Origin of the sequence: Streptosporangium sp. NBC_01755 (assembly GCF_035917995.1) — a bacterium.
In the GTDB taxonomy this organism is placed as follows: domain Bacteria; phylum Actinomycetota; class Actinomycetes; order Streptosporangiales; family Streptosporangiaceae; genus Streptosporangium.
This window is the reverse complement of the sequence record NZ_CP109131.1, coordinates 3,312,538-3,419,829: the sequence shown is the minus strand read 5'-3', so window position 1 is coordinate 3,419,829 and position 107,292 is coordinate 3,312,538. Positions and strand designations below refer to the sequence as shown.

The 107,292-nt window shown below is 69.2% G+C and carries 144 protein-coding genes and 2 tRNA genes (2 of these 146 cut by a window edge); 95 read left to right on the top strand and 51 right to left on the bottom strand.

What is annotated here, in order from left to right:
• The 5 genes from OG884_RS15915 to OG884_RS15895 form a co-directional block, all read right to left on the bottom strand.
• On the bottom strand, positions 1-1,031 hold the 5' portion of the coding sequence (locus tag OG884_RS15915) for a hypothetical protein (protein WP_326646133.1). Its footprint begins 931 nt before the window's first position; the window shows 1,031 of its 1,962 coding nt (coding positions 1-1,031); it begins with the start codon at positions 1,029-1,031; the stop codon falls past the left edge of the window.
• Entirely contained in the window at positions 1,028-2,914 is a 1,887-nt protein-coding gene (locus tag OG884_RS15910) for a hypothetical protein (RefSeq protein ID WP_326646132.1), read from the bottom strand. Before OG884_RS15910 ends, OG884_RS15915 begins: the two co-directional genes overlap by 4 nt.
• Positions 2,915-2,977: 63 nt before the next feature.
• Entirely contained in the window at positions 2,978-4,306 is a 1,329-nt protein-coding gene (locus OG884_RS15905; protein ID WP_326646131.1) for a hypothetical protein, read from the bottom strand.
• A gap of 686 nt (positions 4,307-4,992) precedes the next feature.
• Entirely contained in the window at positions 4,993-5,223 is a 231-nt protein-coding gene (locus tag OG884_RS15900; RefSeq protein ID WP_326646130.1) for a hypothetical protein, read from the bottom strand.
• The gene (locus OG884_RS15895; protein WP_326646129.1) at positions 5,213-5,458 is read right to left on the bottom strand and encodes a DUF6400 family protein; all 246 of its coding nucleotides are present in this window, start codon (positions 5,456-5,458) and stop codon (positions 5,213-5,215) included. The genes OG884_RS15900 and OG884_RS15895 overlap by 11 nt, the downstream gene beginning before the upstream one ends.
• A gap of 392 nt (positions 5,459-5,850) precedes the next feature.
• On the opposite strand from OG884_RS15895, the gene OG884_RS15890 reads away from it, so the two are divergent.
• Positions 5,851-6,120, top strand: a complete 270-nt coding sequence (locus OG884_RS15890) for a hypothetical protein (RefSeq protein WP_326646128.1) — start codon at positions 5,851-5,853, stop codon at positions 6,118-6,120.
• 32 nt (positions 6,121-6,152) lie between these two features.
• On the top strand, positions 6,153-6,362 hold the full coding sequence (locus OG884_RS15885; RefSeq protein ID WP_326646127.1) for a hypothetical protein: 210 nt from the start codon (positions 6,153-6,155) through the stop codon (positions 6,360-6,362).
• On the opposite strand, the gene OG884_RS15880 is transcribed toward OG884_RS15885, so the two are convergent.
• On the bottom strand, positions 6,349-7,299 hold the full coding sequence (locus tag OG884_RS15880) for an NBR1-Ig-like domain-containing protein (RefSeq protein ID WP_326646126.1): 951 nt from the start codon (positions 7,297-7,299) through the stop codon (positions 6,349-6,351). The genes OG884_RS15885 and OG884_RS15880 overlap by 14 nt on opposite strands.
• Before the next feature lie 499 nt (positions 7,300-7,798).
• On the opposite strand from OG884_RS15880, the gene OG884_RS15875 reads away from it, so the two are divergent.
• Both OG884_RS15875 and OG884_RS15870 read left to right on the top strand, forming a co-directional pair.
• Positions 7,799-8,200, top strand: a complete 402-nt coding sequence (locus OG884_RS15875) for a hypothetical protein (RefSeq protein ID WP_326646125.1) — start codon at positions 7,799-7,801, stop codon at positions 8,198-8,200.
• 160 nt (positions 8,201-8,360) lie between these two features.
• Complete coding sequence (locus tag OG884_RS15870) at positions 8,361-10,649, top strand: polysaccharide lyase 8 family protein (RefSeq protein WP_326646124.1); 2,289 nt, start codon at positions 8,361-8,363, stop codon at positions 10,647-10,649.
• On the opposite strand, the gene OG884_RS15865 is transcribed toward OG884_RS15870, so the two are convergent.
• Both OG884_RS15865 and OG884_RS37510 read right to left on the bottom strand, forming a co-directional pair.
• Positions 10,638-11,267, bottom strand: coding sequence for a hypothetical protein (locus OG884_RS15865; RefSeq protein ID WP_326646123.1), 630 nt, complete (start codon positions 11,265-11,267; stop codon positions 10,638-10,640). The genes OG884_RS15870 and OG884_RS15865 overlap by 12 nt on opposite strands.
• Entirely contained in the window at positions 11,264-11,488 is a 225-nt protein-coding gene (locus tag OG884_RS37510) for a hypothetical protein (protein WP_442811690.1), read from the bottom strand. The genes OG884_RS15865 and OG884_RS37510 overlap by 4 nt, the downstream gene beginning before the upstream one ends.
• Between OG884_RS37510 and OG884_RS15860 the strand changes: the two genes are divergently transcribed.
• Complete coding sequence (locus OG884_RS15860) at positions 11,406-11,597, top strand: cellulose binding domain-containing protein (protein WP_326646122.1); 192 nt, start codon at positions 11,406-11,408, stop codon at positions 11,595-11,597. The two genes, OG884_RS37510 and OG884_RS15860, sit on opposite strands and share 83 nt — an antisense overlap.
• 276 nt (positions 11,598-11,873) lie before the next feature.
• Here OG884_RS15860 and OG884_RS15855 read toward each other — a convergent pair.
• Positions 11,874-11,959, bottom strand: a tRNA-Leu gene (locus tag OG884_RS15855).
• A gap of 164 nt (positions 11,960-12,123) precedes the next feature.
• Between OG884_RS15855 and OG884_RS15850 the strand changes: the two genes are divergently transcribed.
• From OG884_RS15850 to OG884_RS15840, 3 genes are all read left to right on the top strand, one after another.
• Positions 12,124-13,431: a M20/M25/M40 family metallo-hydrolase gene (locus OG884_RS15850; protein ID WP_326646121.1), complete on the top strand. Its 1,308-nt coding sequence runs from the start codon at positions 12,124-12,126 to the stop codon at positions 13,429-13,431.
• A 169-nt stretch (positions 13,432-13,600) separates the two neighbouring features.
• Positions 13,601-14,161 (top strand): hypothetical protein, encoded by a 561-nt coding sequence (locus tag OG884_RS15845; protein WP_326646120.1) that lies wholly within the window; start codon positions 13,601-13,603, stop codon positions 14,159-14,161.
• A gap of 245 nt (positions 14,162-14,406) precedes the next feature.
• On the top strand, positions 14,407-16,656 hold the full coding sequence (locus tag OG884_RS15840; RefSeq protein WP_326646119.1) for a chaplin family protein: 2,250 nt from the start codon (positions 14,407-14,409) through the stop codon (positions 16,654-16,656).
• Positions 16,657-16,849: 193 nt separating this feature from the next.
• On the opposite strand, the gene OG884_RS37505 is transcribed toward OG884_RS15840, so the two are convergent.
• On the bottom strand, positions 16,850-17,266 hold the full coding sequence (locus tag OG884_RS37505) for a DUF5703 family protein (RefSeq protein ID WP_425427982.1): 417 nt from the start codon (positions 17,264-17,266) through the stop codon (positions 16,850-16,852).
• On the opposite strand from OG884_RS37505, the gene topA reads away from it, so the two are divergent.
• The 9 genes from topA (at position 17,193) to OG884_RS15790 (ending at position 30,480) form a co-directional block, all read left to right on the top strand.
• On the top strand, positions 17,193-19,844 hold the full coding sequence (gene topA / locus OG884_RS15830) for a type I DNA topoisomerase (RefSeq protein ID WP_326646118.1): 2,652 nt from the start codon (positions 17,193-17,195) through the stop codon (positions 19,842-19,844). The genes OG884_RS37505 and topA overlap by 74 nt on opposite strands.
• Positions 19,845-19,975: 131 nt before the next feature.
• Positions 19,976-21,364: a metallophosphoesterase gene (locus OG884_RS15825; protein WP_326646117.1), complete on the top strand. Its 1,389-nt coding sequence runs from the start codon at positions 19,976-19,978 to the stop codon at positions 21,362-21,364.
• 426 nt (positions 21,365-21,790) lie between these two features.
• Entirely contained in the window at positions 21,791-23,854 is a 2,064-nt protein-coding gene (tmk, locus tag OG884_RS15820; RefSeq protein ID WP_326646116.1) for a dTMP kinase, read from the top strand.
• Positions 23,855-24,073: 219 nt separating this feature from the next.
• Complete coding sequence (locus tag OG884_RS15815) at positions 24,074-25,255, top strand: DNA polymerase III subunit delta' (protein WP_326646115.1); 1,182 nt, start codon at positions 24,074-24,076, stop codon at positions 25,253-25,255.
• A 439-nt stretch (positions 25,256-25,694) separates the two neighbouring features.
• A complete protein-coding gene (locus OG884_RS15810) occupies positions 25,695-26,483 on the top strand; it encodes a hypothetical protein (protein ID WP_326646114.1) in 789 nt (262 codons plus the stop codon).
• Complete coding sequence (locus tag OG884_RS15805) at positions 26,480-27,634, top strand: glycosyltransferase family 4 protein (RefSeq protein WP_326646113.1); 1,155 nt, start codon at positions 26,480-26,482, stop codon at positions 27,632-27,634. The genes OG884_RS15810 and OG884_RS15805 overlap by 4 nt, the downstream gene beginning before the upstream one ends.
• Positions 27,635-27,841: 207 nt before the next feature.
• The gene (locus OG884_RS15800) at positions 27,842-28,699 is read left to right on the top strand and encodes a PSP1 domain-containing protein (protein ID WP_442811689.1); all 858 of its coding nucleotides are present in this window, start codon (positions 27,842-27,844) and stop codon (positions 28,697-28,699) included.
• Positions 28,700-28,845: 146 nt separating this feature from the next.
• Positions 28,846-30,342: an alpha/beta hydrolase gene (locus OG884_RS15795; protein WP_326646112.1), complete on the top strand. Its 1,497-nt coding sequence runs from the start codon at positions 28,846-28,848 to the stop codon at positions 30,340-30,342.
• A 64-nt stretch (positions 30,343-30,406) separates the two neighbouring features.
• Positions 30,407-30,480 (top strand) — tRNA-Thr (locus tag OG884_RS15790).
• A 23-nt stretch (positions 30,481-30,503) separates the two neighbouring features.
• Here OG884_RS15790 and OG884_RS15785 read toward each other — a convergent pair.
• From OG884_RS15785 to OG884_RS15775, 3 genes are all read right to left on the bottom strand, one after another.
• On the bottom strand, positions 30,504-32,111 hold the full coding sequence (locus OG884_RS15785) for a hypothetical protein (protein WP_326646111.1): 1,608 nt from the start codon (positions 32,109-32,111) through the stop codon (positions 30,504-30,506).
• Between the two features lie 9 nt (positions 32,112-32,120).
• A complete protein-coding gene (locus OG884_RS15780; RefSeq protein WP_326646110.1) occupies positions 32,121-32,501 on the bottom strand; it encodes a hypothetical protein in 381 nt (126 codons plus the stop codon).
• A 155-nt stretch (positions 32,502-32,656) separates the two neighbouring features.
• Positions 32,657-33,091 carry a hypothetical protein gene (locus OG884_RS15775; protein ID WP_326646109.1) on the bottom strand — a complete coding sequence of 145 codons (435 nt, stop codon included), beginning with the start codon at positions 33,089-33,091 and terminating at the stop codon, positions 32,657-32,659.
• A 224-nt stretch (positions 33,092-33,315) separates the two neighbouring features.
• On the opposite strand from OG884_RS15775, the gene OG884_RS15770 reads away from it, so the two are divergent.
• Genes OG884_RS15770 through OG884_RS15665 form a run of 22 tightly spaced genes read left to right on the top strand, consistent with a single transcriptional unit; the run spans position 33,316 to position 42,014 of the window.
• Positions 33,316-33,561 (top strand): helix-turn-helix domain-containing protein, encoded by a 246-nt coding sequence (locus tag OG884_RS15770; RefSeq protein ID WP_326646108.1) that lies wholly within the window; start codon positions 33,316-33,318, stop codon positions 33,559-33,561.
• Complete coding sequence (locus tag OG884_RS15765; RefSeq protein ID WP_326646107.1) at positions 33,558-33,884, top strand: hypothetical protein; 327 nt, start codon at positions 33,558-33,560, stop codon at positions 33,882-33,884. Before OG884_RS15770 ends, OG884_RS15765 begins: the two co-directional genes overlap by 4 nt.
• 20 nt (positions 33,885-33,904) lie before the next feature.
• Positions 33,905-34,327, top strand: a complete 423-nt coding sequence (locus OG884_RS15760; protein WP_326646106.1) for a hypothetical protein — start codon at positions 33,905-33,907, stop codon at positions 34,325-34,327.
• Complete coding sequence (locus OG884_RS15755; RefSeq protein WP_326646105.1) at positions 34,324-34,668, top strand: hypothetical protein; 345 nt, start codon at positions 34,324-34,326, stop codon at positions 34,666-34,668. The genes OG884_RS15760 and OG884_RS15755 overlap by 4 nt, the downstream gene beginning before the upstream one ends.
• Entirely contained in the window at positions 34,665-35,267 is a 603-nt protein-coding gene (locus tag OG884_RS15750; RefSeq protein ID WP_326646104.1) for a hypothetical protein, read from the top strand. The genes OG884_RS15755 and OG884_RS15750 overlap by 4 nt, the downstream gene beginning before the upstream one ends.
• Complete coding sequence (locus tag OG884_RS15745; RefSeq protein ID WP_326646103.1) at positions 35,260-35,595, top strand: hypothetical protein; 336 nt, start codon at positions 35,260-35,262, stop codon at positions 35,593-35,595. Before OG884_RS15750 ends, OG884_RS15745 begins: the two co-directional genes overlap by 8 nt.
• Entirely contained in the window at positions 35,592-36,056 is a 465-nt protein-coding gene (locus OG884_RS15740) for a hypothetical protein (protein WP_326646102.1), read from the top strand. Before OG884_RS15745 ends, OG884_RS15740 begins: the two co-directional genes overlap by 4 nt.
• Positions 36,053-37,069: a YqaJ viral recombinase family nuclease gene (locus OG884_RS15735; RefSeq protein ID WP_326646101.1), complete on the top strand. Its 1,017-nt coding sequence runs from the start codon at positions 36,053-36,055 to the stop codon at positions 37,067-37,069. The genes OG884_RS15740 and OG884_RS15735 overlap by 4 nt, the downstream gene beginning before the upstream one ends.
• Positions 37,069-37,980 (top strand): recombination protein RecT, encoded by a 912-nt coding sequence (gene recT / locus OG884_RS15730; protein ID WP_326646100.1) that lies wholly within the window; start codon positions 37,069-37,071, stop codon positions 37,978-37,980. Before OG884_RS15735 ends, recT begins: the two co-directional genes overlap by 1 nt.
• Positions 37,980-38,219 (top strand): hypothetical protein, encoded by a 240-nt coding sequence (locus tag OG884_RS15725; protein ID WP_326646099.1) that lies wholly within the window; start codon positions 37,980-37,982, stop codon positions 38,217-38,219. The genes recT and OG884_RS15725 overlap by 1 nt, the downstream gene beginning before the upstream one ends.
• A complete protein-coding gene (locus OG884_RS15720; protein ID WP_326646098.1) occupies positions 38,209-38,514 on the top strand; it encodes a hypothetical protein in 306 nt (101 codons plus the stop codon). Before OG884_RS15725 ends, OG884_RS15720 begins: the two co-directional genes overlap by 11 nt.
• Positions 38,514-38,927 (top strand): hypothetical protein, encoded by a 414-nt coding sequence (locus OG884_RS15715; RefSeq protein ID WP_326646097.1) that lies wholly within the window; start codon positions 38,514-38,516, stop codon positions 38,925-38,927. The genes OG884_RS15720 and OG884_RS15715 overlap by 1 nt, the downstream gene beginning before the upstream one ends.
• Complete coding sequence (locus OG884_RS15710; protein ID WP_326646096.1) at positions 38,927-39,049, top strand: hypothetical protein; 123 nt, start codon at positions 38,927-38,929, stop codon at positions 39,047-39,049. The genes OG884_RS15715 and OG884_RS15710 overlap by 1 nt, the downstream gene beginning before the upstream one ends.
• Positions 39,050-39,098: 49 nt before the next feature.
• On the top strand, positions 39,099-39,368 hold the full coding sequence (locus tag OG884_RS15705; protein WP_326646095.1) for a hypothetical protein: 270 nt from the start codon (positions 39,099-39,101) through the stop codon (positions 39,366-39,368).
• Positions 39,369-39,418: 50 nt separating this feature from the next.
• The gene (locus OG884_RS15700; protein ID WP_326646094.1) at positions 39,419-39,766 is read left to right on the top strand and encodes a VVA0879 family protein; all 348 of its coding nucleotides are present in this window, start codon (positions 39,419-39,421) and stop codon (positions 39,764-39,766) included.
• Positions 39,766-40,041: a hypothetical protein gene (locus tag OG884_RS15695; RefSeq protein WP_326646093.1), complete on the top strand. Its 276-nt coding sequence runs from the start codon at positions 39,766-39,768 to the stop codon at positions 40,039-40,041. Before OG884_RS15700 ends, OG884_RS15695 begins: the two co-directional genes overlap by 1 nt.
• Positions 40,038-40,508, top strand: a complete 471-nt coding sequence (locus OG884_RS15690) for a hypothetical protein (RefSeq protein WP_326646092.1) — start codon at positions 40,038-40,040, stop codon at positions 40,506-40,508. The genes OG884_RS15695 and OG884_RS15690 overlap by 4 nt, the downstream gene beginning before the upstream one ends.
• Entirely contained in the window at positions 40,501-40,875 is a 375-nt protein-coding gene (locus tag OG884_RS15685) for a VVA0879 family protein (RefSeq protein ID WP_326646091.1), read from the top strand. Before OG884_RS15690 ends, OG884_RS15685 begins: the two co-directional genes overlap by 8 nt.
• Positions 40,863-41,030, top strand: coding sequence for a hypothetical protein (locus tag OG884_RS15680; protein WP_326646090.1), 168 nt, complete (start codon positions 40,863-40,865; stop codon positions 41,028-41,030). The genes OG884_RS15685 and OG884_RS15680 overlap by 13 nt, the downstream gene beginning before the upstream one ends.
• Positions 41,027-41,386, top strand: coding sequence for a hypothetical protein (locus OG884_RS15675; RefSeq protein ID WP_326646089.1), 360 nt, complete (start codon positions 41,027-41,029; stop codon positions 41,384-41,386). Before OG884_RS15680 ends, OG884_RS15675 begins: the two co-directional genes overlap by 4 nt.
• Positions 41,383-41,703 carry a hypothetical protein gene (locus OG884_RS15670; protein ID WP_326646088.1) on the top strand — a complete coding sequence of 107 codons (321 nt, stop codon included), beginning with the start codon at positions 41,383-41,385 and terminating at the stop codon, positions 41,701-41,703. Before OG884_RS15675 ends, OG884_RS15670 begins: the two co-directional genes overlap by 4 nt.
• A complete protein-coding gene (locus OG884_RS15665) occupies positions 41,700-42,014 on the top strand; it encodes a hypothetical protein (protein ID WP_326646087.1) in 315 nt (104 codons plus the stop codon). The genes OG884_RS15670 and OG884_RS15665 overlap by 4 nt, the downstream gene beginning before the upstream one ends.
• A 10-nt stretch (positions 42,015-42,024) precedes the next feature.
• Here OG884_RS15665 and OG884_RS15660 read toward each other — a convergent pair whose 3' ends face one another.
• A complete protein-coding gene (locus tag OG884_RS15660; protein ID WP_326646086.1) occupies positions 42,025-42,342 on the bottom strand; it encodes a hypothetical protein in 318 nt (105 codons plus the stop codon).
• A 130-nt stretch (positions 42,343-42,472) separates the two neighbouring features.
• On the opposite strand from OG884_RS15660, the gene OG884_RS15655 reads away from it, so the two are divergent.
• From OG884_RS15655 to OG884_RS15495, 33 genes are all read left to right on the top strand, one after another.
• The gene (locus tag OG884_RS15655; RefSeq protein WP_326646085.1) at positions 42,473-43,417 is read left to right on the top strand and encodes a hypothetical protein; all 945 of its coding nucleotides are present in this window, start codon (positions 42,473-42,475) and stop codon (positions 43,415-43,417) included.
• Entirely contained in the window at positions 43,414-44,016 is a 603-nt protein-coding gene (locus OG884_RS15650) for a zinc finger domain-containing protein (RefSeq protein ID WP_326646084.1), read from the top strand. The genes OG884_RS15655 and OG884_RS15650 overlap by 4 nt, the downstream gene beginning before the upstream one ends.
• Positions 44,013-44,243: a hypothetical protein gene (locus OG884_RS15645; RefSeq protein ID WP_326646083.1), complete on the top strand. Its 231-nt coding sequence runs from the start codon at positions 44,013-44,015 to the stop codon at positions 44,241-44,243. Before OG884_RS15650 ends, OG884_RS15645 begins: the two co-directional genes overlap by 4 nt.
• Complete coding sequence (locus tag OG884_RS15640; protein WP_326646082.1) at positions 44,243-45,157, top strand: DNA cytosine methyltransferase; 915 nt, start codon at positions 44,243-44,245, stop codon at positions 45,155-45,157. The genes OG884_RS15645 and OG884_RS15640 overlap by 1 nt, the downstream gene beginning before the upstream one ends.
• A complete protein-coding gene (locus tag OG884_RS15635; protein ID WP_326646081.1) occupies positions 45,154-45,378 on the top strand; it encodes a hypothetical protein in 225 nt (74 codons plus the stop codon). Before OG884_RS15640 ends, OG884_RS15635 begins: the two co-directional genes overlap by 4 nt.
• Positions 45,379-45,380: 2 nt before the next feature.
• Positions 45,381-46,022: a hypothetical protein gene (locus OG884_RS15630; RefSeq protein WP_326646080.1), complete on the top strand. Its 642-nt coding sequence runs from the start codon at positions 45,381-45,383 to the stop codon at positions 46,020-46,022.
• Between the two features lie 133 nt (positions 46,023-46,155).
• A complete protein-coding gene (locus OG884_RS15625; RefSeq protein ID WP_326646079.1) occupies positions 46,156-46,653 on the top strand; it encodes a J domain-containing protein in 498 nt (165 codons plus the stop codon).
• 13 nt (positions 46,654-46,666) lie between these two features.
• The gene (locus OG884_RS15620) at positions 46,667-47,035 is read left to right on the top strand and encodes a hypothetical protein (RefSeq protein WP_326646078.1); all 369 of its coding nucleotides are present in this window, start codon (positions 46,667-46,669) and stop codon (positions 47,033-47,035) included.
• Complete coding sequence (locus OG884_RS15615; protein ID WP_326646077.1) at positions 47,028-47,192, top strand: hypothetical protein; 165 nt, start codon at positions 47,028-47,030, stop codon at positions 47,190-47,192. Before OG884_RS15620 ends, OG884_RS15615 begins: the two co-directional genes overlap by 8 nt.
• Positions 47,193-47,297: 105 nt before the next feature.
• Positions 47,298-47,486, top strand: a complete 189-nt coding sequence (locus OG884_RS15610; RefSeq protein WP_326646076.1) for a hypothetical protein — start codon at positions 47,298-47,300, stop codon at positions 47,484-47,486.
• 126 nt (positions 47,487-47,612) lie between these two features.
• Positions 47,613-47,822, top strand: a complete 210-nt coding sequence (locus OG884_RS15605; RefSeq protein ID WP_326646075.1) for a hypothetical protein — start codon at positions 47,613-47,615, stop codon at positions 47,820-47,822.
• Positions 47,819-48,232, top strand: coding sequence for a hypothetical protein (locus tag OG884_RS15600; RefSeq protein ID WP_326646074.1), 414 nt, complete (start codon positions 47,819-47,821; stop codon positions 48,230-48,232). The genes OG884_RS15605 and OG884_RS15600 overlap by 4 nt, the downstream gene beginning before the upstream one ends.
• On the top strand, positions 48,229-48,672 hold the full coding sequence (locus OG884_RS15595; RefSeq protein ID WP_326646073.1) for a DUF6248 family natural product biosynthesis protein: 444 nt from the start codon (positions 48,229-48,231) through the stop codon (positions 48,670-48,672). The genes OG884_RS15600 and OG884_RS15595 overlap by 4 nt, the downstream gene beginning before the upstream one ends.
• A 35-nt stretch (positions 48,673-48,707) precedes the next feature.
• Positions 48,708-49,334, top strand: coding sequence for a hypothetical protein (locus tag OG884_RS15590; protein ID WP_326646072.1), 627 nt, complete (start codon positions 48,708-48,710; stop codon positions 49,332-49,334).
• A 131-nt stretch (positions 49,335-49,465) separates the two neighbouring features.
• Complete coding sequence (locus tag OG884_RS15585) at positions 49,466-49,996, top strand: hypothetical protein (RefSeq protein WP_326646071.1); 531 nt, start codon at positions 49,466-49,468, stop codon at positions 49,994-49,996.
• A complete protein-coding gene (locus tag OG884_RS15580; RefSeq protein ID WP_326646070.1) occupies positions 49,993-50,331 on the top strand; it encodes a hypothetical protein in 339 nt (112 codons plus the stop codon). Before OG884_RS15585 ends, OG884_RS15580 begins: the two co-directional genes overlap by 4 nt.
• Complete coding sequence (locus OG884_RS15575; RefSeq protein ID WP_326646069.1) at positions 50,304-51,650, top strand: phage terminase large subunit; 1,347 nt, start codon at positions 50,304-50,306, stop codon at positions 51,648-51,650. The genes OG884_RS15580 and OG884_RS15575 overlap by 28 nt, the downstream gene beginning before the upstream one ends.
• Before the next feature lie 89 nt (positions 51,651-51,739).
• On the top strand, positions 51,740-51,913 hold the full coding sequence (locus OG884_RS15570) for a hypothetical protein (RefSeq protein WP_326646068.1): 174 nt from the start codon (positions 51,740-51,742) through the stop codon (positions 51,911-51,913).
• Positions 51,910-53,898, top strand: coding sequence for a phage portal protein (locus OG884_RS15565; RefSeq protein WP_326646067.1), 1,989 nt, complete (start codon positions 51,910-51,912; stop codon positions 53,896-53,898). Before OG884_RS15570 ends, OG884_RS15565 begins: the two co-directional genes overlap by 4 nt.
• Positions 53,895-54,797, top strand: a complete 903-nt coding sequence (locus OG884_RS15560) for a head maturation protease, ClpP-related (RefSeq protein WP_326646066.1) — start codon at positions 53,895-53,897, stop codon at positions 54,795-54,797. Before OG884_RS15565 ends, OG884_RS15560 begins: the two co-directional genes overlap by 4 nt.
• Positions 54,794-56,173 carry a phage major capsid protein gene (locus OG884_RS15555; RefSeq protein WP_326646065.1) on the top strand — a complete coding sequence of 460 codons (1,380 nt, stop codon included), beginning with the start codon at positions 54,794-54,796 and terminating at the stop codon, positions 56,171-56,173. Before OG884_RS15560 ends, OG884_RS15555 begins: the two co-directional genes overlap by 4 nt.
• Before the next feature lie 21 nt (positions 56,174-56,194).
• The gene (locus OG884_RS15550; protein WP_326646064.1) at positions 56,195-56,620 is read left to right on the top strand and encodes a hypothetical protein; all 426 of its coding nucleotides are present in this window, start codon (positions 56,195-56,197) and stop codon (positions 56,618-56,620) included.
• A gap of 13 nt (positions 56,621-56,633) precedes the next feature.
• The gene (locus OG884_RS15545; protein WP_326646063.1) at positions 56,634-57,089 is read left to right on the top strand and encodes a hypothetical protein; all 456 of its coding nucleotides are present in this window, start codon (positions 56,634-56,636) and stop codon (positions 57,087-57,089) included.
• On the top strand, positions 57,061-57,606 hold the full coding sequence (locus tag OG884_RS15540; RefSeq protein WP_326646062.1) for a hypothetical protein: 546 nt from the start codon (positions 57,061-57,063) through the stop codon (positions 57,604-57,606). The genes OG884_RS15545 and OG884_RS15540 overlap by 29 nt, the downstream gene beginning before the upstream one ends.
• Positions 57,603-57,983 (top strand): phage tail fiber protein, encoded by a 381-nt coding sequence (locus tag OG884_RS15535; RefSeq protein ID WP_326646061.1) that lies wholly within the window; start codon positions 57,603-57,605, stop codon positions 57,981-57,983. The genes OG884_RS15540 and OG884_RS15535 overlap by 4 nt, the downstream gene beginning before the upstream one ends.
• Before the next feature lie 31 nt (positions 57,984-58,014).
• Positions 58,015-58,920: a hypothetical protein gene (locus tag OG884_RS15530; RefSeq protein WP_326646060.1), complete on the top strand. Its 906-nt coding sequence runs from the start codon at positions 58,015-58,017 to the stop codon at positions 58,918-58,920.
• A 1-nt stretch (position 58,921) separates the two neighbouring features.
• Positions 58,922-59,962, top strand: a complete 1,041-nt coding sequence (locus OG884_RS15525) for a hypothetical protein (protein WP_326646059.1) — start codon at positions 58,922-58,924, stop codon at positions 59,960-59,962.
• A 1-nt stretch (position 59,963) separates the two neighbouring features.
• Entirely contained in the window at positions 59,964-60,353 is a 390-nt protein-coding gene (locus OG884_RS15520) for a hypothetical protein (protein WP_326646058.1), read from the top strand.
• Positions 60,354-60,372: 19 nt separating this feature from the next.
• Complete coding sequence (locus OG884_RS15515; RefSeq protein ID WP_326646057.1) at positions 60,373-60,663, top strand: hypothetical protein; 291 nt, start codon at positions 60,373-60,375, stop codon at positions 60,661-60,663.
• A gap of 2 nt (positions 60,664-60,665) precedes the next feature.
• Positions 60,666-61,124, top strand: coding sequence for a hypothetical protein (locus tag OG884_RS15510; RefSeq protein ID WP_326646056.1), 459 nt, complete (start codon positions 60,666-60,668; stop codon positions 61,122-61,124).
• Positions 61,121-61,864: a hypothetical protein gene (locus tag OG884_RS15505; protein WP_326646055.1), complete on the top strand. Its 744-nt coding sequence runs from the start codon at positions 61,121-61,123 to the stop codon at positions 61,862-61,864. The genes OG884_RS15510 and OG884_RS15505 overlap by 4 nt, the downstream gene beginning before the upstream one ends.
• Positions 61,864-62,145, top strand: coding sequence for a hypothetical protein (locus OG884_RS15500; RefSeq protein WP_326646054.1), 282 nt, complete (start codon positions 61,864-61,866; stop codon positions 62,143-62,145). The genes OG884_RS15505 and OG884_RS15500 overlap by 1 nt, the downstream gene beginning before the upstream one ends.
• Entirely contained in the window at positions 62,142-62,573 is a 432-nt protein-coding gene (locus OG884_RS15495; RefSeq protein ID WP_326646053.1) for a hypothetical protein, read from the top strand. The genes OG884_RS15500 and OG884_RS15495 overlap by 4 nt, the downstream gene beginning before the upstream one ends.
• Positions 62,574-62,582: 9 nt before the next feature.
• Here OG884_RS15495 and OG884_RS15490 read toward each other — a convergent pair whose 3' ends face one another.
• The gene (locus OG884_RS15490) at positions 62,583-62,972 is read right to left on the bottom strand and encodes a hypothetical protein (RefSeq protein ID WP_326646052.1); all 390 of its coding nucleotides are present in this window, start codon (positions 62,970-62,972) and stop codon (positions 62,583-62,585) included.
• Between the two features lie 214 nt (positions 62,973-63,186).
• On the opposite strand from OG884_RS15490, the gene OG884_RS15485 reads away from it, so the two are divergent.
• From OG884_RS15485 to OG884_RS15440, 10 genes are all read left to right on the top strand, one after another.
• The gene (locus tag OG884_RS15485; RefSeq protein WP_326646051.1) at positions 63,187-63,576 is read left to right on the top strand and encodes a hypothetical protein; all 390 of its coding nucleotides are present in this window, start codon (positions 63,187-63,189) and stop codon (positions 63,574-63,576) included.
• 4 nt (positions 63,577-63,580) lie between these two features.
• Positions 63,581-64,000, top strand: coding sequence for a hypothetical protein (locus OG884_RS15480; protein ID WP_326646050.1), 420 nt, complete (start codon positions 63,581-63,583; stop codon positions 63,998-64,000).
• A gap of 143 nt (positions 64,001-64,143) precedes the next feature.
• Positions 64,144-66,642, top strand: a complete 2,499-nt coding sequence (locus tag OG884_RS15475) for a hypothetical protein (RefSeq protein ID WP_326646049.1) — start codon at positions 64,144-64,146, stop codon at positions 66,640-66,642.
• 3 nt (positions 66,643-66,645) lie between these two features.
• On the top strand, positions 66,646-69,378 hold the full coding sequence (locus OG884_RS15470; protein WP_326646048.1) for a hypothetical protein: 2,733 nt from the start codon (positions 66,646-66,648) through the stop codon (positions 69,376-69,378).
• 13 nt (positions 69,379-69,391) lie between these two features.
• Positions 69,392-70,312 (top strand): hypothetical protein, encoded by a 921-nt coding sequence (locus tag OG884_RS15465; RefSeq protein ID WP_326646047.1) that lies wholly within the window; start codon positions 69,392-69,394, stop codon positions 70,310-70,312.
• Entirely contained in the window at positions 70,309-70,767 is a 459-nt protein-coding gene (locus tag OG884_RS15460) for a hypothetical protein (RefSeq protein ID WP_326646046.1), read from the top strand. Before OG884_RS15465 ends, OG884_RS15460 begins: the two co-directional genes overlap by 4 nt.
• A complete protein-coding gene (locus tag OG884_RS15455; RefSeq protein ID WP_326646045.1) occupies positions 70,764-71,069 on the top strand; it encodes a hypothetical protein in 306 nt (101 codons plus the stop codon). The genes OG884_RS15460 and OG884_RS15455 overlap by 4 nt, the downstream gene beginning before the upstream one ends.
• Positions 71,069-71,887, top strand: a complete 819-nt coding sequence (locus OG884_RS15450; protein ID WP_326646044.1) for a peptidoglycan recognition protein family protein — start codon at positions 71,069-71,071, stop codon at positions 71,885-71,887. Before OG884_RS15455 ends, OG884_RS15450 begins: the two co-directional genes overlap by 1 nt.
• Before the next feature lie 98 nt (positions 71,888-71,985).
• Complete coding sequence (locus OG884_RS15445) at positions 71,986-72,183, top strand: hypothetical protein (protein WP_326646043.1); 198 nt, start codon at positions 71,986-71,988, stop codon at positions 72,181-72,183.
• Between the two features lie 131 nt (positions 72,184-72,314).
• Entirely contained in the window at positions 72,315-72,587 is a 273-nt protein-coding gene (locus OG884_RS15440) for a hypothetical protein (protein WP_326646042.1), read from the top strand.
• A gap of 96 nt (positions 72,588-72,683) precedes the next feature.
• Here OG884_RS15440 and OG884_RS15435 read toward each other — a convergent pair whose 3' ends face one another.
• The gene (locus OG884_RS15435; protein ID WP_326646041.1) at positions 72,684-73,289 is read right to left on the bottom strand and encodes a hypothetical protein; all 606 of its coding nucleotides are present in this window, start codon (positions 73,287-73,289) and stop codon (positions 72,684-72,686) included.
• A gap of 343 nt (positions 73,290-73,632) precedes the next feature.
• Between OG884_RS15435 and OG884_RS15430 the strand changes: the two genes are divergently transcribed.
• Positions 73,633-73,812 carry a hypothetical protein gene (locus tag OG884_RS15430; protein ID WP_326646040.1) on the top strand — a complete coding sequence of 60 codons (180 nt, stop codon included), beginning with the start codon at positions 73,633-73,635 and terminating at the stop codon, positions 73,810-73,812.
• A gap of 211 nt (positions 73,813-74,023) precedes the next feature.
• Here the strand turns inward: OG884_RS15430 and OG884_RS15425 are convergent, their stop codons facing one another.
• The 19 genes from OG884_RS15425 to OG884_RS15335 all read right to left on the bottom strand — a co-directional run bounded on the left by OG884_RS15425 (position 74,024) and on the right by OG884_RS15335 (position 83,564).
• On the bottom strand, positions 74,024-74,668 hold the full coding sequence (locus OG884_RS15425; protein ID WP_326646039.1) for a recombinase family protein: 645 nt from the start codon (positions 74,666-74,668) through the stop codon (positions 74,024-74,026).
• 199 nt (positions 74,669-74,867) lie between these two features.
• Positions 74,868-75,044 (bottom strand): hypothetical protein, encoded by a 177-nt coding sequence (locus OG884_RS15420; protein ID WP_326646038.1) that lies wholly within the window; start codon positions 75,042-75,044, stop codon positions 74,868-74,870.
• A 67-nt stretch (positions 75,045-75,111) separates the two neighbouring features.
• Positions 75,112-75,255: a hypothetical protein gene (locus OG884_RS15415; protein ID WP_326646037.1), complete on the bottom strand. Its 144-nt coding sequence runs from the start codon at positions 75,253-75,255 to the stop codon at positions 75,112-75,114.
• A gap of 50 nt (positions 75,256-75,305) precedes the next feature.
• Positions 75,306-75,962 (bottom strand): NUDIX domain-containing protein, encoded by a 657-nt coding sequence (locus OG884_RS15410; protein ID WP_326646036.1) that lies wholly within the window; start codon positions 75,960-75,962, stop codon positions 75,306-75,308.
• Positions 75,962-76,219: a hypothetical protein gene (locus OG884_RS15405; protein WP_326646035.1), complete on the bottom strand. Its 258-nt coding sequence runs from the start codon at positions 76,217-76,219 to the stop codon at positions 75,962-75,964. Before OG884_RS15405 ends, OG884_RS15410 begins: the two co-directional genes overlap by 1 nt.
• A gap of 79 nt (positions 76,220-76,298) precedes the next feature.
• On the bottom strand, positions 76,299-76,538 hold the full coding sequence (locus OG884_RS15400; RefSeq protein ID WP_326646034.1) for a hypothetical protein: 240 nt from the start codon (positions 76,536-76,538) through the stop codon (positions 76,299-76,301).
• A 263-nt stretch (positions 76,539-76,801) separates the two neighbouring features.
• A complete protein-coding gene (locus tag OG884_RS15395; protein WP_326646033.1) occupies positions 76,802-78,958 on the bottom strand; it encodes an FtsK/SpoIIIE domain-containing protein in 2,157 nt (718 codons plus the stop codon).
• Positions 78,955-79,257, bottom strand: a complete 303-nt coding sequence (locus OG884_RS15390; RefSeq protein WP_326646032.1) for a hypothetical protein — start codon at positions 79,255-79,257, stop codon at positions 78,955-78,957. Before OG884_RS15390 ends, OG884_RS15395 begins: the two co-directional genes overlap by 4 nt.
• The gene (locus OG884_RS15385) at positions 79,257-79,406 is read right to left on the bottom strand and encodes a hypothetical protein (RefSeq protein WP_326646031.1); all 150 of its coding nucleotides are present in this window, start codon (positions 79,404-79,406) and stop codon (positions 79,257-79,259) included. The genes OG884_RS15390 and OG884_RS15385 overlap by 1 nt, the downstream gene beginning before the upstream one ends.
• Entirely contained in the window at positions 79,403-80,818 is a 1,416-nt protein-coding gene (locus OG884_RS15380) for a hypothetical protein (RefSeq protein ID WP_326646030.1), read from the bottom strand. The genes OG884_RS15385 and OG884_RS15380 overlap by 4 nt, the downstream gene beginning before the upstream one ends.
• Positions 80,819-80,899: 81 nt before the next feature.
• Positions 80,900-81,205: an HU family DNA-binding protein gene (locus OG884_RS15375; protein ID WP_326646029.1), complete on the bottom strand. Its 306-nt coding sequence runs from the start codon at positions 81,203-81,205 to the stop codon at positions 80,900-80,902.
• Positions 81,206-81,315: 110 nt separating this feature from the next.
• On the bottom strand, positions 81,316-81,471 hold the full coding sequence (locus tag OG884_RS15370; protein ID WP_326646028.1) for a hypothetical protein: 156 nt from the start codon (positions 81,469-81,471) through the stop codon (positions 81,316-81,318).
• 73 nt (positions 81,472-81,544) lie between these two features.
• Positions 81,545-81,700, bottom strand: a complete 156-nt coding sequence (locus OG884_RS15365) for a hypothetical protein (protein ID WP_326646027.1) — start codon at positions 81,698-81,700, stop codon at positions 81,545-81,547.
• Between the two features lie 9 nt (positions 81,701-81,709).
• Positions 81,710-82,039: a hypothetical protein gene (locus tag OG884_RS15360; RefSeq protein WP_326646026.1), complete on the bottom strand. Its 330-nt coding sequence runs from the start codon at positions 82,037-82,039 to the stop codon at positions 81,710-81,712.
• Complete coding sequence (locus OG884_RS15355; RefSeq protein ID WP_326646025.1) at positions 82,036-82,167, bottom strand: hypothetical protein; 132 nt, start codon at positions 82,165-82,167, stop codon at positions 82,036-82,038. Before OG884_RS15355 ends, OG884_RS15360 begins: the two co-directional genes overlap by 4 nt.
• Positions 82,164-82,373: a hypothetical protein gene (locus tag OG884_RS15350; protein WP_326646024.1), complete on the bottom strand. Its 210-nt coding sequence runs from the start codon at positions 82,371-82,373 to the stop codon at positions 82,164-82,166. Before OG884_RS15350 ends, OG884_RS15355 begins: the two co-directional genes overlap by 4 nt.
• Before the next feature lie 112 nt (positions 82,374-82,485).
• Positions 82,486-82,617: a hypothetical protein gene (locus OG884_RS15345; RefSeq protein WP_326646023.1), complete on the bottom strand. Its 132-nt coding sequence runs from the start codon at positions 82,615-82,617 to the stop codon at positions 82,486-82,488.
• Positions 82,614-82,877: a hypothetical protein gene (locus OG884_RS15340; protein WP_326646022.1), complete on the bottom strand. Its 264-nt coding sequence runs from the start codon at positions 82,875-82,877 to the stop codon at positions 82,614-82,616. The genes OG884_RS15345 and OG884_RS15340 overlap by 4 nt, the downstream gene beginning before the upstream one ends.
• Before the next feature lie 75 nt (positions 82,878-82,952).
• Positions 82,953-83,564, bottom strand: a complete 612-nt coding sequence (locus OG884_RS15335; RefSeq protein ID WP_326646021.1) for a hypothetical protein — start codon at positions 83,562-83,564, stop codon at positions 82,953-82,955.
• A 207-nt stretch (positions 83,565-83,771) separates the two neighbouring features.
• On the opposite strand from OG884_RS15335, the gene OG884_RS15330 reads away from it, so the two are divergent.
• From OG884_RS15330 to OG884_RS15315, 4 genes are all read left to right on the top strand, one after another.
• Positions 83,772-84,059 carry a hypothetical protein gene (locus OG884_RS15330; protein ID WP_326646020.1) on the top strand — a complete coding sequence of 96 codons (288 nt, stop codon included), beginning with the start codon at positions 83,772-83,774 and terminating at the stop codon, positions 84,057-84,059.
• Positions 84,060-84,218: 159 nt separating this feature from the next.
• A complete protein-coding gene (locus OG884_RS15325) occupies positions 84,219-85,511 on the top strand; it encodes a helix-turn-helix domain-containing protein (RefSeq protein WP_326646019.1) in 1,293 nt (430 codons plus the stop codon).
• Positions 85,512-85,521: 10 nt separating this feature from the next.
• Positions 85,522-85,899 carry a hypothetical protein gene (locus OG884_RS15320; RefSeq protein WP_326646018.1) on the top strand — a complete coding sequence of 126 codons (378 nt, stop codon included), beginning with the start codon at positions 85,522-85,524 and terminating at the stop codon, positions 85,897-85,899.
• Positions 85,900-85,949: 50 nt separating this feature from the next.
• The gene (locus OG884_RS15315; RefSeq protein ID WP_326646017.1) at positions 85,950-87,044 is read left to right on the top strand and encodes a hypothetical protein; all 1,095 of its coding nucleotides are present in this window, start codon (positions 85,950-85,952) and stop codon (positions 87,042-87,044) included.
• Positions 87,045-87,084: 40 nt separating this feature from the next.
• On the opposite strand, the gene OG884_RS15310 is transcribed toward OG884_RS15315, so the two are convergent.
• Positions 87,085-87,351, bottom strand: a complete 267-nt coding sequence (locus OG884_RS15310; RefSeq protein WP_326646016.1) for a hypothetical protein — start codon at positions 87,349-87,351, stop codon at positions 87,085-87,087.
• 231 nt (positions 87,352-87,582) lie between these two features.
• On the opposite strand from OG884_RS15310, the gene OG884_RS15305 reads away from it, so the two are divergent.
• On the top strand, positions 87,583-87,786 hold the full coding sequence (locus OG884_RS15305) for a hypothetical protein (RefSeq protein WP_326646015.1): 204 nt from the start codon (positions 87,583-87,585) through the stop codon (positions 87,784-87,786).
• A 62-nt stretch (positions 87,787-87,848) separates the two neighbouring features.
• Here OG884_RS15305 and OG884_RS15300 read toward each other — a convergent pair whose 3' ends face one another.
• Together OG884_RS15300 and OG884_RS15295 are read right to left on the bottom strand one after the other, a co-directional pair.
• Entirely contained in the window at positions 87,849-88,025 is a 177-nt protein-coding gene (locus OG884_RS15300) for a hypothetical protein (RefSeq protein ID WP_326646014.1), read from the bottom strand.
• A complete protein-coding gene (locus OG884_RS15295) occupies positions 88,022-88,237 on the bottom strand; it encodes a hypothetical protein (RefSeq protein WP_326646013.1) in 216 nt (71 codons plus the stop codon). Before OG884_RS15295 ends, OG884_RS15300 begins: the two co-directional genes overlap by 4 nt.
• A 131-nt stretch (positions 88,238-88,368) precedes the next feature.
• Between OG884_RS15295 and OG884_RS15290 the strand changes: the two genes are divergently transcribed.
• Entirely contained in the window at positions 88,369-88,764 is a 396-nt protein-coding gene (locus OG884_RS15290; protein WP_326646012.1) for a GntR family transcriptional regulator, read from the top strand.
• 58 nt (positions 88,765-88,822) lie between these two features.
• Here OG884_RS15290 and OG884_RS15285 read toward each other — a convergent pair whose 3' ends face one another.
• Positions 88,823-89,434 carry an excalibur calcium-binding domain-containing protein gene (locus tag OG884_RS15285; protein WP_326646011.1) on the bottom strand — a complete coding sequence of 204 codons (612 nt, stop codon included), beginning with the start codon at positions 89,432-89,434 and terminating at the stop codon, positions 88,823-88,825.
• Positions 89,435-89,648: 214 nt separating this feature from the next.
• Here OG884_RS15285 and OG884_RS15280 point away from each other — a divergent pair, with 214 nt between their 5' ends.
• Positions 89,649-90,074: a GntR family transcriptional regulator gene (locus OG884_RS15280; protein WP_326646010.1), complete on the top strand. Its 426-nt coding sequence runs from the start codon at positions 89,649-89,651 to the stop codon at positions 90,072-90,074.
• Positions 90,075-90,342: 268 nt separating this feature from the next.
• Here OG884_RS15280 and OG884_RS15275 read toward each other — a convergent pair whose 3' ends face one another.
• The 4 genes from OG884_RS15275 to OG884_RS15260 form a co-directional block, all read right to left on the bottom strand.
• Complete coding sequence (locus OG884_RS15275) at positions 90,343-90,750, bottom strand: tyrosine-type recombinase/integrase (RefSeq protein WP_326646932.1); 408 nt, start codon at positions 90,748-90,750, stop codon at positions 90,343-90,345.
• 22 nt (positions 90,751-90,772) lie between these two features.
• Positions 90,773-91,756, bottom strand: a complete 984-nt coding sequence (gene hemC, locus OG884_RS15270) for a hydroxymethylbilane synthase (protein ID WP_326646009.1) — start codon at positions 91,754-91,756, stop codon at positions 90,773-90,775.
• Positions 91,757-92,020: 264 nt separating this feature from the next.
• Complete coding sequence (locus OG884_RS15265) at positions 92,021-92,350, bottom strand: hypothetical protein (RefSeq protein ID WP_326646008.1); 330 nt, start codon at positions 92,348-92,350, stop codon at positions 92,021-92,023.
• Positions 92,347-92,679, bottom strand: a complete 333-nt coding sequence (locus OG884_RS15260) for a hypothetical protein (RefSeq protein ID WP_326646007.1) — start codon at positions 92,677-92,679, stop codon at positions 92,347-92,349. Before OG884_RS15260 ends, OG884_RS15265 begins: the two co-directional genes overlap by 4 nt.
• A 1,310-nt stretch (positions 92,680-93,989) precedes the next feature.
• On the opposite strand from OG884_RS15260, the gene OG884_RS15255 reads away from it, so the two are divergent.
• The gene (locus OG884_RS15255) at positions 93,990-95,261 is read left to right on the top strand and encodes a transcriptional regulator (protein WP_326646006.1); all 1,272 of its coding nucleotides are present in this window, start codon (positions 93,990-93,992) and stop codon (positions 95,259-95,261) included.
• On the opposite strand, the gene OG884_RS15250 is transcribed toward OG884_RS15255, so the two are convergent.
• Entirely contained in the window at positions 95,242-95,904 is a 663-nt protein-coding gene (locus tag OG884_RS15250; RefSeq protein ID WP_326646005.1) for an HAD family hydrolase, read from the bottom strand. The two genes, OG884_RS15255 and OG884_RS15250, sit on opposite strands and share 20 nt — an antisense overlap.
• Positions 95,905-96,083: 179 nt before the next feature.
• On the opposite strand from OG884_RS15250, the gene OG884_RS15245 reads away from it, so the two are divergent.
• Positions 96,084-96,338 carry a GntR family transcriptional regulator gene (locus OG884_RS15245; RefSeq protein WP_326646004.1) on the top strand — a complete coding sequence of 85 codons (255 nt, stop codon included), beginning with the start codon at positions 96,084-96,086 and terminating at the stop codon, positions 96,336-96,338.
• A 363-nt stretch (positions 96,339-96,701) separates the two neighbouring features.
• Here OG884_RS15245 and OG884_RS15240 read toward each other — a convergent pair whose 3' ends face one another.
• Complete coding sequence (locus tag OG884_RS15240; protein WP_326646003.1) at positions 96,702-97,589, bottom strand: hypothetical protein; 888 nt, start codon at positions 97,587-97,589, stop codon at positions 96,702-96,704.
• Positions 97,590-97,774: 185 nt separating this feature from the next.
• On the opposite strand from OG884_RS15240, the gene OG884_RS15235 reads away from it, so the two are divergent.
• Entirely contained in the window at positions 97,775-99,940 is a 2,166-nt protein-coding gene (locus tag OG884_RS15235) for a transglycosylase domain-containing protein (protein ID WP_326646002.1), read from the top strand.
• A gap of 267 nt (positions 99,941-100,207) precedes the next feature.
• Here the strand turns inward: OG884_RS15235 and OG884_RS15230 are convergent, their stop codons facing one another.
• Complete coding sequence (locus OG884_RS15230) at positions 100,208-100,840, bottom strand: response regulator transcription factor (RefSeq protein ID WP_326639933.1); 633 nt, start codon at positions 100,838-100,840, stop codon at positions 100,208-100,210.
• Complete coding sequence (locus OG884_RS15225; protein ID WP_326639935.1) at positions 100,837-102,039, bottom strand: sensor histidine kinase; 1,203 nt, start codon at positions 102,037-102,039, stop codon at positions 100,837-100,839. The genes OG884_RS15230 and OG884_RS15225 overlap by 4 nt, the downstream gene beginning before the upstream one ends.
• Positions 102,040-102,068: 29 nt before the next feature.
• On the opposite strand from OG884_RS15225, the gene OG884_RS15220 reads away from it, so the two are divergent.
• On the top strand, positions 102,069-102,803 hold the full coding sequence (locus OG884_RS15220; RefSeq protein ID WP_326646001.1) for an ABC transporter ATP-binding protein: 735 nt from the start codon (positions 102,069-102,071) through the stop codon (positions 102,801-102,803).
• Positions 102,804-102,888: 85 nt separating this feature from the next.
• Here the strand turns inward: OG884_RS15220 and OG884_RS15215 are convergent, their stop codons facing one another.
• The 4 genes from OG884_RS15215 to OG884_RS15200 all read right to left on the bottom strand — a co-directional run bounded on the left by OG884_RS15215 (position 102,889) and on the right by OG884_RS15200 (position 106,658).
• Positions 102,889-104,790, bottom strand: a complete 1,902-nt coding sequence (locus OG884_RS15215) for an ATP-binding protein (RefSeq protein ID WP_326646000.1) — start codon at positions 104,788-104,790, stop codon at positions 102,889-102,891.
• A 286-nt stretch (positions 104,791-105,076) separates the two neighbouring features.
• Complete coding sequence (locus tag OG884_RS15210) at positions 105,077-105,280, bottom strand: DUF397 domain-containing protein (protein WP_326645999.1); 204 nt, start codon at positions 105,278-105,280, stop codon at positions 105,077-105,079.
• Complete coding sequence (locus OG884_RS15205; protein WP_326645998.1) at positions 105,267-106,115, bottom strand: helix-turn-helix domain-containing protein; 849 nt, start codon at positions 106,113-106,115, stop codon at positions 105,267-105,269. The genes OG884_RS15210 and OG884_RS15205 overlap by 14 nt, the downstream gene beginning before the upstream one ends.
• Positions 106,116-106,376: 261 nt before the next feature.
• Positions 106,377-106,658, bottom strand: coding sequence for a winged helix-turn-helix domain-containing protein (locus OG884_RS15200; protein WP_326645997.1), 282 nt, complete (start codon positions 106,656-106,658; stop codon positions 106,377-106,379).
• A gap of 145 nt (positions 106,659-106,803) precedes the next feature.
• Here OG884_RS15200 and OG884_RS15195 point away from each other — a divergent pair, with 145 nt between their 5' ends.
• A protein-coding gene (locus OG884_RS15195) for a hypothetical protein (RefSeq protein ID WP_326645996.1) crosses the window boundary here: on the top strand, positions 106,804-107,292 show its start. It continues 555 nt past the right edge of the window; the window shows 489 of its 1,044 coding nt (coding positions 1-489); it begins with the start codon at positions 106,804-106,806; its stop codon lies beyond the right edge, outside the window.

Here is a 107,292-nt window from a genome sequence, read left to right as displayed (position 1 = left end):
TCGCCCTCCGGTGGCGTGACCGGCGACGCCGTACTCGCCGAGCCCGTACTCGCCGAGCCCGTGCCCGCCGATGTCGTGCCCGCCGATGTCGTGGCCGGCGGTTTCGCCGGTGCTTTCGAAGCCACCGGCGGATAGGGAGGCGCGCCGATCCTGGGCGCGGGCAGTGCCACGGCCGGTGGTGCCGGAGCGGCGGGGACACCGCTCCCGGCCGGAGGAGCGGGGAGAACGGCGGATCCGCCACGGGCCGGGCGTGCGTGCGGGCGGGTGGGCGGGACCACCTCTGGGGGCAGCGAATCCGTGAGCCGCTGCCGCTCCTCGGCGGAGAGCGGCGCGACCGGCGGATGGGAGATCATCTGCGGGACCGTGTAGCGGATGTTGATCGGCCGCGTGCACGCGGAACACCTGATCATGTGGGAGATCAGGGCCGTCCGGGCGTCGTCCGGATCGGTGGAAGAGGATGCCGCCTCCCCGCCGGCCCTACCGGCGGGGAAGGCACCGGGAAAGACCGTCTCCACCAGCGGGGCGAGCTCCGGACAGGTACGCCGCCCGTTGGCGAGTGCGTCCAGCCCGCTCACCAGGGTCTCGATCAGATCCTGGGTGCGGGTGGCGAGCCTGCCGACCTCGTCGGCGGGCATCCCCAGCACGTGGGGGAGATCCTCCATGCCGAGCGCATGGCGGTACATCAACCTGAGCGTCTCCGTGCCCAGGGGGTCGACGATCGTCCACACCCGTTCGATCAGCAGGGCATCGGGCATGCCGGGCCCCGAACCCGGCACGTACCGCTCCCGGTGACCGGTGGAGGTGCGGCAGTCACGTCGCAGTGCGGCCAGTAACCGTCCCCGGACCGTGACGCTCTCGGGGGCGACCTCGGTCCGGCCGGCCGTCAGCGCGGCGACGACCGCCGCGCGCGCCCGGCCGGATTCGAGGTGGGAGGCGGCGTAGTCCATCAGGTGCGCGCCGTGCTCGCGTACCCAGGCCGCCCCCTGGCCGGGGCCGGGCGCGAAACGCCCGGTTCCGGTGGGTGTGCTCATTGGCCGTCGTATTCGAGCGGGTCCGGCTCGACCGGGTACTGGCCGGTCCGGCCTTGGTCGGGCTGGAAGGGGGCGGTCCGGTCCTGGGTGTTCTCACCGCTCCTCCGCTGCGCGGGGGCGCTGTCCCCGGGGTTCTGGGCGCCCGGCTGGGCGGGACTCAACTGGCCGGGGTCACTCTGGCCGGGGATCTCCTGGCTCGGGTCGTTCTGGCCTGGAACCTCGTGGCCTGGAATCTCCTGGCCCTGGTCGGACCGACCGGGAACGTTCTCGCTGGGAACCGGCTGCGGAAGCGGAACGGGAGCGGGGTCGGTCACCACAAGTTCCAGGTTCCGCTGGGGCAGTCCGGTGAACTTGGTCCAGTTGCTGACCTCGCCGGATGCGGGCTCCGCGTAGAGCCAGCGGATGAACGCGGGCCACAGGCACGAGTCGCGGGGGATCGTCTGGCTGCTCTGGGTCGGGCTCGGTCCCTGGGACGTGCTCAGCGCCTGGAGTTCCTCGGTGGTGTAGTTGCGGCATGGTGGCGTACCCGGCGGGGCGATGTTGAGATCCCACACGCCGTTCTCGTCCGTGTAGCGCATGCCCCTGTCCAGCCCAAGGGCCTCGTAGGCTCGCCGCAGGAGCTCAGGGTCCTCGAAGACCGGCAGCGAGACGCCGTTCTGGCCGCCGGGGAGTTGCGGCGTGGCCGACATGAGCACGGTCCCGTCGGGACCCTGCGACGAGTTCTCGCCGGGACCGACGGACGGCTGCGGCGGCTGGACGGGCTTCAGGCTGCCACCGGGCGCTGTCGGTGTCCCCGCCCTCGGCGTCGTCGCTCCCGGTGGGACCGACGGCTGTGTCCTCGGCGAAGGCGCGCCCGCGTCGTCCGTCGGTCTGGTCGCGGGTGGCGCGGTGGGGGGCCTGACATTGCCCGGGGGCACGATCGGCTGGCCCGTTCCCGACCGGATCGCCGGCCGCAGGGTGCCCGTCGGCCGGGCGTTCCGTGTGGTCTCCCCGGGTTGCGGGGTCCTGTTGCCGGCGGCGGGCGGAGGCTGCGACCGGTTGCCGCCGGTGGGTTGCGGCTGGGAGGGCTTGTTGCCGCCGGTGGGTTGCGGCTGGGAGGGCTTGTTGCCGCCGGTGGGCTGAGGTTGCGACGGCTTGTTGCCGCTGGGGGGCTGTTGCGACGGCCGCGAGGGGGCCGAGGACTTCGTCGCACCGGGCTCGGGAGCCGGCTTGGGGGGCGAGACCACCTCGATCTGCTTCTCCGCGGGGCGCTCGATGACGCTGCCGCTCTCGCTCTCGCTCTGCGAGATGTTCCCGCTGATCCTCTCCGTCGGAGTCGGAGCCGGAGGGGCCGGGAGCCTGGCGGGTTGGGGGTTCGCCACCGGCGGTGGAGCCGGGGGTTGTACCGGTCCCGGGTTGGGGGCGGGCTGCACCGGTGCCGAGCCGGACTTGGGGGCCGGGGCGTTCGTCTTGGGGGGCGAGGGTTTCGTCGTCTTGGGCGGTGTCGGCGGTGTCGGCGTGCTCTTGGGGTTTCCCGGCCGCTGTACGAGAGGCGAGGCAGCGGCGGCCAGGGCCAGGACCGGGAGGGCGACGCAGCCTTCCCCCGAGGTTCCGACCGCGTGCCCGTCGGTGGTGGTGGTCAGGCAGACCCGCGCGTCCCTGGAGCCGCCCTTGCCGGCACCGCCCGCGATGGTGCTGCCCGCGTCGGCGCCCGAGAGCGTGACCGGTTGATCACTGCCGGAAGACGCACTCGGCGACCATGCCTCGGCCTGGTCGTCGAGGAGGTACGTGCCCGCGGACAGTCGCATCACCTCTCCCCCACCGGGGGCGGAGCGGACGGCGATGACGGTTCCCAGCCCGGCGCCGGCGCTGAAGACGCCGATCGCGACACTCGCAGTGATCACCGTCGCGCGCGATGGCTTACGTGAGGGTGTCATTATGAATGTTCCTTTTCTTCCGGTGAAATGTCAGTCGCCGTGGCTCTCCAGGACGTCGCTCCACTCGCCCAGCACGCGAGCGGGCTCGTTCGAGCCGGCAGGGGGGACATATGTCACATACATGCGTCCGTATGTGGCGCTCACCGAGTTGGCGAAGGCCTTACCGCGGGTGCGGACGGCGGCCGAGCCCTTCAGCTTGACCGTCGCGCCCTTCCGCTCCGCCTTGCGCATCTCGGTGGATCGGGCTCCATACCAGACCAGGGCACCCCCGTCACTGGTCCTGAGCGCGCGTACCGGTCCCTCAAGCCGGTACGACAGCGTGAGCTTCCAGTCGGCCTGCTCCAGCTGCGCCCGCTCCTGCTGCCAGAACAGTGCGGCCTCGCTGGTCCACGGCCCCTCGTCGAATCGCACGTCGACCTCGGCGTTCTCCAGGCTCGCCAGGTGCGCGCGGGCGATCTGGCGAGGGGTCGCGCTCAGCCCGATGGCGTTCTCCGGCAGGCTCGTCGCGTAGCCCTCGGAGTCGGTCGCTATCTTGGGGAACCGTGCGGGAGTGGCACGCGTGTCGGCGGCCGAGGCGACGAGCCGCCAGCCGCCGGGAGCCGAACTCATCACGTCGACGACCCGGGCGACACCGGGCTCGTACGAGACCGCCACGAACCAGTCCGCGGTGCCGGTCACGTGGCGCGGGATCCACATCTGCGGGTTGGGCCATATCCCCGAGGCCAGCGACTTCTTCTCCATCTCGGCGGTCTTGAAGCCGGCTCGCGTCATCTCCAGCGCGAGCCCGTGCTCCAGCTTCGCCATGGCGGCCTGGTCATTCCTGCCCTGGGCGACCGACAGCCCTCGCTGGTAGCGGCCGTGGATGCCGTACGCCTCCTTGACGGTGAGCTGGGGTGGGCTGGAGCCGGCCGGTGAGTCGGTGTCGGGCGGGGTGGTCCCCGTCTCGGCCCGGGGCTTCTTGGTACGGGGCTCCTCTGCGCGGGGTTTCTCCGTACCGGTGACCTTGGGGCTAGGAGAGGACTTATCGCTTTTTGGGGGCTTCGGGGTTGATTTGGGGGTGGAGCGGGAGGGGGACGGCGTCGGCGAGGGAACGGCCTTCTCCCAGCCGGCGTCCGAGGAGTCGGGGGTGGGATTCGCCGCCAGGGACGGACCAGAGGGTTCTCTGGTCGCGAGCCAGAGCGCGGAGGCGGCGATGATCGCTAAAACCGCCGTGAACAGAATGACCTTCCGCCAATCGAATGACAGGAGGCGTTCGGGATGCCAGTCGGATGTCTGTTCGGAATCACGCCCGGAGGAAGCACTGCCACGACCAGAGGACCCAGCCTGTCCATCTGGGAAATCTGATGCACGCCATGACATAGGTCCAAATATTAGACTGACCGTGATCTATTGGGAAGGTAAAGGGCTTAGTAATTGACACTTATGGCTATTTGATTATTAATAACACTTAAGTCGATATACGGTCTGTCCGAAACCCGGAACGCCCCCACCTGCTGGCATCCCGTCGGTGGACCGTACCAGTAGTTCTCTAGAGATGTGCTGTCATCCTCGGGTTTCGGATGACCTTCCGTTCCCCTTGTTGAACTGCCCTTTTTCCCGAGCGAGCCCGTCGTTCACCTCCCGTTGGGCTTTCCGGCACCCGGTCGGGCATCCTGCGGGGGACAAGTGATCGCGAAAACCTTTCACGCTCCGGATTGGTACAAGCTCCATAACAATTTGATATGAATGCGTTTCCCGGCTTCGGCTGTTCGGCCCCGGACCCCGTTCCGGGAATTGGAGCTCCGCCTTTTCCGCGCCCACCGGGGGGCGAGGCTCTCCCGCCTCCGGATGGGTGCCCCGGACGGCCCGCCGGGCGCGCGATCGGCCGGGACGGCCGCGGGCGGGTGAGCCCGGCGCCGGCGCGAAACGCCCAAGCCGGGACGGGCGCGGGCGCCGCCCTCCGGCCCTCCCGGATCTTCCTGCGCGGAGTCCGGGGAGCCGAGGCGTCTGAATGCGATCCCTGCCAGGTCCTGCCAGGTCCTGCCAGGCTGACACCTTTTGTCGGGTCAGCCGGAGGTGGTCCTGCCGCCCGCGCCGAAGCCCGTCTCGTGATTCCACAGGTGGGTGCATCCCGGGCACTGCAGGTGCAGCAGGCTTCCGGTGTTGCCGATGAGGTAGCGCCAGTGCACCCCGCAGTTGCGGCCGCCGAGGCAGTCGTCGCAGTCGCGGTGGTCCTGGCAGCCGGGGCAGGGCAGCCATGCCCTGCGTCCGAAGTCGGCGTGCGGATCAAGAGGCACGGCCAGACTCCCTGGGGGGAAGCACTCCGGCGGCCACGAGCATGTCGTAGGTCTCCTGCTGAGCTCTGTCGAGGCCGGAGTAGAGGAGGTCGTACGCCTCCTCCTCGGCCCGCATCACCCCCGGCGGGTCCCAGTCCGGCTCCAGCGCCGCCATGACGGCGGCGCGGCGGCGAGTCTCCTCAAGGGTGAGGTCGATCTCGAAGTCGGTATACGGGCTGGTGCTGTCCTGACTCATGACATGGCTTCCGGGTCTGCTGGTGAGCGTGTCGGAGGAGCGATCGGGGAGGGCGGCGGGCGGAACCGGAGAGAGATGATCCGGTTCAGCCTGGGGTGGGCCGCTCTTCGCGATCAGCCACATGCGCTGCGGGGCGGAACTCCTCCTGGAGAGAGATTCTTGTCCACTATATATCCATATATACTTTATGTTGCTTTTAGTGATGTTTTGGGTGATGTTCGGCAGTCGGGCGTCGGGCTGCCGCCTGCCGCCTGCCGCCTGCCGCCTGCCGCCCGGGATCCGGGATCCGGGATCCGGGATCCGGGATCCGGGATCCGGGATCCGGGATCCGGGATCCGGGATCCGGGACGAGGGAATCGGGAGGGCTGAGGGCGGAATCCGGATGACCGGGTATGGACCACCCCGAGGACAACTACGGCCCGGGGGCTGCCATGACCACGTACACCCTGTCGATCGTCGAAGGTGACACCGGCGGCGTCTCGTCGGGTAAGGACCTCTTCTCACCCGACTCTCCGATCGATTTCAGTGATCTCGGCCCATACGCCCTGATGTGGCTGACCGAGCACGGCTACCGGGAACAGGGCAGGCGGGTCCTGGTCACCCCCGCCGGGCAGGAACCCGAGGGGGTCCACGTGATCGCCTCCCACGACGTGGACCTCTGACTCCCGTCGGACCGTGGCTCCCCCCGGGCGCCGTGCCCGATCCCCTGGCCCCTCCGGGCGCCATGCCCGCCCCCGGCCTGGCGGCGGAGTACGACTACCGAGTACGGATCCGGACCGAGACGGGACTGCCGGCCATGCACCAGACACGGTCCCCTGCTTGGGTCACCGAGGCGCTCACCGGCCGGGTGACCCTGCCGGGCCCGGTCCTGGTCACAGCCGGCGTGCCGATCACTTCATCGTGACATCTAGAAATATCGGGTTTTTCCCGGCGAACAGCAGAGCCCCGTCCTCATTGGTCATCTTCCAGTAGATCTTGCATCTGCCCGGGGTGTCGGCGGCGCGGACGCGCACCGCTATGTCGACCGTCTCGCCGGGTGCGGTCGTCTCGATCGCGACCCGTTCGGGAGCATGGCACGGGGTCTCGTTCATCCGGTCGAGGTAGCGCCTGTGCCACGGGATGGTCCCCGTGTTACGGAGCCTCCACACCTTCGTGAAGCGCGTCCCGCTCCGCACCACTGTCCCGTCCGGATGTGTGATGTCTCCCTCGAAGGCGGAGTCGTCGCGAGGTGAGGCGGCCTGCGTCAGGGTGTCCTGAGGAACAGGCTTCTCCTCCCCGCGGTCGGACGACGCGACGAAGGTGATGAGGGCGCCCGCGCCACCGGCGACCACGGCGGACAGCACGGTGAGGACGACCGGCTTCCTGACGCGCGACCGTTGAACATCCCGGTCCCCGACTTCGGCGCTCTCCCCGGTCTTTCCCCACGTCTTCGAGGGCTCGGCTCCGACCTCGGCTCCGACCTCGGCTCCGACCTCGGCTCCGGCCGGGACGGTCTCCCGGCCGGTGTCCCCGGCACGCTCCCAATGCTCCCGCCACTCGCGCTCGGCCTCGGCCGGGTCCTGCCCCAATCGGTCGACCGCCAGGATCCGAACGAACTCCCACGTCGTCTCCCAGCTCGGCAGCACCTGCCCCCGGGCGGCGGCCGCCAGCGACGACTTCGAGGCGGCCGCGCCCAGGCGGGACGACATCTCCGCGAAGGAGGGGTCGCCCGCCTCCTCCTTGAGCTTCCAGAGCCGGTGCGCGAGCAGTGCGACAGGGCCGGACTCAGGATCGGGCCGGACCGGTTTCCGCCCTCGCCGCGTTCCCGGCTCCTCGTCCCGTGGATTCGGTGACCCCGCCACACCCACCCCCTGCTCGACACTGCCGTACGGACATTCTCACGACCCGGGCGCGGCCTCTTCGGCAATACGCCCAAAACCTGAGGAGATTACCGGAAGTCACCCGTGACGGACGTCCACCGCCGTGCGGTCCGGATCCGATCCGCAGGGCACACGGCTGTGACCTGTGCCGTCAATTGTCCAGAGGGATCTGGACAATGTTCGGCAGGGGTCTGGACAATATTTGGCCATATATCCGGCGAACTCTTCTTGCCGCCGGTCGCGGCACACCGGCATAGTCGGGGCCACTCCTCGCCCCACCGCTTCCGTGGATTTCCGCAGTGTTCGCGATCCACGCAGGAAGCGGGGCCTACGGGGGCCGCGAGGACTCGGGGCCGCGTTTCCATCCACGGGCGTCATCCACGGGCGTCATCCGTGGATGGAAACGCGCCCCACATCGGAAAACATCTCCGTCCCACTGACCGCATCCCAGAAGACCGCGTTCCGACAAGAAGGAGAGAACATGAACTACCGGAAACCGATCGCCGTGGCGGCCGCGGCCGCTGTCGGGCTCGTGATGATGGTCACGCCCGCCATGTCCGCCACGGCCCAGGCCGCGGCACCAGCGGCCAAGGTGGCGGTGAAGCCCGCGGACACGGCCGGAATCCTGGAGGTCAAGAGGGCGAGCATCGCCTGCTTCAGTCCCCGGGGAAAGAAGGCCAACTACTCCTGGGGTACGGGTGGCGTCTCCACGACGGTCTACTTCAACAACCACTGCTCGCACAAGGTGCCGGCGAAGCTCCACTTCAAGTCCGCCATCGGTACGACCACCAAGAGGTGCATGATCACCAACGGCAACACGAGCGGCAAGAAGAGGTTCTGGGTCCCCGGCTTCCAGCTGCAGAAGATCACTAAGGGCTGCTGACAGCCCGCCGGCCAGGGCGGGGCGCCTCGCCTGGGACAGGTCCCAGGCGAGGCGCCCTCATGCCCGGATGGGGTGGGCCTCCGCTGTGGAGTGCCCGAGCGCGTGAGGTGGCGCGGCGTAGCCTTCGGGGCGGGGGTGAACGTCGCCTCACAATCTATATGTGAGTGGATATTCCAGGCGATTATTTCTCCAGCTCAGCGGTGCCGCCGCGACTGGAGCGCTGATTCCGGCGCATACCGCGCACCCGGAGGACGACTCCTTCGCCCTGCTGCGCCGCCGTTGGTGTGAGGTGACGGCGGGGTCGGGGTTCGACGCGACCGCCGAGCCGTACCGCACCCGGCTGGCGAGGCTGGGGACGACCGCCGCCCTGTACCGGGACACCATGGCACCGGCCGACATCTCGCTCTGGCCGGAGTTGGCGTTCCCCTCCTTCGTTGACACCCCGGCGCGGCTGCGGACCATGGCCCGCGCGTACGCACTGCCGGGGACCGGCCTGACCGGCGACGCGAACCTGGCCGCGGCCGTCGCGGGTGGCATCGACCACTATCGGCGGCAGGTGTACGCCTCCGGCGCGGACCCGGTCGGCAACTGGTGGAACTGGCAGATCGGCACCCCCAGGAAGCTCCTCGACGCGGCGGTGCTGATCGGTTCGCACCTGACGGACCGGCGGAGCGGGGCGCTGCGGGACGCGGTGGATCACTTCCTCCCCGAGTGCCGTCTGAACGACTACGCCGGCACCAGCACCGGAGCCAACCGGGTGGACCTGTGCACGGTGACGCTGCTGCGCGCCATCCTCGGGTCCGACCCCGGCAAGGCGGCGCTGGCCGCCTCGGCGCTCTCCCCGGTCTTTCCCCACGTCTTCGAGGGCGACGGGCTCTACCGGGACGGTTCGTTCATCCAGCACACGTCCGTCCCCTACCAGGGCGGCTACGGAGCGGTGATGCTGTCCGGGCTCGCGACCCTGTTCGAGGTGCTGCGCGGCTCGCCGTGGGAGATCACCGACCCGGACCGGCAGATCGTTCTCAACGCTGTCGAGAGGTCGTTCGCGCCGTTCGTCCACGACGGCTTCTGCATGGACCTGGTCAGCGGCCGGGGGATCGACAGGGAACCGTACGGCGACCATCGGAGGGGACGCGACATCGCCTCGGCGATCCTGCGGCTGGGGGACGCGGCCTCCGCCGCCGAGCGGGCCCGCTGGCAGGGCATGGTCAAGGGATGGGCGGTGCGCGACACCTCCAGTCCCATGCTCGACGCGGCCGAGAGGAACGATCTGGAGTTCCACGCCCGCCTCGCCGCGCTCCTGGACGACGACGCGATCCCGGCGGCCGAGGAACCTGCCGGACACCGACTGCCGGCGATGAGCGCCCGTGCCGTCCACCGCAGGCCGGCCTGGTGCGCGGGACTCAGCATGGCCTCGTACCGGATCGGCCACTACGAGCACGGAAACGGCGAGAACCGGCGCGGCTGGCACACCGGCTCGGGAATGCTCTACTGGTGGGGCGAGGGCCATGGCGACCAGTACTCCGATTCCTTCTGGCCCACCGTCGACCCCTACCGCCTGCCGGGCACGACGGTCTCCACCAGGCGGCTGGCCGACGGCGCCGGTGCGGAGTGGGGCGACACCTGCCCGCCGGGCCGCTGGGTGGGCGGCGCCACCGACGGCACGTACGCGACGGTCGGCCAGCACCTGTTCGGCTTCGAGAGCACGATGGAGGCTTTCAAGTCGTGGTTCTTCCTCGACGACGCGGTGGTCTGCCTGGGCGCCGGGATCACGAGCGAGGACGGTGTGCCGGTCGAGACCGTCGTGGACAACCGCAGGACCGGCGCGCTCCTCACCGTGGACGACCGTGAGGGCTGGGCGCACCTGGCCGGGCACGGCGGCTACGTCCTGCCCTGTCCCACCGGCCTGCGCACGCTGCGTGAGGAACGCACAGCCGGCCAGGTGACCCGGAGCTACGTGACCCTCTGGCTCGACCACGGCGTCGACCCCCACTCGGCCGGTTACGTCTACCTGCTCCTGCCGGGTGCGAGCCGGGCGCGGACCCGGGCCCGCGCCGCCGACCCCGGCTGGGCGAGGGTGCTCGCCAACACCACCCGGCAGCAGGGCGTCCTGGTCCCCTCCCTCGGGATCACCGCTGTCAACTTCTGGAACGACGGGACCGTCGGCGGCCTGGCCGCCTCCGCCCCGTGCGCGGTCCTGGTCAGGGAGAGCGGCGACGGTACGGCCACGCTGACCGTGTCCGATCCCCGGCGCGACCTGGACGAGCTGACCGCGACCTGGGACCGGCCGGTGGCCGAGGTGCTCGGTGGGCACCCGCTCCTGGTGAGCGCCACGACCGGCGCGCGGCTCACGCTCGCCTTCGGACGGCTGGCGGACCGGGGCGGCGGCTCGCAGACGGTCACCGTACGGCTCGGCCGGCACGTGGGCCGGGGACGTTCACCCGGTTGATCGGCTCACGATCCCCGCTCCGGTGCCGTGCCGCCGGCCTCCTTCGCCGCGCCGGCCATACCCGTCGCGCGCCGTCGCGTCGTGGATCGCGACGGCGGTGGTCGTGCCGCCGTCCACCTTCGCCATGACCATGACCTTCTGCCCGGTCTTCACCGCGTCGATGCCCTCGCCGCGGCGGTTGATCCGGGTGTCGCCGTTGATCGCGTACTCCTTGGTGTAGCCGTCCTCGCTCTTGACCGTGATCGAGTCCTGGTCGACGGCCGTGACGTCGCCGTACTGGGTGGCGACGGTCACGTACTTGCCCTCACCGTCGGGCACGACGAACTCGCCGTGGATGGAAGGGCCGCCGAAACCCATCTTGTGGCCCCGGCCCCGGCCCTGTCCCGGCACCTTGTCGGAGGGCGCCCCGGACGGAGCCGCCGACGGTGTCGCGGTGTCGCCGACCGTGGGCGTCGGGGAAGGCGAGGGCGAGAACGCGGCCGCGGCGGCGACGCCGGCACCCGTGGCCACGACGAGCGCGGTGGTGGCGACGAGCAGTACGGAGCGGGGGACGCGACGCCTGGGCGGCTCGTTCGCCAGTGTTTCCGCGGTGCTGAATTCGTCCGGCCCAGGGGTCATCTTTCTTCCTCCCGATAGCATGCGATAGGACAACAGTGCATCGGTACACCTAAAACTGCCGTAAATGCCGTTCGTGCCCTGACAAGCACCCTCCGTGCGGAACGGCCCCCGCATCGCCGGTCCCGGTGTGAGACGGTCGTGCCGCTCCAGAAATGGAGGGTGAGCGTGACCTTTGAGACGTCGTTGACTTCGGCGAAGAACTCCGGCTCCAGCGTGAGCATCCGCAACGCCTCCTGCAACGGCTCCATCGCGGCGGGCTCCTCGACGACCTTCGGCTTCACCGCTAACGGCACCGCGGTCACCGCCACGGTCGCCTGCACCAGCCCCTGATCCGATTCGGGCCGGGCGGCGGTTTCCGCCGTCCGGCCCGTACCCGGTGTCAAACCAATGGCCGGGCGGTTGCGCTGCCACGTCCGTGAGGAGCAGGTGCGCAGAGGCGTACTTCCGTTCGGCTTGGAGACATGGTGCGAGTTCTCTCGAATGCTGACCCGATCCGGAAGGCCAAGATCTACGCGAACATCGGATTGCGGATGATCTACCACCCGTCAAAACAGAAAGTCCTGGTCACGTGTACACATGACCAGGACCCCATAGGCGACCGGTTTGTGTCCGAGGGGGGACTTGAACCCCCATGCCCCGCAAAGGGCACTAGCACCTCAAGCTAGCGCGTCTGCCTATTCCGCCACCCGGACGTGGTGCCTGCACGCGGGACCGTCATCCCGCGTCGGCGGACTTAGGTTAGCAAACTCTTGGGCTTGCGTCATATCGGTAAGAGAGCAGGTGCGAGCGGGGTGCCGGGGAGGGGGGTACGGCGGGAGGATGGGAGGGGAAGCCGTACCGAACTCAAGGAGTCCACATGGCCACGCTCAACGGTGAGGACGAGGTCGTCGGGCTGTGCCGCGACCTGATCCGGATCGACTCGACCAACGCGGGTGACAATTCGGGACCCGGAGAGCGGGCCGCCGCCGAGTACGTGGCCGAGAAGCTGGCCGAGGTCGGGCTGGAGCCGCAGATCCTGGAGTCGGACCGGGGCCGGGCCAACGTGATCGCCCGCATCGCGGGGGAGGACTCCTCGCGGGACGCGCTGCTGCTGCACGGACATCTGGACGTCGTGCCCTTCAACGCCGCCGACTGGGCACACCACCCGCTCAGCGGCGAGATCGCGGACGGCTGTGTCTGGGGACGTGGCGCGGTCGACATGAAGGACATGGACGCGATGATCCTCGCGGTCGTACGGCAGCGGCTCAGCGAGGGGCGCCGCCCGCCGAGGGACGTGGTGCTGGCCTTCACCGCCGACGAGGAGGCCGGGGGCCACTACGGTGCGCAGTGGCTGACCGAGCAGCACAAGGACCTGTTCGACGGGTGCTCGGAGGCGATCGGCGAGGTGGGCGGGTTCAGCGTCTCCATCGACGAGGCGCGCAGGCTTTATCTGATCGAGGCGGCGGAGAAGGGCATCGCCTGGATGCGCCTGACCGCCACGGGCCGGGCCGGGCACGGCTCGATGCTCAACGCCGAGAACGCGGTCACCGAGCTGGCCGAGGCGGTGGGCCGCATCGGGCGTTACGAGTGGCCGGTACGGATGACGCGGACGGTGCGGACGTTCCTGGAGGAGACCTCCAGGGCGCTGGAGCTGGAGCTCGACCTGGACGACGCGGAGAAGACCGTCGCCAAGCTGGGGCCGCTGGCGCGGATGATCGGCGCCACGCTGCGCAACACCACCAACCCCACGATGCTGGAGGCCGGCTACAAGGCCAACGTGATCCCCCAGGCCGCTACCGCGCACGTGGACGGCCGCTTCCTGCCGGGATATGAGGACGAGTTCCTCCAGACCGTCGACGAACTGCTCGGCCCCAATGTGACCAGGGAGTTCATCTATCACGACATCGCCATCGAGACCGGTTTCGACGGGCCGCTGGTGCGCGCGATGGCCGATGCCCTTCTCGCCGAGGACCCGGGCGCGCTGGCCGTGCCGTACACGCTGTCGGGGGGTACGGACCTGAAGGCGTTCAGCCGGATGGGAATCCGGGGGTTCGGGTTCGCGCCGCTGAAGCTCCCCGCCGACCTGGACTTTTCCGGGATGTTCCACGGGGTGGACGAGAGGGTGCCGGTGGATTCGCTTCAGTTCGGGGTCCGGGTTCTTGACCGATTCCTGGACGGCTGCTGACCCGTTCTCGGGAAATCCGTTGCACTGACTCCATGTAGTGCTAGCGTGACTCTCCGTCGAGGGTTGGCTTGTGTTCAAGCGGGCCTGTCCAGGAGCTTTGGGAGGTCATGTGGCGCGCGTGCCGCAGGAGCAGTGGAGGGCGTCCTCGCCCGCTGCTCGGTGTGTGCCCGTGGCCCTTTCCGTCGACGACACGATCCCCGACCGAGCTGACCGGATGGCGCGGTTCGCGGCCGGCACTCGGTGGGGCGTCAGGCAAGCCCTCGCCATCGGCGGCCTCCTGGCCGCCGCATGGCTGCTCGCGATCGTCTTCGGCTTCCTCAATGCCACTCCTGCGGTCGCGGACGCCACCGCGGAGACAGGAGTGGCCCGTTCCCAGACCCTCGACACAGCCGCTTCCGGATCGGTTTCGAACCCCGATGACTTCCCCACGGGCAGCGGCAAACCGTCGGCGACGGACAACGCCGAAGCCATGGCGGGGCGAGGTGTGGACGGGCTCACCAGCCAGTCCAAGCCGGGGGTCCCGGCACCCGCCACCGTCGACCATGGTTCTGGCGCCAATGGATTCGTGCCCCAGAGCGGTGGTGGATCCGGCCTCTTCGGATCGGGTCCGGGGGATGTCGCGTGGTTCGCCTACGACCCGCGACTGACGACGCAGCGTGCTCCGCTGGCGTTCGTGCTCCCTCCTGTCGTCCGCACAGCGGCGGACGACCCTTCCTTCTCCCCTGACTGACATCGTCTCGTAGGCCGGCCTGATCTCCTTTCGAGTGATCCGCCGGTCGCGGAGCCTGCCTCGATCCTCCGTTTCCAGGAGAGCCGCTCCATCGGTGAGCGGTGAGCAGGTCGACGAACAGCCAGTTCCCAACTCCTCGTGACGGCCCGTCGGGGCCTCCGCTGTGCGGACCTGTCCGGTCCTCGCATGGCCTCGCACGCCCTCACGAGGGTCAGGTCCCCCCGAGACTGCTAGGAGCTTCAATCATGCGTACGTGGGTTAGGGGCACGGCCCCCGCGGCACTGCTCGCACTGGGCGTCATGGCCATGGGTGGCGGTACGGCCTTCGCCGACACCGACGGTGACCACTCGATCGCCGGAGGAAACCAGGTCAACCTTCCGATCACCCTGCCGATCGACATCAGCGGCAACGCCGCCGCTGTGGCCGGACAGTCGTCCGCCTCCTCCGAGGGTGGCGCGTCCGTCGAGAACGGTGGCGGCGGAGCGGGAGGCAACGAGACCTCCGGGCGGGGCAGCGTCCTGGGCGGCAACCAGGTGGTCGCGCCGATCACCGCGCCCGTCAACGCCTGCGGCAACGCGGTGTCGGTGGTCGGCCGTTCCGAGGCGGGTTGCCGGGGTGGTGCCTCGGTGAGCAACCAGGGCGGGAACGGTGGCGGTGCCAGTGGCAACCGTACAAACGGTGATCACAGCATCGGTGGCGGCAACCAGGTGGTGGCGCCGATCACCGCGCCGATCAACGCCTGCGGCAACTCTTTCGCGATCTTCGGTGGGGCAACCGCCGGTTGCCGGGGTGGTGCCTCGGTGAGCAACCAGGGCGGGAACGGTGGCGGTGGGGCCGGTGGTAACCGCACCTCCGGGCGGGGCAGCGTCCTGGGCGGCAACCAGGTGGTCGCGCCGATCACCGCGCCGATCAACATCTGTGGCAACTCGGTCGCCGTCGTCGGCGAGGCGTTCTCCGGCTGCGAGGGCGGTGCCGAGGTCGTCGGCGGCAGGCCCGGCAGGCCGGGGCAGCCCGGTGGACCCGGACAGCCCGGTGGTCCTGGGCACCCCGGTGGGCACGGACAGCCCGGTGGGCACGGACAGCCTGGCGGTCCTGGGCACCCCGGTGGTCCGGGACGGCCGGGTGGCCCCGGAGAGCACGGCGGCCCTGGCAAGCCCGACCGGCCGGGTAAGCCGGGTTACGGCGGTCACGGAGACCACGGGGGGCGTGGAGACCATGGTGGGCGTGGAGACCATGGTGGCCACGGCGGCGGCTGGGAGCGCGGCCCGCGTCCCGGCGGCCCCGGCTCGGGTTACGGCCGGCCAGGAAACGACACCGACGGGCGTTTCGGAGCCGGTAGCGGCAATCAGGTGGTCGCGCCGATCACGGCGCCCGCCAACGTCTGCGGCAGCGCCGTCGGCAACGGCCAGGCGGGCTGCCCGGGCGGTTCGTCCGCGGGGACGGGCCGGGGCGGCGGCGCGGGTGGTAACCGCACCTCCGGGCGGGGCAGCGTCCTGGGCGGCAACCAGGTGGTCGCGCCGATCACCGCGCCGATCAACGTCTGCGGCAACGCGGTGGCCGTCCTGGGTGGGGCCTTCGCCGGCTGTCAGGGTGGTGCGTCCGTCGGGACCGGTGGCCCCGGTGGCGGTGGTGCCGGTGGCAACCGCACGAACGGTGATCACAGCATCGGTGGCGGCAACCAGGTGGTGGCGCCGATCACCGCGCCCGTCAACGTCTGCGGCAACGCGGTGGGCGTGCTCGGCCGGGCCGCGGCCGGGTGCAGGGGCGGCGCCTCGGTCTCCGGCGGTGCGGGTGCGGGGGCCGGTGGCAACCGCACCTCCGGGCAGGGCAGCGTCCTGGGCGGCAACCAGGTGGTCGCGCCGATCACCGCGCCGATCAACGTCTGCGGCAACGCGGTGGCCGTCCTGGGCGACGCCGCCGCGGGCTGCCTCGGCGGCTCCCGTGTCGGGGGGCCGGGCGGCGGCCAGTGGGGCGGCCACGGGGGTGGTCACAACGGCGGTCAGTGGGGTGGCCACAAGGGCGACTACAACGATGATCGCAGTGGTGGCCGCGGTGACTGGGACGGCAAGCCCGGCAGGCACAGGACCAGTGGCCTGCTGTCCGTCCTCCCCGCCGTTCCGGGGGTCGGCGGCGAGGCCGGTCAGGCGTCGCCGTCCGACGCCCGCGGTGCCCAGGAGGCCCAGGAGGCGGGCCGGTCTCAGCTTCCGGCCGCCGCCGGTCTGCCCGAGCTCCCCGTCATGCCCGCCACCCCGGTGAGCAAGCGGGCCGCGGCGCCCGACAGTAGCTCGCCGCTGGCTCCCGTCATGGGCCTGGCGTCATCCACTCCGGCCGGCAACCTGCCGACCCGTGACCTGGGGCTGATGAGTGCGGCTCAGCCCGTCGGCGTGATCGGAATGAACGTCGGTTCCCTGGTCACCCTGCTGATCGGTGCGCTGGCCGCGGCTTCCGCGACTGTCTTCGGCACCACCCGCCGCATCCGGTTCGGCAAAAAGTAAGGCATTAGTCACCCATTAGGCATGCCCTCCTCAGAGCCACTTCAGAGCCACTGAGGAAGGCGCGCAGACGCCTCGACGGCGGCGAGACAGGATGATCGCGCCTGCGTGGTGCGGCGCTCGCTCGCGTGGCGAGGCACAGAAGCTTTGCCCGTTCCGGGGGCGCGGCCCGGGGCGGGCAAAGCCATGTCCGGAATCACATCGTCCTGGTCACACGTATGATCTTCCGGCGCAGTCGGACGTCTCGACGGCCATCGGGATACAGTCGCAGGCGGTCGAGCTCCCAGTCGCCGTATTCTGCATGTTCGGTCAGTATCCGGCGGGCTGCGTCCCGGGAGGTGCCACGCGGGAGGTGGAGAACCAAGTAGGAGTAGTCCAGCACAGCGATTAGTCTCCGAGGGTGGGCCGAGGGACGTCGACACTCATAGGGCTTTATTCTGCGTCCTTGCGGCTTTCCTTGGGAGTGTTCCCGACTGAGATCGGGTAACCCGAGGGGAAGTAAACGGGGAACGAATGCGAACAGCGAGGTAGGAAGCAGCGTGCCAGCCAAGAACGGCAACGCCGGCGGAAACCGCCTGGTGATCGTCGAGTCGCCTTCCAAGGCGAAGACCATCGCCGGGTACCTCGGCCGCGGCTACGTCGTGGAGTCCAGCATCGGGCATATTCGTGATCTCCCCGAGAAGGCCGACGACATCCCGGAAAAGTACAAGGGAGAGTCCTGGGCGCGCCTCGGCGTCAATGTGGATCACGAGTTCGAGCCGCTCTACGTCGTCAATCACGACAAGAAGGCGCAGGTGAGCAAGCTCAAGCAGCTGCTCAAGGACGCCGATGAGCTCTATCTCGCCACTGACGAGGACCGCGAGGGCGAGGCGATCGCCTGGCATCTCCGCGAGGTGCTCAATCCCAAGGTCCCGGTGCACCGCATGGTGTTCCACGAGATCACCCCGCGGGCGATCCAGGAGGCGGTGGCCAATCCCCGCGCCCTGAACCTGCGGCTGGTCGACGCCCAGGAGACCCGGCGCATCCTCGACCGGCTCTACGGCTACGAGGTCAGCCCGGTCCTGTGGAAGAAGGTCAAACCCCGGCTCTCCGCCGGGCGCGTGCAGTCCGTGGCGACCCGGCTGGTCGTGGAGCGCGAGCGTGAGCGCCTGGCGTTCACCAGCGCGAGTTACTGGGACCTGCAGGCGCTGCTCGACACCGGTGGCGACGAGGTTCCGCACGAGTTCACCGCCATGCTGACCGGTGTGAACGGAAAGCGCGTCGCCCAGGGCCGGGACTTCACGAGCAACGGCACCCTCAAGAGCGCCGACGTGCTCCACCTGGACGAGCAGGCCGCTCGCGCCCTGGCCGGGCGTCTGGCAGGTGTGCCGTACAAGGTCAGGTCGGTCGAGCGCAAGCCGTACACCCGCAAGCCGTACGCGCCGTTCAGGACGACCACGTTGCAGCAGGAGGCCAGCCGCAAGCTGGGCTTCTCCGCGAAGTCGACGATGCAGGTCGCCCAGCGCCTCTACGAGAACGGCTTCATCACCTACATGCGGACCGACAGCATCACGCTGTCGGAGACCGCTGTCGCCGCCGCCCGCAGCCAGGCGATCAAGCTTTACGGGTCGGCCTACGTGCCCGACAAGCCGCGCGTCTACGCCGGCAAGGTGAAGAACGCGCAGGAGGCGCACGAGGCGATCCGCCCCTCGGGGGAGGAGTTCCGCACGCCGGGCGAGACCGGGCTGAGCGGTGACATGTTCCGGCTGTACGAGCTGATCTGGCAGCGGACCGTGGCCTCCCAGATGAAGGACGCGGTCGGCGAGTCGGTCACCGTCAAGGTGGACGGCACGTCCAGCTCGGGCGAGCGGGTCGAGTTCAGCGCCTCCGGGCGGACCATCACCTTCCACGGCTTCCTGAAGGCCTACGTCGAGGGTGCGGACGACCCGTCCACCGACAGGGACGACTCCGAGAAGCGCCTGCCGAACCTGAGCGAGAACGACCCGCTCACCGCGTCCGCGCTGAACGTGCTGTCGCACTCCACGAAGCCGCCGGCCCGGTACACGGAGGCGTCGCTGATCAAGGAGCTGGAAGACCGGGAGATCGGCCGCCCTTCGACGTACGCGTCGATCATCGGAACGATTCTGGACCGCGGCTACGTCTTCAAGAAGGGCACCGCCCTGGTGCCGTCCTTCCTGGCGTTCGCGGTGGTCAACCTGCTGGAGCAGCACTTCGGCCACCTCGTCGACTACGACTTCACGGCCGACATGGAGAAGGTCCTCGACGACATCGCCAACGACCGGGCGGAGCGGGTGCCTGAGCTGCGCCGGTTCTACTTCGGTGTGGAGGGCGGCGACGGCCTGAAGGAGCTGGTCACCGACCTCGGCGAGATCGACGCCAAGGAGATCAGCTCGTTCTCGATCAGGGGCACCGACATCATGATCCGGGTGGGCCGCTACGGCCCGTACCTGGACCGCGAGGGTGTCCGGGTGAACGTGCCTGAGGACCTGGCCCCCGACGAGCTCACGGCCGAAAGGGCCGAGGAGCTGTTCTCCCGCCCGATGGGTGATCGGGAGCTGGGCAAGGACCCGGCGACCGGGAACGTGATCGTGGCCAAGGACGGTCGCTTCGGCCCGTACGTCACCGAGATCCTGCCGGTGGAGACGCCTCCGGCGGAGGGCAAGAAGAAGACCAAGAAGGCCGACGCCCCCAAGCCGCGCACCGGGTCGCTGCTCAAGTCGATGTCCTTGGACACCGTCACCCTTGAGGATGCCCTGCTCCTGCTCTCACTGCCGAGGGTGCTCGGGATGATCGACGACCAGGAGGTCACGGCGCAGAACGGCAAGTTCGGGCCGTACATCAAGAAGGGCACCGACTCTCGTTCCCTGGGTTCGGAGGAGGAGCTGTTCACGGTCACTCTCGACCAGGCCAAGGAGTTGTTCGCCCAGCCCAAGACCAGGGGCAGGCGGGCCGCGGCCGCGCCGCCGCTGCGCGAGCTGGGTGAGGACTCCGTCTCCAAGAAGCCGATCGTGGTGAAGGAGGGGCGGTTCGGGCCCTACGTCACCGACGGGGAGACCAACGCCTCCCTGCGCAAGGGTGACGAGGTCGAGCAGATCACCACCGAACGCGCCGCCGAGCTTCTCGCCGACCGCCGCGCCCGTGGCCCGGCGCCCAAGCGTCCCCGCACCACCCGGGCCAAGGCCAAGGCCTGACGCCGCCGAGCCAGGGCCCCTCGTACGGGGCTCTGGCTCGAAGGGTTTCCGCACCCGCTGGGAACGCATTCGCCGTTTCGGGCGTTCTTCGGAACGCGCCGGAGATGGCCGGTGGGCGCGAGAGAGGGCGAGTGACGATCGTGGGCTTCGTGTCGCTGGTCATCTGTGTGATCACGGTGGTCCACTACTACCTGTGGCGTCGCCTGATTCGCTCGACCACCCGGCCGGGGCGGATCCGCCGGGTGCTGACCTGGATCCTCGTCGGCCTGGCCGTGCTCGCACCCGTGACGCTGGTCGCCTCCCGCAGTGAGTGGGGGCACTTCCTGGCCTGGCCGGGATTCTTCTGGATCGCGACGATGTTCTATCTCGTCGTGTTCCTGGCGGTCCTGGAGATCCCCAGGGCCGTGGCACTGCTGGTGGTGCGCGGGATGGAGCATCGGGCCGAGCGGCGCGGGGTGCCGCCGGGGGTGGCCGCCCGCCGCGCGGAACGAGCCAGGCAGCTGGAGCTCGCCGTTCGATCCGAAACCGCCGTCACACCGGCGTCCGTGGCCGCCGGTCACCCCGAGCACTCCCGCCGGTCCGTCTCCTCGGCCCAGACGCACCGTGGGGAGTCCGCGATCGGCGGGGTGGTCGTCGTGCCGGGTGCCGGGAGGGCAACGGAGAAGACCGTTGGGATGGGCAGGAGGCTGTTCATCGCCCGTACGGCGGCGGCCGCCGCCGGGGCGGGGGCGCTTGGCACGATCGGGTTCGGGGTCAGGACCGCTCTCGGCGACCCGGTGATCGAGTCGGTCGGAGTGGTGCTGCCCAGGCTGGATCCGCGCCTGAACGGCCTGCGGTTCGCGGTTGTCAGCGACATCCACCTGGGCCCGCTCACCGGTACGGCGCACACCCGGCGCATCGTCCGCATGATCAACTCGCTGGAGGCCGACGTGGTCGCGGTCGTCGGCGACCTGGTCGACGGCACGGTGGCCGAGCTCGGCACGCTGGCCAGGCCGCTGAAGGATCTCGAATCCCGCTACGGTGCCTATTTCGTCACCGGCAACCACGAGTACTACACGGCCAATGGCCCGCAGGAGTGGATCGAGGAGCTCCGCGGGCTCGGTATCCGCCCGCTGGGCAACGAGCGCGTGGAGATCGCCCACGCCGGAGCCGTGCTCGACCTCGCCGGGGTCAACGACATCGGCGGTGTCGCCTCGGGTGACGGTCCGGACTTCGAACGGGCGCTGGGTGGCCGTGACCGCTCCCGATCCACGGTCCTGCTCGCCCACCAGCCGGTCCAGGCAGTCCAGGCGGCCAGGTACGGCGTGGACCTCCAGCTGTCCGGCCACACGCATGGCGGGCAGATGGTCCCCTTTAACCTGATCATCCCGATGCAGCAGCCGGTCGTCTCCGGCCTCGGTGAGGTGGACGGCACCCGGGTCTACGTGACGCGGGGCGCGGGTTTCTGGGGGCCGCCGGTCCGGGTGGGTGCCCCACCCGAGATAACCCTGCTGGAAGTCCGGAACGAGAAACTCCGGTAACCGCACACCGAGCGGGAAGCAGGCGTATCGGTCCGGGGAGAGCCGGGGCGGGGCGCGGAGCCGCAGGCATCGGTCCGGGGAGAGCCGGGGCGGGGCGCGGAGCCGCAGGCATCGGTCCGGGGAGAGCCGGGGCGGGGCGCGGAGCCGCAGGCATCGGTCCGGGGAGAGCCGGGGCGGGGCGCGGAGCCGCAGGCATCGGTCCGGGGAGAGCCGGGGCGGGGCGCGGAGCCGCAGGCATCGGTCCAGGGAGAGGCGGTCAGGGCGCGGAGCCGCATCACTGGAAACACGGGCACCGAGCGATTCTTTTCACGTGTGGTACCTGCGGGGCACAGGGCGGAGGTATTACCCTCATGCGACGGGCAGCCGGGCATTTCCGCCTGGCTCGTGTTTTCCCCAGCCCAGCGAGCACCTGGATACGCTGACACTATGACCACCCTTGGCCGGAGCACCGCGCGACGCAAACCCCCCCACGTGCTGGCCAACGCCCCGTTCCGCAAGTTGTGGACGGCGATGTCGGTGTGCAGTCTCGGAGACTGGCTCAACCTTCTGGCGCTGACCGCCCTGGCGGGCAATCTCACTGTGGGATCCGGCTACAAGGTCCAGAGCCTGGCCATCGGGGGCGTCTTCGTGGCGAAGATGCTCCCCGCCATCCTGCTGGGCCCGCTCGCCGGGGCGTTCGCCGACCGGTTCGACCGGCGGATGACGATGTTCTTCTGCGACTTCCTGCGCTTCGCGCTGGTGCTGTCGATTCCGCTGGTCGGCAACTACCAGTGGGTGATCATCGCCACGTTCCTGGTCGAGTGCGTCAACCTCTTCTGGGTTCCGGCCAAGGACGCCACGGTGCCCAACCTGGTGCCCAAGGAGCGACTGGAGGAGGCCAACCAGCTCAACCTCCTGGTCACGTACGGGACCGCGCCGATCGCCGCGCTGCTGTTCGCGGTGCTGTCGGTCGCCGACGACTTCCTGGGCAACCTGGTGCCGTTCTTCGCCCAGCGAGAGACCTACCTGGCGCTGTTCATCAACGCGCTCGCCTACCTGGTCTCGGCCTTCATCATCCTCTCGCTCAAGGACATTCCGAAGGCCGGCGCGCGGGCCGCGACCTCCACCCCGTCGGTGCTGCGGCAGATCTTCGAGGGTTGGCGGTTCGTCGGCGGTAACCGGCTGATCCGCGGTCTGATCATCGGCATGCTGGGCGCGTTCGCCGCCGGTGGCGCGGTGGTCGGGGTGGCCAAGATCTACGTGGACGCGCTGGGCGGCGGTGACGCGGCGTACGGCGTGGTCTTCGGGGCGGTCTTCGTCGGCATGGCGTCCGGCATGTTCTTTGGGCCGAGGCTGCTGCGGGAGCTGTCGCGGCGGCGGTTGTTCGGCCTGTCGATCGTGGTGGCCGGGGTGGTCCTCGTCGCGATCGCGCTCGTCCACAACCTGGTGATCGTCGTCCTGCTGACCGTGCTGCTCGGCGCGTGCGCGGGAATCGCCTGGATCATCGGCTACACGATGATCGGGCTGGAGGTGGACGACAACCTGCGGGGCCGTACGTTCTCCTTCCTGCAGTCGCTTGCCCGGGTGACCCTGCTGCTGGTGGTCGCGGCCGCGCCGACCCTGGCGGGCCTGTTCGGCGAGCGGGAGATCAGGGTCGGGCAGGAGCCGGTCTACCAGTTCGACGGCTCCAACCTGGTGCTGCTGGTCGGCGGGCTGCTCGCGGTGATCGTCGGGACCGTCGCGCTACGGCAGATGGACGACCGCAGGGGCGTCTCGATCGTCGCCGACCTGATCGCCGCGGCGCGCGGGGAGCGGTTCGCCCCGGAGAGCGTCGAGCAGGCGCGCGGGATGTTCATCGCGTTCGAGGGCGGTGAGGGGTCGGGCAAGACCACTCAGTCCAGGCTGCTGGCGATCTGGCTGCGCGACCAGGGGTTCGACGTCGTACAGACCCGCGAGCCGGGCTCGACCAAGGTGGGCATGCGGCTGCGTGCGATCCTGCTCGACGCGGTGCACCAGGGACTGTCCGCGAGGTCAGAGGCACTGTTGTACGCGGCCGATCGGGCCGAGCATGTGGAGAAGGTCATCCGCCCCGCCCTTCACCGGGCCTCGTTGGTGATCTCCGACCGGTACGTCGACTCGTCGCTGGCCTACCAGGGCGCGGGGCGGGCACTGGACATCGAGGACGTCAAGAGGATCAACGGCTGGGCCACCGGAGGACTCGTCCCCGACCTCACCGTGCTCATCGACACTCCGCCGTCGGTGGGGCTGGCCCGGCTGGGCGGGGCCGCCGACCGCATCGAGTCGGAGCCGCTGGAGTTCCACGAGCGCGTCCGCCGCGAGTTCCGGGCGCTGGCCGCCGCGGAGCCGGATCGCTACCTGGTCGTCGACGGGACCCTGACCCAGGAGCGGATCTCCTCGCTCATCTACGACCGGGTCCGCGAGATCATGCCCGACCCGGTGCCGCAGGAGTCGGAGGACGTCACCGGGACCATCCCCGCGATCCGTGACTGACCCGCCATCCCCGGTCCGCTGCTTTTGAAGGTCCGTGACTGACCCGCCATCCCCGGTCCGCTGCTTTTGAAGGTCCGGGGATGGCCTGGTGACTCCGGCGAATCAGGATCGACTCGCTGTCTCCGGTCCGGCATCCCACGATCCGTGACCGGTGCCGGGGGGAGGGCGTCTGCCGGTGAGGTCCGACCCGGCGACTCGCAGCGGCGGTAGGTTGGGTCCGTGGGTGTCTTTGATGATCTTGTAGGGCAGGAGCGGGCCACCGTGACGCTCCGCCGGGCCGCGGCGGCCGGGGCCGACCTGCTGGCCGGGGGGCGCGGCGCCGGGATGACCCACGCGTGGCTGTTCACGGGTCCGCCCGGGTCCGGGCGCGAGGAGGCCGCACGGGCGTTCGCCGCCGCGCTGTTCTGTCCCGACCAGGGGTGCGGCCACTGCGACATGTGCCACCAGGTGGCGGTCGGCTCCCATCCGGACCTGGAGATCGTCCGCCCGCAGGGACTCTCGTACGGCATCAAGGACACCCGCAGGCTCATCCTGCGCGCTGCCGGGGCGCCGACGCTGGGCCGCTGGCGGGTCGTGCTGTTCGAGGACGCCGACCGGGCGACCGAGGGGGCGTCCAACGCACTGCTCAAGGCCATCGAGGAGCCGCCGCCGAAGACCGTCTGGCTGCTCTGCGCGCCTGCCCCGGACGACATGATGATCACCATCAGGTCTCGTTGCCGGCTCGTCACGCTCGTCACCCCGCCCACCTCGGCGGTCGCCCACGTGCTGGCCACACGAGAGAACGTGCCGTCGGCGATGGCGGAGTTCGCGGCCAGGGCCGCCCAGGGGCACATCGGCCGCGCCCGCAGGCTGGCGCTGGACGAGGAGGCACGCTCGCGTCGCGAGGCGGTGCTGTCCATCCCCAGGTCGCTCACCGGCGTCGGGGAGTGCGTGATGGCCGCCGAACGTCTGGTGAAGACCGCCGAGGACGAGGCCGCCGCGGTCACGGCGGTGCTGAACGAGGCGGAGATCACCGAACTGCGCCAGGTCTACGGCGAGGGCTCCACCGGCAAGGGACTCAGCAGGGGGCTGATCCGCGGCGGTGCCGGGGCGCTCAAGGACCTTGAGGACCGGCAGAAGTCCCGGGCGACCCGTACCAAGCGCGACGTCATCGACGCGGCACTGCTCGACCTGGTGGCGTTCTACCGCGACGTGCTGGCCGTGCAGTTCGGCGCGCACGTGGAACTGGCCGGCGAGGACCGCCGCGCCGATCTGGAAGACCTGGCCCGCGTCTCCACCCCGGAGGACACCCTGCGCAGGATCGACGCGATCATGCGCTGCCGGAGGCGGCTGGCGGCCAACGTCAGCCCGCAGATGGCAGTCGAGTCGATGACCCTCTCGCTGCGCCGACCACGGCTCTGAGCCATATCTCGGCCGGTTGAGGGCCGAGGAAAGACAGCCGTCCGTCTGCGCGGTGCCGTGTGGAGAACTGCGCGCGGTGCCGTGCCGGGTGGGACCGTGCGTGTGGTTCACGCTGCCCGCATGTCGTGGGCTGACGGGAACGGTTCGGACGCGCATCTCGTGGTCTGACGAGGGCCGGAGTCCAGGATGGCCGGTATCGGACGTTTTTGAGTTTCCCCGAACCCGGCGTGGCTGATATCGGCTGGCGAGATGCCAGGTATTTCGGTAACCGAGTGGTCACTGCCCGCCTTTTTCCGATTAGATGGAACCATTCCTTGCTAAATCGCCTCAAAGTATGTGCGTGGGTCGTTAAGATTCACGGGCAAAAATTAGTGCTTTTGTTATAAATCGACAATGTCCTGCTCTACGGGGATGAGCAGAGAAGGCCGGGGGAATCTTGGTGAGCACCGAGGCGCGTCAAGGGGTGGTTCCGCACGCGAGGGGCCGGGCCGTTACGAGCAGGGTGGGCGACGACGACCGGCTGAGGGTCGAATGGTCGGAGCCGGCGGATACGGAGATCGTCCTCCGGCACCTGGAGCCGGCGGATACGGAGATCGTCCTCCGGCACGTGGAGACAGGGGAGGAGCGCGGGGCCTCAGACCTGACGGTGCTGTCCGTGGGCATCTGGATGGCGTCGTACCGGGGTGAGCCCGTCGCCACCGACGACCCGGGGTTCTCGCTCGACGGACTCTGGTCCTACGCCGAGACCCGCCGTAACCGGGAGATCAGGGCGTTCCGCACCTCCCTCGGCACGCTGGGCCTGCGGGTCCGCGAGGTCGAACCGTACGTCGAGGTGATCCGGGTGATCGCGGACGACGGGGTGATCGCCGTCGAGGGCGCCGTCGCGTACGGCGACCCGATCCGGGGGGAGGCCAGACTCGTGGCGGTGGCCCGCCGGGGGCCGGAGCCGGTGAGCGGGCCGGCGACCTTCCAGGGACGGTGGGTCGAGGGAGCGATCGAGATCGCGCCAATGGCCGAGGCACAGGTGCGGCGCCGGGTCTTCTGGGACCTGTACGCCGAGATCTCCGGGGTCCGGCTGCCGCTGGCGACCCGTCTTGATGACATAACGGATAAGAAGATTAAAGTTCGTTTTCCTGCCCAGCATGTCGGGCAGGTGAGGGTCCGCCCGTACTACACCGAGACCGACGGTCTCGCCGTCGCGCTCAGCGTCGAGGAGGAGAAGCCGTGAAGATCTCCTTTCTCATCCTCAACGCCTACGGCATGGGTGGCACCATCCGCGCCACCTTCGACCTCGCCACCGCCCTGTCCGAGCGGCACGAGGTCGAGGTCGTCAGCGTCTTCCAGCACACCGACACGCCCTTCCTGCCGCTGGGCTCCCGGGTCAGGCTCCGTTCGCTGGTGGATCTGCGAGAGGGGGCCAGGGTCCGCTGGCCGTACACGAAGAGGGCCGAGCGGCTGGGCGCGCGGGAGAGCGCGCTTATCCACCCCGAGGAGCGCGCCTACGCGTCCTTCAGCGCCTGGAGCGACGAGGTCCTCGTCCGCGAGCTGCGCAGGCTCCGCAGCGACGTCCTGATCACCACCCGCGCGGGGCTCAACATCATGGCCGCGAGGTACGCCCGCAGGAAGGTCGTCGCGATCGCCCAGGAGCATCTGCACTTCGAGGCACACCAACCCGGGATCTTCGAGGAGATCCGGACCTGGTACCCGAAACTGGACGCGGTCGTCGCCCTCACCGAGGCCGACGAGCGCGACTACCGGAACATGCTCAACGGGGCGCCCACCCGGGTGTTCACCATCGGTAACGGGCTGCCCGGCGGGCCGCGTCCACGCTCCAGGCAGGAGAACCGGATCGTGCTGGCCGCGGGCAGGCTGGTGCCGGTCAAGGGGTACGACCGGCTGCTGAAGGCGTTCGTCCGGGTGGCCAGGGAACGCCCCGACTGGAAGCTGCGGATCTACGGCGAGGGCCGGGCCGGCGACAAGCTGGTCAGGCAGGCGGTCAAGCTGCGACTGCACAACAACGTCACGTTCATGGGCTCCACCGGTGACATCGAGGGCGAGCTCGCGAAGGCGTCGATCCACGCGGTCAGCTCCCGCTTCGAGGGCTTCGGCATGACCATCATCGAGGCGTTCGCCTCCGGGGTACCGGTGGTCAGCTTCGACTGTCCCCGTGGACCTCGCGAGATCATCACGCCCGGGATCGACGGACTGCTGGTTCCCGCCGACGACGTGGACGCCCTGGCCGACGGGCTGATTCAGATGATCGACGACGAGGAGGGCCGCCACCGGATGGCCAGGAACGCCCTCCAGACGGCCCAGAGCTACGACCTCTCCACGATCGCCGAACGCTGGGAGAAGTCCTTCGCCGAACTCGGCCGCTGAGCGGCTGCCCGGGGTGTCCAACCGTCGACAGGCCCCTCGTGAGGATGCTCCCGTGGGCTGTCGAGAGGGAGCGCTCGTACCCGGAGTTCCAGCCGCCAGGTTCTTGAGTGGGGGTACACGGCCCGCGTTCACGTCTTGGCGGCCCCGCACTTCGCTGGGTGCGGAGCGTAGGGTGAGCACGAGCCGTACCCCCAGGTTTGGAGCCATATGGGCATGATCATGGCGGTGAGTTTCACCCGCTACGGCAGGCTGTACTACCTCGACCCCGGCGAGCACAGCCCCAAGGTCGGCGACAGGGTGCTGGTGCCCACCGAGGCCGGGCCCGAGGTCGCCGAGTGCGTCTGGGCGCCCCAGTGGACGAGCGAGGAGATCGGCGGGCTGCCGGTGTGCGCGGGTATCGCGACCGAGGAGCACCTCACCCGGGACGAGGGCAACAAACGGCGCCGCGCGGAGGCCCGGAGCGTCTCCAAGCGCCTGATCAAGCGGCACACGCTGCCGATGAAGGTCGTCGGCGTCGACTACCTGGACGCGGAGAACGTCTACACGGTCTACTTCTCCGCCCCGCACCGGGTCGACTTCCGTACCCTCGTCCGTGACCTGGCCCGCAACCTGCGCGCCCGGGTGGAACTTCGCCAGATCGGCCCCCGTGACGAGGCCCGCCTCCAGGGCGGTATCGGCCCCTGCGGCCGCGACCTGTGCTGCGCCACCTTCCTCAAGGACTTCGAGCCGGTCTCCGTCCGGATGGCCAAGGACCAGGACCTGCCGGTCAACCCACTGCGCATCGCGGGGGCATGCGGGCGGCTGATGTGCTGCCTGAAGTACGAGCACCCCCTCTACCTCGACGCCCACAGCAGGATGCCCCGGATCGGGCTGAAGGTCGACACCCCCGAGGGCGCCGGAACCGTCGTGGGCCGTAACGTCCCCTCGGACTCCGTCGTGGTCCGCCTGGAGGACGGCGGCCGCCGCTGCGCCTGCCCGTCGGCCTCGGTCTGCTCCCCGCGCAAGCAGCACGACGAGGCGTACGGCGGCGCGGTGCAGGTCGCCGAGAGCGGCCCGGAAGGGTGACCGGCCGGTTGTCCCCGCTGAGGTCGATGTCCCGTCATGAGGGCTCGGCGCGGGCATAGGATTCGACCGTTCAGCCTCTCCGCGTGTCGGCCCCCTTGCCGGATCCGCGTGTGACCCCGACCTACGGACTACGGAGCGGACAAGGCGTGAGATCCCGTGTGACCGCCGTACTGGCGGCGGTGGCCCTGCTCGCGAGCGCGTGCACCGGCACCGACGTCCCCGCCGACGCCAGTGGTGGCGCCGGAGCCGGCCGTGGTGTGGCGGGAGCGGCTCTCGGCTGGAACGAGTGCGAGGACGGTTTCGAGTGCGCCAAGCTCGCCGTACCGCTCGATCACCGCAAGCCGGACGGTGAGAAGATCGAGCTCAGCGTGATCCGGCTTCCGGCCTCGGGGGAGCGGATCGGCTCGATCCTCCTCAATCCCGGTGGTCCGGGTGCCTCCGGAGTGCAATACGCGCGAAGTGCCCGCACCGCGGTGAGCGAGGCGGTTCGCGAGCGCTTCGACGTCGTGGGCTTCGACCCGCGCGGGGTCGGCGAGTCCGCGCCCGTCCGGTGCCTGCCGCCGAGCGAACTGGACACCTTCGTCGGCCTCGACAACTCGCCCGACTCGCCGGGAGAGGTCACCGTGCTTGAGGAGGGGGCGCGACGGTTCGCCGCCGGATGTGAGACCCGATCGGGCAGGCTCCTGCCGTACGTCGGCACCGCCGACGCCGCCAGGGACATGGACCTGCTGCGTGCCGCCGTCGGTGACTCCCACCTCACCTACCTCGGCAAGTCGTACGGCACGCAGCTGGGCGCCGTCTACGCCGACCTCTTCCCCAACCGGGTCCGCGCCCTCGTCCTGGACGGCGCGGTGGACCCATCGCTCGGCCCACTGGAGCTGAACACCGCGCAGGCACGCGGTTTCGAGGTCGCCCTGGACGCGTTCCTGGAAAACTGCCTCGCGGCCACCGACTGCCCCTTCCAGGGCTCCGTCGCCTCCGCCCGTGCGGAGATCACCGCGCTGCTCCGCAGGGCGGACACCGCCTCCCTGGCCAACAGGACCGGCGACGACCGTACGGTGACCGAGGCCTGGGCCATCCTCGGTGTGATCACCCCGCTCTACGACCGGCAGGCATGGCCGGTCCTCCGCCAGGCGCTGGCCCAGGCGCTGAAGGGTGACGGCACCGTCCTGCTCCGGATGGCCGACCTGCTGGTCGACCGTGGGGAGGACGGCGAGTACACCAACCAGACCGAGTCCAACCTGGCGGTCAACTGCGTCGACAGCACCTACCCCCGCGACCCCGCCGCCTACGCCAAGGCGGCCAGGGAGGCGGCCAGGGAAGCCCCCCTGTTCGGCGCGTACGTCATGTGGGGCTCGCTGCCCTGCGCGTACTGGCCGGTCAAGGCAGGAACCCGGGAGAAGATCGACGCTCCCGGAGCCCCGCCCATCATGGTCGTCGGCACCGAACGCGACCCCGCCACGCCTTACCAGTGGTCCGAGGCCCTCGCCTCCCAGCTCTCCTCCGGCGTCCTCGTCGGTTTCGACGGGGACGGCCACACTGCCTACCTGACCGGTTCGGCGTGCGTGGATCGCCTGGTGGACGACTACCTGATCGATCTGACCGTCCCCGCTGACGGAACCCAGTGTCCCAAGATCGGCTGATTCCGGTGCGCGGGAATGCCCTGGGAGCCTGTAGACTGCCGTAGGTCGTGGTGAAACACGGCACGCCGCCTTAGCTCAGTCGGCCAGAGCACTTCACTCGTAATGAAGGGGTCTGGGGTTCGATTCCCCAAGGCGGCTCCCAGGTCAGAGCCCGTTTCTCCCTAGCTGGAGAGGCGGGCTCTGTTGCGTTGGGGAGAATTTGGGGAGAACAGCGGGGTGACCGACCCCTCGCGATAGGCCTTCAGCGCGGAGTCGAGGACCTCCACCGACGAGCTCGGCGCGAGCGCGAACCGCTCCCGGATCGCCGCGTCCCACAAACGATCAAGCAGCCCGAGAATCTCGGCGATCATGGCCTCGGTCGGGTGGCTGTACCTACCGGGCATCGACAGGTCCTCGTGGCCCATCCGGTCGATGATCGCCGTCCTCACGCATCGGCCTTCATCCAGCCACGTCTGGTGCCCATGGCGTAGGCCGTGCGGAGTGAGCCCGGCCCGGACCGGCAACCAGCTCGCCACCGCGTCGACCGGTGACCGCACATACGCGTCGAACAACGCCGGGCGCGTCATGCCCCTCACCGCCGCCGGGTCGGCGCCACACTCGATCGCGTAGGCGACCAGGGCGGCCCGCGGCGACCGGCTGTTCACCGGCTTCGGCGCGCCCATCCGATACGACCGGACCGCCCGCCGCGCGCCGTACGGCTCACCAGGCACAGCCGCCGGCCACGCCACCAAGGGCTCGCCCGGCCACGGGGCGGCGGCGTCGATCAGGACTGGTCGTGCCGGGCGGGCCGACTTGCCACCCTCTTCCGGATACATGCCGTCAGCAGCTGGCCGGAAGTACATCCGCGCGAAGTCGCTGCGCCGGTGGTGCTGTCGTTCCCCCAGGAACAGCACGACCCGGCCTTGGCACCATGGCGCCGAGCTCCCCGAGCACGCACATTTGCGTGCCTCGGCCGCGACTGCGGCGACCATCTCCCATAGCCACATCGGGATGTGCACATCCCGAATTGAGCCGTCCTTCGGGCGCCCCCAGTAGAACGGGCCCTCGCTCTCATAGATCTTCCAATGGACATGGATGATGCCCGGGTCCTTCACCGCCGTTGGGGTCAGGGCGAGGACCTCCGCCCAGCGCATGCCCGTCCACGCCTTGAGGATCAGCATCACGAAGTCGTGCCACCGGCCGGACAGGACGGCGACCCGCTCGGAGACGAAAAGCGCCTCGCGTGGGCTTGGCCAGACCTTCGCCGCTCTCTCCCACGCGGCGATCCGGCGCCCCCCCTTCTTCCCCTTGCCTCGTACCCGTGCGGCCGGGTTGCTGGCGATGTGGCCCGGCCGGACGGCGTCACCGAGGATGTTCGTCAACAGACCGCGCGCGGTGGTCGCGGTGCTGGGGGAGTAGCCGGCAGCGATAATCCCCCGTTCCCAGATATTGACGGCCTCAGGCGTGATGTCCGCTAGGGCGCGCGGCCCGAAGGGCGCCATCAGATGGCCCTTAATGAGGCTGCGGTAATTCGCCATGGTCGACAATTCCAGGTCGAGCCCGGCATACCAGCCCTCGACCCACTCAGCGAAGGTAATACGGCCTGCTCGCGGGTCCTTCCAGACTCGGCGGCGAATGTCGGTCTCTTGGTCGAGGCCGAAGTTATAGGCGTCTTCCTCTTCCAGGAACGGGTTGCCGTGGGCATCGTGGCTGGCGGAGGGGTATTTCCCGTCGGGGCTCTTGTATCGGACGCGCCAAGTCCCATTGGCTCTTTGCTCGGTGTAAGGCACCGAGGCCTCCTATTGGTCGGGCGGGTGGTAGAGGCGCATCGTGCCGTCGGTGAGGGTCTCCAGCGCGCGCGCGAGGTCGGGGGCGACAAGTTGCCGGGGGAGGGGGCAGACGATGCCGCTCGGGGTGATGGCGGGGATCAGTAAGCCAGGATCGCTGTGCTCAACGAGCGGAAGGCTCGCGCGCCCCCACGGAGTCCTGGATGGGACGGTCCGGAGGGTGAGCTTGGAGATCACCTCATTGGCGGCCTTCTCCAGGATTTCGAACACCCTTTTATCGATTTTAGAGCGGTCTATTATGCATTTGATGACCGCCTCCTGAACGACGATCGCGGCAGGAATGCCGTGCATTTGATGAGGGGCGGCGGCGACGTACTGCACGAGGTGGTGCATGTGGTGCCCTTCGCAGGTGGTGCTACGTACGTACAACTGAGTGACAGGTTAGATATGCCACCCTTGCACCGCGCGCGTGATTCGTCACCCTAAGAAACGTGTCCGTAATGGGAAATTTATGCGTAGGGTAAATACATCATCACCTTACGGATACATTACTCCGGCTTTACATCGCCCTGACTGCGCTCTTCCAGGTAGCGCGCCATTTGGATACCCCAGCGCCGCAGCTCCTCCCGCTGATCCTCCGGCATGTCCGGGGACACCGGGATCATCACCAGGCCAGGATCGGCGGGAACATCCATGACCCCCAGCTCACCCTGTTCCTCGATGACCTCAAGAGCGTGACCGCCAGCCGCGAGCGTCCGATCGATGGATCCCGGGGCAAGCTGATAGCCGCGCTCCAGGAGTACCTTCACCTCCGGCCTGAAGTTCGTACGCTTCGCCAGCTCTAGGTCGAATACGAGGCGCTCGCCGAGACCTGTGGCCTCGCAGAACTTCACGCGGTGCCTGAAGACAGGGTTGAGTGCAACCCTCCTGGCGCGCAGTAGTGCACCGAGGCGTTGCCACGCCTCAGGCGGATAGCTGGCCACTCGCCCACACCTCTCGTCGGGGTGTTCCCCCAGAGATCAAACCCGACTCAGATTGACTCGTCAATCTACTGCAAGGTCATGTCTCCATATGAGGTCGGCCCCAACGTTACGGATGTGGCCAGCGTAGCGATTTGAGTCTGACCGAATCGCACTCAATCAAGTTAACTCAATCTGAATCCATCGCCACGCTTGCACTGAGTCAATCTGAGTCATAGATTGCTCGTGTGACACAGACAAACACGGTCCGTCAGCACGGTCCTGCCATCCGGGCCCTGCGCCGCAAGGACGGTCTGTCGTGCGCGGTCCTGGCCGAACGGGTCGGACTGCACGAACAGTCCCTCCGCAACATCGAACTCGACCGCAAGCCCGCCAGCTGGGAGACGCTCAACGCCATTGCGCGTGCCCTCCGGGTGGAGGTCGCGGTCGTAAGCCACCCCGGCTACCCCGGCCAGGACGGTGACGAGCGATGACCGAGCCCGTCTACCGGCTCTACACCTCCGCCCAGGCCGCCGAGCGCGTCGGCGGGGGACTCACCGAGACCCTCTTCGACCGCCTGGCCGCTCAGGGCCTGGAGCACACGCTCATCGGCGCCAAGTTGCGCTGGACCGACGCCCAGATCGCCGGCGCCGTCGCTCACCACGCCCGCGGCGGCGCCCCCGCCGAGCCGCCGCCTGCCCCCGTTGCGGCGCCCGCGCCCCGAGTTCAGCGCGCTCCCCGCCGGACCTCGACCCCCCAGGCCGCAGCTGTGCCCGATCTGAGCGCCAGGCCCGGCCGCCGGTACGCCACCTCATGACCAGCATCGAAAGGATCCCCATGTCCCAGCCCGATCCCCTCTTGGCCAGCGACCCCCCGAGCACCGTGCGCCTGCCGCTGGCCATGCTGCAGGAACTCGTGCCGCCCGGCTCGACCCTGCCGCTGGCGTGGGTCGTCCTCGTGGGCCACCGCGAGCAGATCAGCACCCACGACGGGCGGCCGGTGTACGGCGACGTCACCAGCTGGCAGCCGATCCTGCCGGTGTCCTACGAGGGCCGCGCGGTCGCGGTCGCCGAGCGCCTGGGAGCGGCGTCGCTCGGCAGCGAGCCGGACCAGTGGCTCTGGTACCCGGCGACCGACGACGGCGACCTGCCCATCACGGAGCTGTGGGGCGTGGTCGACGGCAACGATGTGCGGCCCGAGGTGGCCATCGCCCCGCTGACGGCGCTGCTGGCCGAGTCCCAGGACGGGGGCCAGTCGTGAGCGCTCCCGCCCTGGAGGCCGTCACGATGCTGGCCGCCCGCCAGGTCCTCACCGCCGCCGCCGACCTGCTGGAGACGACGTACCCGGCGCCCCGGGTGACGTCGGTGGACGTCACCCGCGTGGTCATCGAGGCCGCTGACCGGGTGCTGCCCGGTGACCGGTCCGCCGCCTACCACCTGGCCGTCGACGCCCTGGACGTGCTGTCCGCTCACCGGCGGGAGCTGGGTGAGGACCCCAAGGCGCTGGACCGGTGGACCACCGTCTACAGCCGCGTCGAGATGGTCGCGCAGATGCGCGCCGCAGCCGCCACCCCCACCACCGAGATCGGAGACCAGGCATGAGCGACCGCGCCGAGTACATCAAGGGCCTGCGCGAGATGGCCAACCTGCTGGAGGCCAACCCCGAGGCGAGGTTGCCGTACTACGGCAACGACCAGCCCGTCCCGGTCTACCTCAGCACCATCTACGGCCAGGACCCGCTCGCCGGGGCGCTCGCCTACATCGCGGCGATGAACGAGCGTCCGACGCTGACCTTCGACGACCTGGAGGGGAAGCCGAACCACTGGCTGAAGGTGGACGGTCGGATTCGCGGCGTCCACGTGTGGATGCGTTTGCGGGTCCGCGAGGTGTGCAAGCTGGTCGACGGCGAGCCGGTGGTTCCGCCCGCCCTCCTGGCCGCGCCCACCGGGCAGCCCGCGCCCACCACCGCCGGGCCGGACCGTGTTCTGGCCGCACTCGCCGCGGCACTCAGCACCCTCAACGACGTGCGGCACGAGCGCGTCATCATGACCGCCGCCGTGCTCGCCCACCGCCACGAGCTCACGCCGCAGGAGGCCGCCGAGATGGCTGCGAACGACTGCTCGGGCGAGACCACCCGGTCGGCGTGGGCCGAGGCGACGCGGCTGCTCGATGGCGCGGCCCTGGCGGTGGCCGGTGGCTGAGATCAACGTCCCCACCGGCCCCATCGAGACCGAGCCGTACAACGCGATCCGCACCGCTCCCGGCGAGTCCCTGACCGCCGCCTGCCGCACCGCCCTGCTGCGCGAGCTGGGCGGCATGGAGGCAGGCGCTTGGGACGACGAGCTCCTGGGCTGGCTCGCCAACCAGGACCCGTCCGTCGTCGCCACGGTGTGCTCCTGGCTGCGGCGGGTGCGCGCCCTCCCGCCCCCGACCGCCCCGACCGTGCGCGGCGGCCCCGAGCTCGACGACGCCACCGAGGCCGAATACCGCGCTGAGCAGAACGACTACACCCCCGAGGAGCAGGCATGAACGTCCCGTACCAGGTCGGCGAGACCGTCGACATCACCCTCCGCAACGCCGTGATCATCCACTCCGTCAACGGCTACCTCGACATCGAGCTGCCCGACCACGAGCAGATGTGCGTCCAGGTCGACGGTGACGGCATCGAGATCACCCGCCGAGTCCCGGCCGAGGGCGAACCGCAGCCCGGCGACGTCTGGAGTGACCGCACGGGCGACCTGTGGTTCGCCGCCCGCCACTACCCCGACTACGACAACCGCGAGGACTCCCGAGGGATCAACGGGGACGGGTGGCGGACCGTGCTGGTGCCCGACCGCGTCGGCGAGCAGGGTTCCCCGGTGCGGCCTGAGTTCGTCAACGAGCAGTACGGGCCGCTGAAGCGCCAGTTCCGCGCAAGGCCCCAGCTGGACCACGGGCTGAGCGAGGCCGCTGCCGCCGAGCTCGCCGCGGCCGTGGACGGTGGCCAGTGACGATCACCCTGCCCGAGCTGGTCACCCCGACCGGCGTCCTGATCCTCCCGGCCGACGCCTCCCGCGAGGAGTGGCTGAAGGCCCGCCGGTCCGGCATCGGCGGGTCTGACGCCCTCGGGGTGCTGGGCCTGTCGCAGTACAGCAGCCGCTACACCGTGTGGGCCGACAAGTCTGGGCTTCTTCGGGAGACCGACGACTCCGAGGTCATGCGGTGGGGCCGCCTGCTGGAACCCGTCATCGCGGCCGAGTTCCAAGAGCGCACCGGCATCGAAGCCACCACCTGCGGCCTGATGCGGCACGTGGAGCGGTCCTGGCAGCTCGCCTCCGTCGACCGACTCACCGCGGACGGCGGCGTCCTGGAGATCAAGACCACGTCGGCGTACAAGGCCGGCGACTGGGATGACGACCAGCTCGCCGACGCCGCCGAGGCGCAGCTTCAGCACTACCTCGCCGTCACCGGCCTGGAGCACGGGTACGCCGCCGCCCTGATCGGCGGTCAGCGGCTGGAGATCCGCCATGTCGAGCGCAACGACCGGCTCATCAGCCTGATGGTCGAGGCGCAGGCCGACCTGTGGCAGATGGTTCAGGACGGCACCCCGCCCGCCCTGGACGGCACCGACGCCACCGCCCGCGCGATCGCCGAACTGTGCCCGTACGCGATCGATCTCCCCGCCGAACTGCCCGCCGCCATGGTGACCCGTCTGCGGGCTGACCAGGGCTGGGCCGAGGAGATCAAGATCCTGGAGCAGCAGCGCAAGGCCGTGAAGAACGAGATCACCGCGCTCCTCGGTGACCTCAACGTCGGCACCTACCAGGGCCAAGACGTCGTGACCTGGAAGAACACCGGCAAGTTCGCCGCCGACAAGTTCACCAGCGACCACCCCGACCTCGCCGAGCAGTTCACCGCACCGGTCCCCCAGCTCGACGAGAAGGCCCTCAAGGCCGCCCACCCCGACCTGTACGCGCGCTACCGCAGCCGCGTCTTCCGACCCATCAAGAAGGGCCTCCAGTAATGGGACACAACCTCACCGAACGCGCCGCCGCCGCCGCCCGTGGCCAGGCCGCCGAGCAGCCCCAGACGCTCGGCCAGCAGATCCAGCAGATGCAGACCCAGTTCCAGCTCGCCATGCCCAAGGGTGCGGAGGCCGGCCAGCTGGTGCGCGACGCGATGACGTGCCTGCGGATGACGCCGAAGCTCGCCCAGTGCGAAGCCTCCAGCGTGCTCGGCGGGCTGATGACGCTCGCCCAGCTCGGCCTGCGGCCCGGCGTCGGCGCCCTCGGCCACGCCTGGCTCCTGCCGATGTGGAACACCAAGGAACGCTGCCACATGGCGACCCTGGTGATCGGCTACCAGGGGTACGCGGAGCTGGCCTACCGCACCGGCCGCGTGCTGAACATCGCGCCGCGCACCGTCTACAGCAACGACCACTTCCGCCTGTCCTACGGCCTGGCCGCCGACGAACTCGTGCACGAACCGCACCTCGACGGCCCGCGCGGCGATGCCCGCCTGTACTACGCGGTGGCCCGGCTCAAGGACGGCGGCTACGCCCTCACCGACCCCATGACGCAGGCCGACATGGAGACCCACCGCGACCGGTTCGCCATGGCCAAGCTCAAGGACGGCACGATCATCGGTCCCTGGCGTGACCACTTCGAGGCCATGGCCCACAAGACCATGGTCCGCCGCCTGTCCAAGCTCCTGCCCAAGTCCACCGAGTTCGCCTACGCCCTCGCCGTCGACAACGGCGTCCGCGTCGACCTCACCCCCACCACCGCCCCCGACGAGGTCACCGAGCGCCCCGTCATCGACGGCCAGGTCGAGCCCGACGCGATCGAGGCCCCCGCCGACGGGTCGGCGGTCGACGACGACGGTTGGCCCGAGGTGGTCAAGCCCGGCAGCGGCGGCCCGAAGGCGGGCGCGTGATGAGCGGCCCCGAGCACTACGGGCAGGCCGAGCACCTGCTGGGCCTGGCCGATCGCTCCCCGATGGGCGGCGACGAAGAGCGCTTCTACCTCGGCGCCGCCCAGGTGCACGCGACGCTCGCCTTGGCCGCCGCGACCGCGCTGACCGGCGACCGGGCCTCCTACACCGACGAGCCGGAGATCCGGGCATGGCACGCCGTCGCCGGGACTGAGGGCGGTGAGGTGCCCGATGCCTCGTGACCTGCGGGCCGCGGTCCTGCACTACCTACGGACTGGCGCCGTCACCGTCCTCACCGCCAGCACCCCGACCGACGGCCCCAAGGCTCCGCTGCTGGTGCACGCGCACGTCGCGGGCTACCGGTCGACGCACCGGGTGAGCCGCACCACGGCGGGCTGGACGTGCTCGTGCCGCTACAGCGACTGCGCGCACATCGCGGCGGTCGCCATGGTCACCGGCCACTCGACGCCGGTCCGGCCCGAGCCGCCTGCCCCGCACCACCCGATCCCCATCAACAACGCCTCTGGGAGGGCCTGATGACCGACATCACCGACCTGCACGAACCCGGCGACGACCGCGAGCCTGAGCCGCCGGACGAGCACGAGCCGCTCAACCTCGACGAGCTGGCCGCCACCCTCACCGACGCCCAGGGCGACCCCGAGCCGGGTGCGGCCACGGCCGAGGTCCTTGCCTCGGTCCCGCACCTGCTGACCGAACTGCGCGCGGCCCGCGAGCGGCTCGCCCAGTGGCAGGCGATGCCGATCGAGACGTACCGGTACGTCGTCGCCGGTGAGCGCGACCCCGACGAACACCCGCTCACCGAGGAGGCCTCCGCCGAGCGGGCGATCGCGGAGTCGATGTCCTGGCCTGACAGTCGGCCGCTGCGCCGGGCTGTGTACCTCGGCCCCTGGGAGGACCTGCTGCCCTTCTCTGACGAGGCGCCGTTCTGATGGCGCACCGCAAGGACCGCGCGAGACGCGGCCGACGGCCCCGCCTGCACCCCGCCGAAGTGGCGCTGGTCGCGCTGGCCGTGCTGGTGACCGTCGTCGTCCTGACCATCTACGCCGCATGAGCAGCCCCCGCCGGACCCTAACCGGCGGGGGCCACCCAAGGAGGATCTCATGATCAATCGCGTTCCCACCCGGTTGGCCTTCGCGGGCCGCCCCGAAGTCCTGCCCGTCCGGTTGCGGATCGGTGACGTCCCGATCGGCGGCCTCGCCCTGGTCGGCGCGGAGCTGACCGTGGAGACCGACCTCACCCTCGACACCGCCCTGGGCGTGCGCGCCGAGCTGGACAAGCTCATCGCCGACCTGGAGAAGGCCAGCCGGGCGGGCATCGCCCGCGAACCCAAGCCGCCGCACACGGCCGCGTCGCTGGCAGCGCCGCAGTGAGTCGCCTCGTCCCGCCCATGCCCGCCCCTCGCCAGCCCAGCGGAGATCCCGTGACCGAGACGAAGACCGTCATGACCAACGCCGCGTGGCGCGCCGAAGGCGCCCGCCGGTTCGGCACCGACGACATCATGCAGTGGAAGTTCCGCTGCGTCTCCTGCGGTACCGAGTCCAGCCCGGCCGACTTCGAGAAGGTCAACGCCGATCCCCGGCGCGCCCCGCACGAGTGCATCGGCCGCCACCTGAAGCCCGTCATGCACATCGACGGCAACAGCAAGCCCTGCAACTGGACGGCGGGCGGCATGTTCCGCCTGTCCTCCGTGGTCGAGATCGAGGGCATCGAGGGCAAGCCGACGTTGGCCTTCCCCTTCGCTGACTACATCGGCGGGGAGCCCGCCTGATGGCCACCACCGCGCAGATCGAGGCGGCCGCCCGCGCGAGCGACCAGCCGACCGTCTTCCGCAGCGATCCGGCCCGTGGGCTCATCTACGTCGCCTACACCGACGAGCGCGCCGCCGCGGCCGAGCGCGAGGAGCGCTTCCACGCCGCCCTCAAGATCCGCCAGCGCTACCGGAACCCCGACTCGTGGCTCGACTGCCTCGGCCTGTCCGACGTTCCCACCGGCCCTGAGGGCTGGTGCACCTGCCCGACCCCGACCTCTACGGAGAAGCAGTGACCACCGACCCCCGCCTGAAGACCATCACCGAGGCACTGAGCACCCTGATCCCAGGCGCCGTCCCTGACAACCTCACCGTGCGCGTCGAGGAGCAGCTGCTCGCCGGGCGGAACTCCTGGGACGGGACCATCGACGCGGTCGCCGCGCGGATCCACCACGCCTTGCATGGGCGTCCGGAGCAGGCCAAAGGCCACGAGCCGACCACTACCCCCGAGCAGGCCGCCCACGTCCTGCACCACTTCGGTGCGACCGGCGGCATGGAGCCCGGGTCGTTCACGCAGCTCCTGATCACCACGATCGCCTCCGCCGACCGCACCAACGTGCTCCGCCTGGCCGCGATCTACCCCGGCTACGTCGGCGCCTGCAACCTCGCCCAGAACCACGCGGACGGCATCCGCGTCCTGCAGGGGCTCGCCCGCCAGATGCTCGTGCCAGCGCCCCAGGACGGCGGTGACGGCCGTGACTGACCACCGCAAGCTGACCCAGGCTGAGCTCCTCGCCGAGCTGCGCGAGCGCTTCGGCGACGACTGGACAAGCTGGGCCTTCCAGTGCCCGCACTGCTCCGACATCGCCACCGGCCTCGACTTCTCCGTCGCGCTGAACAACTACCCCCGCAAGGGCCACGACGGCCAGGAGGTCACGGCCTCCGCCGTCCTCGGCCAGGAGTGCATCGGCCGCACCCTCTCCAAGGGAGAGGAGCGTGGCTGCGACTGGGCGGCGTACGGCCTGTTCCGCGGGCCGTGGGAGCTGACCCTGCCGGACGGCCAGAGCATGTGGTGCTTCCCCATCGCACCCGCCCCGGCCGTGAGCGAGGTGGCCCCGTGCGACGCCTGATCGGACGCCTGATCGCGTGCCTGCGCCGCGGGCACTGGCCGCAGATCCACCGGGGCCGCCACGTCACCCTGTGCCTGCGCTGCGAGCCGTGCCTGGTGTGCCGGTCCGACGCGTTGTCCTGCATCGGCCGATGCGCCGCGGAGCGGCTGTCATGACCGCCGGGAGCCACGAGCGCGGCACCGTGCGCGGCTGCCTCGCCTGCACCGACCCCGGCCAGCTGCTGGCCTGGCTCGCCTCCGAGCGGGCCAAGGCCGACGAGCACGCCGCCCGGGCGACGACGCTGCGGGCCGCGGGCGAGGAAACCGGGCAGCGGCACCTGGCCGCCGTGATCGCCGGTGAGGGCTGGAAAACCCTCGTGGCCTTGCAGCAGGAGCACCTGCGGCTGTGCGGTGAGTCCAACGCCTACGCCCAGCGCGCGCTCATCATCCGCGGTCACGCCGACCGGGTCGAGGCCGCCCACCCTCAGGCCGTCGGGCCGCAGCAGTCGGCGCTCTTCGGAGCGGCGTCGTGACCGCCGACCGCACGGAGCTGCTGCGCATCGGCATGGAGGTGATGGTTCCCATGTCCATCGCCGCGGTCGCCGACTGGTCGGCCGAGGGCCGGCAGGCGGCTGCGGTCTCCGCCGCTGACCTGATCAGCTCCGGCGCCGATCAGATGTGGGAGCACAACCCGCGCAAGCGGGACCTTCCGCAAGGGCGCGTCACCGCCACCATCGCCCGGGGTCTCGCCGTGCTGGCGTATCAGCCGGGCGGCGTGACCTGGGCGGGCAGCCACTGGTGTACGGCCCCGCACGAGGGGTGCCCGACGCCGGCCAGGTGGTCGTCATGACTGAGGAGCAGCTGGCCAAGACGCTCGCCGCGGTCGTCACCCCGCAACGCCTGTACGCCGAGCTGAACGCGCGCCGCAAGGAGCTCGGCTGGCCGTGGTGGAGGGTCGCCGTCGCCTTGGACGTCAGCCCGAGCGCGCTCAATCGGCTGCGCCACGGCGCACACATCCAGGGGATCCGCGAACGCGCCCCCGAATGGCTGGAGCGGATGGATAAGTCCGCTTTCCCGGATCCGGGAAAGCGCTCTGACCAGGCTTCTTCCCGGATCCGGGAAGAAGCGGCGAGCAGTACCCCTCGACAGGCTCGTGAGTAGAAGGAAGGCGTCAGGAGGTGGCGGGCTGCTCATCAGCGGCCCGCCCCTCCGCCGTGCGCGCTTCTTCGGCAAGGCGCTTCTCCTCGGCCACGCGGGCACGGCGCACCCACTCGCGGTCGAAGCCGGCGATGCGCGCAACCTCGCCGACCGGCTCATCTGCGGCCAGGGCGTCGAGGACCTCGCGGGCGAGCGCCTCGCGGGCCTTCTTCTCGTCTTCCATGGCGCGTCGATAGGTGCGGCCCAGCCGCTGGAGCCGTGCTCGGCGCTCGCTGTCCATGTCCTCATGATCGCACAGGGCATGCGGCATTACCTGGTGGCCTACGTCCATGGGAACCAGTGTGCCACATGCTATGCCGCTGTCCATGCCTCACCATGTGGCATACACTGTTGCCAGAGGTCACCGCCATCTCACCTGACCAGGACATGACAACCCACTGAACCGACTGGAGATCAACCAAGTGGCATGGGCACGCATTGACGACGCCTTCGACGACAACGCGAAGGTGTTGGCCCTGCTTGAGCACGACGACGGCGTTACCGCAGTCGGCCTGTGGACGTTGTGTCTGGCCTGGGCTCACCGCAACACCCGGCGCGGCGGAAAGGCTCCGGGCGTGATCCCGGCCAGCCTGCCGCGCCGCTACCTCGGCCCCCAGGGCAAGGCCATGGCCGCCCTCCTGGTCGAGGTCGGACTGTGGGATGTCCTCGATGGCGGATGGAAGTTCCACGACTTCGAGCAGTACCTACCGAGCGACGAGACGAAGGCGGCCCGGTCGGCCGCGGGCAAGCTCGGCGCCCAGAAGCGATGGGGTAACAAGCAGCCTTCGCCGACCAGCGAAGAGCCTGCCGACCCGGAGCAACCGGATAGCAAATTGCCATCGGGTAGCCATGACGATGCCACCGGCGACCTAGCAAACGATGGCACCGCCGAAGCAAACGATGGCTCGCGCGCGGGCGCGCACCGGGTTATCCCTTACGGGATAACACCCACTCCCACACCCGAGCCCGTTCCGCCTACGGCGGGCGCTGGCGCGCCGCGCCCCGCCGCCTCGGCCGTCACCACGACAGCCCAGACCATCACCGGCGAGTGGATCGAACGCTGCCAGAGCCGCCCCCCGCAAAAGGTCATCGGCCAGCTCGGCAAGGAGATCAAAGCCCTCCTCGGCGAAGGCATTCCCCCCGACGACGTCCGCCGAGGCGTCGCCACCTGGATGGCCAAGGGCCTGCACCCCTCCACGCTCCCGTCCGTGGTCAACGAAGCCATGAACGCCGGAGCCGCCAGCTCACCGCCCCAGTCCCGCAACGCCCAAATCGTCGACGCATCCCTTCAACGCGCCATGGCCCTCGAAGAGCGCATGCGCGAAGCCGGAACCCTGCCCACCACCAAAGGAGCGATCGCCCGATGACACCTGTCGAAGCCGCAGTGCTCACCCGCCGTCTGATCCGCCTCTGGCCCCAGCAGCGCATCGAAGACGGCACCCCCGACGAGTGGTACGTCGCCGCCCTCCACGCCGTGGACTACCAGGACGCCGACAACGCCCTCAACAACCTCGTGGGCGTGAACACCTTCGTGTCCCTCGCCGAGATCCTCGCCGAGGTCCGCCGCATCCGGGAATCGCGGATCGCCCGCCACCCCATGCCAGCACCCCCGGCTGAACTCACCGACAACCCCGGCGCCTACCGCGACCGCGTGATCCAGTCCACGAAGCAGCTGGCCGACGGCCTCGACGTCGGCCGAGTCCTCGCCCTCGGCTCCGGCCGCCCGCCGACCGACGAGTACAACTGGGCCCGCGGCCTCGACCGGCACCCGCTGCGCATCGCCGCGAAGAAAGTCCGCTGCCCCTGGTGCAAGGCCGGGATCGGCAGCGCCTGCACCACCGCCGCCGGCCGCCGCCTCGACCAGCCCGCCCACGACGAGCGCCTGGTCGCCGCGGACCTCGCCGACTGGGACGACGTCGGCAACAGCGTCCGCCGCGTCGTTCTGCGCCAGGCGGACCTGCCGTGAGCCACCTCGACGCCACCGCCCGCCGCGCCTACGCCCGTGGCGAGCACCCCATCGACCACGCCCACATGCGCCTCACCGCCGCCTTCGACCTCTACGCGGAGGAGCAGCTCCTCCCGCCTCGGCAGATGGCCGGCCTCATGCTCGCCGAGCTCCTCGCCGCCGGATGGGGTCCGGCCGGAGGAATCACCGTCCCCGACTTCCCCACCGACCTTCACCGGGAGAGCTGATGACCACGTCCGCCACCCTGCTCGCCGTCCCCGCTCGCCTCGACGGCTGGGACTCCATGCCCTCCGGCCTCCTCATCCCCCGCACCACACCCCCACCCCGGCGCCGAGACAAACCGATCGCCGTCGAGTTCTTCGCCGGAGCCGGCGGCTTCAGCCTCGGCTTCAAGTACGCAGGCTGGCACGTCGCCGCCGCCGTCGAATGGGACCTGCACGCCGCCGCCACCTACCTGTGCAACCTCGGCGGCCCCGAAACGATCGTCCACTTCGACGACCCCGACCGATGGGCCGCCTGGCAGAAATTCAACGGCGACGAGAAACACCGCTGGGTCAAAGCCGGCGCCCCAGTCGGATTCGCGGGCGCGGGCACCGGCTGGATCGCCAGCGGCGGCCACGACGGCCCACCGCCCGCAGACTGCACGTGCGCCCCCTGCGTCAAGGCGGTCCCCTGCGAGCAGTTCTGGATCGCCGACGTACGCCGACTCACGGGCGCCGAGATCCTCGACGCGCTCGGCATGGAAGTCGGCGAGGTCGACGCCGTCATCGGCGGCCCGCCCTGCCAGGGCTTCTCCGCCTCCGGAAAGCGCGACGTCATGGACCCCCGCAACTCACTGGTCTTCGACTACGCACGGCTCGTCCTGGAGATCAGCCCGAAGACGTTCGTCATGGAGAACGTCCCCGGCATCGTGAACATGGTCACCCCCGAAGGCGTGCCTGTGCTCGACGCGTTCTGCCGGGTGCTGTCCGACGGCGGGTTCGCCGCCTACGACGCCCTCAAGCGGACCCTTCAGGCGCAGGCCGGTTCGACTGGCTTCGTGCGCGACGACAACGTCCGGAAGAGCGGGAAGGCGTCGCGCAAGCAGCCGTCCAAGCCCGCCCAGCCGCAGCTCGACCTGTTCGGCGAGGCCCTGTCGTGAGTGACACCGACCCCGACATCGCCGCCGAGTGGACCGCCCTCCGCACCGGCCTGACCCGCATGCTCCAGCCCCACGTGCAGGACCACATGCTCGACGACCTCGTGAAGCGCATCGTCGCCGAACTGGTGAACGGACCCGGCTGGAGACCACCGATCAAGGCGCTGCCCGCCGTGATCCGAGACGCCCGCGTCCGGCGAGCCCTCGCCGCCAACCAGGAGTAGCCATGCCCACCGCACGCCGCACGTGGCCCACCCGCGAAGAGTGGGCAGCCGCCGCCGAGCACAGCGTCCGCACCGCCTGCTACCCGCTCGAGCGCGTCCCCGAGGGCGCCGAGCACTACCTGACCGCCGACGAGCTCGCGGAGATGGATCGGCTGTACGTGGACCTGTCCACCGCGGCGCGGGCGCCGCTCACCGCTGAGATCAAGCGGCTCCAGGCGCTGCTGCCCGCGCCGATCCCCGCTAAGCCGCTGGAGCGCGCCCGCTGGCACGACGGCCTCACCGGCGAGCAGCGAGCCGCGTGGCAGGCGTTGCAGAACCTGCGCAACGCCCGCCTGGAGGTCGGCCGCCGAGCCAGGGGGGAGACGTACAAGCTGATCGGCTGGTACCGGTCGCCGCTGGACTACAGCGTCCTGTCGCCCGACGTCGCCCCGCTCGTCGCCGACCAGGACGGGCTGGCCCGCCTCACCGAACTGGAGACGAAGTACGCCCGGCTCCGCGAGCAGGCTGCTAAGGAGGCGCTGGCCGCGGCGATCGCGAAGGCCATCGAGGTGCGCAACTCCGACGCCGGGTGGGCGCACGAGTTGGAGCGGCGCCAGCGGATCGACGGTGACCCGGTCATCACTCACCACGAGGCCGCGCCGTGAGGCTCCACCGGCACCGCTGGGTCACGTACGAGGTCATCGGCCGCGTGATCACCCAGCGGTGCGGACGATGCGGCACCACCCGCACCCGAGTCCGCTGACCACCCGAACGCCAAGCCACCCGAACGGAGGAACCATGTTCAGCCGAGCCGACCTGAAGCCCTGCCGCCGCTGCCACCAGCCCGTCCGCTGGACCCGCACCCAGGCCGGGAAGCCCTTCGGCGTCAACCCCGACCCCGACCCGGCGGGCAACACGGCGGTCATGCGCGACGCCGCTGGCACGCTCCGCTCCCGCCGAGTGTCGGCCGCGTCCAGGATTCAGCCTCACGAGCGCCTGATGATGCCTCACGTGGCGACGTGCACCCCTCGGGCATCTCGGGTACCCCCGCCCCCACGAACCCCTCCACGGCCATCTCAGGGCCGCACAGGGGGCATGTACGACGTCCTCGGAGTCACCACCTCCGCGACGTCCACCGAGATCCGTTCGGCGTACCGGCGCCTCGCCCGCCAACTCCACCCCGACCTCAACCCGCACGCCGGTGACCGCTTCAAGCAGGTCACCGAGGCGTACAGCGTCCTGTCCGACCCCGCCAAGCGCGCCACCTACGACCTCACCGGCCGCCGACCCCGATAGGAGCACCACCGCCATGACCCGCCTTCGACCCGAACACCGGCAGCCCGGCGAATCCCAGAGGGACTTCAACCGCCGCACCGCACCGTGGGACGTCATGATCCGCCTCGCCACCGAGGTCAAAACCGTCCGCTCCCGCATGCTCACCGCCGTCGAAACCCTGCTCGACGCCACCCAGCGAGGAAAGATCCCCGCCTCCCAGACCGATCAGGTCGCCGAGTGGGGCGGCGTGATGGTCGAGATGCTCGCCCGCCTCGACCGCATGGACCTCGACGCGTGGAAGCCGGGCATCCGCGCCGAGATCGGCCGCTCGGCAGGCACGGACCCCGAGGGTGAGGACGCCCACCACGAGGCGAGTGCGGGCGAGGGGGCGGGCCGTGGTTGACGTCCTCGACCTCATCATCCGCGTGGTGGGCGTCCTCACCCTCGCCGTCATCGCGTTCGCCCTCGTTGCCCTGCTCGTCATCGACCAGCGGCACCGGCGGCGCGGCCTGCAACGCCCCGCACCCGGGCCCGGACGTGAAAGGCCGTGGAACTGGTGACCGCGACCGGCATCGGTCTCGACCTGAATCGAGGGTGATTCACCCCGGATTTCATTGCCACCGACTGGGACACCACATCCGCCCCCGATAGGAGCAACCACCGCCGTGTACCTCGTCATCACCTACAACCAGGCCAGCCACCAGCCCGAACTCGGCAGCTGGAGCCTCTACACCGACCTCGACGACGCCCAGGCCGAACGCGACGACCAGCAGGCCCAGACCGACGCAGTCGGCCGCCGGGACCGGCACGTCGTCGCCGAGGTCACCCCCATCGAGAGCGAGGACGACCGATGATCTGCCCGGCATGCGCCACCGCCGCCGACGTCCAGCCCGAAGGCCACCCCGCCGAGGTCTGCCGCGACCACACCATCCGGCCCCACGGATGTCCATGCGCACACGGAGCACCGACAGGAGACGACCGTGCCTGACCTCATCCGCGTCGACCCCGACGCCCGCCAGGCGGACGGGCTGTTCCAGATCATCACCGTGCACTGCTTCTTCAACTGCGGACACATCGAACACGACATCACCCCGCAGTCCGCGCATGACGGTATGGAGCGGCACTACAGCGAAAAGCACGCGGCTGAAATCCGCAGCATCCTGCGCCAGCGCATCCGCGAGGAGCCGTGACGCCCGAGGCCGCCGCATGGGTGCGGACCGCCGTCCTGGAACCGCTCAGCATCCCCACCCCCTCGCCCCGCTGCGCCTGCCAGCTCGGCACCTACGTGACCTGCCACCGCGGCGACCACCAGGCGTGCCCCGTCGTCGACGCGGGCATCTGGGGGCGCCTCGGCGAGGTCGAGACCCTGATCTACCGGCCCGGCGGTCAGCCGGCCCAGGCTCGGGAGGCGCTGTACCGGCGGGAGATGTCCCCGCGGAGCAACCACGTCGCCCTCGTATGGCTCGCTGACCGGCGGTGCCGGTGGCGGTGCCTGTGCGGCTGCCACGAGGAGACCCACACCCCGGAGGCGTCGGCCGGGCTGGAGGTCGTGGCCCTGCCCGGCTTCGAGGACTTCGGCCGGACGGCGGTGCCACGGTGACTCCGGCCGAGGCCGAGTGGGTGCGGGCCAACATCTGGACCAAGCCCATGCGCAAGCAGCACCGAGACGTCCCCCTCGCCGCCAGCACATGCGCCTGCCAGTCCGGCCTCACCCACTGGTGCCAGCCCGACATCGGCCAGCACGACCGCTGCCGCCGAGCCACCCCGCTCCCGACGTGGGAGACGCTGATCTGCGACCGCAGCGGCGTCTACCCCGTCCACCACGCCGAGCCGCACCAGCACCCCACACCGTCGATCACCGGGCCGCGCTACGGGTGCAGGGCGCAGGTGTACCTGGCCGACCGCATCTGTCAGTGGATCTGCCCCTGCGCCCACCACGCCAACACCCGGCCGCCGGCTGCTCCGGAGCCCGAGACCGTACCGCGGACCTCGTGGACCTACGAGCTGGTCGAGCTCCCGCTGTTCGACCTCGCCACCTGACCACCCTCACCCCGACCAGCACAGGGAGCCGCCCCGTGGCCAAGATCCTCACCACTCAGAACGCCCAGATCACCACCGCCGCCGTGGAAGTGAAGACCCTCACCATCAGCGGCAAGCAAGTCACCCTTGCCGTATTTCGCCAGCTCCGCGAAAGGCCACTGATCGCTGCAGACGGCACGCTCGACGGCGTGCCATGGGGAATCGTCAATTACCACCCCGATAAATGCGGAGACTCTCCTTTCGAGCACTGGCACATCGTGTGGCAGAGCGGAGCTGAATTGCTTCGTGCTCGCGTCGACATCGACGTGAGCACGCCCTTCGGGTCAGAGACCGCCGACGAGTTCATGTATGCCGTGGCCTGGGAGCATCGGCAGATAGGGGGCACGACCTTCTTTGACGGCAAGCCACCGAAGCCCAGCCAAGGACTGGTCAGGTGGAATATGGGCGGGCTTCCCATGAAGTCAAAAGTTTCCTGGCAGGTGGGGGAAGTGCTCAATTATGGACAGCGAGCAATTGGCTCGCTGCAAGAGCCGTCGCAATCAGCGGCCGAATGGCGATCCGAACTCGCAGTAGAGGCGCGCGCCGAGGTCGATCGACGTTCTCGCCGACGCGACACCGTCCTGGCCCTCGCCGAACTTCCTCAGCTGTTTATCGCGGTGTGAGCGCTTCCGCTTCTATGGCCTGTCACCACAAGCCTGAGAGCCGCCCGTGAGCCTGACCTGCCCCGTCCCGAGCTGCGCCCGCATGACCCCGATGCCGCACCATGAAGCAGAGCCACGAGGAAGGAGCCCGCGTGTCTGAGGTCCGAGGTGGAGACGGCTGCTACGCCCGCGACCCCGACGTCGCAGCCCGTGACGCCCAGGCGTGCCGGCTGCGCGCGCAGAACCTCACCTACCAGCAGATCGCCGACCAGCTCGGCCTCGCCTCCAAGAGCAGCGCCTACGAGGCCGTACAGCGCGCCCTCAAAGAGACCGTCGCCGAACCCGCCGAGGAACTCCGCCAGCTGGAGCTGATGCAGCTCGACGAGCTCGCCCGCGCCGCCCGCGCCGTGCTGGAGGCCAGACACTACGTGGTGTCGCACGGCAAGATCGTGCGCCTCGGCCAACCGTTCATCAACGACGACGGCGCCGCCGAAGTGGATGACGGCCGCGGCGAGCCCCTCGCTGACGATGCCCCCGTGCTCACGGCGATCGACCGCCTTCTCCGCATCCAGGAGCGGCGGGCGAAGCTCCTCGGCCTGGACATTCCGGTGAAGCAGCTGATCGGCGGCGACATCGCGATCAGCTACAACTTCGAAGGCGTCGACCTGGAGGGGCTGACATGAGGTGGCCATGGGAGCGGCGCCCCGCGCTGGACGTGTTCAGCATGCAGGTCGTCGAGCTGCTGGACGGGGACGTGCTGGCTCGTTACAACGCCGAGCGGGCACGCGGCATCGTGCACACCGAGGAGTGGCAGGCGCGCATGGCCGTGATGCAGCTCCGCTTCGACGTCACGCACCGGAGGCGTCTGCCCCGCACCCAGCACCCGTACGAGCAGCGGCCTGCCGTGTCGGTCAACGTGTGTATGTGCGGGAAGTGGCCCGACCACCACGTGCACACCGAGATCACGGACCAGACGTGCACGTGTGATGAATGCCGCAGGCTGAGTGGGCGGTCATGACCGTCGCGCTGCGTCATGTCTACCGGCCGCGCGGCGCAGCCCGGCAGATCATGGAGTGCCGAGCCTCGGAGGTCCTGCTCAGCGGCCCCGCCGGGACGGGCAAGTCCCGGGCCGCGATGGAGAAGCTGCACCTGATGATGCTGCTCAACCCCGGCGCCCGCGGCCTCATCGTCCGCAAGACCCTCGCCTCCCTCGGCTCGACCGGCCTGGTCACCTGGCGCGAGCACGTCGCCAAGGAGAGCATCACCGCCGGCCACGTCGTCTGGTACGGCGGCTCCCCCCAGGAGGCCGCCGCCTACCGGTACAGCAACGGGTCCACGATCGTCGTCGGCGGCCTCGACAAGGCGCAGAAGGTCATGTCGTCGGAGTACGACGTCATCTTCGTGCAGGAGGCCATCGAGCTCACCGTGGATGACTGGGAGGCGCTGACCACCCGGTTGCGCAACGGGAAGATCTCCTTCCAGCAGCTGCTCGCCGACTGCAACCCGAGCACGCCGACGCACTGGCTGAAGGCGAGGGCGGACCGCGGCGACACGGTCATGCTGCACAGCCGCCACGAGGACAACCCGGTCCTGTTCCGGCCGGACGGCACGCTGACGATGGTCGGGCGGGACTACATCGGCAAGCTCGACAAGCTCACCGGCGTCCGGCACCACCGGCTCCGGCACGGCCGGTGGGTCGCGGCCGAGGGCCTCATCTACGAGGAGTGGGATCCGGCCGTCCATCTGCTCGACCGGTTCCCGATCCCCGACTCGTGGACGCGGTGGTGGTCGGTGGACTTCGGCTACACCAACCCGTTCGTGTTGCAGTGCTGGGCCGAGGACCCCGACGGGCGGCTGTACCTGTACCGGGAGATCTACTTCACCCGCCGCCTGGTCGAGGACCACGCGAAGCACATCCTGCGCCTGGTCGCCCCGGGCGGGAAGTGGCGGGAGCCGCGGCCCCGGGCGATCGTCTGCGACCACGACGCCGAAGACCGAGCCACGCTGGAGCGGCACCTGGGCATGTCCACGGTGGCCGCGAAGAAGACCGTCTCCGACGGCATCCAGGCCGTCCAGTCTCGGCTCAAAGTGGCCGGCGACGGGCGGCCAAGGTTGTTCATCCTGCGTGACAGCGTGGTGGAGCGGGATCCGGAGCTGGAGGAGGCGAAGAAGCCGGCGTGCACGGCCGAGGAGATCGTCGGGTACGTGTGGGACAACAAGGACGGCAAGCAGCCGAAGGAGGTTCCGGTGAAGGAGAACGATCACGGCTGCGATGGGAAGCGGTACGTCGTGGCGGAGCGGGATCTGGGTTCCCGGCCGCGTATCAGGGTCTTGTGAACCTAACCCAGAATCGCCGTGGACAGTAAATTTTTCGGTCATCAGCCATGTAGTCCGTAAATCTTCCTGCGAGCTGTAGCATCCGGGGTGTGATCCCCCGGCTGCGCCCCGCCCTCCCCGTGATCCTCGTGATCGCCGGGCTCGCGCTGCTGTCAGCCGCCGCCTGGACCCTCGCCGTCCCCGCCGGCCTCGCGGTCGCCGGAGTGTCGTGCTGGGTCCTTGAATGGCGCCTCACCTCCCCGCTCTTCCGGGTGCGGCCATGACCTCCATGTTCGGGGCCCTCGCCAGCGCCTTCCGGAACCAGGCGCCAGTCCCGTATGTCGGCCGGTCGGCGAGCTGGGCACTGCCGTTCCTGCAACGCAACGACGCCGAGTCTCAGATGCGCGCCATGGGCAGCGTCGGGACGCTGTTCTCGATCGTTCACCGCACGTCGAACGCCGCGTCGCAGGTCAATTGGAGCCTGTGGCGTCAGGCGGCCAGCGGCCGGAAGGAAGACCGGACCGAGGTCACCCGCCACCTGGCCCTCGACATCTGGACCCGGCCGAACCCGTTCTTCACGCGGCAGGAGTTCGTCGAGTCCGTCCAGCAGCACGTCGACCTGACGGGCGAGGGCTGGTGGGTGATCGCCCGCAACCCGATGATGCGGTCCATCCCGCTGGAGATCTGGCCGGTGCGCCCGGACCGCATCTCCCCAGTGCCGGACCCGGAAGAGTTCATCCGCGGCTACGTCTACCGCGGCCCCGACGGGGAGCAGATCCCGCTGGAGCGCGACGAGGTCATCCAGCTCCGCATGCCGAACCCGCTCGACCCCTACCGGGGCATGGGCCCGGTCCAGTCGATCCTCACCGACCTCGACTCGACCAGGTACTCCGCGGAGTGGAACCGCAACTTCTTCCTGAACTCGGCGGAGCCGGGCGGGATCATCGAGGTCGACAAGCGCCTGTCCGATGACGAGTTCGACGAGCTGCGCGATCGGTGGAACGAGCAGCATCGGGGCATCGCCAACGCCCACCGCGTCGCCCTGCTGGAGCAGGGCCGCTGGGTGGATCGCAAGTTCACGCAGCGCGACATGCAGTTCGTTGAACTCCGCGGGGTCGCTCGGGACGTGATCCGGGAGGCGTACGGCATGCCGAAGTTCGCGGTCGGCGATGTCGATGACGTCAACCGGGCGACCGCCGAAGCGTCGAAGGCGTGGTTCGCCGAGCAGCTGACGGTGCCGCGGCTGGAGCGCTTCAAGCAGGCGCTGAACAACGACTTCCTCCCGCTGTTCGGCGCCACTGCGGCCGGTCTGGAGTTCGACTACGTCGACCCCGTGCCCGCGAACCGTGAGGCCGACAACGACGAGCGTCTCAGCAAGGCCGAATCCGCTCATCGGCTGGTGTCCGCCGGGTGGGAGCCCGCCGCGGTGCTGTCGGCGGTGGGGTTGCCGGAGATGCCCTACGTCGGTCCGCCGGCCGGGGTGCCGAAGCCGCGCATCGCGAACTCGCGGCGTCGTCCGCTGGTCTTGCGTGCTCAGGCCGAACCCGAGGAGACGCGGGAGGACTGGCAGGAGCCCCTGGAGGAGCTGCTGGCCGACTGGGCTGACGTGTCGGAGGGGCAGCGGGAAGAGCTCGCGCGGCAGATTGAATCCTTGGTGGATGAGGGTCGTACCGAGGATCTCGCCGCGCTGACGGCCTCCAGTGACGTCGGGGCGGCGTTGCTGGAGGCCACCCTCTTTGCCCAGGCGGAGGCCGTCGGTGAGCGGATGGTGGAGGCCGCCGAGGAGCAGGGCGTGACCATCACGGCGGCGGCCGTGGCTGGAGTCTTGGCTGCGACGCTCGCGGCGGGTGCGGCGGTGACGGCGGGGCTGCTGGCGACGGGCCTGGCGGTGGCGGCCGGGCGGGAGGCTCTGCGGGTGTGGGCGCCCGACATGTCAGGCGAGCAGGTCGCTGAGCGGGTCGTCGAGCACCTGGAGGCCCTGTCGGATGCGAGCCTGCGCACCGAGCTGGGCGGCGCGATCTGGGCTGCCGAGGGGGCGGGCCGGTTCGCGACGCTGGAGCAGGCCGAGGCCGACGGCAAGGGCGCGACCTGGTACGAAGCGAGCGAGATCCGCGACGACGCGACCTGTGAATTCTGCGAGAAGGCCGACGGCCGCCGCTACGACACGTTGCCCGAGGCCCAAGCCCAGTACCCGAACGGCGGCTACTGGGCGTGCAAGGGCGGCATCCGGTGCAGGGGCACGGTCGAACCGAGGTGGGATGAATCATGAGACTGGATCGCCAGCAGCTCCGCGCCAAGGTCGGCCCCGAGCGGCAGTGGTACCGGATCACGAACCTCGCTGACCCGGCCGAGGTGGTCATCTACGACGAGATCGGCTACTGGGGTACCAGCGCGGAGACGTTCCTCGAAGAGCTGCGCTCGATCACCGCGAGCGAAATCTCCTTGAGGATCAACAGCCCCGGCGGGGAGATCTTCGACGGCATCGCGATTCACAACGTGCTCAGGTCGCACACGGCCACGGTCACCGTCTACGTCGACAGCCTGGCCGCGTCGATCGCCTCGGTGATCGCCATGGCGGGTGACCGGATCATCATGCAGCCGCACTCACAGATGATGATCCACGACGGGAGCGGGTTCTGCTACGGCCAGGCTGGCGACATGCGGGAGATGGCCGACCTGCTCGATCGGCAGAGCGACAACATCGCCGGGGTCTACGCCGAGCGCGCCGGCGGCACTGTGGCCGAGTGGCGGGCGCGGATGCAGGCGGAGACCTGGTACACCGCCGATGAGGCCGTAGCAGCAGGGCTGGCGGATGAGGTAGCGCGACCCGTCCGTCAGCCCGACCAGGACCCAGCGATGGCGGCGTCGTGGGACCTGTCGGTGTTCCGGTTCGCCGGCCGGAGCGCTGCGCCTGCCCCGGCCGTTTCAGAGGTTGTGCCGGTCGCTGATCCTGAGCCGGTCGAGCCCACGCAGGAGCCTGAGCCCGTCGCCCAGGTGCCCGCGGACGTCACCCCGGAGCCCACCGAGGTTCCAGCCCTGAACCTCGGCCAGGCCGAGCCCGTCGCCCAGGCCGTCGAGCCTGACGAGTGGGCCGCCCTGGCCGCACACCTGATCCACCCCCCGTCCGCAGCGGACGTGTGGGAAAGCCTGAGGGAGGCACTGCTGTGACCACACCTGTCCTGCCGAAGGACATCCCGGTCCCGAAGAACGCCGACGAGCTCGCCGAGATGTTCGGCGACGCCGGCCGCTACAAGGGGATCCTCGCGTCGGCCGACACGCTCCAGGCGTTCGTCCAGGCGTACGCCAACCAGCAGCAGGGCGAGGGCACCGACCTGCACCGCCTGGTCGCCGAGGAAACCCAGCGCGTCTTCGCCCAGATGCTCAAGGACAACGGGGTCGGAGGCGAGGGCATCCAGCGCCTGAACCTCGACCCGCAGACCCGGCCGACCAACATGCTCACCAGCCACAAGCAGGCCACCGCCTACAACGCCAAGGCCGCCGGCACCGTGCTGGACAAGGAGTTCAAGAACGCGGCCGAGTACTTCCACTCCGCGTGGCACCTGAACCCGTCGGCTGAGACCCGGGCGCGGATGGAGCAGATCCGCAACGCCGCCAGCAGCGTGGTCCCGGCCGACGGCGGGTTCCTGGTCCCCGAGACACTCCGCAGCCAGCTGCTGCAGATCGCCCTGGAGATGGCGGTGGTCCGGCCGCGGGCGACGGTGGTGCCGATGGAGACGGCGCGGGTGCCGTTCCCGATGATCGACTCCACGACCAATGCGGGCAGCGTGTTCGGCGGCATGATCGGCTTCTGGGGCGAGGAGTCCGCCGCGCTGATCGAGAGCATGCCGAAGTTCGGCCGCATCGTCCTGGACGCCAAGAAGCTGACCGGGTTCGCGGTCACACCGAACGAACTCCTGGCCGACTCTCTCATCTCGTTCGCCGCGCTGATCGAGACGCTGTGGCCGCAGGCGCTGGCGTTCTTCGAGGACGCAGCCTTCATGAGCGGCTCCGGCGTGGGTGAGCCGCTGGGCTTCCTCGGCGCGGGTAACTCGGCCGGTGTCGCGGTGGCCAAGGAGTCCGCCCAGTCCGCGGACACGATCGTCGTGGAGAACGTCATCAAGATGTACTCCCGCATGCTGCCCAGCTCGCTGGCGCGCGGCATCTGGGTGTGCAGCCCTGAGGCGATCCCGGAGCTGTTCACCATGGCGCTGAGCGTCGGCACTGGCGGTGGCCCGGTCATGCTCACCAACGTGGCGGGCCCGGCGCCGATGACCATCTTCGGCCGCCCCCTGGTGGTCACGGAGAAGGCCGGCCGCCTCGGTGACCGCTCGGACCTGGCGTTCGTTGACTTGTCCTACTACCTGATCGGTGACCGGCAGGTCATGAGCACCGCGTCCAGCACGGACTACCGGTTCGGGAACGACCAGACGGCGTATCGGATCATTCAGCGGGTCGACGGCCAGCCGTGGCTGAAGTCCGCGATCACCCCGGCCAACGGCGGGCCGACGCTGTCCCCGTTCGTTGAGATCGCCGACCGGGCCTGACCAGGAAGGAACCGAAGGATCATGGAAGCTCTCGGGCGGCTGTTCAACGCCATCCCCATCGCTGACAACGTGTACGTCCCCCTGCGGGACGTGGGCGGCGTGGCGTTCCTCTGCTACCTCGCGGGGGCGGCCGGCGACACCTACACCCTGACCGAAGCCAGAGACGCCGGAGGTACGGGCGCTCAGGTCCTGGCGACGATCACCCGGTACCACACGAGCAACGGCGTGGGCGGGGCCTGGACCCTGCACACGCAGGCGGCCGGATCCACTGTGGTCACCGCTGCGGCCACCGCCGAGAACGGCATGCTCGTCGAGGTCGAGGACACCGAGCTGTCGGACCGCTACACCCACGTGAAGCTCGCGTCCACGGGCGCTGGCCTGGTCACCGCGCTCCAGCGGGACCTACAGGTCCAGCGGGCGCCGGCCAGCCTCGCGGCTCTGGTCTGAGAGGGGGCGACCAATGTCCACGATCATTCAGGGTTCGCAGCTGCGGACGGTGCTGCTCGGCTCCCGGGTGGAGAAGGCGACCGGCGCGCTTGCCGCCGAGACCAAGGCGCTGTTCACCGTTTCCGGCGGCAAGGTGCTCATCACGAGCATCGTCGGCGAGGTGACCACGGCCATCACCGCGGCCAACAGCTACAAGCTGCAGCACAACCCCACGGTGGGGGCGACGAAAGACCTGTGCGCGGCGACCGACATCGGCACCACGGACACCCCAGCGGGCAACCTGCTCGGCTTCCAGGGCCTGACCGGGGACAGCATCCTGACCGGGCCCGGCGCAGTGCCGACGATCAAGCAGCCGATCGTGCTGACCCCCGGGAGCGTCGAGCACGTCTCGGCGGGCACCGATGGCGCGATCACGTGGGTGCTCACCTACATCCCGCTGGATGACAACGCGGCCGTGGTGGCGGCCTGACGTGGCGGCTGGGCGTAGCGAGGCGTGCGGCGGGTCGGTGCGGCCCTTCCTTGACGTCGCGTGCGGTAACGAGACCTGCCGGGCGTTCGCGAACGTCCGGCGGGTGTACCTGCGCCAGGTCGCCTTGGGCGTGGTGGAGATGCCCCACCTGCTGCTGTGCGTGGGGTGCGGGCTGGCCATGCCCGCGCTGGCGTCCTGGCGCGACGCGGCCCAGGACGCGGATGAGGAGGAGAACATGCCGAAGATCACCCGCCATGGCGGGCCTACCAATGCCGCCGCTGAGCGGGAGCATCCGGGCACTGGCGTGCCAACCGAGCCGGTCGAGGCGCCTGCGGACGGCACCGAGCACGAGCTCAGCGGGGACGGGTCCGGTGAGGCGCTGCCTCCGGCTGACGAGCCCGACGAGCAGGCCTCCCGCCCGGCGGCGAGGCAGCGTGGCCGGAAGGCGGCGGGCGGAGCGGATTCCTCGCTGGAGGTCACCGCCGAGGCTGAGGTGACCCGAGGGGCGAGCTCGTGACCGCCGGGCTGGCCTCGGCCCACGCGCACGGGATCCTGAACCTGTTCCGGGGGACGAACTACACCGCACCGTCGGGCGTGTTCGTCAAGCTCCACACAGGCGACCCAGGCGCGGCGGGTACGGCCAACGCGTCCGCAGTGACGACCCGCAACCAGGCCGCCTGGGCGGCACCGTCGGCCGGGTCGATGACCTTGTCGTCGCTGGCCGGCTACTCGATGACCGCGACAGAGACGATCACTCACGTCAGCCTGTGGGACGCCGCGAGCGGCGGCAACTTCCTGGAGTCGGCGGCGCTGACCTCGGCGAAGGACGTTACCTCGGGCGACACGCTCACCATCACCACGCTGACCTTGGCGTTCACGCCGATCGCCGCATAACCACCGCACGACTGGCCGGAGAGGAGGGGAGATGGCTGACCGCCACAACCTGTGCGTCAACCCTGCGCTGGTCAACGATGGCACGGGCTGGGCGGGTGAGGCCGCTCCCACTCGTACCGCTGTCTCGGGGTTCGATCGGCCCTTCGCGGCCCGGTATACCTCGGGCACGTTCATCCGCACCCCGGCGGCCCCCGCCACGGCGGGGTTGGAGTACACGGTCAGCGTTTACCTGCGGCCGGCGAACTTCTCCGGTGGCGGCACGATCTACTTCGAGTGGTTGAACGCGGGTGGCGGTCCGATCGGGTATCCGAGCGCCAGCTACACCGTCACGTTGAACGTGGTGTCGCGTGCGTCGATCACCGGGGTCGCCCCTGAGGGGGCCGCGAGCGTGCGTTTAATCTTGGACGGCATCAACTACTCGCTCAACACGGTCGACGCCACGATGCTGCTGATCGAGCAGGCCGCCGGGGTCGAGGACTACTTCGATGGTGACTCGCCGGGCGCGGCCTGGGATGGCGTGGCCGGGTCCTCGGCCAGCACGTTGCCCGGCGGCGCTCAGGTCGAGGGTGAGGTGACGCAGACCCACGCGGTGGCCCTGTCGGCGGCCGGGGTGAATACGGCCGTCGGCGCTGCCGCGGTGACCGCCAGCGCCGCGCTGACCGCAGAAGCCGTGGCTGGGCGGTCGGCGAGCCTCATGGCGGCGGTCGAGGTGTTCGCCGAGGCGACCGTCACCAGGACCCCCATCGTCAGTACCCCCGGCGGGTGGTGGACGCTGCTCGACATCGCCCGAGAGGCGGCGGCCGACCGGCAGGAGGAGCGGGATCGGGTGCCGACCGCCTGCCCGAACGACGGCGAACCGCTCGCAGCAGGGCCTCGGGGCGAGCTTCACTGCCGCTTCGACGGGTGGACCTATCCGCGCGACTGGGTGAGGGCGTGACATGACCGTTTGGTACTGCACCCGTGAGGCCGTCAAGCGCGCCTTGGACGTCCAGGAGACGGCGCGCAGCAACGGCCAGGTGGACCGGGCGATCGGGGCCGCCACCGACGCGATCGAAGGGCGCCTGCGCCGCCGCTTCTACCCGTGGGCCGGCACCCGGACCTTCGACTGGCCGAACCCGCAGGGCGCCCGGCCGTGGCGGCTGTGGCTCGGCCAGCACGAGGTCATCTCCGTCACCTCGCTGACCGCCGCCGGCACCTCCATCGCTCCTGGGGACTTCCTGCTGCGGCCGGACGCCGGCCCGCCGTACACCCACGTCGAGCTCAACCTGTCCAGCACGGCGGCGTTCGGCGGCGGCTCCACCCACCAGCGCAACATCGCCATCACCGGCGTCTTCGGCTACTCCGCCGACAGCGGGCCGGCCGGGGCACTGGCTGAGGCGCTCGACGCGTCCGAGACCACGGTCGACGTCACGGACTCCGGAGCGGTCGGAGTGGGCGACATCATCCGGGTGGGCTCGGAGCAGATGATCGTCACCGGGCGGGGTCTGCTCGACACCGGCCAGAACCTCGGCGCGCACCTGGGGGCGTCCGCCGCGGCGGTGATGGTGGCCGTCACCACCGGCTCGGCCTACGCGGTCGACGAGGTGCTCCTGGTGGACGCCGAGCGGATGCTCATCGTCGACATCGCGGGCAACAACCTGATCGTCAAGCGCGCCTGGGACGGCAGCGTGCTGGCTGCTCACACCGCTGGCGCCGACATCTACGCCGCCCGAACCCTCACCGTCACCAGGGGAGCGCTCGGTACCACTGCGGCGACCCACGACAGCGCGGCGCCCATCACCCGGCATCTGGTGCCCGCCCTCGTGCGGGATCTCGCCGTGGCGCTGGCGCTGACGCAGCTGCTGCAGGAGCAGGCAGGGTACGCGCGGGTCGCCGGGGCCGGTGAGACCCAGCGCGAGGTCTCAGGGCGCGGCCTGGCGAAGCTGTGGGACGACGCCTACACCACGTTCGGCCGCAAGGCCCGAATCCGGGGGGTGTGACGTGCTGGAGGTTCAAGCGTCGGTGGAGTTCGAGGGTCCCGTGTTCGACGGCCGCGCGGTCCTGGCCCTCAACGACTTCGCCGAGGCCGTGGTCGACGATGTCGCCGAGCAGGGGTTCCGTGACATCCACTTCACCTTGTCGCGGGTGTTGCGCAACCCGACGGGCTACTACCAGAGCCGTATCCGGAACCGGGCGGTTGGGTCCGCGCAGGTGCTCTACGACGACCGGGTGATCTACGGGCACTGGCTGGAGGGCACCGGCAGCAGGAACGCGCCGGTCACCCGCTTCACGGGCTACTTCACCTTCAGGAGGGTCGCCCAGCACCTGCGTAAGAAAGCTCCGGCCATCGCCGCGCAGACCCTGAAGCGGTACCTGGGGCGCATGCAATGACCACCCACCTGGAGGACCTGTGCTGTACCTGACCGTGGAGATCCGGACCAAGCCGGAGCACATGACATCCCCGCCGTACATGGCGCTGCTGTCGTGGTGCACGGCGGAGTCCATCCCCCTGTCCACCGGGCGCGTGCTGGAGGTCTTCGACGAGGTGCCCGTGCGGCGTGTCCTGCACGTGATCACCCTCGACGAGAACGATGAGTGGGTGCTTGACCCGGAGACCGGGGAGCCCGTCACCACCCCGGACGAGGCCACCGTGTCGTCCCTGCCTCCCCTGCAGGGCTACCTCGCACGCGGTGGCGGCTGACCATGTCCCTCGACGCCACGACCATCCTCGACGGCCTCACGTCGCACGCCCTGGCGCTGGGCCTGTTCGAGCGGGTCAACAGCCACGAGCCGAAGAACGCGCCCGGGAACGGTCTCACCGCGGCGGTGTGGGTGGACTCCATCGCGCCGGTGCCGACCGGGTCCGGGCTGGCCTCGACGAGCGCCCGGCTGGTGTTCAACGTGCGGATCTACACCGGCGCCGAGCAGGAGCCCGCGGACGCGATCGACCCGAACATGCTGGCCGCCACGGACGCCCTGATGTCGGCCTACTCCGGGGACTTCACGCTCGGCGGCAGCGTCCGCAACGTGGACCTGCTTGGCCAGGCCGGGACGTCGCTGAGCGCGCAGGCGGGCTATATCCAGCACGACTCCAAGCTGCTGCGGGTGATGACGCTCGTCGTCCCGGTGATCGTGAACGACGTATGGGAGCAGGTGCCATGACCAAGCAGAGCGGCATGGGCGACCGGCTGTTCGTCGCGGGCTACAACCTGTCCGGCGACATCGGTTCACTCGGCCGGATCGGCGGCGGCCCGGCCGCCCTGGACGTCACCGGCATCGACAAGGAGGCCTTCGAGCGGATCGGCGGTCTACGCGACGGGGCGATCGAGTACAGCGCCTTCTTCAACCCGGCCACTGACCAGGCGCATGAGCGGCTGTCCGCGCTGCCGACGGCGGATCAGGTCGTCACCTACTGCCGAGGGGCGGCGCTCGGGAACGCGGGCGCGGCGCTGGTCGGTAAGCAGATCAACTACGACCCGTCCCGCGGTGCGGACGGGAGCCTCACGATCGCCGTACAGGCCCTCGCGAACGGCTACGGACTGGAGTGGGGGCGACAGCTCACCGCAGGCATACGGACCGACACGGGGGCCACAAACGGGTCGTCGGTGGACCACGGCGCGTCGACCGCTCACGGTCTCCAGGCGTACCTCCATGTCATGGCCTTCACTGGCACCAGCGCAGCGGTGAAGGTGCAGGAGTCCAGCGACAACGGCGGGGCGGACTCCTGGGCCGACGTGGTCGGCGGAGGCTTCACCGTGGCTACCGGCATCACCAGCCAGCGCATCGCCACCGCCGCAGGTCTGACCGTGGAGCGGTACCTGCGGGTCGTGACGACCGGGACCTTCAGCAACGCGCAGTTCGCCGTGCTGGTCTGCCGCAACGAGACGGCGGTGAGCTTCTGATGGCCACCTACATCTCGTGCACCACCGGCGCCCTCGCCCTGTACGCCCAGGAGGACGGCAGCGTGCTCGCCGTACCGGTCGAGGCGTGGGAGTGCGAGGCCGGCACGCCGTACGTGGCCGGGCCGACGCACCTGGTGGCCGCACACTCCCGGCCCGGGTTCGTGCGCCTGGAGCAGTCCGTGGTGGTGGTCCCGGTCACGCAGGAGCCCAAGCAGCCGGTCCGCGGCACCCGGCCTGCTCCCCGCCCGGCGCCGCGTGAGGCACGGGAGGGGCGCGCATGAGGCCCATCAACCGCATCGCTCCGGCGCTGCCCGTGGGGGCCATGCAGACGTATCGGATCGTCGCTCCGGCGGATCGGCTGGTGCGGGCGGCGTGCGAGCTGGTCGGCTGCGCCGCGTGGCGGCACGGCTGGCAGACCGCCGTCGACGAGGGCACCGAGCTCGGCAAGCGGCAGGCGCACTACATCCGATACGCCTCCGGGCGAACACACCGCGAGCAGCGCACCGAGACCGGGCTGACCGTGTTCCGCTTCGAGCCGCGTCAGCGGTGCTTCGCCGACCACCGCACCCGGCCGGAGACCTACCTCGTGCAGGCAGGGGACTGGCGGCAACGCCTGGGGCTGATCCGCCGGCACGTGCGGCCCGCGGATTGGGTGGAGGACTTCTCCGAGCACCAGGACCGCTTCGCCGATCAGCAGAGAAAGGGATAGGTCATGGCGCTACCGCTGCGCCTGTGCAGCCCGTCGGGCGATCCAGCCCCCCGGGTCGGCGCGGCGTGCGTTGTTCTCGGCTCGCGTCAGCCAGCGGCAGTTCTCCGGCGAGTATGGGCCGTCGTTGTCGATGCGATCCAGTTGGTGATCCTTGCTCGGCCGCTCCCCCATGTCTTCGAGGAAGTTCGTGAAGTCGCGCCAGCGGTCGCAGATGGTGATTCCCCGGCCGCCGTAGAGCTTGTAAGAGGCATTCCGGGGGTCGTCGCAGCGGCCCAACATGGAAGACCACGTCTTGTACGTGATGGTTCCGGACCATCCGTGCTTGTACGAGGACGCCCGCTTGCCCGAGTAGGCCGCCAGCTTGGCGCGGGCTTCCGCCGAGTGGGTTTTGCCCGCCATCGGGGGACTGAGGCGGGCGTTGTGTCCGGACACGTACTTGCTGACTCGATTGCGCCGTTCGTCAACGGCCGCGTACTCGCCACATCCGCAAGCGCACAGCTGGGGAACAAGGTCTCGTTTCACGCTTCAAGCGTACTGGGTTTGGTTGGTACTGGCCTTATAGCAGGTCAGTTCCCCATGAAGGGATGTGGTTAAGATTTCGAAGGAAACCGGCATGGGGTGGACGGCGCTGTCAGTGGACGGTTCCGACACCTCAGTGAACGACATCAAGAACGATGTGACGAACTTCGAGTTCGCCACCCCGCGCGGTGTGCAGGACGTCACCGGTGTCGACAAGTCGGCGATGGAGCGGCTGCTGCTGCTCGCTGACTTCTCGATCACGCTCAACGGCGTGTTCAACGACGAGGCCGACAAGTCGCACGCGACGTTCAAGGACGTGGCCACCACCAGTGTGGCGCGGACGGTGACGCTCACCGTCAGCGGGCAGACCATCGCCCCGGAGTGTCTGTTCACCGACTATGCGCTGACCCGGGCGGCGGATGGATCGCTGGTTTGGTCGGCGCCCGGGGTCCTCGCCAACGGCACCGCCCCGGCCTGGAGCTGACGACGTGGGTTACAAGCGGAAGAAGACGTTCAAGCTCACCTTCGCCGATGGGGACCTGGAGGGCCTGGAGGTCCGCGTCCGCTCCATTTCCATCGAGCGGTTCCTGGAGCTGGCGCCGCTGCTTGACATGACCATGTCCGGAGGCATGACGCCCGAGGACATCGAGAGCATCCGGGAGATGCTCGACATGTTCGCCAGCGTGCTCGTGGACTGGAACCTCGAAGACGAGGACGACATGCCAGTGCCATGCACCGCTGAGGCCCTCATGGATCAGGACCTGCGGTTCGTGACCGGCTTGATGTCGACGTGGGCTGAGCACATCGCCGGAGTGTCCGCCCCTTTGGAGCGGCCATCGCCCGATGGCGAGCCGTCCCTGGAGGAATCGCTCCCGATGGAGGTGTTGTCACCGAGCCCGGTGAGCTGACCGAGGCGCGGTGGATCCTCGCGCAGTGCCAGCGCTTCGGGTGCCTGCCGAGCCAGCTGCTGGCCGAGGATGCCGGGCTGCTGCGGCTGCTGCGCCTGGAGGAACTCGCCGGACCCGACGACCCAGGAGAGGAGGTGTGACAGGTGGCCAATGAGGTCGAGATCGTCATCACCAGCAAGAACAAGGCGAAGCCTGCGGTCGCGGAGGCGAAGCGCGACGCCGCTGATCTCGGCCGTACGTACCGGGACGTGGGGAAGACCGCGACCACGGCGTTTGGGCACATCCGCGCCGCTCTCTCCGGTGGCCTTCGTGACGCGATCGCTGACGTCAACGGCGAGACGGGCCGCCTGTCGCGCGCGTTCCGGTCAGTGCAGGAGTCGGTCACCCGCTCCATGGATCAGACCGCGTCCCGGGTGCGGGCACGCCTGACCGGAATGTTCTCCGAGCGCGACGGCCAGGGCCTGGGGCGCCGCTTGGTGTCCGGCATCACGAGCGGGATCTCCTCGGGCGCGGGCGCGATCAAGAAGACCTTGGTCGCTGGGGTGACCGGCGGGCTGAAGGGCGCTCTGAGCAACCCGATCATCGGGCCGATCATCCTGGCCTCGGTGGGTGGGGTCGCGGCGACGCTGGGTCCGATGCTGGGCACGGTGATCAGTGGCGGCATCATCGGCGGCCTCGGTGCTGGACTGGTCGGCGCTGGCGCGATGGCGCTCTTCCACGTCGAGGAGATCAACGAGGGGTGGTCCAAGGCCGAGCAGAAGCGGGTCGCCGAGTCCAACAAGCAGGCCGAGAAGCTCCGCGGCCAGTGGCGGGAGACAGGCCGGGACATCGTCGATGGGATGAAGCGGGCGTCTCAGCCGCTTCTGCCGGTGCTGGACACGGTGCGCTCCACCCTGCGGAGTGTGGGACGGGAGTTCGAGCCCGTCATCACCCAGGGGATGAAGATCGCGAAGGGGCCGCTGACCCGGTTCGTGAAGAACCTCGGAGAGGCGTTCCTGGAGCTCAAGCCCGCCGTCGCGCCGATCATGACGACCTTCGGCCAACTGCTCGACCAGGTCGGCCCGATGCTGCCCGGCCTGTTCGCTGAGATCTCGGATGCCTTCATCAACATGGCCTCCACGGTGTCCGAGAACCGGGATCTCTTCGCGATCGTCTTCGTGACCCTGCTGCGAACCCTCCCCATGGTGATCAACTTCTTGGCCGCCCTGGCCGGCGTGTTCCGCACCGTCCTGCTTGCCGGGCTGGACTTCTACGACGGGATCCTGGCTGGCGCCCAGGCGCTGATGGAGACCGCCGCGAAGATCCCGGGTCCCTGGCAGGACGCAGCCGCAGCGATGGCCGAGTCGATCCGGCAGACCCGTGGCGAGGTGGCCGACTTCCGCACGGACGTCGAGAACTTCCCCAAGATCGTCAAGCTCGAGGGAGACATCCGCGACCTCGACGCGAAGGTCGCGAAAGCGAAGAAGCAGCTCAAGGACCCGAACCTCACCAAGACGCGGCGCGCGAAACTCCAGGCCGAGATCGGCCAGCTGCTGGCCGCGAAGCGCCGCGCCCAGGCGGAGATCAACAGCTTGCGGGGCAAGGTCGTGCACGTCACGGTCGCCTACAGCAGCACCGGCCGCTCCATCCTCAACGGCATTCCGTCTCGGGGCGCCTACGACCGGGCGCACGGCGGCATCATCGGCGCCGCCAGTGCGTTCGCTTCCGGCGGAGTGTCCGGCGCGGGCGGGTCCACGGCGCTCGTCGGCGAGCAAGGCCCGGAGCTGGTGCGGCTGCCGTTCGGGTCCAACGTCATCCCTGCTGGCACGACCCGCGCCATGTTGTCCAACCAGGGCGGCAGCGGCTTCAACTCCACGTCGATGGCGTTCCGCCAGGCCGGTGGTGGCGGTCTGCGGGAGGTCGTCGAGCCGCTCAAGGACCTCACGAAGGCCCTGCGGGAGATCGTGACTCTGCGAGACGGCATGGACAAGCTCACGTCCGGGATCTTCGGCCAGGAGCGTGCCCTGACCGCCTATGAGGCCGCGTGGGACGCTGCCCGCAAGAGCCTGAAGGACAACAAGCGGACCCTGTCCATGACCACGGCGGCCGGGCGGGAGAACCGGGCGGCGCTGCTCTCCCTGGCCGAGGGCGCCCAGGACGTGGTCATCGCGATGCGGGAGCTGGGCAAGCCGGTGTCCTCGATCGTGAAGAAGATGGCCGAGCAGCGCGCGGAGTTCATTCGCATGGCCCGCTCCATGGGGTTGACCAGCAAGCAGGCGAAGGCACTCGCGGACCGGTACGGGCTGATCCCGAAGAAGGTCAAGACCGTCCTGGAGACGGAGAAGAAGGACCTCGCCTACAACAAGAAAGCCGAGGCCTACAACAAGAAGCTGGAGGCGGCCCAACCTCGGGCGTCCGGCGGGATCGCGGGCGGCCTGACCCTGCTCGGAGAGCAGGGTCCTGAACTCGTCAGGTTGCCCTTCGGCTCCCAGGTGACCTCGGCCGGGCAGTCTGCGGCGATGCTCGCCGGCGGCGGGGGCGGCGGTCGGGTGGTGCTGGAGATCCGCTCGGGTGGCACCCGTCTGGATGACCTGCTGGTGGAGATCCTGCGGCGCGCGGTGAAGTCACGCGGCGGCAACGTGCAGCTGGTGCTGGGGAGGTAGACGATGGCGTTTCCGGAGACCGTGCTGCCGCTGGTGGTGGAGCTCAATCTCGGCGGGTGGGTAGACGTGAGCAGCCACGTCTACCGGCGCGACATGGTGAACATCTCGCGCGGCCGGGCAGATGAGGCCGCCCAGGTCGACCGCTCGACCGCGACCTTGACCCTGAACAATCGGGACGGCCGCTACAGCCCGCGCAACCCAGTCTCTCCGTATTACGGGCTGATCGGCCGTAACACGCCGATACGGATCGCTGTGGAGCGCGGGCTCACCTATCTCGCCCTGCCCGGCGGGGATGGTGATGAGGCCACCTGCCCGGACTCGGTGGCCACCAGCGTCACCGGGGACATCGACATCCGTATCGACGTCCGGCTCGACGACTGGCGAGACATCGCGGACCTCGCCGCGAAGTTCAAGGTCACCGGCAATCAGCGGTCGTGGGCGTTCTACATGGAAGGCGGGGTGCTGACGCTGGTCTGGTCGGCGAACGGCACGGCGACCATCACCACGACCGCCACCGCGCTGATACCGGTGCCCGCCTCCGGCCGCCTGGCGCTACGGGTCACGCTGGACGTCAACAACGGCGCCGCGGGGAACACGGTCACGTTCTACACCGCGCCCGACATCTCCGGGTCGTGGACACAGCTCGGCGACCCGGTGGTCACCGCGGGCACCACCAGCATTTTCAACTCCACGGCCGTGACGGAGGTCGGGGACATCACGGACCTGCCCGGCGGCGGAACGATCGGCAGGTGCTACGCCTTCCAGCTGCGCAACGGCATCGGCGGCACGGTGGTCGCGAACCCCGACTTCACGATCCAGACGGCGGGCGCGAGCTCGTTCGCGGACACGGCGAGCTCGCCGAACACCTGGACGATCGCCGGAGGCGCCGAGATCAGCAACCGGCACTACCGGTTCCACGGCGAGGTCAGCAGCTGGCCGCCGCGGTGGGACCTGACCGGACAGGACGTGTACGTGCCGGTCGAGGCGTCCGGGGTGCTGCGTCGCCTGACACAGGGCTCGTCGATCCTGGGATCCGCGCTGTACCGGGGCCGGATCTTCGACACGGCGGGGCTGGTGGCGTACTGGCCGTTCGAGGACGCGGAGGGCTCAACCAGCATGGCCCCGGCGCTGAACCACGGCGCCATGTCCATCACCGGCAGCCCGGAGTTCGCCTCCTTCGACGCCTTCGTCGCCTCGCACCCGATCGTGACCCTCAACGGTGCGGAGCTTCGGGGCCCGGTCCCGCAGTACACCGACACCGGCCTGACCCAGGTCCGGTTCCTCATGGCCGTGCCCGCCGGCGGGGCGGAGGACGGCCAGGTCGTGCTGATGTTCTACGGCACCGGCACCGTGCGCCGGTGGGAGGTGTTCTACGGCACCGGCGGCACCCTCGGCCTGCGCGCCCTCGACGGGGTCGGCGGACCCCTGTTCACCTCCGGCGCGATCTCCTTCGGTGTGAACGGCGAGCTCCTGCTGGTCAGCGTGGAGCTGACCCAGAACGGCGCCAACATCGACTGGAACCTCTTGACGCTGGAGCCGGGCGCGGCCTCCGGACTGAGCACCTCCGGGACGCTGGCCGCCAACACGGTGGGGAGGATCGGGACCATCACGGTCTCCCCCGCCGGCGGGATCGCATCCGTCGCGATCGGCCACGTGTCCCTGCAGAACGCGGTGACCACCCTGTTCGACCTTGGCCCGCAACTGGAGGCGTGGGCTGGGGAAAGGGCCGGGCGGCGGGTGCAGCGGCTCTGCCGCGAGGAGGGCATCGCGTTCCGGCCGATCGGCGATCTGGACGACTCCACGCGGATGGGAGTGCAGCGACCAAACCCGTTGATCACTCTGATTCGGGAGGCCGCCGCCGCTGACGATGGGGTGCTGTTCGAGCCGAGGGACATGCTCGGGTTGGGCTACCGCACCCGCAGCAGCCTCTACAACCAGGTGCCCGCGCTGGCGCTGGACTACGAGGCGCACGAGCTGGCCGAGGCGCCGTCCCCGGTCGACGACGATCAAAATGTCCGCAACGACGTCACTGTGACCCGCGAGGGCGGCAGCTCGGCGCGGACGGTGCTGGAAACCGGCGCCCTGTCCGTGCTCGCCCCGCCGTCCGGGGTGGGCCGCTACGACGCCGAGGTCACCGTCAACGTCGAGTACGACCTCGACCTGTTCGACCAGGCCGGGTGGCGGCTGCATCTGGGCACGGTGGACGAGGCGCGGTATCCGACCATCAGCATCAACCTCGCCCACCCCTCGATCGCCGGAGATGCCACGCAGACGGAGGATGCTCACGAGCTGGAGATGGGCGACCGCCTCACCATCACCAACCCGCCCTCCTGGCTCCCGCCAGAAGACATCAGCCAGATCGCCCAGGGCTACACCGAGGAGCTCGGCAACTACGAGCACACCCTGATCATCAACTGCTCGCCGGAGTCGCCCTACCAGGTCGCCGTCTACGACTCCGACCGGTATGGGCCGCACTCCAGCACGCTGGCCGAGGACTTGACGACGACGGAGACCGGCGCGGACGTGGCCACGACCGTGGGCCCGCTCTGGACCACCGCAGCCGGGGAGATGCCGTTCGACATCATGATCGGCGGCGAGCGCATGACCGTGACCGCGATCAGCGGAGCGAGCTCGCCGCAGACGATGACCGTCACCAGGTCCGTCAACGGGGTCGTGAAGACCCACGCCACCGGCGCGGCCGTCCGCCTGTTCCGTCCAGCCATCTACGCACTCTGAAGGGAGGCCAGCCATGCCGGACACCCTGATCGGCGCCAAGATCAAGGCGGCGGACTTTCCTGTCGCAGTGACTGCGTCCGACAGCACATCGATCAACGACATCAGCAGCACGTCGTTCATCGCCGGATCCCCGGTCGTGTCCGCGACGTTCATCGCACCCACGTCCGGCGCGGTGCTGCTGTCCGTGGGCCTGTCCGCGCGAGACAACGGCGGCACCAACAGAGTGCACCTCGCGCCCGAGGTCCGCGTCGGCAGCTCCGGCGGCAGCGTGGTCCTGGCCGCGGACGTCACCACCCGAGGCGTCGGCACCCCCGGTGAGATCACCTCGTTCATCTACCGCAGCCGGACGACGCTGCTGACCGGTCTCACTGGCGGCACCACCTACTACGTGCAGACCATGCACAAGGTGTCCGGCGGGTCGACGGCAGACCTGCAGCAGCGTGACCTCACCGTCTGCCCGACCCCGCTCGGCGGCAACTACGCCGGCCAGACCGTGAAGGCCCTGGACTTCCCGCCGCCGAAGTGGAGCCAGGACATCACTGCCATTGCGAACCCGGCTAACACCAGCTACATCGCCGGGTCGCCTGCGGTCGAGCTGACGTTCGTCGCGCCGACGTCGGGCCGGGTACTGATCGTTGTCGGTGGAGGGATGGGCAACTCCGCAGGCGCCGACAGGATCTCCCTGTCCCCGGAGGTCCGGGTCGGAACCTCGGGCGGCGCGGTGGTCCTGGTGCCCGGTGTCACCAGCCGAGGATGGGGCTCCGACAACTGCTCATCCGGGCACACCTACGGCTCCCGCGAGTCCGTGCTGGAGGGCCTGACGCCGGGGGTGGTCTACTACGCGGTCGTCAAGTACGTGGTGCAGGTGCCCGACGCTGGGACGACTACGGCTGACATCGCGTGCCGGGACATCACGGTGGTGCCGATCCCATGACCGCGGCAGACAACACCCTGCGGCCGAGCGGCCAGACGGCGTTCTTCCACGAGGACACCATCCTGGCCAACCTGGTGAGCACCGCCTACGAGACCGGGTCGCCGGAGGTCGGCGTGTACTTCGTCGCCCCGCCGTCCGGCCGTGTCCGGCTGACGATCGGCGGCGGGTTCCGAGACAACGGCGCCAGCGCTCGAGACAGGATCTTTCTGGCCCCTCAGCTCTTCCGCGACTCCTCCGCCGGGACGGAGGTCCTGGCGCCGTCCGTGACCGTCCGCGGCTACGGGTCCGCGGCCGAGAACACGGAGTTCCAGTACGGCTCCCGCGTCTCATTGCTCGACGGGCTGTCCCCGGGCGCCCTGTACTACATCCGCACCCAGCACCTCACCAGCGCTGGCACCGACCCTGACACCGCGGACATCGCCTCGCGCGACATCATCGTGATCCCGATGCCATGACCGGAAACCACGTCCTCGACGTCTTCGTGGTCCTCGGCATCGTGGCTGGCGGTCTGGGCCTGCTGACCGTGGTGGGCCGGATCTGGCGCCGTGTCTGGCTGCTGTTCCAGTCGCTGGACGACTTCCTGGACGACTGGCGCGGCGCCCCTGCCCGATCCGGCGTGCCGGCCCGCTCCGGCGTCATGGAGCGTCTGGGGACCATCGAGCACGAGGTCCGCACCAACGACGGTTCCAGCTTGAAGGACGCCGTGAAGCGCGTCGAGAGCAAGCTCGACACCCACATCCGCAGCTTGGAGGACTGATGAAGCTCGTCAACCGCGGCGCGTTCGGGTGGGGCCCGTCCGACGCGGACCCAGCCCGCCCTCGCGAGGGCTTGGTCATCCACTATGACGGCAGCGACCAAGGCTTAGCCGGCAAGGCGCACAGCACGTGCGTCACCTACTGGCAGAACACCCGGAAGTTCCACATGGGCGCGGCCCGTGGCTGGGCGGACATCGGCTACAGCTTCGGCTGTTGTCCGCACGGCTACGTCTTCGAGGGCCGCGGCCTGGACCGGGTGCAGGCGGCTCAGCCGGGCGGCAACAGCAGCCACTACTCGGTGACCCTCATGTCGGGCCCTGGCGAGGACCCGACCGCCGCGCAGGTCGACGCGGTCCGCCAGCTCCGGGTGTGGCTGATGAGCAAGGGCATGGGCGCCGCGGTGAAGGGTCACCGGGACTTTTTCGCCACCTCGTGCCCCGGCGACCGGCTCTATGCCCTCGTACGGAACGGCACATTCACCGGATCACCTGCTGGATCAACGAAGGAGGACGACGTGAGCGCCAAGGACATGTGGACCCACGAGCTGCCGGTGCCGTTCGGCAGCAAGGAGAACCCGGAGTGGCAGGCGGGCAACGTGCTGGTCAACGCGGCCAAGTGGGCGAAGGACATCCGCGAGACGGTCGCTGGGCTGGGCGCGAAGCTCGACGCTCAGGGCGCCGCCATCAAGGCCCTCGTCGAGGTGATCGCCGCCCGGGACGAGGAGATTGATGTGGAGGCGCTGGTGGCCCGGATCGAGTCGGCCATCGAGGGCATCACGGTCCGCCTCAACGTGCCGGACGCCCCCGCCCCGCAGGTGTAGGACCAGCCCGATTTTATGCCGGGAAATATTCCACACCCCTGCTGACCAGCCATACCGCTCAGCAGGTCCAAAAATTCGACCTGTGATGAGGAAGATCCATGTCTCGTCCGTCTCCGCTTGAGCTCGCCCAGACGGCTTACGCCGCGTACGGCGAATCCACCGGCGGCAAGAACTTCCGCGGCGAGCCGATGCCCGCCTGGGAGGACCTCGGCCAGCCGATCCAGCACGCCTGGGTCGCGGCGGCTGGTGCCGTCTATCACGCCGTCCTGAACCCACCCTCAGAGCACGACCGCTGATCTTGCTGTTGCGAAACCGGTGATAAAAACACCGGTTTCGCAACACCCCTGCTGACCAGCCCTTCCCTGCCCATCGTGCCTCTTCGTGGCTGGTGGTTCCAAATTTCCGACCTCGAATGAGGGAGATCATCATGAGCAAGTTCACGATCCGGCAGCCCCTCGTCGTCCGCGGGGCGCTCGCCCTGGTGGGCGTCGGCGTGGTCCGCCTCGGCGTGTGGGCGGGCTGGCTGCCCGCCGACTGGGCGACAGTCGACGTCGTCAGCATCGAGCAGGTCATCGACGGCGCGTTCGCGGCGCTGGCCTGGTGGTCCGCGCACCGCGTCGTCACCCCGGTCGCCGACCCTCGGGACGACCGTGGTCGGCCGCTCGTCGAGAAGCCGACCGGTCCGTACCCGATGAGCTGATCTTGCTCTTATAGAAACGGGCCCCGAGCGGTGCCCCGCCGTCCTGAAGGACGGCGGGGCACCTTTCGCTATGTAGCGGGTCCTCGGACTTACGGCCTACACCTGCTGGGCGTGTCGGAGCTGGTGCAGCAGGCCATCGATTTCTTCAGGAGTGACGTGCAGGGCACCTGATCGGCCAGCGGCCCGCAATGCCCGTATCCGCTTGTAGGCCGATGTCTTCGGCGGAGCAACGAACTTCAGGGAGCCGTCCGTATCGGCTTCGGCAGTGTGGGCGCCCCGCATGCCAGTGATCATGTAACGGCCCTGGATGACGAACACCTCATACATCACCGTGGTGATCCGCGCTCCGGCCGATAGATCAGCACGAGCTTCGGCTCTGTCTGCCTCGGCGGTGCGGTAGATCGTCGTGTCCCTCTCCCCCCATGATGGTTTGCTCACCTGTAGCAGCACGCCGTCATGCCAAAGCACCGCGTCCGGAGGTGTTGCCTTGACTGCTGCCTGTAGTGCGCGTAGTTGCTGGGGGTCGGCGAAGGTGGCCGTGCTGTGGTGCAGCCAGTAGGCAAACCAGATGCAGATGCTGGCGGCGCCGGCAACCGACCATCCGCGAGGCCGATCCAGTAACGCGGCCAGCCCAGCCAGTGTGAATAGGGCCAGGGTGATCGCCATGCGCCAGGCCACGGCGCGGGCGCGAAAAGTGCTCATCGGATGCGGTTGTACTGGTCGTGCCAGCCTTCGGAAAACGTCATTGGTTTCCTCTCGGTCGGGTGTGGCTGGCCGGCCCCACCCTCGCGGGGGCCGGACCTCAGAGACCACTGCGCGTATCGGACGTATCACGCGTAGCGCCGGTTGTCACGTATAACGGACCGGCATAACGAGCGCCAGCAGCCGAGCCGATTCGCCCGCGTCCCGGGGAGCCATCGCCGTACGCTGGCCTGGTACGGCCCCCTCCCCTGGGGATGCTGCTGCAGCTGACCCGCCCCGGCGGGACCCGGAGCCCCGCTCTCTTCGGAGGGCGGGGCTTTTCCGTGTGCGGCATGCTGGACGGATGGAGACTGACGTCCGCCTGATGGGCGGCCCCCTCGACGGCATGACCCTGCCCAAGCAGCAGCTCGGTGATGACCCCGGCGCGTACATGATCGTGCCTGGGGAGATGCACCGCGCGATCTACGAGCCCGGCCCCGGCGACGACCCCGCCACCTGGCGCTACCAGGGCGACATCGGCTAACGAGAATCCGCAGCTCAGGACCATTTTCGGGAAGTGCCGGAAATGATCCCGATGTCACAGGTCGCCAGGGTTACGCGGGCCGGTAACCCTGGCGACCAGGCCAATCATCACTTCGCCAGATGGCGAAGTGATGCGCGAAGAGGCCCCCGCCCGAGATCGGCGGGGGCCTCTTCGCGTTCGGCTACTGGTCGGGGTCCGGCAGGGCCACGGCTCACCCTGCCTGCTGATCGACCGCAGGGGATCCCGGGGCGCCGCTACCGGCGAGCAGCTCCGGCACGTACTTGTAGAGCGTCGCCCGGGACACGCCCAGCAACTTCGCGATGCTCGACACGGTCTCCTCCGGCTGGGCCAGCAGCCGCCGCGCCCGCTCCACCATCTCCGCGTCCATCGCGGGCGGCCGGCCAAGACGCTGCCCCCGGGCCCGGGCGGCGGCCAAGCCCTCGTTGGTGCCCTCCACGATGAGTTCGCGAATGAACTCGGCTAGCGCAGCGAAGACGTGGAAGACCAGCCGGCCGCCCGGGGTGGTGGTGTCGAGCGCTTCATGCAGGGAGCGAAAGCCGACCTCTCGCCGACGCAGGTCACCGACGATCGTGATGAGGTCCTGGAGGGAGCGGGCGAGCCGATCGAGGGAGAGCACGACAAGGGTGTCGCCGGGGCGGAGGTAGTCGAGGCACGCGGCCAGCTCGGGCCGGTCGGTGTTCTTGCCGGACAGCTTGTCGGTGAAGACGCGGATGCATCCGGCTTCGGTGAGGGCGCGGATCTGCCGGTCCAGGTTCTGGTCTTTGGTGGAGACGCGGCCGTACCCGACAAGGGTGCCGGTGCGGGCGGCGGGCAGAAGATCATCAGTGGTGGTCATGGTGTCCCCGTGTCGACAAAAGGGCGGTGGGGGGATTGTTGAACAGCAAGATTTCTCAACACGTTTCCCGACAGTCCGGGGGGTTCGAATCGGCTCTCCCGGCTCCCCGGACCGATCTTGTTGAGAGACGGTCGATTTACAACACGACCAGGGAAAGAGCGGCCCCGGCGCCGAGGGGGACACCGGGGCCGCAGGGTGGTCAGGACTTACGGCCGGTCTCGCCCCAGGACCTCACGGTCTTCTCCGCCTCGGCGTGGACCTGGCGCAACTCGTCGGCCGTGAGTGTCCGGCCGAGCTCCTCCTCGTAGGCGCCGGCCATGCGCTCGCCCACCTTCTTGGCGTGGTCGCCGTCCTTGCGCGGGGATGTCCATCCCATCGAGCCCTCCAGGGGTCGGGGGTCTTCAGCGTGAGCCGGGACGTCCGGCTCGTCTGTCTGGGGCTGGTCAGTCGTCATCGGAGTCGGTGAAGGTGAAGTCCTCGTGGAACACGCCACCCTCGTGGATCTTGCCGACGCCGCCCGCGAAGACGGCCCGGATGCGGCCATCGCTGCTCTTGATGACAACCGGCTCGTTCTTGTCCTTGCCCATGTCGGGCTCCTCTCGGTGGTGAGTGGTGGCCCCGATGCCGGGGCCACGGGTTAGGCGGTGAGCGTCTCGGCGAGCAGCCCTTGGTGTGCGGCGAACACCTGTCCGTCGTAGGTCGCCTTCAGGTCCGTGACCAGGACGGCGTAGCTGTCCGCGCGTACCCACTCGGCTCGTCGGGCGTCGTCGGCCCCCGTCACGGCGGGCAGCTCGGCGACGTCGCCCAGGTCGCCCAGGTCGGCCACGGCGGGCCAGGTCACCATCCACGCCTCGTCCGTCGCCCTGGGGTCCGGCACGATTCGGACGGGGAGCACCTGCCAGGACGCGCCCGGCAAGGTCAGGCCGGTCTCCTCGGCCAGCTCCCGGACGGCGGCCGTCAGCGGGTCCTCTCCGGGGTCCAGGCACCCGCCCGGAATGGCCCACCCGTGGTCGTCGTCGCGCTCGACCATCAGCGCCCACCGGCCGCCGGCGGTGCGGGCGAAGACGATGGCGTCGGCGGCCTGCCGCTCGCCCCAGTGGCCCAGCTCGCCCCGGCCGTACCGGATGCCGGTCGGCGCACCGGGGCTGACCGGGCGGCCGTCGACGACCTGGAAGGGGATCGCAGCATCCCGCTGGCGGGCGGCCCAGTCGATCCTGGTCGGGTCCTCCTGCGGGTCCGCCCATCCCTCCTCGACGCCCCGGGTGAGCACGTCGGGATGCGTGTACGTGGTCATCAGGTCCACCACTTCCGCGTCGTCTCGGCGTTGAACCGGCAGTCCCGCGCGTTGGCCTCCGCGACCCGGCGGTTACCGTCGTGCTCCCGGATCATGTACCTGTCGGCGGCGGGGTCGGTGCTCTTGCCGGACCTCAGGAGCTCCGTGTGCTTCGCGGCCTTTCGGGCTTCCTCGCGAGCTTCTTTGCTGTACGTTTCGGCCTTCTTCTCCCACTTCTCCGCTTCGGCGGCCTTCTTCTTGCTGCTGAACAGGCCCATCGTGGGCTCCTCTCGGTGTGGAGCAGCTGCTCCGGGATCGCGCCCGACCATGGTCGGGCGCTCACCCGCAACCTCCACGTCAGCCGAACCACCGGCGTAGACCCTTGGGCGCGGCACCCGCACGCTGCAGGGCTTCCTCTTTCAGCCGGGCCGCTTGGCGCTTACCGACCCGCTGCTCCAGGGCGGCGGCGGCCTTGGCCTTGTCGGCGCGGCTGACGCCGAGGCCGTTCGCCGCGGTCGCGAGACCACCGAGGTCGCTGGAGTGCTTCGCGGCGCCCTTGGCGGCGGCGAGCTGGGCGGGGGTCATCTTGCTGGGCATGTCGAGTCCTCTCGATGGAGTGGTGGAGCGGCTGCTCCGGGCGCCCGTCCCGTCGCATGCGGGAGAGCACCCGCGGCCCCCGCTCGCGGGGGTGAAAGGTGAGACCAGCGGACCTAACCCGGTTAGTGATCCCACTGCGGGGTTAAGTCGCCGCAATCGCGGCCATGACCTGCGGAAAGTTAGGACGGTTAGCCGGTTAGCGCCAGTTAGGTCCGGGCCTCTCAGACCCTCCCAGAGAGGGTTTCGAGGGGTGGGCCGTCACCTCACTCACTGGCCTCGCGTCCCGCCATGGCACGTCGCACGTCGGCCGGATCGAGCAGCAGAACGTTGCCCTTGTTGATCACTCGCACCCCGTGCTTTTGCGTCAGGACCTCACGCAGCCGGACGCCGGTCAGCCCCGCGTAGCCGGGCCAGCCCGGAGCAAGATCCCGCAACAGGGCGGGGACGTCGGACAGCTTGATCCGCTCCCCGTCCGCATCGAGCACCTCGTCCAGGTCGGCCAGCAGGTCTCGCGCCTCCTCGACCGCCGCAGAGCTGCGCGTGGTCACCTTCGCGCGGCGGGCCTTGGCCCGGGCGGCGACCTTGGCGGCGTCCTCGGTGGAGACGTAGTGCGTGCGGATCGTGATCGACGCCTGGCCGGGGGCCATCTCCACTCCGTCGCCCGCCACGACCACGGTGCCCTTGTCCAGGCCCTGACGCAGCTTGTGCGGGGCGGCGCCACCATCGATGGCCTTGTCTCCCAGCGCCATGCGGGCCTGCTCCTCGGAGCCCACGACCAGCGACGCCCGGATGTGGGCGCCTTCCCGGACCAGCTTGGGAAGGTTCTGGTCGGTGGGGTCCTGCGTGCCCTGCCACAGGGTCACGTCCACGGCCCGCCCCTGGTTGTGGATCTTCCGGACGGCCCGGAAGTAGCGGCTGGTCGCCTTGGTGCCGCCGTAGGGGTTGCCTGCGTCGTCCTTCTCCGGGCACATGAAGGCGACCTGGGCCTCGTCGACCATCAGGATCAGCGGGTCGAACTTCGAACCGGGTGGGGCGAGCAGCCGCCGCTCCATCTCCGCCACGCCCGCCTCGACCATCTTGGTCGCGGCCACGACGTGGTCGTCCGTCGGTCCCTGAATCAGCACGGTGGCCAGGTCGTTGAACATCGCCCAGTCACCGACGCCCTTGAGGTCGGCGATGCGGAACTCCACCCGGGAATCGAAGGCCAGCCACAAGGCCAGGGCCCGCATCGCGGCGGTCTTGCCCTGGTTGGACAGGCCCGTGATCAGCAGGTGCCGCTGGTGCAGGCTGATCCGCGCGGCGTCGCCCCGCAGGTCCTGGCCCCACGGCGCCCGGTCGGATGCGTAGCTGGCCCTCATGCCGGCGTCGGTGACCAGCGGAGAAGGGCCGATCGGCTCGTCCAGCGCGCCGGAGTCGGCGATCCATAGCCGCACCGTGCGCGCGGCCTCGGGCTTGGTGATGAACAGCTCGTGCTCGTGCCTGCCCAGGTTCTCGGCGAGCTTGCGCCGCTTCTTCTCGACCTCTTCGGTGGAGACTCCCGAGGGCAGCATCACGTCCACCTCGACGCCGCATCCGGCGATGCGGATCGGGCCGAGCATGGCCGCTCCGGCGTCCCCCATGTCCTGGATGGCCTTGCGCAGCGGGGAAATCCCCAGGTCACGCAGGGCGACGACCACGATGGACGGGGTGATCACCACGGACTCGGCCTCACGCTCCCGAGCGGGGGTCATCCACTGAGGGCGAGCGCCCCGGCGGCGGCCCTCCCGCCACGCGCCGACGAGCATCCAGAGCGGCAGCAGGAACCAGGTGTACTTCAGGATCGTCAGCAGCAGGCGGAGCGCGCCCCCGGCGACCATCCAGACCGCGCCGAAGTCGGCGACACCGGTCGCCCACATCGCGGTGGACAGTGCCAGCAGCAGCACCAGCGCCCCGACCAGCGAGATCCCCAGCATCTTCGCGACGTTCAGGGCCACCCTCGGCAGGTCCATGAGGCGGGCGTGGCGCTGGTGGACGGCCCGCTCCTTGCGGTCGATCCACTCGGCGAGCGCCTCGCGATCCCCCATGGCCTCGGCAGCGCGGATCTGCCGCCGGTAGACGCCGAAGGTGAGGCCGTCGGCGGCGCGGACTGCCCAGGAGTGCCAGCCCTGGGCGACGGTGAACGCGGCTACGGCGGTGACCTGGGCGGCCTGCCGTACGGCCGGGGACGGCTGAACGGCGACAGCGCGGCCGGCGATCCGGACGGGCAGGTACCGCGGGGTGGGCTCGTCGTCAACGATTTCGCCCTCGAAGACCTGCTGTTCCAGTTTGGCGCTGTGCTGCGTGGTCGGCTCCAGGTCGGTGCTGTGCTCGGCGCCGGGGAGGGGCGGAGCGTCTGCAGCGTCACGGACAATGTGCAGGTAGGGGCGCTGGGACTCGCTCATGCTGCACCTCCCGCCCGGAGTTCAGGACCGCCGCCGAGGGTGGCCAGGCCGACGGCGACGACGGCCAGGACGCTGCCGACGCCGTAGGCGGTGTGCCAGAGCAGGCGGCACACCGTGGCCAGCAGCAGCAACGTCAGCACGACGGCGACCTGCAGGGTGCGGGCGGTGACCCGCGGCCAGCCAGCGCGTTGGAGGGTGGCGCGCATCTCGGCGCAGGTTCGGGCCTGGGCGGTGGTCGGCCTGGTCGACGCCAGGGCGAAGGCCAGCAGGCCGAGCAGCAGGGTCAGGGCGGTGGACATCACGCCTCCTTCGGGCGCTTGAAGTAGAAGGCGAAGCCAGAGCGGTCGGAGTTGTAGGCGGCGGAGACGAGCTCCCAGCCGTCCGCGCCGAGCTCGTTGAGCTCGTCAGCGGAGCAGTTGCCGCGGGCGAGGTACTCCCAGCGGGTCATGACGCACCGCCCGCCGAGCCCACAGCGGTCATGTCGATGTCCTCGGCGTGGACACTGCGAGAGCCATTCGCGGTGACCGGCTCGGCGGGCGACTGGACGACGTTCGCGGGCAGGAACCGGTAGCCCTTCGCGGTCATCTCGGCGCGCGCCGCCTGTACACGGAGCCGTGCCCAGCCGCGGCTGAACTTGTACCGCTCGACGACATCGCCGTAGGTCGGCGTGCGGCCCTTGCGGATGCACGCCCTGATCCACTTCTCGGCGTCGCGATTGTCCTGCTCATCGGGGCGATCCCGATCACTGTCCGGGTCGTCATCGCCAGCGTCCGAAGTGACCGCGGCGGTGACCGGCGCCGGGTCGCTCGCGGGGACCTCCGGCGAACACTCGATCGTCGCCGAGGTGTTCACGGCATCGTTCGCGGGAGCGACCTCGACGGTGACCGGTCCGGTGACCGCCTGGGTGACCTCGCGGGCGACGATCGCCGGTGCTCCGATCGTCGCGCTGGTGTTCACGGCGTCGCGCGCCGCCTCCAGGTCGGCGATGACCAACTGCGTGACCGTGAGGACGTCGCCCTGGGCTCGGATCAACCCGTCCCGGGCGTCCCCGAGGCCCCGCCACGCGGCGTCCATCGCGCTCATCGCACGGATCTCGGCCAGGGCGACTTGCGGGGAACGGATGTCCTCGGCGACTCCGTACTTGAAGGCGGCCCAGGTCTCGGCGCGCAGGGACGGGATGACCCAGCGCAGCAGCGGGAAGCGCAGCGGCCTCTGTTCCAGCAGGCCCTGTTCGCGCATGCTCTCCCAGTGGCGCCATTGGGAGTAGATCTGCCACAGCACCGGGCTGAGGACGGAGGCGGCGCCGAACACGCCGGCGAACTCCTTGGTCTCGGTCAGGCCGGAGTTGTGGCTGTAGTTGAAGAGGCCGACGCCGACGCCGATGGCGTAGGACAGCAGGCGCAGGCCGTATGCACTGAACCCCTTGATCATCTTGTCGTGGGCGAGATAGCCGACGTTCACCGCCACCGACTCGACCACGACAGCCAGCGGGACGGCCTGCCACCACTTCCAGTCCAGGCCGTACATCAGGGCGAGGATCTGGCCGAGGACGGCGGCGGCGTTGACGCCGATGTTCGCGGCGGCCAGGACGACGGCGAGGCTGATGCGCTGGCGTAGGGTGCGGCGCTGGTCGCGGCGCTTGGCTGCGGCGGTGGTGGTCTGCTCGTCGAGCTGCGCGCGGAGGCGGGCGTGCTCGCTCTCGGTTTCGAGGCGCTCGCGCTCAGCCTGCTGGCGGGCGCGCTGCTCATCGATGCGGGCGCGGGCGGCGTCGGCGCGGCGTTCGGCGCGGGAGCGCCACAGGCGCCGACTCGGCTCGGCGCGCTCTGGCGCGGCCGGGGCCGTGTCCGTAGCGTGCTCCATAAGATCCTTCTCCTGCTTCTGTCAGGTGCGGGGTCGAGGGCGGAGGTCGGCGGTGGAGTCGCCGGCCTCCACCCGCTTGGGTTAGGCGGGGGTGAGCGCCTGGGACCGGCTCTCGTTGACGAGGCCCTTGAACCCGGCGCCGGGCTTGAACTTCGGCGCCCGGGACGCGGCGATCGTGATCTGGGCGCCGGTCTGCGGGTGTCGGCCGGCGCGCTCGGCCTTGTCGACGGTGTCGAAGGTGCCGAAGCCCGGGAGGGTGACCGGGTCGCCGGCGGCGACGGCCATCGGGATGACGTCGAGGATTCCGTCGAGGACCTTGGCGACGGTCTTCTTGTCGATGCCGTCGATGTGCTCGGTGACGGCGGCGACGAGCTCGGTCTTGTTCATGGTCGTTCTCCTTCGTTCTGGGGTGTTCCGTTTTGTTCCGCGCCCGAGGCGGGTGCGGTGGAGCTGGTGCTCCGGACACGCGCCCGGTCGACCGGGCGCGATCCGCAACATCAGCGCTTGCGGGCCTTCGGGTTGTTGCTGATGACCTTGGCTTTGGCCAGCTCAGCAGCGGCCCCAGCCTTGTCTCCCTTCTCGTGGGCCAGCAGGTACTGTGCGGCGGACTTGACCAGGGTTTCCATCGCCGCGTCGGTGTACTTCTTGCTCATGCGCTTCTCCTGTCGGTGTGGAGCTGGTGCTCCGGACGCCGTCCGACCGTGGGGCCGGGCGGCATCCGCAACGTCAGCGGACAACGAGCTGGTCCTTGCCTAGGTGGATGGTCTGTCCTGGGGTGACGGTGTCCGCCTGGTGGCGGAGCTTGGCGGCGGTGTCGCCTGTGGCGGCGTACGACCGGGCGATGAGGAGTTTCGCGGCGGTCTCCGGCGTGATCGTGGCCATGTCGCCCCCTCAGGTCTGGTTCGGCTTCGGCATGGCCCGGCACTTCTCGGCGTGGGACTGCGCCCACTCGGCGAAGCGGCGCGTGATGGCCTCGTACTCCTGCGTCCAGGACTCGTTGTGCTCCTTGACCCACTCCGCGTCATGAGTCGGGACGGTGTAGGTGGTGCCGGTGCCGCCCCCCATTTGCGCGTCGCACAGGGCGCCCGTGCATCGCGCGCTGAAGACGTGCTTGATGTGGTTGCTGCCGTGGGTCTGCTCGTCGATCACGTCGGTGGTGGCGCCGCCGACGGTGAGGTAGCGGGCGATGACACCTTCGGGCCAGGCGGTCTCGCTGCTCACTTCGTCCTCCTCGGCGGGTTGGTGCGGGCGGAGTCGTCCTGTCGGGGCCGGGGCTCGGGCTGCGCCATCGCGGAGTCGAGCTGGTTGAGGGCGGTGAGGGTGGCGGCGAGCCGCTCGGCGGGCGTCACTGCTCCTCCCGCAGGGTCAGGAGGGCGGCGCGGGCGTCCCGTTCGCGGCGGATCTTGGCGAGCTGGGCGGAGGTGTACGGCTGTCCGCCGGTCCCGTTGGGGTCGGGGTGGTGGAGCTGGGTCTCCAGGTAGGCGCGGGCGGTGTCCTCGTCGGCGGCCCGCACCGCGCGGGGGCCGTTGGGCGTGGTGAAGGTGAAGCGGGGCATCACTTGCCGCCCTTCGGCTTGCTGGTCTGGAGCGGCTGGCGGGCGTCCTGCGCGTTGGTGGCGCGGGTGGTGGGGCTGTGGAGCGGCTTGGCCGGGGTGTGCGGCGGGGTGCTCATCGCTTGCCGCCCTTCGTGCAGGCGGTGCAGCCGGGGGTGGTGCAGGCGCCGGTGGAGATCGTGGGCCGCTGCGTGGTCATGGCCTGGGTGAGGGTGGTGATGGTCTGGGTGATCTGGTCGGCGGTCACGCGGCCACCGCCGTCCGGGCCGCGTCGACCAGGGCGAGACCGGCACGGAAGTACGCCTCGGCCTGGGCCAGGGGGAGCTCGTCGTGGACGACCTCGTTGGCGAGGATCACGGGGCCGTCGTGGGTGTCGGTCAGGTACATGCCGGAGAACTCGCCCGGGGCGGTGCGCTGGCAGTAGCTGTCCTCGGGGTTGGGGCCGTAGTAGTAGTGGTCGGTGCACCAAGGCTGGTGGAGCGGCGGTGCGGGAGTAGCCTGGAGCATGGTTCTCCTCTGGTGTAGTCAGGGCGGGGATCACAGGGCCTGTTCGGTGTTGACGCACCGGCAGGCCCACTTCGTTTAGGAGGCGGCGACCAGGCCGCGCCGGGCGGCGTCGTCACGGATCGCGGCCAGAAGGGCGACGTTCTCGGGGGTCGCGCAGTGCTTGACCTTCTCCTCGGCCTGGGCCAGCTCGAACGCCAGGTACTCCCGGGGGATCTTCGGGACGAAGTCGAGGTCGTGGGCGTGCAGGACGGCACGCTTGGCCTCGTGGTCGGTGACGGCCTGGTGGACGGCGCTGGGCGTGAGGTCGGCGTCCAAGCGGATGACCTCGGCGCGCGTGGGGGTGAAGTGCAGGTCGCCGTGCTCGACGATGCAGATCGAGGCGGGTCCGGTGTTCGGCTGCTCGCTGATGTAGATGCGCTGCTTGATGGGCTCATGCTGGTCGGCGACGGGGGCGGTCACCGTCTTCCCGGCGGCGCGGGTCGCCTGGATGGCCGCGTCGAGGGCGTCGCGCAGCTCCTCGGCCCACTGCAGGGTGAGCATGTGCCCGGCCGGGGCGCAGCCGATCTGGCGAACCACGATGGAATTCCCCTGGAGGTGGACCTCGCTACGCACCGAGCGGCGGTGCGGGTCGTTCGGGACGACGATGGGGAACTCGGCGGCGCTGGCGGACGTCGTGTTGTGCTGCATGGTTCTTCTCCTTGTTGCGGTTGGTTTCCGGGGTCGAGCTGGTCAGGCGGCCCGGGGGGCCGCGCGAGTGGTGACCTGAAGGCTTTTGGCCACCAACATCTTCTTGACCGAAACTTGTGTCCGGACTTCCCTTCCGGAACTCTGTTGCGCTCATGACGTTAGCGCACAGGTGTAGGTTCCGCAACTGTGTTCCGGTAGTCTGTTCTCATGACCGAGGAAATGAGCCCCCTGGCGCTGCTCGACGCGACTACCACCCGATACCGCCAGACGGAGCAGGCCCACGAACACGCGAGGCAAGAGGTGGTGGCCGCCGCCCTGGCTGCCCTGCGCGCAGGAGAGCGGCCCACCGACGTCGCTGAGCATTCGCCGTTCACCGACTCCTACATCCGGCGCATCGCTCGAGAGAACGGAATCAAGGCACAGCCACCGGGAGGCAAAAGGGCGCGGCAACACACCGGACACATCGAGGCCGAGACGGGACCGACTCATACCTGAACTCCCGAGGTCGCGCGGCATTTCCTGTCCCTTTAAGGGGACCGCGACACCACCCGGAGTAGCCATGAACGGACACCACACCAGCGCTGAACCAGCACTGAATCTCCACTAGCGCGAGCCGAGAACCCCGGCAGACTGGATCTCAGTAAGGAGATCGCCGTGGAAGTTGTAGAAACGTGGACCGGCGCCCTGGCCAAGACCCTCCGCCAGGCCTACCACTACTCCCAGGAGGGGTTCGCTGCCCGACTGGGGGTCTCCGCGCGCACCATCGCGAAATGGGAAGAGTGCCCGGCGATGCAGCAAAAGCCGGAGCAACAGCAGATCCTTGACGTCCACCTCTGGCAGGCACCAGACCACGTCAAGGCCCGCTTCGCCCTGCTGATCCAGCAGCAGGCCACGAAGCCGCAACCCGTACCCCAGCAGGAGTGGACCGATGACGACATGAACCGCCGCGAGCTACTCAGAATCTTCACCATGGCCGGTGCTGTCATCGCCACCCCCCAGGCAGAGCAGGCACTCGACCTCGACCGGATCGCAGCCCGCACGGGCAGACCTGACGCCGAAACGGCCACCCAGTACGAAATGCTGAACAGTCACCTGTGGCAGGTGTTCATGCTCGCCAGTAGCAAGAGCAAGGTCTACCCGCTCGTACAGGACCACCTCGCCGCGCTCGTCGAGAGCCTCCAGCGTTCCGCCACCGAGGCCACCCACCGGCGTCTGTGCGCGCTCGCCGGCGACCTGTTTCAACTCGCTGGCGAGATCCATTTCGATGCCAACCAGTACACCGACGCCGCTCACTGCTACAGCCTCGCCGCGTCCGCCAGCAGAGAAGCGGGCGCCTACGACCTGTGGGCGTGCGCGATGACTCGCCATGCCTTCATCGGTGTCTACGAACGCGAGTACGGCAAGGCCGTCCCGATGCTCGACCTCGCCACCAACCTGTCTCGCCGCGGCGACAGCGGCCTTTCCACCCGCCATTGGGTCGATGTGGTCCGCGCCGAGGCCTTGGCAGGACTCGGCGATTTCGACGGTTGCCAGCGCGCCCTTGATGCGGCTGAACATGTCCGCGATCTGACCGGTCAGATCCACAACGGCGGTTGGCTGCGCTTCGACGGCAGCCGTCTCCACGAAGAGCGTGGCGCCTGCTACACGATGCTTCGACGGCCCGACCTCGCCGAAGTTGTCCTCGTCGACGCCCTTACTCACAACCTGTCCGCCCGCCGCCGCGCCGGCGTCCTCGTCGACCTGGCCGCGCTCGGCGTGCAGCGAGGCGAGATCGACAAGACGCTCGAACACGGCCGAGCCGCGCTCGAGCTCGCACGCCGCACTGGATCGGGTGTCATCGGCCAGAAGCTGCGCGGCTTGCAATCGCACCTGGCCGATGTGACGGACAACCAGGTACGCAGTTTGAACAACGACATCGCCGAGCTGGCCACGGTCAGCGGAACCTGAAGGAGCCACCGTGCAGGAACCTGGCCGTACTTTCCGCGAAGCGTGGATCGACGGAGTGAAGAAGCACTTCCCTGGCGAGCCGAAGCCCGGCTACGTCACGCCGTGGGAGGAGACGCCTGACTGGGAGCGCTCATGCGCCGCGGCGGTTGAGGAGCAGGTGAGCGCGTTCATCGCGGTGACCGCCCGCCAGACGGCGAAGCTGACCCGGGAGCAGCGCGGCCGGTTCATCGCGATCTGCTGGATCGGCCAGATCTTCAAGCACATCCCCGCCCCGAAGCCGGCGTACGTGGCCGACTGGGATGACCTGCCGGCGTGGCAGCGGGAGACGGATGCCGACATCTTCGACCGTATCGAGCAGGCGAGCCAGCGCCCCTCGTTGGCCGATTGATCAAATTACATAAGGCGGGCCTGGCCGGTGCGTCAACACCGAACAGGCCCTTGAGCCCCACCTGGGATCAGCAGGAGGAGACCCGTGGTCACGATATCGCCGTGCGCTCAGACGTGCATATTCGCGCGCCTGAGCGCAGGAGTCTGATGGGCGTCCGTTTGATGGTCGAAGTCCTCGACCATGCACCCGAGACCCTCACACCCCGCGAGCGCTGGGCGCTGATCGCCATCGCCGAGGACGCGCGAGACGAGACTCGTCTGTGCCTCAAGGGCGTCGAGAGCAACCCGACGCTTGTTCGCCGCATGCGCACGGGGCGCACCGAGCGCGCGGCGATCATCGCGGGCCTCATCGACAAGGGCGCCCTGGAGCGGGTGAAGCGCGGCCAGATGCATCAGCACGCCGTCTTCCGGATCCCTCCGCTCACGGCTGCCCAGGGTCCGGAAACCCCGGATGCTGAGCCACCCCCCAGCATCCGGGAAACCCAGACGCTGGACGATTCCCAGGGTCCGGATTCCGCTGGCCCAGGGTCCGGGAATTGCCCTCCCAGGGTCCGGGAAACCCGGATGCCTTCCCCTCAGTCCCCTCAAGACCCCTCATCTCTCTCTGGCCACGAGCGCATCGTCATGGACGCCCTGAGCCACCTCGGGGTCACCGAGGACGAGATGAGAGAAGTGATCAAGGAAGTTCACAAAACGAGCAAGGTCAAAATCGAGAAGCCAACCCCGTACTTCCGGGCCATGGCCAAGAACAATGACCTTCCGGGCTACCTGGCCGACGTTCGCGCCGCAGCCGCTCGCCGCGCCGCCTACGCCGCCCGCCCGGCCCAGCCGCCGCCCGTCGTCGAGCAGGCCCCGGACCCCGGCGAGCCGTCGGTGACGCCCGAGGAAGCCGCAGCAGCCCGCGCCGCCGTCCGAGAGGCGCTCCAGGGATCGCGGGTCCGCAAGGGCGAGAAGGGGCCCGCCCGGATCCTGAGACCCCGGCAGGCCCCCGAGGAGTCATCGCCCGCCGCCCAAGCTGCACGCGACTACCTCAACAGTCGAGGCGACTTCGCCGACCACCTGATCGCCGCTCGCGAGAAGCTCGGCGAGACCGCACCCCGAGACGAGGTGATCATCCTGGCTGCCGAACTGGCTCGCGATCGGTAATGGTCCGGCTGGGGCCGTCCGCTGTCAGCGAGGGAATGTGTCAGTCGTCCTCCACCGGCCCGAGTCCATCGATTTTGCCGTCACGCACATCGGAAAGCGCCTGGAGATACCCGGCTTCGATGGCGCGCTGGACGATGTTGTTGATCGCCTCCGGCATGTCCATCCAGCCGCCCCACGCCGAGCACATGTTCGCGGTCGCCTCTTGGGCCTCGTGCAGGTCTGCGGGGTCGGGGCGCGGGTCGGGGTTCAGGACGTTGACTGATCGTTCCCAGTCAGCGAGATCTTTCGACGTGTAGTTCTCACTCATGAACGTCCCCCTGTGATCGTTGGTTCGCGGTCGTCGGGGCCTGGGAGAAAGTCCAGGAGGTCGGAGAGGTGTTGCAGGTCAGGATCGGCATGGATGGTCACACCGTCATCGTGACCGGGCGATGGCCGATTGCAACGCCCCCATAGGGAACGGCCGATACCGGCCAAGCGGCTCGCCCCACGGCGGCACCGTTCAACCCCGCGTTCGTCGGGATCGTCCTATCCTGAGCCCATGCCGTACATCGAGGAGCGCGTCTCCACCGTCGAGACCGACATCGCCGAGATCAAGGACCGGCTCGGCGTCATCGAGCGGTCGGTCGGCAACATCGAGAAGACCACTGCCGTCATGCGGGACGACGTCGCCGAACTCAAGGCCGGCCAGATCGAGATCCGCGACCTGCTCGCTCGCGTCGTCGCCCGCCTCGAAGGCGTGTAACCGCCCCCTGTTATGACGGAGGCCCCCGACCTACTCGCCAGGGCGGGGGCCTCCGTCGCATCTCAGCGCGTCACACCCCCCAGCCTCTCCATCGGGCCGAACTGAGCGGTCACCCAGCCGAGCGTCCCCCGGGCCGCACCGTTGAGGAGCTCGATCACCACCTCGCCGTCCTTGGTGTAACCGGTGTCCAACCAGAGACGCCCCTCCCGGTCGGTCCAGCCGGGGATCGGATCGCTCACCGCTCCTCGATCCGCTGCTGCTCCTTGAGCTGTACCTCCAGCTCGTCGAGGTCCGTGCCGACGACGGTCAGCGACGCCTCCGCCGGCGGATCGGCCGACCATCGGCGCCGGTTGGCGTAGTAGTCGCCCGGCCCGGCGTCCGACCTGATGCCTTGCCAGATCACCCAGTCGGGCCAGTTCTTCGCGAACTTCTCCAGGTCACTGTGAGTCATGGGGCGACGCTACGCCGCTACCGATGGGTAGGACAGGTCATGGCTTAGCAGTCGTCATGAGATGACTTAGGCATCATCAGGTGCTCTGAGCGCACTCAGGACCTAACGATGCCTGCACTTACCGTCAACCCATGATCGATTACGAGTCGGAGCTGCCCGCGTATCGGCAGATCGCGCAGGCAATCCGGGTGCGCATCGAGTCCGGCCAGTACCGCCGGCGCCTGCCTACCGTCACGCACCTGGAGCAAGAGTTCGGGGTGGCGCGCAACACCGTGTTGCAGGCCATGGCCCACCTGCGTGACTTGAACCTGATCCACACCGTGCGCAACCGCGGAAGCTTCGTCCGCGCGACCGAAGTGACTGTGGTCGCTCCGGAGCCCGGCATGCGCATCACCGCCCGCATGCCCACCGAGGCCGAACGCGAAGAGCTCGCCCTCGACGAGCTCGTACCCGTCCTCATGGTCGAGCGCGGCGACCAGGTCGAGGTCCTCCCCGCGGACTCCTCAGAGATCCGCATCCCCGAGTAGCTCCGGACAGCGAAGAGCCTCGACCCTGGGCAAGGTCGGGCCTCTCTCGCGTGTCTGGCTACCGCTCACACACCGTGCCGTCACCGTCTCTGTCCTCGTACCACCCGTACTCCACGTCCGCGCCGCGATAGTACGGCCCGTGGCCGGCCCGGTTCGCCGCCGCGCAACTCCCGAACCGGGGATCCGCCGCCGGACGCTCCGAACTCCTCTCCGCCTCCGGTGTCGGGGACCGCCGCGGCTTGGCCTTCTTCGGCACCGTGATGTCGTAGTCGGCCTCGAGGCCGCACGCCTCGACCACCTTCACCGCTGCGCGTGCGATCGCCCGGCCGTGGGCCCGCGCTGTCGCCGTGCCGGTTTCCGTCGCCAGGTATGCCTCCACAGTGCGGGTCGCCGCGTCGACCCGCTCGCGCACCTCTGGCGAGGTGCCGCTGGCGGCCTGCAGCAGGCCGGTGTGCCAGTCGAGCGCAGCCACGTCCGGATCCAGCGTCCCCGTGGCAGCGTGCTCCTGGACCCCGTCGAGGAATGTAAGCAGGCCGGGGTCAGAGCACCCGGCGGCGAGTAGAGCGGCCGTGGTGGTTTCCGAAGGGGCGGGCTCCGCTGGGATAGCCGTCACGGCCCGGGAGTCGTCTTGCTCTCGGGTGAGGCAGCCGTAGGCGGTAATGACGAGCACGCCAGCGACTGCGGCTGACACGAGGGTACGGCGGGATTTTCTCCGCATGGCTGGTTACTCCTGGCGGGGGGTCGGGGGCGGAGAGTAGACGCCGGGCGCGCGGTGAGGGTTGTCCAGGTAGGGCGGACCTGTCGCTGGAGAGGTGTACGTACGTAGCAACGTCCGTACGCACGCGCATCCGGACCCTGCTACGGCCATACGTACGGTCATGATCATGATCAACCCGGAGGCTGACCGCCCCGTGTACAAGCAACTGGCCGACCTCGTCCGCTCGCAGATAGCGCGAGGCGCACTGGAGCCGGGACAGCGCGTGCCCGCAGAGAAGGACTACGTTGACCGCTACGGCATCAGCCGCGACTCCGTTCGCCGTGCCATGGCCACGCTCCGCAGTGAGGGGCTGATCATCACCACCGCCAGAGGGTCCAGGGTCCGCCCCGAGCAGCCCCGCCAGAGCGTCATCATTGGGCCGGCCGACCGGGTGACCGCTCGCATGCCGTCGCCCGAGGAGCGCTTACAGCTCGGAGTCAAGGAGGGTGTCCCGGTTCTCGTCGTCGAGCGGGAGGGGGAGAAGCCCCGGCTGCTGGCCGCCGACCGCACTGAAATCTGCGGGGAGGCGCTGGGAGAATCCAGGGAGAGATGATCATGGGTCGGGGAGACTGAGATGCGCTCAGACGGCCCGAGATATGTCCGTTCTCTCCCCCGCAGGGCCTCTCACCTGCTGGTTAGCGACGCCAGCAGGCGAAATCGAGGCGCTCCCGCTTCGCTCGTAATGAAGGGGTCTGGGGTTCGATTCCCCAAGGCGGCTCCATAGATGACCAGGGCGTTCACCCGAAATCGGGTGGGCGCCTTTGTCGTTGCGGTTGCAGTTCCCGGAGGGGCTCCGCAGCCGGCCATCCGGCTGATCAGTTTCACAGGGCCGCCCCCATGCGCCGCATCCCGTCCTCGGCCATCGGTGAGGCGATGTGCGGGTAACGCTGCGTGCCCCTGATATCGGAGTGCCCGAGGATCTCCTGCACCGTCCGGACGTGCACGCCCTGCTCGATCAGCAAGGTGGCGGCCGTGTGCCGGGCGTCGTGCACCCGGGTCTCCCGGACGTCGGCGGCCATCAGCAGCTCCTTCCACTCCTCCCAGTCGTCGTGCTTGTCGATCGGCCTGCCGGTCGGCTGGGTGAACACGAGATCGTGATCCTCCCAAGTGGCGCCGGCCGCGAGGCGCTCCGCCTTCTGGCGGGTGCGGTGTGTCTTGAGAATCGGGATCAGTTCGGGGGGCAGGGGTACCATCCGCTTGGACTTCCCCTTCGGCTTGCGGAAGACCAGGCCGCCGCCTTTGGCCCGGTGGTCATTTCCGGGTGGCGGTGATCAGGTTACGGGCACCCTGGTGCAGCAGATCAGCGGCGACGCGCGCTCCGAGCGTGGCCGGATCCTCGTGGCCGCCCCAGGCGTGGGAGCGGACGAACTGGGAGCCGTCGCGATTGAACACCATGCCGAACAAGCCCATCTTCCCGTCTGCGGTAGTGCAGGCGTGCCCGGCGATCGGGGAGTTGCAGTGGCCACGCAGCATGTGCAGCATGGTGCGCTCAGCGAGGACGTGCCGGGCGGTGGGCACGTGGTTGAGCTCGTCCAGCAGCCGCATGACCGGCCCGTCGGACTGACGAGCCTGGATACCGATGACGCCCGCACCTACGGGCGGCACCATGGACATGCCTTCGCTCGCGGTGTGGAACTCCAGGGGGAGGATCTCGTGGTGGCGCTCCAGCAGGCCGAGGCGGCTCAGGCTGGTGCGGGCCAGGATCAGCGCGGCGTACTTGCCATCCTCGTCGAGTTTGTTCAACCGGGTGTCGACGTTGCCGCGGATGCGCTCGGTGCGCAGGTCGGGCCGGTGGATGCTGAGCTGTGCGCGACGCCGCACGGAGCTGGTGCCGATCAGTGACCCGGCGGGCAGGTCGGCCAGGGCGACGCCGTCGCGGGTGACGACGACGTCGTGGACGTCGTCCCGTTCCAGGTAGGCGCCGAACGCGGTGCCCTCGGCCAGGGGCACATCGCCGGGGACGTCTTTGACGCAGTGGACGGCGATATCGATCCGGCCGCCGGTCAAGGCGCTGTCGATCTCCTTGCTGAAGGCTCCCTTGCCGCCGATCTCGGCCAGGTCACCGGGCCAGAGGTCAGCGGTTACCTGCGTGGGCACGATCTCGATCGGGATCTCGGGCGCGAGCTTGGTGATCATCTCGGCGACACGACTGGCCTGAATCTTGGCCAGGGTGGAGGTGCGGGTGCCGATCCGGAGCGGGGTTTCGGCGAATCGGTTGAGGAACACATCGGTCACGGCGAAGCTCTTCCTGTTAGTGAGACTCTGATTGCAGAGTGTGACTATCTGTGGGGGGAGGTGCACGCTGACTGCCATCGGATGGTGCCCCGCTGGAAAGAACTGGCGGGGCACCATCATTTCGACCGAGGTTCACGCCCCTCCAAGCAGGAGGTCGTACGGTCGCGTCTACCCCCGCGGGCGGCCCCTGATGGTGCACCGCCGCCCGAGGGGAGTTGGGGGCGCGACGGCACGGGAGGCTGGTCGCCGCGCCGCCGCGCCGGCTCATGGTGGGGTCACCGGCTCGGCGTAGTGGTTCCCGAGGCGTCCGGCGATGCGGTGCGCGACCTTCACCAAGTCGTCGACCGGCGCGTGGTCGGCGGGTTCTTCCAGGTGGACAGCGCCCCAGCAGAAGACGGTTCCGGCGCGGTCGGCCCACACGGTCAGCTCGGCGCTGATCACGAGGCGGGGCTGGCCTTCGTCGTAGGAGATCTCCGGGTAGATCCGGTGGGTGTGCAGCTCGGTGCGCAGGTGCTTGAGGGCGGCGATGGCACCGCTGCGCCGGGTGGCCGCGTTCAGCCGGTCGCTAACCGGTGTGCCGTAGGGCGGGATCACGGCCGAGTCCTTTCGTCGGGGTGGGGGCGTGGCCCCGGGACGTATCCCGGGGCCGCGGGGACTGGCGAACTCAGGCGGCCGTTCGCAGCGGGTGTGGGCTGCGCGGCGCCTCGGGGCAGGGTCCGCCGGAGTTCGAGTTCCACCTGTTGCATGCGGTTCCACAGCTCGGCGGCGGTGCGTCCATGAACGGTGCGGCAGCTCTTCGGGTCGCTGCACTGCCAGGCCTCGAACCGTCGGTGGCGCAGGCTCCACATGACCAGCCAGGTGGGCGCGTGCTGCTGCACCTGCCGGGCGACGCGCGCCGCCTCGGCGTCAGCGCGGGACGACATGCTCGGCCAGGATCACGTCGGCCAGCAGCGGCAGCTCGCTGCCCAGCACGGTGGTGAGGGGGCGGGCGCGCAGGATCTCGTAGTGCTCGGCGAGCCGCTCGGCGGCTGCGGCCGGGTCTACGGCGGCGCTGAGCAGGTGGTGGCCGGAGTCGAGCTCGGGGCTGGTCCACCAGAAGTTCTCGCCGTCGCTGTAGGCGAGCAGCCCGTAGTAGACGGAGATGATGGCGTTGCCGGAGCGCAGTTCGTGACGTCGGCCTTGATGCCGTGGGCGCGGTCCAGTTCGGCGGCCAGCTCTTCGGCGCGAAGCCGGGCGGGAGACGGTGTGGTGGTCGACGGCGCGGCGGCGGACGCCTGGGAAGCTGGACTGCCGCCGCGCCTGCTCGTGGGGGTGCCGCCCTCTGGAGCCCTACTCATACCGCCGCCTCCCGCCGGTACGGGGCGTGCCGTCGGGGCGGGGAAGCATCCGGCGAGTGGCTCCGGCCGAGGGCGACGGCGGGCCCCGGCCGGAGGGGCTGGTGCTGGTGCTCGGGAGGATCCGGCAGCAGGGTGAGCGGCGGCCGGGCGTTCGGCTCCCGGCTCACGCTCGGGGGCGGGGCGCCGTGCTCGTGTGCGCGGGCCGCGATGCGGGCTCGTCGCCGGGAGAGGGGGTCGCGGGCGAGCGCCAGGCGGACCGCGCGGTCTGCCCGCGTCTCGACCGGCCGGCGCGGGCGGGCGCCGGGCGTCGCCGGGCGTCGGGTGTCGGTGCGTCCGGTGGGCCGGGTGCGCGACGGTCGCCTCGGGGTCGGCCTGGCGGGGCGCGGGTACGAGCGTTGGCTGGGCGGTGACCTCGCGGGCGGGCTCGAAGGTCGGCAGGGCCTGGCCGAGACCAAGCTGGCGGCGTACCTCCAGGCGCTCGGCCATCAGGGCACCGGACGGCTGCGCGTACTCGTGATCGGCGCTCTGGCCGGGGCAGCCGTGGGCGTAGGGTGCGTGCCCGCAGGCGGCGCATCCCATCGGCAGGGGCGGGGCGTCGGCGAAGCAGCCGCAGGCATCTGCCGCTGTTGGCCGGTCGAGGACGACACTAGGATCGTTCACGGATCAGGACTCGCTTCCTGGTCAAGAGCTCGTCCGGTCGTGTGCAGCGCCGGGCGGGCTCGTTTTATGTGCAGCGGAACTCGCTAGCTGTAATGCTGGAGTTACCGCGGAGCCTTCGGAAGGCCATTTAGGGGACTTCTTTAGGACCTTCATGGGCCGTATCGACGCTGATTCTGTCCATGGGGGGCCTTTTAGGTACTCTGAAGTCCTTCAATGGTTCAACTGTGGAGGCCGCCGTGCCCCGAGAATCAGGCAACGTCAAGCTCAAGGCAGCTCGCCAGCACGCCGGGTACGCCTCGCAGCAGGCCCTGGCCGACGCCCTCGCTCGCGCCGGAGTCGAACTCGGCGAGGCCGATGCGGAGGTGAGCATCCGGCAGGTGCGGCGCTGGGAGAGCGCCACCCCGCCATGGCCCCACGCCGTCCATCAGCGTCTGCTGGAGCACACGCTGGGGATGTCGGTCGAGCAACTCGGGTTCACCCCGCCTTGGGGCGGCCAGTCCGAGCGCCAGGCCGCGCCAGTCCGGTCCGGAGCGGCAGCTCACCCCATCGTGCTGCCGCTGCCGCCGCCAGCCCCGACGACCACGACGCAGCCTGCGGCACTAGCGGTGGACTACGCGGCTGTGACCAGGGCGCACCGGCGGCTGTACTGGCGCGTCCAGCCGCCTCTGATCCGCTCCGCCGCGGCGGAGCACGCACGCTTCGGAGCTCAGCTCTTGAGCGAGGTGGGCGGCATGCCCCGCCGGGCACTCGCGGCGGCTCTGGCCGAATCGCTGCTGCTGGTGGGTCGCATCGAGTTCTTCGACTTGCGGCAGCCGGTCGAGGCCGATGCCAAGTTCGTCGAGGCCCTGCAGGCGGCAGGTGCTGCTGATGACCAGCTGCTCGGGGCCGCCATCTTGGGGCACTCGGCGTTCGTGCCCGGGTGGGCGGGGGACAGAGATGGTGCGGCCGAGCGTCTTCGTGCTGCGCGGGCCTACGCGCGCCGTGCGGACTCCGTACCTGCTTCGTTCACCACGTGGCTGTACGCGGTGGAAGCTGAGTGCGAGACGCGATGCGGCAAGCACCGGGAGGCGCTGCGTGTCATCGGCCAGGCGGAGGACACCTTGGCCGGAGGTGACGAGACCCCGCTGCCAGAGTGGTTCGACTGGTTCTCACCGGTCCGGCTGGCCTCCTTCAAGGGCAACACCCAGCTCAAGGCCGGCCATCTACCCCAGGCCAGGCAGACGCTTCTTCAGGTCCTGGAGAACCTTCCCGAAGAGCACAGGAAGCAGCGCACCGTCGTGCTCGGGGACCTGGCCGCGGTCGCCGCGGCCGAAGGGGATCCTGAGGCCGCCTGTGCTCGCGCCGTCGAGGCTCTCGATCAGCTGTCGATCACCTGGTACGCGACGGGTATGGATCGGATCCGCGAAGTACGGCGAGCCCTTGAGAAGTGGGGCGACCGCGAGTGCGTCACGCAGCTGGATGATCGGCTGTACGAATGGCGTACGACCCTCATCGCGCTGCAACGTTGAACGCGCGCACCTTGTCCGGCAGCTCGGTCAGGGAGTCGATACGTAGCGAGGGCGCGCGGTCGGCGTCCGGGTCGGCCTGCTGGATCACCCCCCACGGGCCGCGCCGGATCAGCGCGGTGTGCATCCCGGCCGCGGTCGCCGGAAGGATGTCGTTGTCCAGGCGGTCGCCGACGTACAGGATCTCCCCCGCCTCGAAAGGGACGACCTCGGCGACCCGCTTGAAGAACTCCGGATCCGGCTTGGAGGCACCCCAGTCGTCGGAGGTGCCGATCAGGTCCACGTCGGCCGTGAACAACTGGCGGAGGATCCGGCCCGCACGGACGGTCTGATTGCCCGCGATCCCGAGCCAGAGTCCATCAGCACGCAGGGCCGCGAGAGCTGGTCGGACATCTGGGTACAGGTCCTCTTCGCCGAAGGTCTCAGGCCGTCCGGCAGCGGCGCGCTTCTCGCGCTCCTCGTAAAGGTCGAAGCCTGGCCGGAATACCTGGAACGCCTCGCGGTAGTCGAGCCCGCGGGCGATGGTCGCGCCGAAGACGGCGCTGAAGGTGTGGCGGGGGACCCCGAGCCAGTCTGCCCAGGTGCCGTACTCGCGGCTCTCGTCCACGAGGCACTCGCCGACGTCAAAGATCACAGCTCGAATCATGCCGGGAGCCTATTGGGGCTCCAGATGCGCCAGCCAGCCCGCCCCGTGTGCCCGCTACCTGGCGCGGCGGCGTACGCCTGGGAAGAGTTCGCCGCCGCGCTTGATCTAGAGGCTATGCCAGCCTGTCACTACCTGCTCTAGCTCGGTGAGAACCGTTCCGGCACGCTTAGGGGCGGACCGTGAGTATTGATCTTCTGGGGTCCGAGCCGCTCTACCGGCAGATCGCGGCCGTGATCACCACGAGGATCGAGGCCGGCACCTACGAGCCGCGCCGCGCCATCCCGTCCGAGGCCGCACTGTACGAGGAGTTCGGCGTCTCAAGGAGCACCGTCCGCGGCACCATCCGGCTGCTCAACGAGCAGGGCCTGTTGGTCACTGTGATGGGCCGTGGCACGTTCGTCGTCAAGCGAGACGACGCCCCGACGGCCGACTGACCGGCGGGTGCCGCACGATCGGGTCAGTGCCTGGGGAGCGCCTGAAGGCCCGATCGTGCGGCTGTACAGGCCCCTCGCCTGCCCGCGGATATGTAAGGACCGTAACTCAACGGAAGCTGCTACGAGGAGACCGGTTGGGCACGTCTGCCGGACCATCACCCGATGTCCAGCCGCTCCGGACTCACGATGGACGGCTTCGAGACGTCGTCCACGGTCGGTGACGAGGGCCACGAAGACGGCGCGGGGTGAGTCGAGGGTACGGGGGGCGTGCCGTACCCGGGACTGTTGGGGCATCTCAGGTGTTCTTGGCGTCTTCCGGAATGGGCGTGTGATGCAGGACCGGCACAGACGCCCGGTCGATGCTCAACCCGCCCGCGCGATCTGGAACGAGTAGGCCCCGGTCTTCGCCGTACCCGATCTGACCACGAGCGCATACCTGCCGTCTCCGTTGGAGAGCGGGATGTCGAACTCGTATCCGCAGAGTGGGACGGGTTGCCGTGGATCGGCGACGTTCTTCTCCGCGGCATCTGTGAGCTCCAGCTCGATGGCCGTGCACGCCCCGGTCCCACCGAGGATCTTGATGGCCGACGCGCCGTCCGCGTCGAACTCGAAGCGGTCGATGCGTCCTGGGACGTCCAGCCGCCCCGCGCCGTCCGGGCTGCCCCCGCCGATCTGCAGGCCGATCGTCGCCGGGAAGGTGCGGACCTTCACCGTCGCGATCCTGAGACTGTACGGCCCGATGACGTTCGTGTTCCCGAAGACCTCCAGCCGGTGCCTGCCCGCCTTGGTCAGCTTGACGACCGACGTGCCCCAGCTGAGAGCGATGCCGGACGGGCTGACCGGCTGGCCGTCGACCTCGGAGAACACCTGGAGCTGGATGTCGTCGCCGGTCATGTCGGTGACGTAGAACTCCCTGCTGTCGCCCAGGTCCAGGGTGAACTTGTCCCGCTGCCCGGCGCGGGTGAGCTCGGCCGCGACGGTGCCGCCGTCGACGAGGGTCCCACCCGGCTGCACAGCCGTCTGGGCCTGGGCCGGGGCGCCCGTCTCGGTCTTGGTCTCGGCCGGCTCGCTGTTCTCCGTGGGTTGGGTGGTCTCGGCGGTCGCCGTGCTGGTCACGCGCTCCGGAACGGGCTGATCGTTCCGGAGCGTGTCAACGCCGGCACCGCATCCGGTGATGGTCAGGAACACGAGGGTCGCGCCGGCGGCAAGCCGGAGGGGCACACTGAGGCGTCCGGTGAGGGAGGCTTTCATGCCAGCCATTGTGTGCAGCCCGCTTGCAGCCGGCTTGCGCTCCTCGTCCACGGCCTCGGCGGGGTCCATTAGGCTGTCTGTTCACGGGTGATCCAGAGCTCTCCGGAGATAACCGGCGCTGTGCGCTATGTGGCAGAAAGCGCTTTATGTGCACAGAACAGGGTTAAAGCTTAGAATCTACGCTTATGTCGGAACGGGGTAAGGATCAGTCGGGGACCGCGTCGAAGATCATGCGTCTTGCCGCCGTGGGGACGGCGGCGGGTGTGCTGGTCGCGGGGATCGCACTACCGGCCGTGGGGGGTGCGGGGCTCGGCATCGTGTCGGCGACCAACCAGCTGAACCTCAACCCCGAGGAGCTCGTCGAGCCTCCGCCGGCGGAGGTCACCGTCGTGCAGGACGCCAGGGGCAGGGAGATCGCACGGTTCTACGAGGAGTACCGCGAGGTCGTCAAGCTCGACCAGGTGGCCGAGGTCATGAAGACCGCGATCGTCTCGATCGAGGACTACCGGTTCTACGAGCACGGTGCGATCGACATCGAGGGCACGATCCGCGCGTTCGCCAAGAACCTCCAGGCGGACGGGGTGAGCCAGGGCGGCTCCAGCATCACCCAGCAGTACGTCAAGCAGGTGCTGCTCAACTCCGCCGAGACCGACGCGGAGAAGGACAAGGCGCTGGAGGCCAGCTACGCGCGCAAGCTCAATGAGCTGCGCCATGCGATGGCGGTGGAGCAGAAGTACTCCAAGGACGAGATCCTGGAGAAGTACCTGAACATCGCCTACTTCGGCGCGGGTGCCTATGGGGTCGAGGCGGCGGCCAAGCGGTTCTTCGGCGTCACGGCGGCCGAGCTCACCCTGCCGCAGGCGGCGACACTGGCCGGTGCCGTGCAGGACCCCAACGCCACCGACCCCAACCTGGGGGCGAAGCAGCGTGAGCGGCTGCTGAACCGGCGCAACGTGGTGCTGAACCGGATGGCCGAGCTGGGCAAGATCACCACTGCCGAGGCGGCTGAGGCGAAGGCCACCAGGCTCGGCTACAAGGGTACGAAGCTACCCGGTGGCTGCGAGGCCGGCGACTATCCGTACTTCTGCGTCTACGTCCGCAACGAGATCCTGAAAAATCCTGACTTCGGGAAGACGGCCAAGGCACGCGTGGCGTTCCTCAACCGTGGCGGTCTGACGATCAGGACCACCATCGACCCGACCATGCAGGCGGCGGCGGACCGGGCGATCAGGAAGTGGGTCAACCCCACCGACAACCCGGTGGCGGCCGAGGCCCTGGTCCAGCCGGGCACCGGGGCGATCAAGGCCATGGCGGCCAGCCGGGCGTACGGCCAGAACAAGGCCAGGAACGAGATGTCCTACAACGTCGTCGCGGACGCCGCGCACGGCGGTGGCGTCGGCTTCCAGGCCGGCTCGACCTTCAAGACGTTCACGCTGCTCACCGCGCTGAACAAGGGCATGAAGGTCAACGACGGCTTCACCGTCGGCGCCGGTTACCTCGCCCCGGGCTATTCCGCGTTCAAGAACTGCAAGGGCGAGAACATCGGTGACCCGACCCACACCGTGACCAACGACGAGGGCAGCCCCGGCTGGCGAACCCTGCAGACCGGCACCTGGGGTTCGGTGAACACCTTCTTCATGGTGCTGGAGCAGCGCGTCGGGCTCTGTGACACGGTCAAGACCGCCAAGTCGCTGGGTATCCACCGCTCCGACGGGCTCGCGCTCCAGGAGTACGAGACGTTCACGCTCGGCACCAACGAGATGGACCCGGTGACCGTGGCGAACGCGTACGCCACGATCGGCGCGCGCGGCAAGTACTGCGCGCCGATGGTGATCACCCAGATCACCGACCGCGACGGCAAGGTCACCGAGTATGAGCCCAAGTGCCGCCAGGCGCTCGACCCCGAGGTGGCCGACGCGGCGGCGGACGTGCTGTCCGGGGTGTTCACCAAGGGCACGATGCGTGCCGTCGGCGGCATCGGCCGCGACGCGGCGGGCAAGACCGGCACCACCGACAGCTCCGCCACCGCCTGGTTCGCCGGGTTCACCCCGGACCTGGCCGGCGCGGTCAGCATCGGCGACCCGCGCGGCGCGCAGAAGTACAAGCTGAACGGCGTCACGATCGGCGGACGCTACTACGGCTCGGTCTTCGGCGCCAGCATCCCGGGCCCGATCTGGAAGGACACGATGCTGGCGGCGCTGCGGAACGTCGAGCCGACGTCGTTCACCCCGATCAACTCGGCCCGGTTCGGCGGCTGCGGCCAGAGCTGCCGGCCCGCGCCGCCCCCGTCGAACGACGACGGCCCCGGCAACAGCGAGGACGTGAACGTCCTCCCTGGCCAGGACTACTGACGCGGCACAGGGATGCGCGCCGCTTTACCGGGGATCGCCCGGCAAGGGCCTCAGGCGGGAGTCTCGGGATCGAGGGCGCAGTGTCCGTCGTTGACGTACCGGGGCAGACCCTGACCGATCCCGGCTGAGGTAAGACCCGCGAGACACGCCTCAGCGGCGGCCGGAGGCGAGTCCCGGAGGCGAGTCCCGGAGGCGCCGCGGCCAGGGCCTTCTGGATGGCGTCGATCAGTGCCGGCGCCGTCGGCCAAGCGGCGTGGGACGGTGAGATCACGCCGGGCGGATGAGCCCCTTTCTGGTGGCGGCGGCCACCGCCGAGGTGCGGGAGTCGACGCCGAGCTTGGCGTAGATGTGCACGAGGTGGGTCTTGACAGTGGTCTCGCTCAGGAACATCTGCTTGCCGATCTGCCGGTTGGACAGGCCGGCCGCGACGTGGCCGAGCACCTCCAGTTCTCTTGGGCTGAGCGTGGTGGCCGGGGTGCGGACCCGGCCCAGCAGCCGCGAGGCGACGCTGGGGGCCAGCGCGCTGGTGCCCGTGGCGGACGAGCGGATCGCGGCGTGCAGGTCGTCGGAGGGGGCGTCCTTGAGCAGGTAGCCGGTGGCGCCCGCCTCGACGGCCGCCACGATGTCGGCGTCGGTGTCGAAGGTGGTGAGCACCAGGACGCGGGGACCGCCGAGCGCGACGATTCGCCGGGTCGCCTCGCTGCCGTGGATGCCCGTCCCGAACTGAAGGTCCATCAAGACGACGTCGGGTGCGAGGGCACGTGCCGCCTCCACGCCGTCCTCGCCCGTGGCCGCCTCCCCGACCAGCTCGAAGTCGGGCTGTCCGGCGAGCATGGCACGGATGCCCGAGCGCACTACGGGGTGATCGTCCACCAGCAGGATCCTGATCGGCGCTGTCACCGGGCCGCCCCTTCGGGCAGCGGCAGTGTGGCGGCGACCGCGGTGCCCTCTCCCGGGGCGGACTCGATGGTGAGGCTGCCGCCCAACGCCCTTGCCCGGTCGTGCATGGTGCGCAGACCGTAGCCGGTGCTCGCGGTCTCGGCGGGGGCCTGCGCCGGGACGAAGCCGCAGCCGTCGTCGACGATGTCCAGCACGATCATGTCGTCCAGGTAGGTGAGCGTCACGGTGGCATGCGCGGCCTGCGCGTGGCGGCTGACGTTGCCCAGCGCCCCCTGGGCGATGCGCAGCAGCGCCAGGTCGTAGTCGGCGGACAGCGGCACCGGCGTGCCCGACATCTCGAACCCGACCCGGGTGGGGGTGCCCGCGGCGGCTGAGGCGCTGATCCTGCGCAGAGCGGCGGTCAGCGAGGAGTGCTGCAGCGCGGGGGGTGCCAGGGCACGGACGAAGTTGCGTGCCTCCTCCAGGTTGTCCTGGGCGGCGTGCTCGGCCTCGGCGATCCGCTGCTCGGCGTCCCCGGGCCGGGTGGCAAGATCGCGGCGGGCTGCGCGCAGCAGCAGGATGATGCTGGACATGCCCTGGGCGAGGGTGTCGTGGATCTCCCTGGCCAGGCGTTCCCGCTCGGCCAGGCGGGCCGTGTCGGCCTCCGCCTGCATGAGCATGCCTCTGGTGCGGACCAGGTCGTCGATCAGCAGGCGGCGCTGCTCGCTCTCGCTGTAGAGCGCCTTGTAGACCAGTCCCATGAGCGTGGCCACCGCCGCGCCGATGGACGGCCCGATCACCTGGGGCGCGCTCACCCCGCCCGTATGCCGGCCGGCTGTGGCGATCGCCGCGACGCTGAGCGCCGCGACGCCGGGCAGCGCGACCATCAGGGGCAGCACGTGCAGGTAGGCGAAGAAGAGCGGGAAGGCCAGCCATACGAAAAGCGGTGAGTTCAGGGCCAGCGCGGCCCAGCCGAGCGTGACGATCAGCAGCCAGATGCGTCCCAGCAGCAGATGCGCGGGGCCGCCGAAGCGCGGGAGCCGTCCTTCGATGACGATTCCTGCCGCGTACAGCACGCCGAGCAGGACACCGCAGGTCGCGACGGCGGCGTGGCCCTCGTGTGCGGCCCCGGCGACGGCGATCGCCAGCAGGACCGCGAAGGTGCCGTGAATGGCCCACCTGAGCAGCTTGAGCGTCGGCGGGAACGGGAAGTCCATCATTTCTCCCCCAGAGTAGGTGAGGGGGTTCGATGGGATGCATCCTTCAAAAGGTTGATTTCCAGCCGACCAAAAGAAGGCGCCCGCGCCGCCCGTTTTCACGATGTGCCGGAAACACCCGTTCCTGGAGTCTGGAAGGCGTCCAGATCGACCTCAGCGCCGGGCTCGGCTCGCTGGCCGAGGGCACCGTCCCGTTCGTCCTGTCGGCGGCCACCACCGTCGTTCCCGTCGCCGCCACCCTCCTCACCCCCGAGTCCGGCACCGTGACCGTGGCCGGGTACGACGTGTCCGGCGCGAGCCCGGCCGACCGGACTCGCATCCGGCGCGACCACATCGGCATCGTTTTCCAGCAGCCCAACCTGCTGGCCTCGCTCACCGTCCTGGACCAGCTCCTGGTCATGGCCGACCTGGTCGCCCGCTCGACACGGCAGGCCACCAAGCGGGCGCGCGAACTGCTGACAGCCGTAGACCTGGCGGGCAAGCAGGACAAGAGGCCGCACCAGCTCTCCGGCGGCGAGCGGCAGCGGGCGAACATCGCCCGCGCGCTGATGAACGAACCCGAGGTACTACTGGTCGACGAGCCCACCAGTGCCCTCGACCACCGGCGCGGCGAGCAGATCGTCTCTCTGCTGGCCGGCCTGACCAAGCAGAACGGCGTGGCCACCGTCATGGTCACCCACGACCTGGCCACGCTCACCATGGTGGACAGCGTGCTGACCATGACCGACGGCAACCTCACCGCAGGAGCCGCCGCCCACCTCGGCTGAGCGGATGGCATTATCGGCAGGCGCACACGGACCGTGCCGGTTCCCCTGGACGCCTGTCCGTCAATCGAGCCACCCGCCGGCCCGGCTACGCCGGAGGCAGGAGTGAGACCACATCGGCGTCGGCATGCACACGTTCCGCGTACTCCGCGGCCAGCGCTCTGCTTGATGCGTAGTTGAGGCGTTCCTGAGTTTTGCGCACACGCTCCTCGCACATATCCAGGATCTGACCCCAGCGGAAGACCCACAGGCCAACCCGGCCATCGTCCTGGACGCAGTTGGGGGGAAGCCGGAGCCCCTTGATCTGCCAGTCCAGGGCTGGATCAATGGTGTTGCCGATCAACCAGAAGTCCCACCGAGTCTTCTCGTCGTGTTTGTATCGATCATCGGACACCACCGCAAAAGCATAACTGCGTAGCTGGGCGAGCTCTTTTTCGGTGAGGGTAAGGCTTGGCCGCTTCAGTTCCACAATGAGATGGCGCTTGTTCTGGTCCGCACCGGTAACTCCGGACAGCATGAGGTCCAGGCGTCCCGATCTTCCATCGGCACGACGAACCGGTCGCCTGGAGCCTCGGCGCGGGGCTGTCCCTTCAAGAATCGCCAGGTGCCGCTCCAGGGCTTCGGTGAGTCCCGTTTCCGAAACAGCACTGGAGAACTCATCACCAAAAACCCACAGCTCTTTTTCCAACATCCGATGGAGTTGGGTCCGCTCGCGTAGCTCCCACTTCGCCTCTGGCCCATAGATCAGGTTGCGCAGCAACGTCAGAAAGTCGACTCGATCAACGGCTTGCGCGTTGGCCGCGACGATGTTCCCCAGGCTGGCTCGACCTACCAACCTTTCGATCTCTTCCTTCTGTGCCACCGAAAGGCCGAACAGGTCTTCGAGCACCTTGGATATGGAAGTGGGTTGCCTGCGAAGCGCTTCACTGAGCAGGACCAACTGTGTGCGTCGAGCTTGCTTCCCACCCTTGAAATGACGGCTCAGAAACACTGCGACATCATCGAATGTGGCTCGCTCGGCAACTTCAACATCCGACTCCGGTGAACCCTTGTAAGGATACACGCCCTCTTGTATCCAGAGTTCGACCTGCTCTTTCGTTCGCTCGCTTTCTCGCATACGAAAATGTAATCGCATTTGGTCACGCGCTGCCTTCGCAACTCGCCCAAGCGGTGTATCGTCTATCTCAAACTCGCCGTCAAGGGAATCGTGTTCAGATAGGTTACGGAGGCGATGCCATAAGATGTATGCGGTGAAATTAAAGTCAGGTGCCTGAATTCCTGCCGAAAGTGTCAGGCGGTGAACACCCTGATCGTCGCAGATCAAGAGCTCTCGCTTTTGCGGCTTGGTGGACCACTCCACGATACGCAGCACCGGCCCGGCGCTCATCTCGTCTGTCGAGATCTCCGCATCAGCATTATCCAGGGTAAGCGCGTATTCATCCTGGCGGCGGATGACCTCAGACGGATCGAGCTGTCGTCCTCGCCAGGAAATCTTTACGTCTGGGTACTTGCCGAGGTAGACAGCAAAGCGGCTTGTGAGCTCAAACCTGACGCGGTCCAGGAGAAGCCGGTTCTTCTTGGGGGCATCCCCAACAACACGGACAGTCGTCCCGGTTTCTTCCTCGGTGGGCCGGCTGTCCTCCAGGTCGAAGACGCTGGCTCCGTCTGCGAATCGTACGGTGGTGCGCGTGCGAGCGGTCGGCCCGTCTGCGACCGTTACCCAGTTGGCGGACGAGCCAAGAGCGAGAACTCGGAACCGGCCGTAGCCGTGTCTGCCGTGCAGCTGTCGTCCGAGGTTATTTGTCCCTTTGGCCTTTTTCTTCCACGATCCACCCATTCCGCTGAAGGCTGGGTGTACCGAATCAGCAGGAATTCCGTGACCAGTATCTGTGATCGAAACCGAATCGACACCGTCTAGATCGTTCAGTTCGATCTCTGCGGAAACCTCTTTGGCGTCAGCATCCAGGCAATTCCAGATGAGCTCTTCCACGGCCCCAACCGGGTCACCTCGCCGGGCTACGCGCTCAATAAAGTCTGGCTTGACTTCAACTGGGATGTGCACATGGGCATCATTGCCGATCACTGTATGTGGCGCAACAGAGAGCCGAATGAAGGGCTACGAGGTTGGGTCGTCGATGATGATTTTCGGCTGTTTGAATACCCTGTATTTGGTATGCCGGAATCTTGCTGGCGAGGTTCCTTGGATGCCGGCGTAGGTTGCCGCACGGCCTGGTGGCTTTTCGGTTGGTTTCGGCCGTGCGGCGTTCGTGGTCGGGTCAGATTTCTCCGCTGCGGATGCCCGTCAAGAAGTCGGTCCAGGCCGTGGGGGAGAAGGTCAGCATCGGGCCGGACGGGTCCTTGCTGTCGCGTACGGCGACGAAGCCGGGCAGGTTCGTGGCTACTTCCACGCAGTTGTCGCTGCTTCCGCCGCTGTAGCTGCTTTTATGCCATGCGGCGCCATTCAGGTCAGAGGGGGGCATGGTCACTCCTTACCGCAGCAATGAACGCCGCAGACTCCTCGGGGGACAAGCACACACCAGCAAGACGTTCGAATGTCAGTTTAAGGTTCTCCACCTGATCCGTCGCCTCTACATAGACGTCTCCGCCGGGGCAGCCGGTGTAGCCCACTTCTGGATCTTCGGCATCGAACGCCAGTAGGGAGAAAGCGCCCTCCAAGCCACAGTGCGCACCGATCCGAAGCGGAAGAACCTGAACGGTGATGTTGGGCCAGTCCATGACCTGAAGGATGTCTCCGAGTTGGTGGGCCATGATGCCGGGCGAGCCGACAGGGCGGCGCAGAGCGCATTCGTCCATGAGTACGTGCAGCGCGGGCGCTTGTGAGCTGAGAAGGCTGATTTTGCGTGCCATCCGAGCTGCCACATACCGCTTCAGCTCTGTGGCGGCCAGTCCCGGGCGAGACGTGCGGATAAGTTCACGTGCGTAGTCCTCGTTCTGCAGAAGGCCCGGTACCAACAGCGGTTCCCAGCTGCGGATGGTCGTCGCCTCGGATTCCAGGCCGACGTAGGCGCCGGCGAACACATCGCTGTAAGCGGTCCACCAACCACGTTGACCGGCATCCTGACCGAGTTGGATCAGCCCGGCCTTCGTTGGCGGGTCAACGGCGTACAGATCACAGAGGTCGGCAACGTCCGTGCCGCTGGGCATGGTCCGGGCGTTCTCGATGCGGCTTAGCTTGGCCGTGGACCAGCGAAGCGGTGTGGCCACCTCTTCCAGCGTGAGATTTGCCTTCTCTCGAAGTCTTCGCAGCTCACGGCCAAGGCGGCGGTGTCGAACGGTGGGACTCGCAGAAGCCATGCCGACAAGCATGCCTGATCAACGTCATCGTGCGCCGAGCAAATTTATACAAGGTACTTGTGATCATGTAAGTTGCACGCCACACTGTAAGGAGTCGGTCAGCTACTAAGAGTGACGATATGGCAAGGGTGTCCGACTGGTGCCGCAGCCATCGTTGGTTGTCTGCGGTCTGGTTCGTTAACTCAAGGTGAGGGCGCCATGACACTTGCAGGCCGATCCGTGCAACGGTTCCTCTTGTCCAAGAAAGTCGCGACGGTGGACTCAGTCCTTCTCGTCAGCGGGTGTCCTCGCCGGGCTGACGAACGATCCGATCTGCGGGACGGTGTAGACCACCCCCTGTTCCCGGAGGTAGGCGACCACCTTCCTGGCCGTACCTCGGGCGATGCCGAACTCCTGCACCATCTGCACCTCGGAGGGGATCAGATGGCGCGGCAGGTACTGGCCGCGTTCGATCCTCTCGGTGAAGGTCTCCGCGACCTGGATCCATATCGGCCGATCGCGCTCGAACTCGATCATGAGGAGACGGTAGACGGTCATGCTCATAGGCACTCATGCGAGTACGAGCATGGACGAGCACATATAGAGAAGAGCTGCGGGGGCTCGGAATCCGCCTCAAGGCTCATAAAGCGGACCCGCCCGGTGCTGGAACACCGTGACGGGTCCTTGATCAGGAAGGGACTCCTGACCCGTGAGCAACCTTAGTGCTCCCGTTCTCGACAGGCAGGCGGTCGGTGGTTGCGGCTGTTTCGCCGATGCGGCGCCGATGCCGATGGGCTGTGCCGCCTGCGGGCACGCCCCCTACGCGCACGGCTGCCCCGACCGGCCCGCTGACCACGAGTACGCCCAGCCGTCCGCCGTGCTGATGGACACCCGCCTGCGGGTTCGCCGGACCGGGGACCGCTCGCTGCCTTGTTTTGAACTGCCCTGCTTCGAGCCGCCCGCCCTCGCGGTCCCGGCCGAGATGATCCCGCTGGTGCCGGCCCAACAGTTCGCCCGGCGGCCCGCCCGGCAGGTCCCGGTGGAGACGACCGCACCGGTGGCCGAACAGCGGCCCGGCGAGCGGGTCTCGGCCGAGACGGTCGCGCCGGTGGCCGGTCAGCGCTCCGCCGGGCGGGCCTCGGTGGAGACGGCCCCGCCGGTGATCGTCCCGCGCCGCCCCGAGCAGGCCCCGGCCGCC

Coding starts and splice junctions, on each gene's coding strand:
- OG884_RS15660 (WP_326646086.1), bottom strand. CDS start 42,342: ATGGACGTAGGCCACCAGGTAATGCCGCATGCCCTGTGCGATCATGAG.
- OG884_RS15365 (WP_326646027.1), bottom strand. CDS start 81,700: ATGGCCACGATCACGCCGGAGACCGCCGCGAAACTCCTCATCGCCCGG.
- OG884_RS15390 (WP_326646032.1), bottom strand. CDS start 79,257: ATGTCCACCGCCCTGACCCTGCTGCTCGGCCTGCTGGCCTTCGCCCTG.
- OG884_RS15725 (WP_326646099.1), top strand. CDS start 37,980: ATGAGCGGCCCCGAGCACTACGGGCAGGCCGAGCACCTGCTGGGCCTG.
- OG884_RS15435 (WP_326646041.1), bottom strand. CDS start 73,289: ATGAGCACTTTTCGCGCCCGCGCCGTGGCCTGGCGCATGGCGATCACC.
- OG884_RS15620 (WP_326646078.1), top strand. CDS start 46,667: ATGACCCGCCTTCGACCCGAACACCGGCAGCCCGGCGAATCCCAGAGG.
- OG884_RS15505 (WP_326646055.1), top strand. CDS start 61,121: ATGACCAAGCAGAGCGGCATGGGCGACCGGCTGTTCGTCGCGGGCTAC.
- OG884_RS15665 (WP_326646087.1), top strand. CDS start 41,700: ATGACTGAGGAGCAGCTGGCCAAGACGCTCGCCGCGGTCGTCACCCCG.
- OG884_RS15875 (WP_326646125.1), top strand. CDS start 7,799: ATGAACTACCGGAAACCGATCGCCGTGGCGGCCGCGGCCGCTGTCGGG.
- OG884_RS15565 (WP_326646067.1), top strand. CDS start 51,910: ATGACCTCCATGTTCGGGGCCCTCGCCAGCGCCTTCCGGAACCAGGCG.
- OG884_RS15525 (WP_326646059.1), top strand. CDS start 58,922: ATGACCGTTTGGTACTGCACCCGTGAGGCCGTCAAGCGCGCCTTGGAC.
- OG884_RS15895 (WP_326646129.1), bottom strand. CDS start 5,458: ATGAGTCAGGACAGCACCAGCCCGTATACCGACTTCGAGATCGACCTC.
- tmk (WP_326646116.1), top strand. CDS start 21,791: ATGACCACCCTTGGCCGGAGCACCGCGCGACGCAAACCCCCCCACGTG.
- OG884_RS15330 (WP_326646020.1), top strand. CDS start 83,772: ATGACCGAGGAAATGAGCCCCCTGGCGCTGCTCGACGCGACTACCACC.
- OG884_RS15225 (WP_326639935.1), bottom strand. CDS start 102,039: ATGATGGACTTCCCGTTCCCGCCGACGCTCAAGCTGCTCAGGTGGGCC.
- OG884_RS15450 (WP_326646044.1), top strand. CDS start 71,069: ATGAAGCTCGTCAACCGCGGCGCGTTCGGGTGGGGCCCGTCCGACGCG.
- OG884_RS15575 (WP_326646069.1), top strand. CDS start 50,304: ATGCCGCAGGCTGAGTGGGCGGTCATGACCGTCGCGCTGCGTCATGTC.
- OG884_RS15540 (WP_326646062.1), top strand. CDS start 57,061: ATGACAACGCGGCCGTGGTGGCGGCCTGACGTGGCGGCTGGGCGTAGC.
- OG884_RS15445 (WP_326646043.1), top strand. CDS start 71,986: ATGTCTCGTCCGTCTCCGCTTGAGCTCGCCCAGACGGCTTACGCCGCG.
- OG884_RS15650 (WP_326646084.1), top strand. CDS start 43,414: ATGACACCTGTCGAAGCCGCAGTGCTCACCCGCCGTCTGATCCGCCTC.
- OG884_RS15630 (WP_326646080.1), top strand. CDS start 45,381: ATGCCCACCGCACGCCGCACGTGGCCCACCCGCGAAGAGTGGGCAGCC.
- OG884_RS15545 (WP_326646063.1), top strand. CDS start 56,634: ATGTCCACGATCATTCAGGGTTCGCAGCTGCGGACGGTGCTGCTCGGC.
- OG884_RS15580 (WP_326646070.1), top strand. CDS start 49,993: ATGAGGTGGCCATGGGAGCGGCGCCCCGCGCTGGACGTGTTCAGCATG.
- OG884_RS15490 (WP_326646052.1), bottom strand. CDS start 62,972: ATGGCGGGCAAAACCCACTCGGCGGAAGCCCGCGCCAAGCTGGCGGCC.
- OG884_RS15550 (WP_326646064.1), top strand. CDS start 56,195: ATGGAAGCTCTCGGGCGGCTGTTCAACGCCATCCCCATCGCTGACAAC.
- OG884_RS15340 (WP_326646022.1), bottom strand. CDS start 82,877: ATGCTCCAGGCTACTCCCGCACCGCCGCTCCACCAGCCTTGGTGCACC.
- OG884_RS15385 (WP_326646031.1), bottom strand. CDS start 79,406: ATGACCCGCTGGGAGTACCTCGCCCGCGGCAACTGCTCCGCTGACGAG.
- OG884_RS15890 (WP_326646128.1), top strand. CDS start 5,851: ATGGACCACCCCGAGGACAACTACGGCCCGGGGGCTGCCATGACCACG.
- recT (WP_326646100.1), top strand. CDS start 37,069: ATGGGACACAACCTCACCGAACGCGCCGCCGCCGCCGCCCGTGGCCAG.
- OG884_RS15410 (WP_326646036.1), bottom strand. CDS start 75,962: ATGACCACGTACACGCATCCCGACGTGCTCACCCGGGGCGTCGAGGAG.
- OG884_RS15800 (WP_442811689.1), top strand. CDS start 27,842: ATGGGCATGATCATGGCGGTGAGTTTCACCCGCTACGGCAGGCTGTAC.
- OG884_RS15705 (WP_326646095.1), top strand. CDS start 39,099: ATGATCAATCGCGTTCCCACCCGGTTGGCCTTCGCGGGCCGCCCCGAA.
- OG884_RS15405 (WP_326646035.1), bottom strand. CDS start 76,219: ATGGGCCTGTTCAGCAGCAAGAAGAAGGCCGCCGAAGCGGAGAAGTGG.
- OG884_RS15460 (WP_326646046.1), top strand. CDS start 70,309: ATGACCGCGGCAGACAACACCCTGCGGCCGAGCGGCCAGACGGCGTTC.
- OG884_RS15250 (WP_326646005.1), bottom strand. CDS start 95,904: ATGATTCGAGCTGTGATCTTTGACGTCGGCGAGTGCCTCGTGGACGAG.
- OG884_RS37505 (WP_425427982.1), bottom strand. CDS start 17,266: ATGGTCTTCGCCTTGGAAGGCGACTCGACGATCACCAGGCGGTTTCCG.
- OG884_RS15765 (WP_326646107.1), top strand. CDS start 33,558: ATGACCGAGCCCGTCTACCGGCTCTACACCTCCGCCCAGGCCGCCGAG.
- OG884_RS15720 (WP_326646098.1), top strand. CDS start 38,209: ATGCCTCGTGACCTGCGGGCCGCGGTCCTGCACTACCTACGGACTGGC.
- OG884_RS15310 (WP_326646016.1), bottom strand. CDS start 87,351: ATGAGTGAGAACTACACGTCGAAAGATCTCGCTGACTGGGAACGATCA.
- OG884_RS15465 (WP_326646047.1), top strand. CDS start 69,392: ATGCCGGACACCCTGATCGGCGCCAAGATCAAGGCGGCGGACTTTCCT.
- OG884_RS15530 (WP_326646060.1), top strand. CDS start 58,015: ATGGCTGACCGCCACAACCTGTGCGTCAACCCTGCGCTGGTCAACGAT.
- OG884_RS15695 (WP_326646093.1), top strand. CDS start 39,766: ATGGCCACCACCGCGCAGATCGAGGCGGCCGCCCGCGCGAGCGACCAG.
- OG884_RS15455 (WP_326646045.1), top strand. CDS start 70,764: ATGACCGGAAACCACGTCCTCGACGTCTTCGTGGTCCTCGGCATCGTG.
- OG884_RS15370 (WP_326646028.1), bottom strand. CDS start 81,471: ATGAGCAAGAAGTACACCGACGCGGCGATGGAAACCCTGGTCAAGTCC.
- OG884_RS15560 (WP_326646066.1), top strand. CDS start 53,895: ATGAGACTGGATCGCCAGCAGCTCCGCGCCAAGGTCGGCCCCGAGCGG.
- OG884_RS37510 (WP_442811690.1), bottom strand. CDS start 11,488: ATGCTCACGCTGGAGCCGGAGTTCTTCGCCGAAGTCAACGACGTCTCA.
- OG884_RS15235 (WP_326646002.1), top strand. CDS start 97,775: ATGTCGGAACGGGGTAAGGATCAGTCGGGGACCGCGTCGAAGATCATG.
- OG884_RS15470 (WP_326646048.1), top strand. CDS start 66,646: ATGGCGTTTCCGGAGACCGTGCTGCCGCTGGTGGTGGAGCTCAATCTC.
- OG884_RS15485 (WP_326646051.1), top strand. CDS start 63,187: ATGGGGTGGACGGCGCTGTCAGTGGACGGTTCCGACACCTCAGTGAAC.
- OG884_RS15290 (WP_326646012.1), top strand. CDS start 88,369: ATGATCGATTACGAGTCGGAGCTGCCCGCGTATCGGCAGATCGCGCAG.
- OG884_RS15350 (WP_326646024.1), bottom strand. CDS start 82,373: ATGCCCCGCTTCACCTTCACCACGCCCAACGGCCCCCGCGCGGTGCGG.
- OG884_RS15640 (WP_326646082.1), top strand. CDS start 44,243: ATGACCACGTCCGCCACCCTGCTCGCCGTCCCCGCTCGCCTCGACGGC.
- OG884_RS15840 (WP_326646119.1), top strand. CDS start 14,407: ATGCGTACGTGGGTTAGGGGCACGGCCCCCGCGGCACTGCTCGCACTG.
- OG884_RS15200 (WP_326645997.1), bottom strand. CDS start 106,658: ATGAGCATGACCGTCTACCGTCTCCTCATGATCGAGTTCGAGCGCGAT.
- OG884_RS15395 (WP_326646033.1), bottom strand. CDS start 78,958: ATGAGCGAGTCCCAGCGCCCCTACCTGCACATTGTCCGTGACGCTGCA.
- OG884_RS15210 (WP_326645999.1), bottom strand. CDS start 105,280: ATGCCCCCCTCTGACCTGAATGGCGCCGCATGGCATAAAAGCAGCTAC.
- OG884_RS15415 (WP_326646037.1), bottom strand. CDS start 75,255: ATGGGCAAGGACAAGAACGAGCCGGTTGTCATCAAGAGCAGCGATGGC.
- OG884_RS15430 (WP_326646040.1), top strand. CDS start 73,633: ATGGAGACTGACGTCCGCCTGATGGGCGGCCCCCTCGACGGCATGACC.
- OG884_RS15375 (WP_326646029.1), bottom strand. CDS start 81,205: ATGAACAAGACCGAGCTCGTCGCCGCCGTCACCGAGCACATCGACGGC.
- OG884_RS15510 (WP_326646056.1), top strand. CDS start 60,666: ATGTCCCTCGACGCCACGACCATCCTCGACGGCCTCACGTCGCACGCC.
- OG884_RS15220 (WP_326646001.1), top strand. CDS start 102,069: ATGGGATGCATCCTTCAAAAGGTTGATTTCCAGCCGACCAAAAGAAGG.
- OG884_RS15335 (WP_326646021.1), bottom strand. CDS start 83,564: ATGCAGCACAACACGACGTCCGCCAGCGCCGCCGAGTTCCCCATCGTC.
- OG884_RS15760 (WP_326646106.1), top strand. CDS start 33,905: ATGTCCCAGCCCGATCCCCTCTTGGCCAGCGACCCCCCGAGCACCGTG.
- OG884_RS15280 (WP_326646010.1), top strand. CDS start 89,649: ATGATCAACCCGGAGGCTGACCGCCCCGTGTACAAGCAACTGGCCGAC.
- OG884_RS15780 (WP_326646110.1), bottom strand. CDS start 32,501: ATGCACCACCTCGTGCAGTACGTCGCCGCCGCCCCTCATCAAATGCAC.
- OG884_RS15440 (WP_326646042.1), top strand. CDS start 72,315: ATGAGCAAGTTCACGATCCGGCAGCCCCTCGTCGTCCGCGGGGCGCTC.
- OG884_RS15850 (WP_326646121.1), top strand. CDS start 12,124: ATGGCCACGCTCAACGGTGAGGACGAGGTCGTCGGGCTGTGCCGCGAC.
- OG884_RS15750 (WP_326646104.1), top strand. CDS start 34,665: ATGAGCGACCGCGCCGAGTACATCAAGGGCCTGCGCGAGATGGCCAAC.
- OG884_RS15420 (WP_326646038.1), bottom strand. CDS start 75,044: ATGGGATGGACATCCCCGCGCAAGGACGGCGACCACGCCAAGAAGGTG.
- OG884_RS15240 (WP_326646003.1), bottom strand. CDS start 97,589: ATGAAAGCCTCCCTCACCGGACGCCTCAGTGTGCCCCTCCGGCTTGCC.
- OG884_RS15500 (WP_326646054.1), top strand. CDS start 61,864: ATGGCCACCTACATCTCGTGCACCACCGGCGCCCTCGCCCTGTACGCC.
- OG884_RS15715 (WP_326646097.1), top strand. CDS start 38,514: ATGACCGACATCACCGACCTGCACGAACCCGGCGACGACCGCGAGCCT.
- OG884_RS15625 (WP_326646079.1), top strand. CDS start 46,156: ATGTTCAGCCGAGCCGACCTGAAGCCCTGCCGCCGCTGCCACCAGCCC.
- OG884_RS15400 (WP_326646034.1), bottom strand. CDS start 76,538: ATGCCCAGCAAGATGACCCCCGCCCAGCTCGCCGCCGCCAAGGGCGCC.
- OG884_RS15425 (WP_326646039.1), bottom strand. CDS start 74,668: ATGACCACCACTGATGATCTTCTGCCCGCCGCCCGCACCGGCACCCTT.
- OG884_RS15865 (WP_326646123.1), bottom strand. CDS start 11,267: ATGACCCCTGGGCCGGACGAATTCAGCACCGCGGAAACACTGGCGAAC.
- OG884_RS15205 (WP_326645998.1), bottom strand. CDS start 106,115: ATGGCTTCTGCGAGTCCCACCGTTCGACACCGCCGCCTTGGCCGTGAG.
- OG884_RS15495 (WP_326646053.1), top strand. CDS start 62,142: ATGAGGCCCATCAACCGCATCGCTCCGGCGCTGCCCGTGGGGGCCATG.
- OG884_RS15295 (WP_326646013.1), bottom strand. CDS start 88,237: ATGACTCACAGTGACCTGGAGAAGTTCGCGAAGAACTGGCCCGACTGG.
- OG884_RS15260 (WP_326646007.1), bottom strand. CDS start 92,679: ATGTCGTCCCGCGCTGACGCCGAGGCGGCGCGCGTCGCCCGGCAGGTG.
- OG884_RS15905 (WP_326646131.1), bottom strand. CDS start 4,306: ATGTCATGGCGTGCATCAGATTTCCCAGATGGACAGGCTGGGTCCTCT.
- OG884_RS15740 (WP_326646102.1), top strand. CDS start 35,592: ATGAACGTCCCGTACCAGGTCGGCGAGACCGTCGACATCACCCTCCGC.
- OG884_RS15305 (WP_326646015.1), top strand. CDS start 87,583: ATGCCGTACATCGAGGAGCGCGTCTCCACCGTCGAGACCGACATCGCC.
- OG884_RS15710 (WP_326646096.1), top strand. CDS start 38,927: ATGGCGCACCGCAAGGACCGCGCGAGACGCGGCCGACGGCCCCGCCTG.
- OG884_RS15675 (WP_326646089.1), top strand. CDS start 41,027: ATGACCGCCGGGAGCCACGAGCGCGGCACCGTGCGCGGCTGCCTCGCC.
- OG884_RS15380 (WP_326646030.1), bottom strand. CDS start 80,818: ATGGAGCACGCTACGGACACGGCCCCGGCCGCGCCAGAGCGCGCCGAG.